General features: G+C 36.2%; 115 protein-coding genes, 1 tRNA gene and 1 pseudogene (1 of these 117 running past the window's edge). 50 read left to right on the forward strand and 67 right to left on the reverse strand.

Translation table 11 applies throughout. The features are described 5' to 3' along the window. Positions 1-78: 78 nt before the first annotated feature. Both FBT53_RS11090 and FBT53_RS11095 read left to right on the forward strand, forming a co-directional pair. On the forward strand, positions 79-1,839 hold the full coding sequence (locus tag FBT53_RS11090) for a DUF11 domain-containing protein (RefSeq protein ID WP_240729820.1): 1,761 nt from the start codon (positions 79-81) through the stop codon (positions 1,837-1,839). Positions 1,840-1,981: 142 nt separating this feature from the next. Further along, the gene (locus FBT53_RS11095) at positions 1,982-2,749 is read left to right on the forward strand and encodes a M48 family metallopeptidase (protein WP_205729043.1); all 768 of its coding nucleotides are present in this window, start codon (positions 1,982-1,984) and stop codon (positions 2,747-2,749) included. A 66-nt stretch (positions 2,750-2,815) separates the two neighbouring features. Here FBT53_RS11095 and FBT53_RS11100 read toward each other — a convergent pair whose 3' ends face one another. Continuing rightward, positions 2,816-3,244, reverse strand: a complete 429-nt coding sequence (locus FBT53_RS11100) for a DUF3995 domain-containing protein (RefSeq protein ID WP_136951259.1) — start codon at positions 3,242-3,244, stop codon at positions 2,816-2,818. Between the two features lie 224 nt (positions 3,245-3,468). Here FBT53_RS11100 and FBT53_RS11105 point away from each other — a divergent pair, with 224 nt between their 5' ends. From FBT53_RS11105 to uvrB, 3 genes are all read left to right on the forward strand, one after another. Further along, positions 3,469-4,365 (forward strand): ABC transporter ATP-binding protein, encoded by an 897-nt coding sequence (locus tag FBT53_RS11105; protein WP_136951260.1) that lies wholly within the window; start codon positions 3,469-3,471, stop codon positions 4,363-4,365. A gap of 2 nt (positions 4,366-4,367) precedes the next feature. Then, on the forward strand, positions 4,368-5,201 hold the full coding sequence (locus tag FBT53_RS11110) for an ABC transporter permease (protein ID WP_136951261.1): 834 nt from the start codon (positions 4,368-4,370) through the stop codon (positions 5,199-5,201). Positions 5,202-5,267: 66 nt separating this feature from the next. After that, positions 5,268-7,256, forward strand: coding sequence for an excinuclease ABC subunit UvrB (uvrB, locus tag FBT53_RS11115; RefSeq protein ID WP_136951262.1), 1,989 nt, complete (start codon positions 5,268-5,270; stop codon positions 7,254-7,256). Between the two features lie 95 nt (positions 7,257-7,351). Here uvrB and FBT53_RS11120 read toward each other — a convergent pair whose 3' ends face one another. The 5 genes from FBT53_RS11120 to FBT53_RS11140 all read right to left on the reverse strand — a co-directional run bounded on the left by FBT53_RS11120 (position 7,352) and on the right by FBT53_RS11140 (position 11,086). Next, positions 7,352-7,777 carry an Hsp20/alpha crystallin family protein gene (locus FBT53_RS11120; RefSeq protein WP_136951263.1) on the reverse strand — a complete coding sequence of 142 codons (426 nt, stop codon included), beginning with the start codon at positions 7,775-7,777 and terminating at the stop codon, positions 7,352-7,354. A gap of 116 nt (positions 7,778-7,893) precedes the next feature. Further along, positions 7,894-8,295, reverse strand: a complete 402-nt coding sequence (locus tag FBT53_RS11125; protein WP_136951264.1) for a TerB family tellurite resistance protein — start codon at positions 8,293-8,295, stop codon at positions 7,894-7,896. 107 nt (positions 8,296-8,402) lie between these two features. After that, entirely contained in the window at positions 8,403-8,732 is a 330-nt protein-coding gene (locus FBT53_RS11130; protein ID WP_136951265.1) for a hypothetical protein, read from the reverse strand. 409 nt (positions 8,733-9,141) lie between these two features. Further along, a complete protein-coding gene (gene sucC / locus FBT53_RS11135) occupies positions 9,142-10,335 on the reverse strand; it encodes an ADP-forming succinate--CoA ligase subunit beta (RefSeq protein ID WP_136951266.1) in 1,194 nt (397 codons plus the stop codon). A gap of 109 nt (positions 10,336-10,444) precedes the next feature. Then, on the reverse strand, positions 10,445-11,086 hold the full coding sequence (locus FBT53_RS11140) for an LON peptidase substrate-binding domain-containing protein (RefSeq protein ID WP_136951267.1): 642 nt from the start codon (positions 11,084-11,086) through the stop codon (positions 10,445-10,447). A 149-nt stretch (positions 11,087-11,235) separates the two neighbouring features. Between FBT53_RS11140 and lysA the strand changes: the two genes are divergently transcribed. Both lysA and FBT53_RS11150 read left to right on the forward strand, forming a co-directional pair. Next, a complete protein-coding gene (gene lysA, locus FBT53_RS11145; protein ID WP_136951268.1) occupies positions 11,236-12,477 on the forward strand; it encodes a diaminopimelate decarboxylase in 1,242 nt (413 codons plus the stop codon). A gap of 60 nt (positions 12,478-12,537) precedes the next feature. After that, positions 12,538-13,047 (forward strand): DUF255 domain-containing protein, encoded by a 510-nt coding sequence (locus FBT53_RS11150; RefSeq protein WP_136951269.1) that lies wholly within the window; start codon positions 12,538-12,540, stop codon positions 13,045-13,047. A gap of 63 nt (positions 13,048-13,110) precedes the next feature. On the opposite strand, the gene guaB is transcribed toward FBT53_RS11150, so the two are convergent. Next, complete coding sequence (gene guaB / locus FBT53_RS11155; RefSeq protein ID WP_136951270.1) at positions 13,111-14,583, reverse strand: IMP dehydrogenase; 1,473 nt, start codon at positions 14,581-14,583, stop codon at positions 13,111-13,113. 144 nt (positions 14,584-14,727) lie between these two features. On the opposite strand from guaB, the gene FBT53_RS11160 reads away from it, so the two are divergent. Beyond that, complete coding sequence (locus FBT53_RS11160; RefSeq protein ID WP_136951271.1) at positions 14,728-15,078, forward strand: DUF6686 family protein; 351 nt, start codon at positions 14,728-14,730, stop codon at positions 15,076-15,078. Positions 15,079-15,237: 159 nt separating this feature from the next. Further along, positions 15,238-15,483 carry a hypothetical protein gene (locus FBT53_RS11165; RefSeq protein ID WP_136951272.1) on the forward strand — a complete coding sequence of 82 codons (246 nt, stop codon included), beginning with the start codon at positions 15,238-15,240 and terminating at the stop codon, positions 15,481-15,483. A 34-nt stretch (positions 15,484-15,517) separates the two neighbouring features. Here the strand turns inward: FBT53_RS11165 and FBT53_RS11170 are convergent, their stop codons facing one another. The 7 genes from FBT53_RS11170 to FBT53_RS11200 form a co-directional block, all read right to left on the reverse strand. Continuing rightward, positions 15,518-15,961 (reverse strand): heme-binding domain-containing protein, encoded by a 444-nt coding sequence (locus FBT53_RS11170; RefSeq protein WP_136951273.1) that lies wholly within the window; start codon positions 15,959-15,961, stop codon positions 15,518-15,520. Between the two features lie 11 nt (positions 15,962-15,972). Then, positions 15,973-18,444, reverse strand: coding sequence for a TonB-dependent receptor domain-containing protein (locus FBT53_RS11175; protein WP_136951274.1), 2,472 nt, complete (start codon positions 18,442-18,444; stop codon positions 15,973-15,975). Then, a complete protein-coding gene (locus FBT53_RS11180; protein WP_136951275.1) occupies positions 18,425-19,789 on the reverse strand; it encodes an HTTM domain-containing protein in 1,365 nt (454 codons plus the stop codon). The genes FBT53_RS11175 and FBT53_RS11180 overlap by 20 nt, the downstream gene beginning before the upstream one ends. Continuing rightward, the gene (locus tag FBT53_RS11185) at positions 19,790-20,926 is read right to left on the reverse strand and encodes an imelysin family protein (RefSeq protein ID WP_136951276.1); all 1,137 of its coding nucleotides are present in this window, start codon (positions 20,924-20,926) and stop codon (positions 19,790-19,792) included. Between the two features lie 107 nt (positions 20,927-21,033). Then, on the reverse strand, positions 21,034-22,257 hold the full coding sequence (locus FBT53_RS11190; RefSeq protein WP_136951277.1) for a DUF4856 domain-containing protein: 1,224 nt from the start codon (positions 22,255-22,257) through the stop codon (positions 21,034-21,036). Positions 22,258-22,368: 111 nt separating this feature from the next. Next, positions 22,369-23,238, reverse strand: coding sequence for a hydroxymethylglutaryl-CoA lyase (locus FBT53_RS11195; protein ID WP_136951278.1), 870 nt, complete (start codon positions 23,236-23,238; stop codon positions 22,369-22,371). 16 nt (positions 23,239-23,254) lie between these two features. Continuing rightward, entirely contained in the window at positions 23,255-23,881 is a 627-nt protein-coding gene (locus FBT53_RS11200) for a LysE family translocator (protein ID WP_136951279.1), read from the reverse strand. Positions 23,882-23,950: 69 nt separating this feature from the next. Here FBT53_RS11200 and FBT53_RS11205 point away from each other — a divergent pair, with 69 nt between their 5' ends. Continuing rightward, positions 23,951-24,343, forward strand: coding sequence for a Dabb family protein (locus FBT53_RS11205; RefSeq protein WP_136951280.1), 393 nt, complete (start codon positions 23,951-23,953; stop codon positions 24,341-24,343). Here FBT53_RS11205 and FBT53_RS11210 read toward each other — a convergent pair. Both FBT53_RS11210 and FBT53_RS11215 read right to left on the reverse strand, forming a co-directional pair. Further along, the gene (locus FBT53_RS11210; protein WP_136951281.1) at positions 24,340-25,380 is read right to left on the reverse strand and encodes a quinone-dependent dihydroorotate dehydrogenase; all 1,041 of its coding nucleotides are present in this window, start codon (positions 25,378-25,380) and stop codon (positions 24,340-24,342) included. The genes FBT53_RS11205 and FBT53_RS11210 overlap by 4 nt on opposite strands. A gap of 44 nt (positions 25,381-25,424) precedes the next feature. Then, positions 25,425-25,880 carry a hypothetical protein gene (locus FBT53_RS11215; protein WP_136951282.1) on the reverse strand — a complete coding sequence of 152 codons (456 nt, stop codon included), beginning with the start codon at positions 25,878-25,880 and terminating at the stop codon, positions 25,425-25,427. Positions 25,881-25,939: 59 nt separating this feature from the next. Between FBT53_RS11215 and pepT the strand changes: the two genes are divergently transcribed. Then, positions 25,940-27,187, forward strand: coding sequence for a peptidase T (gene pepT / locus FBT53_RS11220; RefSeq protein ID WP_136951283.1), 1,248 nt, complete (start codon positions 25,940-25,942; stop codon positions 27,185-27,187). After that, positions 27,174-27,770: a YdeI family protein gene (locus FBT53_RS11225; RefSeq protein WP_136951284.1), complete on the forward strand. Its 597-nt coding sequence runs from the start codon at positions 27,174-27,176 to the stop codon at positions 27,768-27,770. Before pepT ends, FBT53_RS11225 begins: the two co-directional genes overlap by 14 nt. Before the next feature lie 43 nt (positions 27,771-27,813). On the opposite strand, the gene yajC is transcribed toward FBT53_RS11225, so the two are convergent. From yajC to nusB, 3 genes are read right to left on the reverse strand one after another with little or no spacing between them, the layout of a single operon-like run. Continuing rightward, positions 27,814-28,107 (reverse strand): preprotein translocase subunit YajC, encoded by a 294-nt coding sequence (yajC, locus tag FBT53_RS11230; RefSeq protein WP_136951285.1) that lies wholly within the window; start codon positions 28,105-28,107, stop codon positions 27,814-27,816. Between the two features lie 10 nt (positions 28,108-28,117). Beyond that, a complete protein-coding gene (locus FBT53_RS11235; RefSeq protein ID WP_136951286.1) occupies positions 28,118-28,603 on the reverse strand; it encodes a DUF1573 domain-containing protein in 486 nt (161 codons plus the stop codon). Between the two features lie 41 nt (positions 28,604-28,644). Next, the gene (gene nusB, locus FBT53_RS11240; RefSeq protein WP_136951287.1) at positions 28,645-29,592 is read right to left on the reverse strand and encodes a transcription antitermination factor NusB; all 948 of its coding nucleotides are present in this window, start codon (positions 29,590-29,592) and stop codon (positions 28,645-28,647) included. A 170-nt stretch (positions 29,593-29,762) separates the two neighbouring features. Here nusB and FBT53_RS11245 point away from each other — a divergent pair, with 170 nt between their 5' ends. From FBT53_RS11245 to FBT53_RS11255, 3 genes are all read left to right on the forward strand, one after another. Then, complete coding sequence (locus FBT53_RS11245; protein WP_136951288.1) at positions 29,763-31,511, forward strand: ABC transporter ATP-binding protein; 1,749 nt, start codon at positions 29,763-29,765, stop codon at positions 31,509-31,511. A gap of 78 nt (positions 31,512-31,589) precedes the next feature. Continuing rightward, positions 31,590-31,955, forward strand: a complete 366-nt coding sequence (locus FBT53_RS11250; RefSeq protein ID WP_136951289.1) for a PUR family DNA/RNA-binding protein — start codon at positions 31,590-31,592, stop codon at positions 31,953-31,955. 85 nt (positions 31,956-32,040) lie between these two features. Further along, complete coding sequence (locus tag FBT53_RS11255; RefSeq protein WP_136951290.1) at positions 32,041-34,566, forward strand: M14 family metallopeptidase; 2,526 nt, start codon at positions 32,041-32,043, stop codon at positions 34,564-34,566. Positions 34,567-34,619: 53 nt separating this feature from the next. On the opposite strand, the gene FBT53_RS11260 is transcribed toward FBT53_RS11255, so the two are convergent. Both FBT53_RS11260 and FBT53_RS11265 read right to left on the reverse strand, forming a co-directional pair. Next, positions 34,620-35,672, reverse strand: coding sequence for a 1-acyl-sn-glycerol-3-phosphate acyltransferase (locus FBT53_RS11260; protein ID WP_136951291.1), 1,053 nt, complete (start codon positions 35,670-35,672; stop codon positions 34,620-34,622). Continuing rightward, positions 35,672-36,589 (reverse strand): bile acid:sodium symporter family protein, encoded by a 918-nt coding sequence (locus FBT53_RS11265; RefSeq protein ID WP_136951292.1) that lies wholly within the window; start codon positions 36,587-36,589, stop codon positions 35,672-35,674. Before FBT53_RS11265 ends, FBT53_RS11260 begins: the two co-directional genes overlap by 1 nt. A 117-nt stretch (positions 36,590-36,706) precedes the next feature. On the opposite strand from FBT53_RS11265, the gene FBT53_RS11270 reads away from it, so the two are divergent. Continuing rightward, positions 36,707-37,261: a thioredoxin family protein gene (locus FBT53_RS11270; protein WP_136951293.1), complete on the forward strand. Its 555-nt coding sequence runs from the start codon at positions 36,707-36,709 to the stop codon at positions 37,259-37,261. On the opposite strand, the gene FBT53_RS11275 is transcribed toward FBT53_RS11270, so the two are convergent. Then, complete coding sequence (locus FBT53_RS11275) at positions 37,262-37,831, reverse strand: YfiT family bacillithiol transferase (RefSeq protein WP_240729821.1); 570 nt, start codon at positions 37,829-37,831, stop codon at positions 37,262-37,264. A gap of 69 nt (positions 37,832-37,900) precedes the next feature. On the opposite strand from FBT53_RS11275, the gene FBT53_RS11280 reads away from it, so the two are divergent. Next, positions 37,901-38,551, forward strand: coding sequence for a peroxiredoxin (locus FBT53_RS11280; protein ID WP_136951294.1), 651 nt, complete (start codon positions 37,901-37,903; stop codon positions 38,549-38,551). A gap of 471 nt (positions 38,552-39,022) precedes the next feature. Here the strand turns inward: FBT53_RS11280 and FBT53_RS11285 are convergent, their stop codons facing one another. From FBT53_RS11285 to FBT53_RS11295, 3 genes are read right to left on the reverse strand one after another with little or no spacing between them, the layout of a single operon-like run. Further along, positions 39,023-39,955, reverse strand: a complete 933-nt coding sequence (locus FBT53_RS11285) for a peptidylprolyl isomerase (protein WP_136951295.1) — start codon at positions 39,953-39,955, stop codon at positions 39,023-39,025. A gap of 59 nt (positions 39,956-40,014) precedes the next feature. Next, on the reverse strand, positions 40,015-41,418 hold the full coding sequence (locus FBT53_RS11290) for a M20/M25/M40 family metallo-hydrolase (RefSeq protein ID WP_136951296.1): 1,404 nt from the start codon (positions 41,416-41,418) through the stop codon (positions 40,015-40,017). Continuing rightward, entirely contained in the window at positions 41,418-42,299 is an 882-nt protein-coding gene (locus FBT53_RS11295; RefSeq protein ID WP_136951297.1) for a PPK2 family polyphosphate kinase, read from the reverse strand. Before FBT53_RS11295 ends, FBT53_RS11290 begins: the two co-directional genes overlap by 1 nt. A gap of 157 nt (positions 42,300-42,456) precedes the next feature. Between FBT53_RS11295 and FBT53_RS11300 the strand changes: the two genes are divergently transcribed. Next, a complete protein-coding gene (locus FBT53_RS11300; protein WP_136951298.1) occupies positions 42,457-43,185 on the forward strand; it encodes a hypothetical protein in 729 nt (242 codons plus the stop codon). On the opposite strand, the gene FBT53_RS11305 is transcribed toward FBT53_RS11300, so the two are convergent. From FBT53_RS11305 to FBT53_RS11350, 10 genes are all read right to left on the reverse strand, one after another. Further along, positions 43,186-44,349, reverse strand: a complete 1,164-nt coding sequence (locus FBT53_RS11305) for a sigma-54 dependent transcriptional regulator (protein ID WP_136951299.1) — start codon at positions 44,347-44,349, stop codon at positions 43,186-43,188. A gap of 10 nt (positions 44,350-44,359) precedes the next feature. Beyond that, entirely contained in the window at positions 44,360-45,244 is an 885-nt protein-coding gene (locus FBT53_RS11310) for a DUF6268 family outer membrane beta-barrel protein (protein ID WP_136951300.1), read from the reverse strand. Positions 45,245-45,249: 5 nt separating this feature from the next. Beyond that, on the reverse strand, positions 45,250-46,155 hold the full coding sequence (locus FBT53_RS11315) for a mechanosensitive ion channel family protein (protein ID WP_136951301.1): 906 nt from the start codon (positions 46,153-46,155) through the stop codon (positions 45,250-45,252). A 1-nt stretch (position 46,156) separates the two neighbouring features. After that, complete coding sequence (locus FBT53_RS11320; RefSeq protein WP_136951302.1) at positions 46,157-47,503, reverse strand: ABC transporter permease; 1,347 nt, start codon at positions 47,501-47,503, stop codon at positions 46,157-46,159. Beyond that, a complete protein-coding gene (locus FBT53_RS11325; protein ID WP_136951303.1) occupies positions 47,496-48,431 on the reverse strand; it encodes an ABC transporter ATP-binding protein in 936 nt (311 codons plus the stop codon). The genes FBT53_RS11320 and FBT53_RS11325 overlap by 8 nt, the downstream gene beginning before the upstream one ends. Before the next feature lie 204 nt (positions 48,432-48,635). Continuing rightward, the gene (dnaJ, locus tag FBT53_RS11330) at positions 48,636-49,751 is read right to left on the reverse strand and encodes a molecular chaperone DnaJ (RefSeq protein ID WP_136951304.1); all 1,116 of its coding nucleotides are present in this window, start codon (positions 49,749-49,751) and stop codon (positions 48,636-48,638) included. A gap of 9 nt (positions 49,752-49,760) precedes the next feature. Then, on the reverse strand, positions 49,761-50,336 hold the full coding sequence (locus FBT53_RS11335) for a nucleotide exchange factor GrpE (RefSeq protein WP_136951305.1): 576 nt from the start codon (positions 50,334-50,336) through the stop codon (positions 49,761-49,763). A gap of 130 nt (positions 50,337-50,466) precedes the next feature. Next, positions 50,467-51,426 carry a TIGR01777 family oxidoreductase gene (locus FBT53_RS11340; RefSeq protein WP_136951306.1) on the reverse strand — a complete coding sequence of 320 codons (960 nt, stop codon included), beginning with the start codon at positions 51,424-51,426 and terminating at the stop codon, positions 50,467-50,469. Positions 51,427-51,549: 123 nt separating this feature from the next. Continuing rightward, positions 51,550-52,221, reverse strand: a complete 672-nt coding sequence (gene mnmD / locus FBT53_RS11345; protein ID WP_136951307.1) for a tRNA (5-methylaminomethyl-2-thiouridine)(34)-methyltransferase MnmD — start codon at positions 52,219-52,221, stop codon at positions 51,550-51,552. A gap of 2 nt (positions 52,222-52,223) precedes the next feature. Beyond that, positions 52,224-52,697 carry a DUF4920 domain-containing protein gene (locus FBT53_RS11350; protein WP_136951308.1) on the reverse strand — a complete coding sequence of 158 codons (474 nt, stop codon included), beginning with the start codon at positions 52,695-52,697 and terminating at the stop codon, positions 52,224-52,226. A 116-nt stretch (positions 52,698-52,813) separates the two neighbouring features. Between FBT53_RS11350 and FBT53_RS11355 the strand changes: the two genes are divergently transcribed. Continuing rightward, entirely contained in the window at positions 52,814-53,872 is a 1,059-nt protein-coding gene (locus FBT53_RS11355; RefSeq protein WP_136951373.1) for a branched-chain amino acid aminotransferase, read from the forward strand. 28 nt (positions 53,873-53,900) lie between these two features. On the opposite strand, the gene FBT53_RS11360 is transcribed toward FBT53_RS11355, so the two are convergent. Next, complete coding sequence (locus tag FBT53_RS11360) at positions 53,901-54,287, reverse strand: nucleoside triphosphate pyrophosphohydrolase family protein (RefSeq protein WP_136951309.1); 387 nt, start codon at positions 54,285-54,287, stop codon at positions 53,901-53,903. A gap of 340 nt (positions 54,288-54,627) precedes the next feature. On the opposite strand from FBT53_RS11360, the gene FBT53_RS11370 reads away from it, so the two are divergent. The 5 genes from FBT53_RS11370 (at position 54,628) to FBT53_RS11390 (ending at position 58,255) form a co-directional block, all read left to right on the forward strand. Beyond that, positions 54,628-54,807 (forward strand): hypothetical protein, encoded by a 180-nt coding sequence (locus FBT53_RS11370; RefSeq protein ID WP_136951311.1) that lies wholly within the window; start codon positions 54,628-54,630, stop codon positions 54,805-54,807. Between the two features lie 19 nt (positions 54,808-54,826). Continuing rightward, positions 54,827-55,198 (forward strand): fluoride efflux transporter CrcB, encoded by a 372-nt coding sequence (gene crcB / locus FBT53_RS11375; RefSeq protein ID WP_136951312.1) that lies wholly within the window; start codon positions 54,827-54,829, stop codon positions 55,196-55,198. 274 nt (positions 55,199-55,472) lie between these two features. Next, the gene (locus FBT53_RS11380; RefSeq protein WP_136951313.1) at positions 55,473-55,811 is read left to right on the forward strand and encodes a P-II family nitrogen regulator; all 339 of its coding nucleotides are present in this window, start codon (positions 55,473-55,475) and stop codon (positions 55,809-55,811) included. Between the two features lie 29 nt (positions 55,812-55,840). Continuing rightward, complete coding sequence (locus tag FBT53_RS11385; protein ID WP_136951314.1) at positions 55,841-57,121, forward strand: ammonium transporter; 1,281 nt, start codon at positions 55,841-55,843, stop codon at positions 57,119-57,121. Positions 57,122-57,241: 120 nt separating this feature from the next. Beyond that, positions 57,242-58,255, forward strand: a complete 1,014-nt coding sequence (locus FBT53_RS11390) for an outer membrane beta-barrel protein (RefSeq protein WP_136951315.1) — start codon at positions 57,242-57,244, stop codon at positions 58,253-58,255. An 80-nt stretch (positions 58,256-58,335) separates the two neighbouring features. Here FBT53_RS11390 and FBT53_RS11395 read toward each other — a convergent pair whose 3' ends face one another. From FBT53_RS11395 to FBT53_RS11405, 3 genes are read right to left on the reverse strand one after another with little or no spacing between them, the layout of a single operon-like run. Then, positions 58,336-58,980 carry a DUF1684 domain-containing protein gene (locus FBT53_RS11395; protein WP_136951316.1) on the reverse strand — a complete coding sequence of 215 codons (645 nt, stop codon included), beginning with the start codon at positions 58,978-58,980 and terminating at the stop codon, positions 58,336-58,338. Between the two features lie 60 nt (positions 58,981-59,040). Continuing rightward, entirely contained in the window at positions 59,041-60,444 is a 1,404-nt protein-coding gene (locus FBT53_RS11400) for a hypothetical protein (RefSeq protein WP_136951317.1), read from the reverse strand. A gap of 42 nt (positions 60,445-60,486) precedes the next feature. Next, positions 60,487-60,939 carry an Lrp/AsnC family transcriptional regulator gene (locus FBT53_RS11405; protein ID WP_136951318.1) on the reverse strand — a complete coding sequence of 151 codons (453 nt, stop codon included), beginning with the start codon at positions 60,937-60,939 and terminating at the stop codon, positions 60,487-60,489. 119 nt (positions 60,940-61,058) lie between these two features. On the opposite strand from FBT53_RS11405, the gene FBT53_RS11410 reads away from it, so the two are divergent. Next, entirely contained in the window at positions 61,059-61,463 is a 405-nt protein-coding gene (locus tag FBT53_RS11410; protein WP_136951319.1) for a hypothetical protein, read from the forward strand. 79 nt (positions 61,464-61,542) lie between these two features. Here the strand turns inward: FBT53_RS11410 and FBT53_RS11415 are convergent, their stop codons facing one another. After that, on the reverse strand, positions 61,543-64,992 hold the full coding sequence (locus tag FBT53_RS11415; RefSeq protein WP_136951320.1) for a methylmalonyl-CoA mutase family protein: 3,450 nt from the start codon (positions 64,990-64,992) through the stop codon (positions 61,543-61,545). A 138-nt stretch (positions 64,993-65,130) separates the two neighbouring features. Between FBT53_RS11415 and purU the strand changes: the two genes are divergently transcribed. Then, positions 65,131-65,979: a formyltetrahydrofolate deformylase gene (purU, locus tag FBT53_RS11420; RefSeq protein ID WP_136951321.1), complete on the forward strand. Its 849-nt coding sequence runs from the start codon at positions 65,131-65,133 to the stop codon at positions 65,977-65,979. 209 nt (positions 65,980-66,188) lie between these two features. Here the strand turns inward: purU and FBT53_RS11425 are convergent, their stop codons facing one another. Further along, complete coding sequence (locus FBT53_RS11425; RefSeq protein WP_136951322.1) at positions 66,189-66,998, reverse strand: alpha/beta fold hydrolase; 810 nt, start codon at positions 66,996-66,998, stop codon at positions 66,189-66,191. A gap of 187 nt (positions 66,999-67,185) precedes the next feature. On the opposite strand from FBT53_RS11425, the gene FBT53_RS11430 reads away from it, so the two are divergent. The 5 genes from FBT53_RS11430 (at position 67,186) to FBT53_RS11450 (ending at position 74,656) form a co-directional block, all read left to right on the forward strand. Then, positions 67,186-68,430: an AraC family transcriptional regulator gene (locus tag FBT53_RS11430; protein ID WP_136951323.1), complete on the forward strand. Its 1,245-nt coding sequence runs from the start codon at positions 67,186-67,188 to the stop codon at positions 68,428-68,430. Between the two features lie 337 nt (positions 68,431-68,767). Beyond that, positions 68,768-71,956, forward strand: a complete 3,189-nt coding sequence (locus FBT53_RS11435) for a SusC/RagA family TonB-linked outer membrane protein (protein WP_136951324.1) — start codon at positions 68,768-68,770, stop codon at positions 71,954-71,956. A 12-nt stretch (positions 71,957-71,968) separates the two neighbouring features. Beyond that, on the forward strand, positions 71,969-73,399 hold the full coding sequence (locus FBT53_RS11440; protein WP_080319569.1) for a SusD/RagB family nutrient-binding outer membrane lipoprotein: 1,431 nt from the start codon (positions 71,969-71,971) through the stop codon (positions 73,397-73,399). Positions 73,400-73,423: 24 nt separating this feature from the next. Next, positions 73,424-74,272: a hypothetical protein gene (locus tag FBT53_RS11445; RefSeq protein ID WP_136951325.1), complete on the forward strand. Its 849-nt coding sequence runs from the start codon at positions 73,424-73,426 to the stop codon at positions 74,270-74,272. A gap of 195 nt (positions 74,273-74,467) precedes the next feature. Beyond that, positions 74,468-74,656 (forward strand): hypothetical protein, encoded by a 189-nt coding sequence (locus FBT53_RS11450; RefSeq protein WP_136951326.1) that lies wholly within the window; start codon positions 74,468-74,470, stop codon positions 74,654-74,656. Here the strand turns inward: FBT53_RS11450 and pyrF are convergent. From pyrF to FBT53_RS11500, 10 genes are all read right to left on the reverse strand, one after another. Beyond that, a complete protein-coding gene (gene pyrF, locus FBT53_RS11455) occupies positions 74,651-75,472 on the reverse strand; it encodes an orotidine-5'-phosphate decarboxylase (protein ID WP_136951327.1) in 822 nt (273 codons plus the stop codon). The two genes, FBT53_RS11450 and pyrF, sit on opposite strands and share 6 nt — an antisense overlap. Before the next feature lie 4 nt (positions 75,473-75,476). After that, positions 75,477-76,553, reverse strand: coding sequence for a peptide chain release factor 1 (gene prfA, locus FBT53_RS11460; protein ID WP_136951328.1), 1,077 nt, complete (start codon positions 76,551-76,553; stop codon positions 75,477-75,479). 60 nt (positions 76,554-76,613) lie between these two features. Further along, entirely contained in the window at positions 76,614-77,894 is a 1,281-nt protein-coding gene (locus tag FBT53_RS11465) for a DUF3570 domain-containing protein (protein ID WP_240729822.1), read from the reverse strand. A gap of 208 nt (positions 77,895-78,102) precedes the next feature. Continuing rightward, positions 78,103-78,312 (reverse strand): DUF4266 domain-containing protein, encoded by a 210-nt coding sequence (locus FBT53_RS11470; protein ID WP_136951329.1) that lies wholly within the window; start codon positions 78,310-78,312, stop codon positions 78,103-78,105. After that, positions 78,309-79,307, reverse strand: coding sequence for an FAD:protein FMN transferase (locus FBT53_RS11475; RefSeq protein WP_240729823.1), 999 nt, complete (start codon positions 79,305-79,307; stop codon positions 78,309-78,311). The genes FBT53_RS11470 and FBT53_RS11475 overlap by 4 nt, the downstream gene beginning before the upstream one ends. Beyond that, positions 79,304-79,741 carry a thioredoxin family protein gene (locus FBT53_RS11480; protein WP_136951330.1) on the reverse strand — a complete coding sequence of 146 codons (438 nt, stop codon included), beginning with the start codon at positions 79,739-79,741 and terminating at the stop codon, positions 79,304-79,306. Before FBT53_RS11480 ends, FBT53_RS11475 begins: the two co-directional genes overlap by 4 nt. Positions 79,742-79,748: 7 nt before the next feature. Continuing rightward, complete coding sequence (locus FBT53_RS11485; RefSeq protein WP_136951331.1) at positions 79,749-80,207, reverse strand: Rieske 2Fe-2S domain-containing protein; 459 nt, start codon at positions 80,205-80,207, stop codon at positions 79,749-79,751. Between the two features lie 51 nt (positions 80,208-80,258). After that, positions 80,259-81,440, reverse strand: coding sequence for an AIR synthase related protein (locus FBT53_RS11490; protein WP_136951332.1), 1,182 nt, complete (start codon positions 81,438-81,440; stop codon positions 80,259-80,261). Between the two features lie 34 nt (positions 81,441-81,474). Further along, positions 81,475-82,461 (reverse strand): serine/threonine dehydratase, encoded by a 987-nt coding sequence (locus FBT53_RS11495; RefSeq protein ID WP_136951333.1) that lies wholly within the window; start codon positions 82,459-82,461, stop codon positions 81,475-81,477. A gap of 44 nt (positions 82,462-82,505) precedes the next feature. After that, the gene (locus tag FBT53_RS11500; protein ID WP_136951334.1) at positions 82,506-84,683 is read right to left on the reverse strand and encodes a glutamine synthetase III; all 2,178 of its coding nucleotides are present in this window, start codon (positions 84,681-84,683) and stop codon (positions 82,506-82,508) included. A gap of 216 nt (positions 84,684-84,899) precedes the next feature. On the opposite strand from FBT53_RS11500, the gene FBT53_RS11505 reads away from it, so the two are divergent. Further along, positions 84,900-85,910 carry a glutamine synthetase beta-grasp domain-containing protein gene (locus FBT53_RS11505; protein ID WP_136951335.1) on the forward strand — a complete coding sequence of 337 codons (1,011 nt, stop codon included), beginning with the start codon at positions 84,900-84,902 and terminating at the stop codon, positions 85,908-85,910. A 77-nt stretch (positions 85,911-85,987) separates the two neighbouring features. Here FBT53_RS11505 and FBT53_RS11510 read toward each other — a convergent pair whose 3' ends face one another. Beyond that, positions 85,988-87,130: a glycerophosphodiester phosphodiesterase gene (locus FBT53_RS11510; RefSeq protein WP_136951336.1), complete on the reverse strand. Its 1,143-nt coding sequence runs from the start codon at positions 87,128-87,130 to the stop codon at positions 85,988-85,990. Positions 87,131-87,243: 113 nt separating this feature from the next. Then, entirely contained in the window at positions 87,244-88,182 is a 939-nt protein-coding gene (locus FBT53_RS11515; protein WP_136951337.1) for a calcium/sodium antiporter, read from the reverse strand. A 143-nt stretch (positions 88,183-88,325) separates the two neighbouring features. Here FBT53_RS11515 and FBT53_RS11520 point away from each other — a divergent pair, with 143 nt between their 5' ends. The 5 genes from FBT53_RS11520 to FBT53_RS16305 all read left to right on the forward strand — a co-directional run bounded on the left by FBT53_RS11520 (position 88,326) and on the right by FBT53_RS16305 (position 93,256). After that, the gene (locus FBT53_RS11520; RefSeq protein WP_136951338.1) at positions 88,326-88,685 is read left to right on the forward strand and encodes a BlaI/MecI/CopY family transcriptional regulator; all 360 of its coding nucleotides are present in this window, start codon (positions 88,326-88,328) and stop codon (positions 88,683-88,685) included. Further along, positions 88,685-90,553 carry a M56 family metallopeptidase gene (locus tag FBT53_RS11525; protein ID WP_136951339.1) on the forward strand — a complete coding sequence of 623 codons (1,869 nt, stop codon included), beginning with the start codon at positions 88,685-88,687 and terminating at the stop codon, positions 90,551-90,553. Before FBT53_RS11520 ends, FBT53_RS11525 begins: the two co-directional genes overlap by 1 nt. A gap of 507 nt (positions 90,554-91,060) precedes the next feature. Then, positions 91,061-92,392, forward strand: a complete 1,332-nt coding sequence (locus FBT53_RS11530) for an SPFH domain-containing protein (protein ID WP_136951340.1) — start codon at positions 91,061-91,063, stop codon at positions 92,390-92,392. Between the two features lie 69 nt (positions 92,393-92,461). Then, positions 92,462-92,938 (forward strand): hypothetical protein, encoded by a 477-nt coding sequence (locus tag FBT53_RS11535; RefSeq protein ID WP_136951341.1) that lies wholly within the window; start codon positions 92,462-92,464, stop codon positions 92,936-92,938. 177 nt (positions 92,939-93,115) lie between these two features. Next, positions 93,116-93,256 (forward strand): SsrA-binding protein, encoded by a 141-nt coding sequence (locus tag FBT53_RS16305; protein WP_136951342.1) that lies wholly within the window; start codon positions 93,116-93,118, stop codon positions 93,254-93,256. Here FBT53_RS16305 and FBT53_RS11545 read toward each other — a convergent pair. Next, a complete protein-coding gene (locus FBT53_RS11545; protein ID WP_136951343.1) occupies positions 93,253-93,765 on the reverse strand; it encodes an adenine phosphoribosyltransferase in 513 nt (170 codons plus the stop codon). The genes FBT53_RS16305 and FBT53_RS11545 overlap by 4 nt on opposite strands. 62 nt (positions 93,766-93,827) lie before the next feature. Here FBT53_RS11545 and FBT53_RS11550 point away from each other — a divergent pair. After that, positions 93,828-93,901, forward strand: a tRNA-Arg gene (locus FBT53_RS11550). Between the two features lie 126 nt (positions 93,902-94,027). Here the strand turns inward: FBT53_RS11550 and FBT53_RS11555 are convergent. Together FBT53_RS11555 and FBT53_RS11560 are read right to left on the reverse strand one after the other, a co-directional pair. After that, a complete protein-coding gene (locus tag FBT53_RS11555; protein WP_136951344.1) occupies positions 94,028-94,498 on the reverse strand; it encodes a DUF4199 domain-containing protein in 471 nt (156 codons plus the stop codon). Positions 94,499-94,506: 8 nt separating this feature from the next. Further along, positions 94,507-94,872 carry a DoxX family protein gene (locus FBT53_RS11560; RefSeq protein ID WP_136951345.1) on the reverse strand — a complete coding sequence of 122 codons (366 nt, stop codon included), beginning with the start codon at positions 94,870-94,872 and terminating at the stop codon, positions 94,507-94,509. Between the two features lie 598 nt (positions 94,873-95,470). Here FBT53_RS11560 and FBT53_RS11570 point away from each other — a divergent pair. From FBT53_RS11570 to FBT53_RS11580, 3 genes are all read left to right on the forward strand, one after another. After that, a complete protein-coding gene (locus tag FBT53_RS11570) occupies positions 95,471-95,692 on the forward strand; it encodes a hypothetical protein (protein ID WP_136951347.1) in 222 nt (73 codons plus the stop codon). A gap of 10 nt (positions 95,693-95,702) precedes the next feature. After that, positions 95,703-95,867, forward strand: a complete 165-nt coding sequence (locus FBT53_RS11575) for a Lacal_2735 family protein (RefSeq protein ID WP_136951348.1) — start codon at positions 95,703-95,705, stop codon at positions 95,865-95,867. 134 nt (positions 95,868-96,001) lie between these two features. Beyond that, positions 96,002-97,063, forward strand: coding sequence for a succinylglutamate desuccinylase/aspartoacylase family protein (locus FBT53_RS11580; RefSeq protein WP_136951349.1), 1,062 nt, complete (start codon positions 96,002-96,004; stop codon positions 97,061-97,063). Here FBT53_RS11580 and FBT53_RS11585 read toward each other — a convergent pair. Beyond that, the gene (locus FBT53_RS11585; protein WP_136951350.1) at positions 97,060-97,440 is read right to left on the reverse strand and encodes a Fur family transcriptional regulator; all 381 of its coding nucleotides are present in this window, start codon (positions 97,438-97,440) and stop codon (positions 97,060-97,062) included. The two genes, FBT53_RS11580 and FBT53_RS11585, sit on opposite strands and share 4 nt — an antisense overlap. A 76-nt stretch (positions 97,441-97,516) precedes the next feature. Between FBT53_RS11585 and FBT53_RS11590 the strand changes: the two genes are divergently transcribed. From FBT53_RS11590 to FBT53_RS11630, 9 genes are all read left to right on the forward strand, one after another. Continuing rightward, entirely contained in the window at positions 97,517-97,915 is a 399-nt protein-coding gene (locus tag FBT53_RS11590) for a MerC domain-containing protein (protein WP_136951351.1), read from the forward strand. 139 nt (positions 97,916-98,054) lie between these two features. Further along, the gene (locus FBT53_RS11595; RefSeq protein WP_136951352.1) at positions 98,055-98,684 is read left to right on the forward strand and encodes an ABC transporter ATP-binding protein; all 630 of its coding nucleotides are present in this window, start codon (positions 98,055-98,057) and stop codon (positions 98,682-98,684) included. Continuing rightward, positions 98,681-99,889: an ABC transporter permease gene (locus FBT53_RS11600; protein WP_136951353.1), complete on the forward strand. Its 1,209-nt coding sequence runs from the start codon at positions 98,681-98,683 to the stop codon at positions 99,887-99,889. The genes FBT53_RS11595 and FBT53_RS11600 overlap by 4 nt, the downstream gene beginning before the upstream one ends. Beyond that, positions 99,879-100,316, forward strand: coding sequence for a hypothetical protein (locus tag FBT53_RS11605; protein ID WP_136951354.1), 438 nt, complete (start codon positions 99,879-99,881; stop codon positions 100,314-100,316). Before FBT53_RS11600 ends, FBT53_RS11605 begins: the two co-directional genes overlap by 11 nt. 33 nt (positions 100,317-100,349) lie before the next feature. Beyond that, positions 100,350-101,762, forward strand: coding sequence for an alkaline phosphatase (locus FBT53_RS11610; RefSeq protein WP_136951355.1), 1,413 nt, complete (start codon positions 100,350-100,352; stop codon positions 101,760-101,762). Between the two features lie 49 nt (positions 101,763-101,811). Next, complete coding sequence (locus FBT53_RS11615) at positions 101,812-102,120, forward strand: hypothetical protein (RefSeq protein WP_136951356.1); 309 nt, start codon at positions 101,812-101,814, stop codon at positions 102,118-102,120. 125 nt (positions 102,121-102,245) lie between these two features. Next, positions 102,246-104,603, forward strand: coding sequence for a TonB-dependent receptor domain-containing protein (locus tag FBT53_RS11620; protein ID WP_136951357.1), 2,358 nt, complete (start codon positions 102,246-102,248; stop codon positions 104,601-104,603). A 36-nt stretch (positions 104,604-104,639) separates the two neighbouring features. After that, complete coding sequence (locus FBT53_RS11625; RefSeq protein WP_136951358.1) at positions 104,640-105,416, forward strand: DUF4625 domain-containing protein; 777 nt, start codon at positions 104,640-104,642, stop codon at positions 105,414-105,416. 53 nt (positions 105,417-105,469) lie between these two features. Further along, complete coding sequence (locus FBT53_RS11630; protein ID WP_136951359.1) at positions 105,470-105,946, forward strand: DUF4625 domain-containing protein; 477 nt, start codon at positions 105,470-105,472, stop codon at positions 105,944-105,946. 66 nt (positions 105,947-106,012) lie between these two features. Here the strand turns inward: FBT53_RS11630 and FBT53_RS11635 are convergent, their stop codons facing one another. The 10 genes and pseudogenes from FBT53_RS11635 to FBT53_RS11675 all read right to left on the reverse strand — a co-directional run. Beyond that, positions 106,013-107,344, reverse strand: coding sequence for an alkaline phosphatase (locus FBT53_RS11635; protein WP_136951360.1), 1,332 nt, complete (start codon positions 107,342-107,344; stop codon positions 106,013-106,015). A 200-nt stretch (positions 107,345-107,544) separates the two neighbouring features. Next, positions 107,545-108,168: pseudogene (locus FBT53_RS16310) on the reverse strand (FMN-dependent NADH-azoreductase). A gap of 64 nt (positions 108,169-108,232) precedes the next feature. After that, positions 108,233-108,814 (reverse strand): Crp/Fnr family transcriptional regulator, encoded by a 582-nt coding sequence (locus FBT53_RS11645; protein WP_136951361.1) that lies wholly within the window; start codon positions 108,812-108,814, stop codon positions 108,233-108,235. A gap of 328 nt (positions 108,815-109,142) precedes the next feature. After that, positions 109,143-109,331: a hypothetical protein gene (locus FBT53_RS11650; protein ID WP_136951362.1), complete on the reverse strand. Its 189-nt coding sequence runs from the start codon at positions 109,329-109,331 to the stop codon at positions 109,143-109,145. Positions 109,332-109,433: 102 nt separating this feature from the next. Continuing rightward, positions 109,434-109,556: a hypothetical protein gene (locus FBT53_RS16370; RefSeq protein ID WP_255578275.1), complete on the reverse strand. Its 123-nt coding sequence runs from the start codon at positions 109,554-109,556 to the stop codon at positions 109,434-109,436. A 99-nt stretch (positions 109,557-109,655) separates the two neighbouring features. Continuing rightward, entirely contained in the window at positions 109,656-110,702 is a 1,047-nt protein-coding gene (locus FBT53_RS11655; RefSeq protein ID WP_136951363.1) for a hypothetical protein, read from the reverse strand. A gap of 144 nt (positions 110,703-110,846) precedes the next feature. After that, on the reverse strand, positions 110,847-111,494 hold the full coding sequence (locus FBT53_RS11660) for a hypothetical protein (protein WP_136951364.1): 648 nt from the start codon (positions 111,492-111,494) through the stop codon (positions 110,847-110,849). Between the two features lie 219 nt (positions 111,495-111,713). After that, positions 111,714-112,277: a hypothetical protein gene (locus FBT53_RS11665; RefSeq protein ID WP_136951365.1), complete on the reverse strand. Its 564-nt coding sequence runs from the start codon at positions 112,275-112,277 to the stop codon at positions 111,714-111,716. A gap of 580 nt (positions 112,278-112,857) precedes the next feature. Next, complete coding sequence (locus FBT53_RS11670) at positions 112,858-113,730, reverse strand: family 16 glycosylhydrolase (RefSeq protein WP_136951366.1); 873 nt, start codon at positions 113,728-113,730, stop codon at positions 112,858-112,860. A 96-nt stretch (positions 113,731-113,826) separates the two neighbouring features. Beyond that, positions 113,827-115,343: the 3' portion of a sulfatase-like hydrolase/transferase gene (locus FBT53_RS11675; protein WP_240729824.1), read on the reverse strand. 376 nt of this gene lie beyond the right edge of the window; 1,517 of the gene's 1,893 nt are visible here — the last part of the coding sequence; the start codon falls outside the window, past its right edge; the stop codon is at positions 113,827-113,829.

Here is a 115,343-nt window from a genome sequence, read left to right on the forward strand (position 1 = left end):
CCTTGTTGATATTCCATACATTAAGTTACGAAATATCACCAAGGTGACAAAGTAAATTGAGGTGATAAAAAGTGGGTTTTGAGACAGTCTGCCGGCTTACGATATGTGGCTCCCAACGGAGAACGATTTTATGTTAATTATAGAGGAAGGTCTGGTTCTCAAGGAGCCTCTTTAACCTCTAAGGGTAGAGCTGCCATGGGTACCCAATTTAAATGGGGTGGTGTCCCTAATTTAGGAACCCACGTATCCAAATCTAATACGGTAGGTATTATGGCTACAGAAGATAATACTACTGTAGATGTTTTTGGGTATGACCCTAACTGTGTTTTTAGACAAGGAGGTAATGCATCTGCGATTACAGCAGATACGTACCAAATAACACTTAATGCCAACGAATCTTTTGTTTTTGAAGCCTATATGGGAAATACATTTTCTGATGCGCAAAGCCAAGGATGGATAGGTACTAGTATTGTTTCTGATAAGGACATTGTAATTAGCAATGGGTCTTTGAACTACGGTAGACAAGCCAACAACACTAACAGAGATGCCGGTATTGATCAACCCGTACCAGAAAATAGAATTGGTAAAGAATATGTGTTCATTAGAGGTAATGGTAATACCAATGGATGGACAGAGTTTCCCTTAATTATTGCTACCCAAAACAATACTGAAATTTACGTTAACGGTAACACTACCCCTATTGCTACTATAAATAATGGAGAATATTTTGAAATCCCTTCCAGTAATTATTCTTCTAACGCTGTAGGTGCCAATATGTATGTTACTACTAATAAAGATGCATATGCCTACCAGTGTATGGGTGGTTCTACTGCGGCTTACACTCAAGGATTAAACTTTGTAGCACCCGTAAATTGTTTGCTACCAGATACCATGGATAATATTCCTGACATAAGAAATGTTGCAGGTATTACCGTTACTGGTGGTGTAACTATAGTCGCGTCTAGCTCCACTCCTGATAGTAATATTACGGTTACCGATGGCAATGGTACAGTTGCACTACCGGCTGCAACCCCTGTAACAGGTTCCACCTTATGGAAAACATTCTATGTACCTAATTTAAATGGTAATGTAACAGTAAATTCATCCGGACCTATTGCTGTTGGTTTTATTGGTTTTAATGGGGCTCGTGGGGTAGCCGGTTATTTTTCTGGTTTTGATACGGTCCCTGAGGTAGATTTGCAAGTTTCTGGTGGTGGTTGTTTACCATCTGCCACAGTAGAAGTTGTAGACCCCAATTTTGATAGTTACCAGTGGTTTGAAAATGGTTCTTTAATTGCAGGCGCCAACGGCCCTACTTATACGCCTACGGCTGCTGGAGATTATTTTGTAAGAGTAATAAAAGGAGGTTGCCAATATGATAGCCAACCTTTAACCGCTTATTATTGTGACCCAGATGTAGTCATAAAAAAAGTAGCAGACCAGAATACAGTAAGGCATGGTGATACTGTAACCTTTAGTATTACCGTAGAAAGTTTAGGATTAGACCCTGTAACTAATGTTGTAATTACTGATATTTTGCCAGACGGTATTTCTTTAGTCAATGCGTCTGTAACCAAAGGAAGCTTTACTTATCCCAATTGGAATGTGGGTACTATGACAAGTGGCGATTTAGAAACTTTAACCCTAGTTACACAAGTGAATTTACCAGATGTAAATACCCAAACCGCTACATATACTAATACAATAAGTAATTCCCAAGACCAAACGGATGGCAATATTACCGTAGATGACCCATCAGAAACTGTGACGGTAAACTTCCAAACACCAACGACTGTAATTACAAACAGGCGTATTACTATAAGAGTAAACAGGAACTAACTTGTATAATTACCAACCATAAAATTAATTCTCTAATAATTTTTACTCTAAACCGTTAATTTTGTAATTTCACGGTAATTGGGATGCTAAACATTTAGGGCATACCATACTTTTGCAATCAAACAACTTAAAACACTACATTATGAAGCAAATTTTGCTTGTATTCAGCCTTTTTATTATGGCGATGAACACCCAAGCCCAACTTGGTAAATTGGGTAAAAAGGGAAACATTAACGCCGGTAAAAAATTGGTGAAAGCTGCCACATTATCTGATGAAGATATGACCAAATTATCTTTAGAAGCTGTGCAATGGATGGATGAAAATAATCCCGTTGCGGAACCAGGTGACCCTTATTACGAAAGATTGAATAAACTTGTTGCTGGCCTTGATAATGCAGATGGGTTAGACTTAAATTTTAAAGTCTATCTGGTAGTAGATATCAATGCTTTTGCTACACCAGATGGTAGTATTCGTGTAATGGCTGGTCTTATGGATTTAATGACTGATGATGAAATTCTTGGAGTAATTGGTCATGAAATAGGCCATGTAAAACTAGGGCATTCTAAAAAAAGATACCAAACTGCCTACAGTGTTTCTGCCGCAAAAGACTTGGCCGAAGCTAATACTAGTGGTGGAAAAATTTTAGCTGATGATGAAATAGGTGGTTTCATGGAAAATGTGGCTAATGCTCAGTTTTCTCAGTCTCACGAGTCAGCATCAGACAGTTATGGATTTAAATTTTTAGTAGCTAATGGTCATGATTATCATGCTATGGCTTCTGCTTTTCAAAAATTAGCAGATTTAACAGATAACGGTGGTAAAGGGTCTTTAACCTCTTCTCACCCAGGGTCTGCCAAAAGAGCAGAAAGAGCAAAAAAATGGGCAGAAGAAGAAGACGCAAAAAACTAAGATACCATTCTTCATATAAATTTAATAAGTCGCACCACTAAGTGCGACTTTTTTTATATCCTTATATCATCCTAAAAAAATAATAGCAAACCCTGCTAATGCAATACCCAAGCATAATGGTGAAAACAGTTTAGAATCTGCTTTTGCAAAGGCTGTTGTTTTTACCCTCTTAAAAAAACCAACATAATTAAAGTCACCTATCGCCCTAATTAAAAATAGTATCGGTACAAACCAAAGGGCTACTATACCTAATGTTACGGGCAACAAGTGGTTTATAAAAGAGGTTTGTTCAAGGTATACAAAAGCCAAAAAAAGTAAACCTAGCGCAACAAGTAATGTAGCTAACGGCGGAATCTTTAAATTGCTCTTTTCTTCTTCTTTCGTAGGGATTACTTTGTTTAACGCCCATGTACCCCCAACTAACCAATACAAATGCAGCACTCCTAAAAACGCAAATAGAAGTGATAAGGATAGAGAAAGTAAGGACACCATCATACGTAATTTATATTATGGGATAGCCTTGTTAAACTAATTAAAAAAGCAAACAAAATTTACTATTTCAATTACTAAAATATTCTTTTTCAAAGGTTTAAATACTATATTTCCCTAACGCAAAAGTTACAGTTATACTGTAAACTCAATCAAGATAAAGAAGCTCGTTGTAACAAATTTCTGTAGTAGTCGTCAAACCCATACATCAATCTAAAAACCAACTTATTTTGAGTACAATTTTAACCGTAAAAAATTTAACAAAGAAATTTGGACCATTAACTGCTGTAAACGACCTTTCTTTTAGCATAGAAAAAGGTCATGTTTATGGTATACTAGGTCCAAACGGCAGTGGTAAATCTACCACGCTAGGCATTATACTTAATGTGGTCAACGCTACCGACGGAAGTTTTAGCTGGTTTAATGGGAGCACATCTACCCATGAAGCTTTGAAAAAAGTAGGAGCCATCATAGAACGCCCTAACTTTTATCCGTACATGACGGCCGTGAAAAACCTACGCCTAGTTTGTAAAATTAAAAACGTTCCAGAAAGCAAAATAGAAGAAAAACTAGAACTCGTGGGCTTATTGGAACGCAAGGACAGTAAGTTTAGAACTTTTTCTTTGGGTATGAAACAACGCTTAGCCATAGCTTCTGCCCTGTTAAACGACCCAGAAATTTTAATTTTAGATGAACCTACCAATGGATTGGACCCGGCTGGCATTCATCAAATTAGAGAAATAATTAAAAAAATTGCTGCACAAGGCACCACTATTTTATTGGCCTCTCATCTATTAGACGAAGTTGAAAAAGTATGTACTCACGTAGTCATTTTAAGAAAAGGGACCAAACTGTATGCAGGTCCGGTAGATAATATGTTGTCTAGTTTTGGCTTTTTTGAGTTAAAAGCAGACCGAATGCCTGCTTTACAAGCCTTTTTAGAGAAACATCCAAGTTTTGGCACAATTAGCATAAATGAGCATCTGCTGACTGCACATCTAAAGGAGGAATTAGATGCTGCAGCCCTTAACCAATTACTATTTAAAGAAGGTATTGTTTTATCTCAGCTTGTAAAAAGAAAAGAAAGTTTAGAAGAACAATTTCTTGCCCTAACCAAAAACAACTAAATATGCTACGTTTACTAGAAATAGAATTTATAAAGCTTTGGAATAACCGAGCCAGTAAAATATTAATCATTGCCTACTTTATACTATTAACCTCCATTGCATTAATTGCTGCAATTAAGTTTGATATTGGTCCTATAAAATTTCATTTGGCAGAACAAGGAATCTTTAATTTCCCTTACATCTGGCATTTGAACACCTTCATGACGGCTCTATTTAAGGTGTTTTTAGCTATTGTTATCGTTTCTATGATGGCAAATGAGTACAGTAACAAAACATTAAAACAAAACCTTATCGACGGTTTATCTAAAAAGGAATTTGTGTTATCTAAGTTTTTAACTGTACTTTCTTTTTCCGTTTTATCTACGGTATTTGTATTTGCAGTTTCCCTAATTTTAGGGCTTGTCTATTCTGATTATACAGAGTTATCCATCATTCTTTCTGATTTGGAATTTTTACTGGCATTCTTTGTTAAGCTTATGGGCTTTTTTGCTTTTTGCTTATTTGCTGGCGTATTGGTAAAACGTTCCGCTTTTGCCCTTGGTTTTCTATTTCTATGGCAAATTTTTGAACTCTTTGTAAGAGGCATGTTACGCTGGAAGGTTTTGAGCAAAGAAGGTACAGATATGGTTATGGGCTTTTTTCCTTTAGAATCATTTTTTAACTTAATAAAAGAGCCTTTTAGCCGCTTAAACGCAGTACAATCTTTTGCTAATCAAGTTGGGGAAACAGTAGTATTAGATTATCATGTACAGTGGTATGAGATTGTCATTGCACTAGCTTGGACTTTCATATTTATCTATATGAGCTTCGCCTTGTTAAAAAAGCGCGATTTGTAGGGTTTGCATCGCTGTTTGATGCTTTAGCGCTCACTCTGGTTGGCAATGCCTTCGTATCTTTGAGGTATGAAGTTTAAAGTAGTTTCTGAGTTCAAGCCCACAGGTGACCAACCTGGGGCTATAAAGCAGTTGGTAGAAGGTATACATACCGGTGAAGAACACCAAACCTTGCTCGGGGTCACAGGTTCTGGTAAAACTTTTACAGTGGCAAATGTGGTGGCAGAAGTTCAGCGCCCCACCCTTGTTTTAGCCCACAACAAAACCCTGGCAGCGCAATTGTATTCTGAGTTTAAACAGTTTTTTCCAGAGAATGCGGTAGAGTATTTTGTCTCGTATTACGACTATTACCAACCTGAAGCATATATACCCACCAGTGGTACCTATATAGAAAAAGATTTAAGCATTAACGAGGACATTGAAAAGTTACGATTAAGTGCTACTTCTTCCCTCCTATCTGGTCGTAGAGATGTGCTTGTAGTGGCTTCTGTTTCTTGTTTGTATGGTATTGGTAATCCCATAGAGTTTCAAAAAAATGTAATTACCATACAAAGAGACCAGGTAATTTCTAGAACTAAGTTTTTACAACAGCTGGTTCAAAGTTTGTATGCCAGAACTACTGCCGATTTTAGAAATGGAAATTTTAGAGTAAAGGGTGATGTTGTTGACGTGTTTCCAGGATATGCAGACCATGCGTTCAGAATCCATTTTTTTGGTGATGAAATTGAAGAGATTGAAGCTTTAGACCCACATAACAACAAGGTCATAGAAGTGTACAATACACTTAATATTTACCCAGCAAATATGTTTGTAACCTCACCAGATGTCTTACAAAATGCCATTAGGGAAATACAAGACGATTTGGTGAAACAAATAGACTATTTTAAAGAAATTGGAAGGCCCTTGGAAGCCAAGCGTTTGGAAGAACGTACCAATTTTGATTTAGAAATGATTCGGGAATTGGGCTATTGTTCTGGAATAGAAAATTATAGTAGGTATTTAGACGGTAGAAAACCTGGAACAAGACCTTTCTGTTTGTTAGACTATTTTCCAGAAGATTATTTAATGGTGATAGATGAAAGTCATGTAACCATACCCCAAGTCCATGCTATGTATGGAGGCGACCGCTCTAGAAAAGAAAATTTGGTGGAATACGGTTTCCGATTACCTGCAGCACTAGATAACAGACCTTTGAAGTTTGAAGAGTATGAGGCATTGCAAAATCAGGCAATATATGTGAGTGCCACACCAGCAGATTATGAGTTAGAAAAAAGTCAAGGTATTTATGTTGAGCAAATTATACGCCCTACCGGACTTTTAGACCCTATCATTGAAGTTCGCCCTAGTGAAAATCAGATAGATGATTTAATGGAAGAAATACAGGCTAGGGTTGAATTAGACGAGCGTACGTTGGTAACCACGTTAACCAAACGTATGGCAGAGGAACTCACTAAATATTTAACGCGTATTGATGTGCGCTGCCGTTACATTCATAGTGACGTGGATACTTTGGAGCGTGTAGAGATTATGCAAGATTTACGCAAGGGATTGTTTGATGTTTTGGTGGGTGTAAACTTACTACGAGAAGGGTTAGATTTACCAGAAGTTTCTCTTGTGGCCATATTGGATGCCGATAAAGAAGGTTTTTTAAGAAGTAATCGTTCATTAACGCAAACCGTAGGTAGAGCGGCTCGTAATTTAAATGGTAAGGCCATCATGTATGCGGATACAATTACGGATAGCATGCAAAAAACTATTGACGAAACCAATTACCGCAGGGAAAAACAAATGAGCTACAATAAGGAACACGGCATAACTCCCAAAGCTCTAAACAAAAGCTTAGATAATGTTCTAGCTAAAAATTCGGTTTCAACCTATCATTTTGAAAAAGAAGCGATGCGTGCTGCAGAACCAGATTTGGATTATTTAACTCCAGACCAAAAAGAGAAGCTCATAAGAGAAAAACGCAAAGCAATGGAAAAGGCTGCGAAAGAATTAAACTTTATGGAAGCAGCTAAATTAAGAGATGAAATTAAAATCTTACAAGAAAAAGAATAAAAGAAAACCCTGCCAAAAGCAGGGTTTTCCTAACTAACCAACTAAACAAACCAACCATCATGAAACACCTTTAGTTGGTGTTCTCAAACATATTTTTATCCTATTTGGATTAAGCGTTTTGGTTTTGGCAATGCTTCTTCTTTTTTAGGCAATGTCAACTTTAAAATTCCATTTTCATACGCCGCATTAATAGCATCAGAATTCACCGACTCTGGTAACGTAAAAGCGCGTTTAAAAGAGGAAATACTAAACTCCTTACGTGTATAATTATCTTCTGTTTGCTCATCTGCTTTCTTTACTTCAGAAGAAATTGTAAGAAGGTCTTTATCTACTTCTACGTTAAAATCTTCCTTGTTAAAGCCAGGAATAGAGAGTTCTAATTCAAACTCCTTTTCCGTTTCTTTAATGTTTACGGCAGGAACATTGTTTTTAAAGTTTTCCATACCTCCAAACCAATCTGGGGTAAAAAACTCATTCATCAAATTAGGCAGCAATACATTATTTCTTTTTACTAAACTCATGGTTTTCAATTTTTAAATATTAAATACACCATGAATAAGACAATGATTATACCATTACACAATCACTGCCTTTTTGACAGTTAATATAGTGTAATTCATGTCTTTTTGTCATTTTTTTAATTGTAATGTGCCCTAAATAAATCTATTAGGACCTTTGGTGGCACCATTTTATTTGGATAGTGATGCATAATCTCTAGCACCTGCCCAATTACTGAGGGAGGCAAGCCCATTTTTAAACCAATATTATAAAGTTTAGAAACTTCTTTAGAATGCTGCTCATCATCTATATTCATAAGTAACAACAGCCTATGAAATTGAATTATCCGGTCTGCCTGTCTTTTTGCCAAAATAACTTTGCGCTCTTTTTTAATTAAACTATCTAGGGTAGCTTTCTTAACCTCTAATAAATGCGCTACGGATAATAAAAAATCGTACTCCTCCACCTTAATTTCTTGGTCTACCTTGGCAAATGCAATAAGTTCACTTAAGATGCTTAATTTCTCCTCTTTACTCCTCATAATACAACAGCTCTATGGCTATAACGTAAAAAATTAGATTTTAGTCATAAAAAAAGCTCTGACCTTGTCAGAGCTTTTTGACTAATTCAATAATTTTTCCTTGGCTTTTAAGCTTCTATACGTACAGGTACAGTATAGTATCTACCTTCTACAACGTTTTGCACGTCTACTTTTTGGTAGTTTAATCTGCCTTTTACAAAGCTTTCTAAAGCAGCATCTGCAGTTTCTACAGATAATACTACAATTTCACCCTCCGCATTAATTGTAAATTTTACGTTTGCCGTTAAATCTTTTTCAATTTTAAAAGAATTGCCCTCTAACATGGAATGGATTTCTCCAGAAAGTTGTTTTGCAACCTTGGCAGGTTCTGTAGTGTTTGCACTTGCGGTTACAACAAATAAAAATGCTGCTGCTAAAAATAAACTAACTCTTTTCATGATACATTCGTTTTTATGTGATTGATAATTTGATGAATATGCTAAAAAGACGACCAAAAAATTAGATTGTTACAATGAAATTCAATTTTAACATAATTTTCTAATCAGCTCTATAGTGCATCAATTTCGAAGTCAAAATTAATAGCCATTCAGCCATCAGAAAAATGGAAAAGCGCTAATTAATACAACTTTAAATTTGGTAACAGTTTGCTAAAATTAGCGGAAGTTAATAACCAGAATATGTGATTTAGAAGGAAAAAATACAATTGGCAATATTTAACTAATTATTGATGCCTTGGATAAATAAACACTGCATAAAATGTAACAAAAAGTAAGAAAAGCCTTAAAAAACAAAAACGGGTAATGTTACCTAAACATTACCCGCTTTAACATATACTTTAGACATTAGTTACGCCAATACTTCTTTTACTTTATCTGCAGCTTCTTGGAACTGTACTGCAGAATGCACTGCTAAACCAGAATTATCTATAATTTCTTTTGCTAATTCTGCATTAGTCCCTTGTAAACGAACAATAATTGGTACTTGAATGCTGTCTCCCATGTTCTTGTACGCGTCTACCACACCCTGCGCTACACGGTCACAACGCACAATACCTCCGAAAATGTTAATCAGTATCGCTTTAACATTAGAATCCTTAAGGATGATTCTAAATGCCTCTTCTACTCTTTTAGCATCAGCAGTACCGCCAACATCTAAGAAGTTAGCTGGTTCACCACCCGCCATCTTAATTAAATCCATAGTAGCCATTGCCAAACCAGCACCATTAACCATACAGCCTACGTTACCATCTAAGTCTACGTAGTTAAGACCAACAGCTCTAGCCTCTACCTCTACGGGATTTTCTTCCCTAAGGTCTCTCATTTCTGCATACTGCTTTCTTCTGTATAATGCATTATCATCAATGGTAACCTTGGCATCTACCGCCATGATTTTATCGTCAGATGTTTTAAGTACAGGGTTAATCTCAAACATACTAGAATCACTTTCTACATATGCTTTATATAAGGCAGAAACAAATTTTACCATTTCTTTAAAAGCTGTACCAGACAAGCCTAAGTTAAAGGCAATCTTTCTAGCTTGGAAAGGTAAAAGACCTGTTGCAGGATTTATTTCTTCTGTAAAAATAAGGTGCGGTGTCTTTTCTGCTACCTCTTCAATATCCATACCACCTTCTGTAGAATACATAATCATGTTTCTACCAGTGCCTCTATTTAAAAGTACAGACATGTAAAACTCACTGGTTTCACTATCTCCAGGATAGTAAACATCTTCTGCTACCAAAACTTGGTGTACTTTTTTACCTTCTGCAGAGGTTTGCGGTGTCACCAAATTCATGCCGATGATGCTACCTGCCAACTCTTCTACCTCTTTAAGGTTTTTAGCCAACTTAACACCACCACCTTTACCACGACCACCAGCGTGGACCTGCGCTTTTATTACGTGCCAACCGGTTCCGGTCTCTTCTGTTAATTGTTTTGCGGCATCAACGGCTTCTTTTGCATTGTGTGCTACAATACCACGTTGTACCCTTACGCCAAAACTTGCTAATATCTCTTTGCCTTGATATTCATGAAGGTTCATAGGTGTATCCTGTTAAATTTTAGAAAACAAAAATAGGAAACCAAGACCTGAATTAATAATTAAATTGAAATAATTGACTTGCGTTTAGTACTAAATACCTTAGCACGGTCTATTTAAGTCCATAATCTTTAAAATCTAACGGGTCAAAATTTTTAAAATGCCCATTCATTTCTATCACCATTTTAGTATGGTCAATTTTTTTGAGCACTGCTATGGTGTCTTCCAAATGCGAATTTAGAAAACGTAATCTATCGGTTTCTCTATTCATTTTTAACAAACTAAACTCTTGCTCAAAAGACAAGCCCATTTTGTGAGCAAAAGCATAGCTATTAAATTTATCAAAAGGCACGGGCGGAAAAGCAACCTGCATTAATTTGTATAATAGTCTAATCTTATCGTATACTTTTTTTCTTTCTGCAGCAGTAGCATCATAAATAGTTTCTAAAAACTCTACCACACCCCCTGCATACAAACGGTCTTCCATATTTGGTTCAAAGCTTTTCACTTTAAATACTTGTCTAGCAACACAAAGCACATCCATTTCCCCTCCATCATAAGTGTTTACAACCTCAACTAATTGCACCTCTGTACCATAATGCATTTCTTTATTGTGATATACCGGAATCCCAAACGTAATCGCTTCTTTACGGCAATCTTTTATAAGTTGTTGGTAACGCTCCTCAAACACATGAATAGGCACAGTTTCACCTGGAAAGAAAATTGATTTTAAAGGAAAGAAAGGCAGTCTCATACAGCTTAAATATTATCAAAAATAATACGGAAAGCGTTCACCTCCAAAACAGCTTGTTGCATTTACAACAAATTGTGTTATTTATTTATTTTGCTTGTGATTTTTTGTCGTACAAAAGGTATTATTATAGCTTTGACTAAAATCGACAAATGAAAGCTACAGATTTACTAAACATTGCAAAGGAACACGGCGCTCCAGTGTACGTGTATGATGCGGAGAAAATTACTGCCCAATACAGTAGATTAACAAGTGCATTTAAGGCAGTTCCACAATTACGATTAAATTATGCTGTTAAGGCATTATCCAATATTTCCATTTTACGTCTAATGAATTCTCTTGGTAGCGGTTTAGATACCGTTTCTATTCAAGAGGTGAAATTAGGACTTTTGGCTGGTTTTAAACCGGAATCTATTATTTACACCCCCAATGGCGTTTCTTTAGAAGAAATAGAAGAGGCGGCAGCACTAGGGGTTCAAATAAATATTGACAACCTTTCTATTTTAGAACAGTTTGGCAGTAAGCATCCAGATATTCCTGTTTGTATCCGTATAAATCCACATGTTATGGCTGGTGGAAATTCTAATATTTCTGTTGGTCACATCGATTCTAAATTCGGAATAAGCATTCACCAAATACCGCATTTACTACGTATTGTAGAACTAACTCAAATGAATATCAACGGTATCCACATGCATACTGGTAGTGATATTTTAGATATTGATGTTTTCTTATACGCCTCTGAAATCTTATTTGACACCGCTAAAAACTTTAAAAATTTAGAATTTATAGATTTTGGTAGCGGCTTTAAAGTTCCTTACAAAAAGGGGGATATTGAGACTAATATTGAGGAATTAGGAAAAAAACTATCCAAACGATTCAATCAGTTTTGCAAAGAATATGGTCGCGATTTAACCTTGGCTTTTGAACCAGGCAAATTTTTAGTGAGCGAGGCGGGTTATTTTCTTGCTAAAGTAAATGTAGTAAAACAAACCACCTCTACCGTTTTTGCCAGCGTAGACTCAGGGTTTAATCACTTAATAAGACCGATGCTTTACGGTTCTAGCCACGAGATTGTAAACATAAGCAATCCTAAAGGCAAGGAACGCTACTACAGTGTAGTAGGTTACATTTGCGAGACGGATACTTTTGGCAGTAACCGCAGAATTAATGAAATATCTGAGGGTGATATTTTAGCTTTTAGAAACGCGGGGGCATACTGTTTTACCATGAGTAGTAATTACAACTCTAGATACCGCCCTGCTGAAGTGCTTTGGTACCAAGGAAAAGCGCAGCTTATACGTGAACGAGAAACTTTTGATGATATTTTGAGAAATCAAGTAGATGTTAAGGACTTGTTCATGGCAGCACCTGCAGCCGTAGACGCAAAATAATCTGGCATAATTTTCGTTAGTTTTGATATAGTCTGTAGACTACTTATCAAAATGATGGATATGAAAAATTGGATTTTTGCTATAACACTGCTTTTTACTTTTACAGTAAGTGCACAAGATATTGAATGGGTAAGTTGGGAAGAAGCAGTTGCATTAACCCAAAACAAAGGGAATACCAAAAAAGTTTTTGTAGATGTTTATACGGATTGGTGCGGCTGGTGCAAGAAAATGGACAAAGACACTTTTCAGAATCCAGAGGTGGCCGCTTACATGAAAGAAAACTTTATCATGGTTAAATTTGATGCCGAAGGAAAAGACCCAATTGAATACCAAGGAAGAACATTTAAATTTGTCCCCTCTGGAAGAAAAGGATACCATGAGCTAGCTGCTGCCTTATTACAAGGAAGATTAAGCTACCCAACCGTAGTATTTTTGGACCAAGAATTAAAGATGCTTTCTCCTGTTCCGGGTTACCAGAAAGTGGAACCGTTTATGCAAATAGCTAAATATTTTGGTGAAAACATCTACAAGGAAAAAGATTGGAAAACCTATGCCGGTGTCGGTAAATAAAATACCCAAACAAAAAAAGGCGACCAGTTGGTCGCCTTTTTTTGTTTTATTAAATAGTGAGTTCTATCTACTATAATTAGGACTCTCCTTGGTAATAGTAACATCATGCGGGTGACTCTCTGCAATACCGCTAAATGTAATTTTCACGAACTTACCAGAATCTTGTAGGGTTGCAATATCCTTTGCCCCACAATAGCCCATACCGGCTCTTAAGCCACCAATAAACTGATGCATACTTTCCATAAGCTCGCCTTTGTAAGGTACACGCCCCACAATACCTTCTGGAACTAGCTTTTTAATATCATCCTCCACATCTTGGAAATAGCGGTCTTTACTACCCTCTTTCATAGCTTCTACAGACCCCATTCCACGGTAGCTCTTAAATTTTCTACCTTCGTAAATAATAGTTTCTCCTGGAGATTCCTTGGTACCCGCCAATAATGAACCTAACATTACCGTGTCTGCACCAGCTGCAATTGCTTTAGGAATATCACCTGTATATCTAATTCCACCATCAGCAATAACCGGAACTCCACTGCCCTTAATAGCTGCTGCAACTTCTAACACTGCAGAAAACTGAGGAAAACCAACCCCAGCTACAACACGTGTAGTACAAATAGAACCTGGGCCAATTCCTACTTTAACTGCATCCGCACCTGCTTCTACCAAATAACGAGCTGCTTCTGCCGTGGCAATATTACCTACAACAACATCTATTTGTGGATAGGCTTTCTTTACCTCTTTTAATACATTTACCACACCTTTAGTATGCCCATGAGCCGTATCTATTATAATAGCATCTACACCAGCTTTTACTAAAGCACCTGCACGGTCTACAGCATCTGGTGTAACCCCTATGGCTGCCGCTACACGCAGCCTACCATATTGATCCTTATTAGCTATAGGTTTTTGGGTAAGTTTGGTAATGTCCCTGAAAGTAATAAGCCCTACCAGTTTATAGTTTTCGTCTACAACGGGTAGCTTTTCAATCTTATTTTCTTGCAAAATATCTTCAGCTTGGTCCAAGGTAGTACCAACACCTGCTGTTACCAAGTTTTCAGAAGTCATCACTTCAGAAATTGGTCTATTGTTATTTTTTTCAAAACGTAAATCTCTGTTGGTTACGATACCTATTAATTTACCTGCATCGTCTACTATAGGTATACCCCCTATACTATGTTCTTTCATAGCTGCTTTAGCGTCCTTAACCAAAGCATCTTGTGGTAAGGTTACCGGATCTAAAATCATTCCGCTTTCTGCTCTTTTAACCTTTCTTACCTTGAGTGCTTGCTGCTCAATAGTCATGTTCTTGTGTAGCACACCTATACCTCCTTCTCTGGCCATGGCAATTGCCATCTTAGACTCGGTAACCGTGTCCATAGCAGCAGATACCACTGGTACGTTGATAGCTATGTTACGAGAAAATTTAGAGGTGATGTCTACTTCTCTAGGAAGTACTTCTGAGAAGGCGGGTACTAAAAGTACATCATCATAGGTTAAACCTTCGCCAACTATTTTGTTTTGGTGAAATTCCATTGCAATTACGGATTAATTGCGTGCAAATATACCACAATAAATAGGACTACAATAATTTACATGACGTTAATCGATTTATTATTAATTTTATTTAGACTTATTATAAATAATAAATATATTTGAGGAGAATTAAATTGCATTAGTATGAAATGTCCTTCTTTACAAATACTTAATACAACAGCACACGGCAGATTTACGTATTGCCATAACAGCAAGCTTTTTCAATTTGTGTTTAATAATTTGTGTTTTGAATTGTATGAGTGGGAATTACGTACGTTTATTGAGTATTTATATGATATAGATGTATTGTATTGGGAACAACAGTTGCAAGCCTATCCACATGATAGAAAAATACCTATCTCTGTGGGTAAGAGTCATTTTATTATTTTAATGAAACGAACGGAAATCCTTGAACTCAAGGAACTTCTTTCTCCTGCTCCAAAACATCGTATACTTACATCTCAAGAAATAGATTATTCTTTAGAATACAACTAAACCTTTGTTCTCATTTATGGTTTGGCAGAAGGCGGCATTGGTATTTGGCCGCTTTCTTTTTTTAATCAATCTAAATATATATAACTGTTTTACAGCTATTTATATTGATTCCACTCTTTAATGCTAGTACCTTTAAGTGAAACTTAAAAAAGAAATGTTATGCCTATAAGATTAGCAAATAATTGCGTTAACTGTACCAATTACCAAAATGACCATACCTGTACACAACACCATACTAAAGTTACGGAAAGACACACGTGTGATAGTTTTAATATGCAACAAGCGCTAAAGATGAATATGACCTGCGGTACATGCTCAAGATTTAATACGCCATCCTGTGCACACCCTGCAAAAGCAGCTCCAGAGATGAGTTGCTCCAGTTGGGCACCACAAGCAATGGCTTAATACTAAAAAAGGGAGGTTTTACCTCCCTTTCTCTTTATTTTAATTTTGTTCTGGCTTCTTTAGCCCAACTTATTAAAGTTTCTACATCTGCCTCAGACATGCTACCATGCAACCATGTATAAGAACTTTCTGGCATATGCCCTTCTTCTACTTCTTCAATTAGCTCGTCCAGTTTGTGGTCCTTTTTCTTTACCTCCCATTGAGACCAATCAGATACGTTAAAATGCTCTTTGCCTTCTTCCACATGATTGGCAATCATGTAAGATATTGGTGCCACTTCTGCATACCAAGGGTAAATAGTATTATTGCTATGACAATCGTAACAGTTTTGTCTTAGAATGGTTTTTACTGCTGCATTCGGCATCGTTTCTGCCTCAAATGCTGCTACAACATCGCCTTCTGCTGTATTTTTATCTGGTCTGTAAAATTGCATCGCAATAAATACAATTAAAAGTGCTAGCGCTATTTTTCTAAACATGATTGGTTATTTTAAATTTTGATTTGCAAGGTAGTATAAAATGTTCTGGGTTCTGCTGGGATAATCCCTGGCCCTGGATAACCTGTTGCCCTACGGGTAAAATAAGTAGTATCTAAAACGTTGTTAATACCCGCTTCTATCTTATATCTTTTGTAGGTATAGGACAAAGAAAAATCTAATATATCGTATGCTGGAATAGCCCCTTCTATCCCTCTTTGATTATCTGTTCTATCTTGTTCCGCATTGGTGGCATCTGTAAACTGTTGCTCTAAATAGGTGTATTGCAAACTCCCTAATAAGTTGCCATAACCAAAGCTTAGCCCTGTTTTTAAATTCACATCTGGAATAAATTCTACTTCATTGCCCTCAACCCCTACTCTTTCGGAATTTGTATACTCCGAAGCTGTTAAAGCCATGTTGGCAAAATAGTTAAGCTTTATTTTATCCGATTTAAAATTAAGCAACGACTTTAAATTTACATCTGCAAAAGTCTCTAAACCATAGATAAAAGCAGTACCAATATTACCTCTTTTACGGACGATACGGCCTGTTGGCACTTCTTGGCCTTGTGAGTTGGTACGTGTCTCTTCTTCTAGTATTTCTCCTAACCGGTCATCATAATACAAGCCAAAAATACTAGCATCGTAAGATAAAACATCTGATATTCTACCACGTGCACCAAAATCTGCGGTAAAACCAGACTCATCACTTATGTTTGGGTCAATCTGAAAGCTTGGATTTACGACTCTAATATCACTAAAAGTGATAGACCTATAGTTCTCTGAAAAATTACCATAGAATTCTAAATTGCTAATGGGTTTATAGGAGAGTCCTAGTCCTAACAAGAAGAAATTACGTTCAAAATTTCTATCATCGGCAATTTCCTCATTTAGTATGGTATTGCCCGCTAAGTCTTTTACAATATTTTTATACGTTCCACTGCTTTTGGTATTAATATACTCCCACCTAAAACCAGGTGTAACAGAAAACTTGTCGTTTAGATTAAAAATATGTTCGCCAAAAACTGCAAAATTTAGATTAGGAAAGGTAAAACTTGATTGTCTTTCATAATCTGGAAAATCCGTTGTTGCAAAATTAAAATCAGCATTTGCCGCTGCAGAGCCAGGACCTTGTTGTTGCTCGTTGTAAGTTTGGTAATACTTAACGCCCAATAAGGCTATTGCATCTTTATCTTGTATTTTATATCTGTGTAACACCCGAGCCTCGGCGCCAATATTGCTAAAATCATCTACCAACAATTCTCTTGGTTCTTCTGGGTCATCTGGCTGGCTTACCCTATTCGTCCTAAAACCGAGTGCACTACGCGATGCCTGCAAACCTGTAAGACTTAGGCTAAAATCTGTTTGTACAGAAAAGCTATGTTCTAGTTTTAAGTTGTATAATTTCCAGTCAATATCAAACCAGTTTCTTTCTCTATTACTAAAAGTTGGATCTTCTATAAATTGTGCATCGGTAAGGCCGCCAGGTTGTTGGGCCAGATAATCCAATAGCGTAACCTCTCCACTTAACTTTGTTTTATCTGACAGTTGATATCCAATATGTGTATGAAAATTGCGACTACTAAAATCAGAATTGGGCCTAAAACTACTTCCCTGTTTGTAATTAAAAAAAGTATAATAACTTAACTCACCTGTAGTACCGGATAAACTATTGAAGCTGGTAAATAAATCATAAGAACCTACGGTTTGCCTAGAAATCAATTCTATTTTTTTTGTAGGATTCGGTTTCTTAAACACAAAATTTATAAGACCTCCAAACTGCGGACCATATTGCAAAGAAGCAGCACCACGTACCACTTGTATTTGCTCCAAAGCTTCCGCTGGTGGGCTGTAATAACTTTCTGGATAACCAAGGGCGTCCGCACTAATATCATACCCGTTTTGCCTCGTATTAAAATTAGCCGAACGGTTGGGGTCTAAACCTCTACCCCCAATATTTAATTGCAGACCTGCATCGCCATAATCAAAAATATTGAGCCCAACCACTTGGTTGTAAATTTGCCGCGGATTATTGGCTGCTAAATTGCCTACCAAGTTATCCATCAATACCACTTCACTCTTTTTACCCGCATAGATAGCGGTACCTTCTACGGTTTTTAGTTTTTGTAAGGCGAAAACTTTTTCCCGTTGTCGGGATAACACCACTTCTGACAATTGTTGTGCCTGTAATGGTCTTAAAGTAATGTCTACCGAAAAAGGCTGGTCAAAGGTTAGTTCCTTCTCATACACCTCGTATTCCAAAGAAAACACCAGAATGGTATATTTACCTACAGGTATATCTGTAAAAACAAATGTGCCTTTGTCATCTGTTGTCTGCAATTCTTGTAACTCTTTTAAATACACCTCTGCATCTGCAATAGTTGCCCCTTCTTGGTTTTTTACGGTACCTGTTATAGTCAACTGTGCCCAAGTAGTAGTAGCGATAAAAAGTGCAAATAGTGTATTAAATACCTGTAATCTCATCTTTAAAAGGTAATATCCAGTTTTTAGGTTTGAATGATTCTTTTTCTTGGGTCAAGTCGACTTTTGGATTGATGTAAGGTTGACTTAACCTACCATTTAGCGCCACATAACTTTCTACATAAATGGCGATGTTTTTATGTCCTTGGGCCGTAAAATGTTGCTTTAAGTAATGTGCATATTCTAGAATGAAGTCCGGTTGAAAACTCATCTGTTTTTCTTGAAATGTGGTCAAAAAGTCCGAATTATCCACATAAAATTGTTTGCCGGTTTTGGTATCTACCACCTTAAACTGCGCGTAACCCGATTTTTCCATCAGCATTACCCGCCATGAAAAACGATACCCTTCTTCTGTCCAAAACAATTCGCCCGGATACAAAAGGTAACGCCATGGGAATATCAATTGAAATGCCATAAAAATAACCAATACTCCAGTTGCTAATTTTGCCTTTATTCCTTTAGGTTGATATACCCTTTTATTTTGAAAAAGGGCTATGGAAACCTTAAGTTGTTTCGCAATCCATTCTATTATTTTCTGGTGAAAGCTAGCATCGAAAAATACCAAGGCAGAAACTATCATTATGTACGGAAACATACCAATAGGAAATAATACTCGAGTTAACACATGAAAAATGACTACCATTATAAATGCGAATTTGCGCGTTGGCTTGTAAAACAGTAGAAAAGGAATAGCCAAATCATACAAAGCGCCGGTATAACTAAATACATAATGGACCCATTCTAAGCCCATAAAGTCACCGATAAGCGGCACATCAAACTTAGAAGGCAACCAAATTTTAAGGGGTATCGCTTTAACCAACCAATCTGAATTTAGCTTTGCCAAACCCGCATAGAAATAAACAATACTCAGTAATAGTTTTAAGACTAAAATGCACCACGCTGGAATAAATTTCGCTCTCATTTTTTCACTTTTATAAGCATCCCATGAAAAATAGCGTTCCGCTGGCAAAAAGAGCATTACAAAAGCTAATACTGAAATAAAATAATAGTGGTTAAGGTAAGTAGTTTTATCCATCAGCTCTATATAAGTGAAGCTGAGAAAGAATAGCATTATTGCTAAACGGTATTTAACTCCTAAAGCAACCATTAAGGCCGTGATGGCACAAACAATGAATAACAGGTACGTAAAATTCCCCAAAGGTTTTACCCATTCAAAACCATAGTAAGTAAAATGGAAATTAGGTTCTAAATAGAGTTTTTCTATCCAGCCGTTGGCCCAAAACCTTAGAATACTTAAAAACATCATTACACCAAAAAAAATACGAAAGACCGCCAAAGGGGCGGCCTCTACAGGTTGTATTAATTTTTTTTGGAGTTGAGCAATCATCTAATCCCCGTCTGCATCTACAAAATCTACTGCAATACTCATGGCAGAAACCATATCTACCTTTAACATGGGCACAACCAATTGCAATTGGTCATACGCATCTGCAATACTTGCAGTATTGCTTTCTATCTCTTCTTTAAAAATACCTAAACTGTCAAAGGAATCTCTAGCGTTATCTAACTGCGTGTTAATCAAGTTTTCTAATTCCTCCCCATTTTTAACGCTATTCAAAGCCACCAAATAACTTGCCAAGCTTTCTCCCTTAGCCGAGCTTTGAAAATGATTACCATTAAAAAAATCTTGAAAAGCATCTAAACTTGCCAATAATAAAACTTTACTGTTTTCTGGACTATAAAAAGCCTCTAACGTATTAGGAGCTGCAGTACCCGTGAATTTACCAATAGGGATACCTACTTTACCTGCCCGCAAGAATTTTTCGTAATAAAAAATAACATCGTTTACCAAGCGGTCTGTGCTAGCAGTAGCAGAAGCACCGTCATTAGTAACAAAAGTATCTCTGTATCCGCTGGTCCATTCTGTTGCCACGGTAGAAACCCTTGATTGAATATCTAACACAACAGCTTCTAAAAAATCTAAATGAGCTTGACCGGCAGTTGCATCTTGATAAACTGCAACAATTTCTGCATCTGTAGCTGCTAAACCGTTTAACAAGTAATCCATAGCAGGAAATCCTTTGGTATCACGGCTAGAAGGTAAATCGAAACCATATGTACCACTAGAAATAGCATCCTTAATGGCGGGTACATCTGTTGGGTAGATATTAATGTTTAAGCGTAGGTCATTATCCTCTGCAGGACCAATCTCGAACATAGAAATGGTTTGCCAATCTTGATAAGATGTCAACCAAGCGTTACGCAGAATCGTTAAATTTTCTATTGAAACATCTGCTTTAAAAGCGGCATTCGCAGCCACGACGGCATCAAAATTGGTATTAAAATTCGCGTAAGCAGGAATGATAATATTATCCGCCCAATTGCTCAGCATGGCACCGCGGTCAAAACTAACATTCACTGGACCATCATCTTCTTGGCTACCATCATCTGTTGCATCAGAACTACAGGCCCAAACTAAGAACGAAGTAAGCACTACTCCTAAAATCCAAATCTTCCCTTTCATTTCCTAATTTTTATTTATTCTAATTAAGCGAGGGCAAATATAAAAAAGGGGAGTTGAAATATTAACATATTTACTCCCCTTTTTTTAATATTAACGCTTTTGTTCAATTAATTAGCAGCCTCCTCTAAGGTAAAACTGAAGGCATTTGCAATAGTTTCTGACAAGGCATCCAAAGTTTCTGGAGTAACATCCCATAAACCGTTAGTACCATCGCCTAAAAGTTGCGCTAACATTTCATCTACCTGCTCTTTATTAAAGTAAGGCGATTGCTTGCTAGTATCTCTAGTAAATTGCAAACTGTAAACAAAACCATAGCCTTCTGACAAATCATGAAATACGGTTCCGTAAGCAGGAGAATCCTTTTCCAATTCTAATTTTGCCTGTTGTAGATAATAAACCGCTCTTACACCTATGATAGTAGATATTTTATCTTGAATAAGTTCTGCTTGTTGATCCCGTACGGTATATTGCTTGGCAACAATGGCAGCTCTACCCAATTTAAAAGCTTGAAAAATATCATCTGCAATACCGGCAAAATCTTCATCACCCTCTACTCTACCCAAGTATTTATTTAAAAAATTATCTGCTCCTAAATCTGCGTTAGGATTAGCCGCGTCTGCATTTTGGCCAAATACATAACCGTAAGCCTCATCCCATTTGTGCTCCATAGTGGTATAGTTTTTACCATCTTCAGTAATGCCTGCACCGTTATTATCTGGGTTATCACCAGCATCCAACACAGCCGTACTTAAATAATTATTAATGGCTTGGTCTACCATTAAAGCCCCAATTAAAGATTTGTTGAACAGTTGATTCATCTCTAAGCCTTGGGCATTTACATATCTGGTAGAAGAACCATCTGCTAGTTGCCCCGCTACGCCAGCAGTAGCAACTGAATTCCAATTAGGAAACACCTCTTCTACCTGTACCTGTAACCAAGAGTTAAAGTCTGCTCTAATTTCATTTTGTTCAGCGGTATTAGCAGCGAAATAATCTACAGATGCTGCAGTTTTAGTTATTAAGTTCTTATCCGATGCATTTAAATCTGCATCAGTAAAATCTGCTGCACCTTCTTCGTGCGCATACATAGCCTGTAATGCGTCTAAGGTAGATGTTGGGTCCATCATCTTAGCCAAAAGCTCATCTCCCATATCTAATCTTGTGGTTTGGCCAGAAAAAGAAACCGTGGACTCACCATCTCTTTTAAAAGTATAGGAGGCTGGATTTTCAATTTGTATTTCATCAATTATAACATCATCACCATCGTCGTCTAAAGAACAGGATGTAAAAGCTGATAATCCTACAACTACTGGAAGAATCTTTCTAATCATAACTTTTATTTAGATTTGATTTAAATAAATTTAACGACTGCAAAAATACTCCTCCGTAGGAATTACACAAATTTTATTTAGACTTATTGTAAATAATAATCAAATTATATTTTAATGATATGCAGAAAACAGCTCGGTTGCTTTATTATAGGCGGCTTCAAACACCATCCAATTCACCCCTGTATTCACTTTTTGTGCAGTAAAATAAGAAAGGACTTTTTCTGTAGGCATGTTACCTGTTAAATCGTCCTTTGCCATGGGGCAACCACCAAAACCTTGAATTGCACCATCAAAGCGCACGCAACCCGCTTCATGTGCTGCCTTAACTTTCTCATGCCATTGCTGGGGGGTAGTATGTAAATGTGCCCCAAATTCAATTTCTGGATATTTAGGAATAAGATTAGAAAATAAATAGGTAATATCTGCTGCAGTAGAACTCCCGACGGTATCTGAAAGTGATAAGATTTTACTCCCCATACCTGCTAGTTTTTCTGTCCATTCACCCACAATATCTACATTCCACGGGTCGCCATACGGATTACCGAAACCCATAGAAATATACGTTACCACCTCTTTATTACTTTTATCCGCCAATTCTAGGATTTCGCTTAAAATTTCTACAGATTGGGCAATAGTTTTATGGGTATTCCGCATTTGGAAGTTTTCTGATATTGAAAAAGGATACCCCAAATACTGAATTTCTGAATGTATACAGGCGTCTTCTGCTCCACGCACATTAGCCACTATAGACAATAACTTGGTTTGGGTTTTAGACAAATCTAACATACCCAAAACTTCTGCTGTATCTTGCATTTGCGGTATAGCTTTTGGCGAAACAAAACTTCCAAAGTCTAAAGTATCAAAACCGCAACCTAACAAAGCTTGCAAATACCTCACCTTCTCCTTAGTAGGTATAAATGGCTTTATGCCTTGCATGGCATCTCTAGGACACTCTATAATCTTTACTTGCGGTTTAGTCATACTTCCAAAATTACTACTATTTGCCAGAAAGCAACAAAAAAACGGCAAGACCTAAAAAGACTACTATTTGCAACCATTTAAAAAAATGAGGCGCTAAACGCCATCGTTTTAATTTATCAGAAATACTACCTGCAAGAACAGCAATAGCACCAAAAATTGTAAATGAAACCCCAATAAAAATAAATCCTAAAATGTAAAACTGCCATATATAGCTTAGTTCTTCACTAAATAAAAAGCCAGGAAAAAAAGCCAGAAAAAAAATGGTCACTTTTGGGTTTAAGACATTCATCCAAAAACCTTTTTTAAAAAGTTGCATGTTGGACTTTTGAGCTTCTGGGTTCGCCTTCAAATCAAGGACAGCCTTACTTTTAAACACTTTAAAGGCTAAATACAAGAGGTAGATTGCCCCAAAAACTTTAATGCTCCAATAAATGGTTTCATTACTCTTAATTAAGCTAGATACACCAAATGCCAATAGACTGGTATGGATTAAACACCCCATCATTAACCCAACTACTACAGCCAAGCCTTGTGTTCTACCATACACCATACTCTGTACTAATACAAAAATATTATCTGGCCCTGGAGCAATGGCTAAAGTTGCCGTAGCTATACAGAATGCTAAAAGAATCTCGTAACTCAATTGCGTGCAATTAAAAGGCTAAATTTACAAAGACATTTAAGAGAATTCCTTACCATAAAAAATGAACTAATGAAAAATTACATACTAATACTATTGTTTTTAACCCTAGCATTACCCATTAAAGCACAATATACGCGCATGGAAAAGTCTAATGACAGTTTACTAAGACATATGGTTTTGTTTTCCTTTAAAAAAGAAACCAGTCCAAATAAAATTTCTGAAATAAGCAATGCCTTTAAAGCGCTACCACAAAAAATACACGTTATTAAAGATTTTGAATGGGGTTTAAATAATAGTCCGGAAGGGCTAAATAAAGGTTTTACGCATTGTTTTTTTGTCACCTTTGAAAGTGAAAAGGACCGTGAAATATATTTACCACACCCAGCGCATCAAGATTTTGTAAAACTTTTAGATAACCAGCTAGAAGATGTTTTAGTGGTAGATTATTGGACTAAAAACTAAAATTCCCTTGCAGCTAATGCCTTATTTATTTTATTAAGCAAGGCTGGACCTTCATAAATAAAACCAGTGTATAATTGTACTAAAGAAGCTCCTGCTTTTAATTTAGCCAAAGCATCTTCTGCAGAAAAGATACCGCCAACCGCAATTATAGGAAAGCTTCCATTACTATGGTAATGTAAGAATTCAATAACCTCTGTACTTCTGTTGGCAAGTGGCTTACCACTTAAGCCTCCTTTTTCTTCTACTAAGGTTAAGTGAGATTTTAGTCCCTTTCTAGAAATGGTAGTATTAGTTGCTATTACACCATCTATAGCACTTTCTTTTACAATATCTATAATATCAAACAATTGCGCATTGGTAAGGTCTGGCGCTATTTTTAAAAGTATCGGCTTTTCCTTTAGCTTCGCCTGTTTGGCTAGCTTAGCATTTTGCCTTTTTAACTTATTTAATATTTCCAATAAAGGCTTTTTATCTTGTAATTCTCGCAACCCTGGAGTATTAGGAGAACTTACATTTACTACAAAATAATCTACATGGCTAAAAAGAGCATCAAAACAAATAAGATAATCTTTTACAGCTTCTTCATTAGGAGTTACTTTGTTTTTACCAATATTGCCACCAACCAAGACTCTATGTTTCTTTTTTAAGCGTTCTACCGCATCATAAACCCCTTTGTTGTTAAAGCCCATGCGGTTGATTATAGCCTTATCCTCTACCAACCTAAACAATCTTTTTTTAGGATTACCTGCCTGGGGTTTCGGGGTCAATGTTCCTATTTCTACAAAGCCAAACCCAAAATCTGCAAACTCATTGTACAATTTAGCATCCTTATCAAAACCTGCTGCTAATCCAATAGGATTTTTAAATTTGAGACCAAAAACTTCACGTTCTAACCGCTTATCCTCAAAAACGAATATTTTTTTGTACAATCCAGTAAGTCCTAACCTGGAAAATAGCCTAATAAAAAAGAAAGAAATATGGTGTGCTGTTTCTGCATCAAACAGGAATAAAACAGGACGGAGGATAATTTTGTACATTAGGTCTAATTTCTTGCAAAAATAGGGGTTCTATTCCCTTATTTTCAAGGGCGCTGCTTTTTTTCGTTAAAAGACTTATCCACATAAATAGGTATACGTTGCACACCATTACATAATAGCACATAGGCATTGTACTGTTCAACGGTAAAAATCCCCAACAAACGCTTATCTACAAGCCTCATATTCGCTTCCATACTATCTAATAAGGATTTTTGCTTGTATGCCATGGTCCGCAAGTCTTCCAAAGTTTCTTTAGGATGATTTCGCAACAAGGATTTCAATTTATTCTGGTGTACTTCATTCCTATAATTCATTTCTGCGCCCCAATTTCTAAGTTTCGCTTGTTGCGTATCTGTTAACTTAAAAAAGTCGATAATTGCTTCATCGTCCTTACCCCCTATACCCAATAAACAAGTTTCTTGAGCACTTATATTGATGGTGAAAATGCCATTTAAAATTGCTGAAAAGAATATGATTTTATGATTGTAAGATAATTTCATTTTGAGTTAAAAAAAGATAGAAGCAGGAATATACCTTATTTTTGATAAAATGCATTTTTATGGAACATTTATTAGACCGATTTCTTTCTTATGTAAAAATTGATACACAGAGTAATCCCGAATCTCAAAATACGCCAAGTACAGATAAACAATGGGATTTGGCCAAGAAGCTCGTATTAGAATTACAACAAATTGGACTAGAAGAGGTTTCTATAGATGATAATGCCTACATCATGGCAACCTTGCCGAGCAACACTACCAAAGAGGTACCTACCATTGGTTTTATTTCTCATTTTGATACGAGTCCAGATTTTAGCGGTACCAATGTACATCCTAAAGTAATAGAAAATTACGACGGTGAAGATATCGTATTGAATAGCGCAAAGAATATAGTGCTTTCTCCTTCTTATTTTGAGGATTTACTACAATATAAAGGGCAAACTTTAATTACTACAGATGGAACCACCCTTCTGGGAGCAGATGATAAAGCAGGAATTGCAGAAATAATTACGGCTATGGAGTATTTAATTCATCATCCGGAAATTAAACACGGTAAAATTAGGATTGCCTTTACCCCAGACGAAGAAATTGGGCGCGGTGCTCACAAATTTGATGTTGAAAAATTTGGGGCCGAATGGGCATATACCATGGATGGTAGCCAAGTGGGTGAATTAGAATATGAAAATTTTAATGCGGCAGGAGTAAAAGTTACGTTTAGTGGCAAAAGTGTACATCCTGGCTATGCTAAGAATAAAATGGTTAATGCCATACAGTTAGCTAATGAATTTATAAGTCTATTACCAAAACATGAAACGCCAGAAAACACTGCTGGTAGAGAAGGTTTTTTTCATGTATACCATACTGAAGGAAGCATTGAAAACGCTAGTATAGCACTTATAATCCGCGACCACGACTCCGAACATTTTGAGGCTAGAAAAGAGCTATTATCTGCTATTGCAGAAAAAATCAATTTGAGATTTAAGGAACCTATGGTACACGTAAGCATTACTGATCAATACCGCAATATGCGAGAAAAAGTGGAACCTGTTTTCCATATTGTAGAGATTGCTAAGGAAGCTATGGAATCTTTAGGAATTACCCCAATAATAAAACCCATCAGAGGAGGTACGGATGGTAGTCAACTCAGTTTTATGGGGCTACCATGTCCTAATATTTTTGCTGGGGGACATAATTTTCATGGAAAATACGAGTATGTTCCTTTAGAAAGTATGCAGAAAGCTACAGAAGTTATTATTAGAATCTGTGAACTTACTTGCACGCAAATAGAAAAGGATGGAAAAAAGTAAAACGGCAGAAACCTATTACAATACTCCGCATCAATATCAAAAAGCATTATTAATATTACGGAAGTTAGCATTGCAAACTGAGGCTATTGAAACCTGTAAATGGGGTATGCCAGTATACACTTATGCTAAAAAAAATGTTTTTGGTATTTGTCGCTTTAAATCTCATTTCGGAATTTGGTTTTATAACGGCGTATTTATGGACGACCCGCTCAACATTTTGGAAAATGCCCAAGAAGGTAAAACCAAGGCCATGAGACATTGGAAATTTACTAGAGAAGACCAATTGAACTCTAAACAAATACTTCTTTACCTAAATAATGCTATTGCCAAACAAAAAGAAGGTAAGGTACACTTAGCCAGTAAAGAAAGTACAAAACCACACCAACTACCAACCGTATTAGTGGCATGTTTAGAAAGAAATAATTTAACTTCAAAATTCAATGCCTTTTCACCTTATAAGCAAAATGAATTTATAGTATATATTACCAGCGCCAAACAAGAAAAAACTAAAACTACTAGACTTGCCAAAATAATACCATTGATTGCTGCAGGTATTGGCTTAAATGATAAGTATAGAAAATAAAAAAGCACCCTAAGGGTGCTTTTTTAATCCATTAAAGTTTGGACTATTTTTTAGCAACAGCGCTAGGATTTAATTTTTTACTCGCCTCCATAGAAATAGCGGCTCTATCAAACTTTAATCTCCCTGCCATGGTTTCAATAATGCAAGAGTTATCATTGTCATTCAAATCAACAATTTTGCCGTATAGGCCACTCTTGGTCATAATTTTATCACCCTTTTTTAATTCTGCTGCAAATTTCTTCTCATCTTTCTGACGCTTCATTTGGGGTCTTATCATAAAAAAATAAGCGACCACAAAAATCAATAAAAGGGGAAGAAACTGTTGTACTGCTTCCATCTATAAATATTTATCCTTTTTTCATTGGAACTGAAATAGCAGCTCCATCTTTTGGCGTTACAAATGCCTTAATTCTTAACAACTCAGACCCTTTTGCGGTATTTGCTGTTACTGTAATTGTTTTGGTTACTTGGTTTTGCCCACTACCGTTAAATTTCACTAATAACTCTCCAGAATCCCCTGGTGCAATTGGCGTGTTCTTAGGATACTCTGGTACTGTACATCCACAGCTACTTTTCGCATCTGTAATAATTAACGGACCATCACCAGCATTAGTGAATTTAAAAATAGTTTGCTGCGGAGTACCGTTTTCTATCGTACCAAAATCGTGCTCTGTTTTGTCAAACTGCATCACAGGTACTTTCTTAGCCCCTTCATCCCTAACAGAAGCGGTTTCTACGTTCTCCCCAACAATCTTTGCGCTTGCTTTATCTTTACAAGCAACCGTACCTATTAACAAGGCACCCATAGCAACTACGTAAATTACTTTTTTCATGATTCGGTGTATTTTTATCTTCAAAAATAATCAATTCCTAATTAAAGTAAACCCCTGCCAATTTTCTGCATCTTGCCATTGGCCTTGTATTCCTTAACTACTTTATCTAAAATTCCGTTAATAAAGATGCTACTTTTAGGTGTGGAGTATTCTTTAGCAATTTCTAAATACTCATTAATGGTCACCTTTTCTGGAATAGAAGCAAAATGCACAAACTCACATATAGCCATTTTAAGTAAGATGTGGTCTATCTCTGCAATCCTATCTTTATCCCAATTTGGAGTTTTGGCAGAAATCTCTTTCTCCCACTCTGCATTATTCAACAAGGTTTTAGACAACAAGTTTTTTGCATAGACCATATCTTGTTCGTCTTTTAGCAACTTGGGCAAAAAGAAACTAAAAGTACTGTCTTCCTTTGCCTTTTTAAGACGCTTTACTATAAAGGTGTTTACAATAGGGATATCGTCTACCCAAGTAAGTTTATCGTCCTCAAAATACTCGTAAATTTTGTCGTTGGGCGCTACCACTTCTTTAAACAGCGCAATAACAATTTCTTTATCCTCTTCGTAACTATTTTCGGTAGATTGCATGTATTTCTGGTACAATTTACTCTCTACCATATCTTTATAAATAATCTTAATATATTCTTCATTAAGATACCAATTGTTCAGTTTTCTAGAATCTAAAGCCTCTTTTAAAGCCGTATTTTCTGCCAACTGTACCAATAATTTGTTATGGATAAATTTTTCTTTATTGGGAAAGTTATCCTGTTCATCTGCCAGATATTTTTTGGATGATGCGGATACATGTTTTTGAGCAAGTTGGTGCAATTCTAACAACAAACTCAACATTAACAAATACAAACTATAAACATTAGCGATACTCACGTTTAAAAATTTCTGCTGTTTTTCCAATGAGTCGTCTTCTGACTGGATTAACGCATAAATACACTGCATCACCTTAACTCTGATATGCCTTCTTGTTAGCATTTAAAAGAACTTTTCTTTGATTAGTATTTGATTAACGCCGCAAAAGTAGTACTATATTTCTTCCCCACCTATGACCTTATGTTATCTTATCAGTTTTATAACATTTGTTTTGCTGTTGATACGCTATCTTTGACCTTTTGTGATTATGAAATAATGGACCTGCCCGCTAGATGAAAGAGCTAAAGCACCTAAATAAATACTTTAAAAAATATTGGTTTAAATTACTCCTTGGCATTTTGATAACCATTATTGCTCGGGTTTTTTCCCTAGTTATGCCTTCTTACGTAAGCAAATCTATTAATGTAGTTAACCAACTTACAACAGATGCCATAGATAAGGCCACGGCTAAAGAATTACTCTTACAATACATTTTGGTAATAATAGGTACTGCCCTCTTATCGGCTTTATTTACCTTTTTAATGCGCCAAACCATCATTAATGTTTCTAGGTATATTGAGTACGATTTAAAGAATGAAGTATTTGACCACTATCAAATCTTAAATCTAAATTTTTACAAACGGAACAGAATTGGTGATTTAATGAATAGGATAAGTGAAGATGTTACACAGGTACGTATGTACGGAGGACCTGCCATAATGTACGGCATACAAACATTGACTCTGTTTGTTTGTTTAGTTCCACTAATGTTTATCAAGGCTCCAACTATTGCGTTTTACACTTTAATCCCATTACCTATACTATCCGTTTTAATTTATCAAATAAGTAAAATTATACACCAACGCAGTACTAAAGTGCAGGAGTACCTCTCTACCCTATCCACTTTTGCTCAGGAATCATTTTCTGGTGTTGCGGTAATTAAAGCGTATGGTTTAGAACCACAAATTAACGAGGATGTAGTTGGTTTAGCTACAGAAGGCAAGAATACCAGCATGGACTTAGCTAAGGTAAATGCTTGGTTTTTTCCATTAATGATTTTGTTAATTGGTATTAGTAATATTTTTGTTATTTACATTGGAGGTAAACAATACATTGTTGGTGAAATTAGCCTTGGTGTTATAGCTGAATTTATTTTATATGTAAATATGCTTACCTGGCCAGTAGCTGTCGTAGGATGGCTAACCTCCATAGTACAACGTGCAGAAGCGTCTCAAAAAAGAATCAATGAGTTTCTAAAGGTTACTCCAGAAATAAGCAACACGAGCGCTGCTAGAAGTACTATAAGTGGCAAGATAGAATTTAAAGCAGTTTCTTTTACCTATCCAGACACAGGTATTTTAGCCTTAGATAAGGTCTCTTTTACTATAAACCCTGGCGAAACCGTAGCCATTTTAGGAAAAACCGGCTCTGGTAAATCCACCATTCTAGACTTGGTAGCCCGCCTTTATGATGCTACGGAAGGTGAAATACGCATAGACAACATACCTATACAAGAGGTTAACTTGGACGATTTAAGGAACAATATTGGTGCGGTACCGCAAGATGCCTTTTTATTTTCTGACACCATTGCCAACAACATCCGGTTTGGCAAAGAAGATGCCACCCAAGCAGAAATAGAAAAAGTAGCTAAAGCAGCAGTGGTTCATAAAAATATTAAGGGTTTTACCAACCAATATAATACTATATTAGGGGAACGTGGTATAACCTTAAGTGGCGGGCAAAAACAACGTGTATCTATAGCAAGGGCCCTTATAAAAGACCCCAAAATCTTTTTGTTTGATGATTGCTTATCTGCAGTCGATACAGAAACGGAAGAAAAAATATTGTATAATCTTAAATCTGCTTCCGAAAACAAAACAACCTTAATCGTTAGCCATAGAATATCTTCTGCAAAAAGTGCTGACAAAATTTTAATTTTAGAAGACGGAAAAATCATTCAGGCGGGCAGCCATCAAGAATTGAACAACTTAGAAGGTTATTACAAGCAATTATATCTTGATCAATTAACAGAGAAAGATTAACATAAAAGTTGCTATATTATGATTTTTTTTACATTTTTGACAGAATATTGCACCTATTGAAATTAGACACTACACCAAATGAGCGAAAAAGGATTAATGGAACAGGAAGAAATTTATTCAAAAGTTTTACGGGCGGGGAGACGGACGTATTTCTTCGATGTTAGAAGTACCAAAGCTGGAGATTACTACTTAACAGTTACAGAAAGTAAAAAATTTACCAACGAAGACGGTTCTTTTCATTACAAAAAACACAAGATATACCTTTATAAAGAGGATTTCGATTCTTTTAGGGATATCATGTCAGAAATGATGGATTACATCATTGAACACAAAGGACAAGAAGTTATTTCAGAAAGACATCAAAAAGATTTTAAAAAAGAAGATTTTACTCTGGAGAACAACACAGCAGATAGTTTTACAGACGTAAACTTCGAAGACATTTAATATTGTCTTAAATATTTAACAAAACGACCTACCAAAATAGGTCGTTTTGTTATTTTTAAGGATGACTAATTCAAAACCATCCTTAATGAAAATCAGACTTTTTTACATCCTAGTCTTGCTTGGCTTTGGGCTATACGCACAACAACCAACGCTAGACTATTACTTACCAAAAAATATTACCTACAACCCAGCAATACCTACCCCAAAAGAGGTTATAGGTCACGAAGTAGGAGAATGGCATGTAACACATGATAAACTTTTGTTTTATATGCAAGCATTAGCAAAAGCAAGTAACCGTATTACCCTTGAAAATCGCGGAACCACTTTTGAAGGCAGACCTCTAGTTCTTTTAACAGTTACGGCACCAGATAACCATGCTAAGTTAGAAGAAATAAGAACTAACCATCTACAACTTACACAAAGCAATGGTAATACCCTTAATACAGCAGAAATGCCGGCTGTAGTTTACCAAGGATTTTCCATTCATGGAAATGAAGCTTCTGGATCCAATGCTGCTCTGGCATATGCTTATTATTTGGCAGCGGCTCAAGGCTCAGAAATAGAAGAAAAATTAGATAATTTGGTAATTCTATTAGACCCGAGCTTCAATCCAGATGGGCTGCAACGTTTTGCGTATTGGGCTAACATACATAAAAGTCAAAATTTGAACCCTGACCCCAATGAGCGAGAATACCATGAGGTGTGGCCAGGTGGCAGAACAAATCATTATTGGTTTGATATGAACCGTGATTGGTTACCTGTTCAATTACCAGAGAGTAGAGCTAGGATAGCTACATTCCATAAATGGATGCCTAATATTTTAACGGACCATCATGAAATGGGCACCAATTCTACCTTTTTCTTTCAACCTGGAGAACCTACAAGAGTACACCCATTAACTCCTAAAATAAATCAAGAACTCACCAAAGAAATTGGCACATACCATGTTAAAGCTCTAGATAAGATTGGCTCATTATATTATTCAGAAGAAAATTATGATGACTATTACTACGGCAAAGGTTCTACGTTCCCAGATGTAAATGGCAGTATTGGAATTTTATTTGAACAGGGTAGTTCTAGAGGTCATATTCAAGAGAGTGAGAACGGAATTTTAACTTTTCCTTTCACGGTTAGAAATCAGTTTACTACTGCCTTATCTACTATAGAAGCTGCCAATAGCATGCGCAGTAAGTTATTAGATTACCAACGTACTTTTTATAAGGACATGGCCACTAGCGCTAGTAAAGATAAAGTTAAAGGGTACATTTTTGGGGACGAGAAAGACCCTGCCAAGGCTTGGCACTTAGCAGAAATTTTAGAGCGCCAACAAATTAGGTTTCATGAACTGAAGAACGACACTAAGGTTGGAGGTAAAAACTATAAAAAAGGAAGCGCATACATCGTTCCAACAAATCAAAGAAATCCAAGGTTAATTAAGGCGATGTTTGAAAAGCGTACCACGTTTACAGACAGTTTATTTTATGATATTTCTGCTTGGACCTTTCCTCTCGCTTTTAATTTGGATTACCAAGAATTAAGCAGTATTACTACGGCAGGTAGCCCTATAGAAAAATTAGAACCTATTACAGGTAAAATAACAGGCTCCAGTAATTACGCTTATCTTATGCCTTGGAATCCGTATTACGCTCCAAAAGCTCTTAATACCATCTCGCAAGCAGGCTTAAGAGCTAAAGTTGCTAAATCTCCTTTTACTTTGGAAGGTAACCGCTACGATTATGGTACTATTATGATTCCCGTACAAAATCAAAAGTTAGAGAAAGATGAACTCTACACCTTTTTAAAAGAAGTAGCAGAAGATAATAGCTTAATCATTACTGCGGTAGGCACAGGGTCTACCCTAGGGATAGATTTAGGTAGTAACGAATTTGACCCGGTAAAAAAACAAAGCGTAGCTATGTTGGTTGGCAATGGTATTAGCCCCTATGATGCGGGAGAAATATGGCATTTGTTTGATACCCGTTATGATATGCACATCACTAAAATAGATACTGACTATCTAAACCGTGTAGATTTGAGCAAATACACGGATTTAATTATTCCAAGTGGTTGGGGCAGCAATATGCTAGACCAACAAGCGGCGACAAAAATTAAAGAATGGGTAAAAGATGGTGGCACCGTTATTGGTTTTAGAAATGTAGCCAGTTGGTTTAAGAATAATGATTTTCTTAATCTAACTATGTTAAAAGATACCACTTTAAAAGCAACGAACATCCCGTTTGATAAACGAAGAGATTTTAGAGGAGCACAAGTAACAGGTGGCGCTATTTTTGAAGCAAAGTTAGATTTGAGCCATCCCATTGCATATGGTTACAAGAACGATAAGATAAGTATGTTTAGAAATACTAACATTTATCTTAAAGCCGAAGAGAACAGCTATGAAAACCCTATTCAATACACCAGTAACCCATTGCAAAGTGGTTATATCTCTGAAGAAAATGAAGCTTTAATAAAGAACAGTGTACCTTTTAAAGCAAAACGTTTAGGGAGTGGTAAGGTTATCTTATTTACGGATAACACCAACTTTAGAGCTTTTTGGTACGGCACCAATAAATTAATGATGAATGCTATCTTTTTTGGCGATAGCATGTAAATAAGTAGAAATAAATATTTTATAAAACCCACCTAAATTGTTAGGTGGGTTTATTATTTCTTTTCTATGCACCCAGACTTAACCAGGAATAGGTTTAATCCAAAGTGCGTCAAAATAAAAATTAAAGCCGTTAAACCATCCCAAATCACTGTAAAAAGACTAAACATTAAGAGGTATAGCAAAGTGCTAAACAGTAAGGCATACATAAATCTAAAAGTATCAACAAACTCTGGCTCGGGAATCTTGGGTACTATAAATTTCCTCCAAGTAAGTAGTAACGGAAAATTAAACAACCACAATAAAAGTCTTCCCATACCAAAACCTGACTTTGCTGCTTCAATATTAAGACCATTTAAATCATCTACCCCAATATCTGCCACCATCTTATTTACTTCAGAAGGATTTAAAAAGTCGACTTTTCTCTTTCTTAAATAATCCAGAACAACACTATACTTATTTTCATCAGCTATATGTGTTGTCAAAGTCTTTAAGGCTGTACTTACTTTTTCTTTTAAGTCTGTAATACCATTCTCAGTAAAAAAACTGTGATGAGTAACGTTGATAGGAGCTCCATATTCAATAGCACAAGAATCTACAAAGTACGTTGGCATAACATAGTTTTGACCTACTGGAACAATATATAATGGCTTAACTAAATGATTGTGCAAAGCCTCGTCTACAATTCTGGTAAAACCTTTACTTAGTGGCCGTACTCTTTTTTTAAGATTATGATTTGCCTCTGGAAAAAGAAGAATAGATTGGTCTTGTTTAAGTAATTCTCCACAAAATGCAAACACCGCCTTGTTCTTTGCCAATTGAGACTTACCGTCTCTAATTCTATAGACCGGCATCATTTGTAAATACGTAAAAAACTTTTTTAAGTGCTTATTTTTAAAGACATCAGCACGTGTTAAATACCAAGGTTTTCTAGTGTTATGCGTTGCAATTAATAAAATATCCAATAACGCATTCTGGTGATTAGATAAAAATAAAACTGGGGCATCCGTAGGTATATTTTCTACCCCTTTTACTCTAATTCTTCTGTAATAACAGTGTAAACCAATTTTTATCCAATAAAATAATAGCTGATAGCCTAGTTGCTTCATTATACCAATGCTTCATTTTTGTTGGAGTATCTTCCCCAAATTCCTCCTATCAATAATCCAGATACAAGATGCCATATTCCCCAGAAAGCTGTGAGTAGTGCCATACCACCTAAACCATCAAAAAAAGTAAAAATCAACAGCAATCCTAACCCACTATTTTGTATGCCTGTTTCTATAGTAATGCTTTTAACATCAGCACTGTTTAGTCCCATTAATTTAGCTACAGAAAAGCCTGTAGATAATGCTACTGCATTGTGTAGTAAGACTAGCCAAAACACATAACTCACGTAGTCTAAAAATATAGCTTTGTTCTTGTATAAAGCCATAAAAATAAGAACTACAAAAAATAATAACGAAGCCCTCTTAAACCATTTTGCTATTTTTTTTGTTTGTTTTGGCAACTTATAGTTCAACCACATCCCTAAAGCAAGAGGAACAACCAACAAAACCAATCCTAATAATACCATATCTATATAATTAATAGATATACTTGTAAGTAATATAGCTGTAGGTTTATAATTACCTGCCCAGAAACTTAGATTTAAAGGAGTCATGAATACTGCCGCAAGCGTGGAAATTGCCGTCATGGTAATAGATAGCGCGGTGTTACCTTTTGCTAATTGCGTAATAAAATTAGAGACATTACCGCCAGGACAAGCGGCCACCATAAACATACCTAAAGCTACAGAAGGTAAAGGTGTTATGATATTAATCAAAATAAACGTAGCAAACGGCAATAGCACAAACTGACTAATAGCACCCGTTAGAATTACTTTTGGTTGACGGTAAATTTGCTTAAAATCTGAGAATTTTAATTCTAAAGCCACGCCAAACATGATAAAGGCTAAAATTACATTTAGCGTCCACAAAGAGCTTTTATCAAAATTGATGTGAACTTGGTCCAATATATTTTCCAAGTAGGGAACGATTTAATTAGTTTCACAAGATACTTTTTTCTTATTAAAATTAGATTTCATCAATACTCCTTGTTTTAGTGTTGCCATTTATTTGGGTAGTTTTGTAAAAAAAGAGAAATGGCACGTACTCCCAGCAATATGTTACCTCTTGGCACTAAAGCACCTGATTTTTCACTTTTAGACACTCTAAGTGGTTCTGTTTTAGAGCTTGACCAACTTAAAGGCGAAAAAGGCACTGTAGTTCTTTTTATTTGCAATCATTGTCCTTTTGTAATCCACGTAAATCCAATGTTAGTAACACTTGCTAACATTTACCAAGAAAAGGGAATCAATTTTATTGCCATATCTAGCAATGATGTAGAAAACTATCCACAAGATGCCCCAGAGCTGATGACCAAAGTGGCTAAAAAAGAAAACTATCCTTTTCCATATTTGTATGATGAAACCCAAGAAGTAGCCAAGGCTTACGATGCTGCCTGTACACCAGACCTATATTTATTTGATCAGGACTTGGCGCTAGTATATAGAGGTCAATTAGATGATTCTAGACCGCAAAATGGTATACCACTAACCGGCCAAGACCTTAAAGCAGCCATGGATGCATTATTGAGTGGAGTAGCTATTACAACAGTACAAAAGCCTAGTTTGGGCTGCAACATCAAATGGAAATGATTACCAGCCCTCTCTTTCTACCAAGTTTTTAATATGTGCGTAGTGATGATTTCCATGATGCGCGTACTTTCCTAAATTTTCCTTTAAGCTTACTACCACATTCCCTTCTGGATGGAGATAAGTTTTCTCAAAATCTTGTGTGGAAAATCCCTTTAACATGTAGACCAACTTTGCATGTACCGCCTTTAAATGCGCTAAGGATAATTCTATTGGAGCATCGTTCGCATCTTTTAGTTTGGACCATTCTTTTTCTTCATATGCTTTTATTAAAGGAGTGTTTTCTGTTAACGCCCATTTAAAACGTACATAGCTGTGATGATGACTATCAGAAATATGATGAATCAATTGCCTTACTGTCCATCCTTCTGGTCTGTATGGAGTTTCTAATTGAGCATTAGTTAATGAAGCAACTAAAGCCTCTAACTTAGTAGGGAGTGCCTCTAGCTCGGCTATCCATTGCGTAATCTCTTTATCTGTAATCGTGGCTGGTGGCTCAAATTTACCTATCGGAAATCTAAGCGATTCTAAAGTAGGAGTTTGCATGCCTAAAGATAAAATTTTAATAGACATTTAACCCCTATAAAACCCAGCTTACTACTTTAATCTAGTATTTTTATAGAGTAAATTAAATTTAAAACGATGGCAACACTTAGACTGGGTGATAAAGCACCCGATTTTACTGTAGATACAACGCAAGGGAGTTTAAACTTTTATGACTATTTAGGCGATAGTTGGGGAATTTTATTTTCACACCCTTCTGATTTTACACCTGTTTGCACTACGGAATTAGGAACCGCTGCCAAATTTAAGGATGAGTTTGATAAGCGTAACGTTAAGATGATGGCATTGAGCGTAGATGGGGTAGAATCTCACCACGAATGGATAAAAGATATTAATGAAACGCAGAACACAACAATTAACTATCCTATTATTGCAGATGAAGATAGAAAGGTGGCAGATTTATATGATATGATTCACCCAAACGAAGACAGTACATTAACCGTACGTTCTGTGTTTATTGTAGCTCCAGATAAAAGTATTAAGTTGATTCTGACTTATCCTGCCTCTACTGGTCGTAATTTTTACGAATTATTACGTGTTATTGATTCCCTACAACTTACCGCTTACCACAAGGTTGCTACTCCTGCAAACTGGAAAAATGGTGAAAAAGTAGTAGTGAGCCCAGCAATACCTACAGAAGAAGCTAAACAATTATTTGAAAAAGGGGTAGAAGAAGTAAAGCCTTACCTACGTTTTACTCCCGACCCTTTAGCGCCAACACAGGTATAAGGCTAAAACACATTATATTTTACAACTTAAACCCTCGCTAAACGAGGGTTTTCTTATGCGCATCAGTTAAAACTGAGTTTACATAATATTTTTTTTGATTTTTAGACGCAACCATCTGCCAATTCTATATCTAAGGGATGAACACCTAACAAAATAAACAACAAAACACCGTGACCACTTTCTTAACAATTTTATTCACTTTATTGGTAATTAATGTTGTGATGTTACTAGTAAGTGTAAATAGAACTAAAGACAGAAAAAGTCTATAGATTTAACAATTAAAGGGTAGGGTTTTACGTTGGTTATTTGTTACTAAAACAAAACACTTGACCATGAACACTTTCTTTAGCGTACTCATTGTATTGTTAGTAATTAACATTTGCCTTTTGTTTATTAGTGTAAACAGAGCAAAATAAAAAACCTCGCAGATTACTGCGAGGTTTTTTTTATCTAAAAGCAGAAAGCTACTTTTTATTTTACATCCATTAATTCTACATCAAAAATTAATGTAGCATCTGGTGGAATAACACCACCTGCGCCTCTACTACCATAGCCCAAATGAGAAGGTATAACAAATCTTGCTTTGTCACCTACTTTTAATAGAGCAATACCTTCATCCCATCCAGAAATTACTTGTCCAACTCCTAATTGAAAATCTATAGGTTGATTTCTTTTAAACGAAGAGTCAAAAACCTGTCCGTTAGGTAGACTTCCTTCATAATGTACAGATACAGTCTTACCTTTTTCTGCCTTAGTTCCATCTCCTTTCTGAATCATTTTATACCTAAGTCCAGATTCTGTTTTGTCAAAACCTGCTGCAAGTTTTTCCAATTCTGCTTCTGCTTTTTCCTTTTGCTCTGCTATTCTTTTTTCACGTGCACCTTCAAAAGTTCTAAAAGCTTCAATAGCATTCCATTTTTCAGCGGCATCACCCACTCTTACAATCTCTAAAGACTCAATTTTATCACCTTGTGCTATAGCATCTACAGTTTCTTGACCAGCTTCTACAAAACCAAAAACAGTATGTTTACCATCTAACCAAGGAGTTGGTACGTGGGTAATAAAAAACTGACTACCGTTAGTACCTGGACCTGCATTGGCCATAGATAGTACACCAGGGGCATCATGTTTTAGTTCTTCCCGTATCTCATCATCAAACTGGTATCCAGGACTACCTGTGCCAGTACCCTGTGGACAACCTCCTTGAATCATAAAATCTGGAATAACCCTATGAAAGCTAAGACCATCATAATAAGGTTTTCCTTGTGGCTTAGCACTATTCTCCATATTTCCTTCTGCTAAAGCCACGAAGTTCCCAACTGTACCTGGGGTTTTGTCGTGTGTAAGTTTTACTAGAATTTCTCCTTTGCTCGTATTGAACTTTGCGTAGATTCCGTCTTGCATTGTTACTTTTTATATTTAAAAGTGCAAAGGTAGTTGATTTTAAGGGTTTAACTTACTAACTAGCCCTTAATTTTAGCAGGTTTTACGGTGCCATAAGTATCAAAAAGATAGACTAAACTGGCCATGGTTGCTGCTCCCAATTCTAGCTCTCTTTTGTTCACATGCTCAAAAGTATCATTCTCTGCATGATGATGATCAAAATAACGCTGGCTATCTGGTCTTAAACCCGCTAAAACAATATTTTCGTCTTTCAATGGCCCTACATCTGCACCACTACCACCTCTAACAAACATGTGTATTAAATAAGGTTCAAAGAGTGATTCCCAACTCTTAACTTGATTAAAATTGGCATCAGAACAATCAAAAGAAAAGCCTCTTGGGGTAAAACCACCAGCATCACTCTCCAAAGCAAAAACATGATTTTCCTTTTTAGACTTTGCTACTTCTGCATATTTATTACCACCGCGCAAACCGTTTTCTTCGTTCATAAATAAAACCACTCTAATTGTACGTTTTGGCTTGTATCCGTTGGCTTTTATTAGGCGTAATACCTCCATGCTTTGTACGACACCCGCACCATCGTCATGGGAGCCATCACCCAAATCCCAAGAATCTAAATGTCCGCCAACTATCATTATTTCGTCAGGAAATTCACTTCCTTTAATCTCTCCAATTACATTATAACTCTCTGTGTCTGGAAAAACTTTACAGGTTTGGTGAAAATAAAATTTAATTGACGGATTAAGTTTTAAAGTGGCACTTAGCAACTCAGCCCCCTTTGTACTAATGGCCGCTGCGGGGATTCTATTTTCTGCGGGTGTATCTCCGTAGCTCATACTACCGGTATGTGGATAGTCATCTAAACGCAAGTTCATGGAACGCACCAAAACACCTACTGCGCCATACTTAGCGGCTTCCATAGCTCCTGCATACCGCTGGTCTACACAACCAGAATACGCTGTGAACGTACTAATCTGTGTAGGATCCATAGGACGATTGTAAAAAACGATTTTTCCTTCAATTTTTTCTTTTCCTAATTTTTCTAAATCCTCTATCCCTTGCACTTCTACCAGAGCTGCTTTTAGACCACCGTCTGGAGTAGCCACAGAGCCACCTAGAGCACAAATTGGCACATTGGTAGTTAATCCTGGTTGGGTCTCAAAATAAGCAAACTCCGCTGTACCCCTAACCCATTTAGGCACCATTACTGGTTGTAACCAAACTCTGTCTAGACCCAAAGAATCTAGTTGTTTTTTAGTGTATTCTACGGCATGCTGCGCCTGTACAGAACCAGATAGCCTACCTCCTATTTGGTTGGATAAATAATTAAGCCAATCATAAGCTTTACCATTGGTCAATGCTTGGTCATATATTGCTCTCAGCTGTTCTTGGTCCTTATTAATTTGAGCAGACAATAATCCAATAACACCAAGGAATAGTAGTAGTATCGCCTTTTTTTTCATTACGCTTCTTTTTCTAATTGTTGCTTGTAGGTTTCCAAGTTAGCTTTTATTTCAGCGTCCAATTCTGGTTCCTTAACATCTTTATACTTTTTTAACGTTTCTAATAAAATAGTAGCCACTATAAGTCGTGCTGCTTTTTTATTATCTGCTGGTACAATATACCAAGGCGCGTGGGGCTTAGAGGTTTTGTTGAGTGCTGTTTGGTAACATTCTTGGTAAGAATCCCATAGTTGGCGTTCTGCTATGTCTGCTGGAGAGAATTTCCAATTTTTTTCTTGTAAATGTAATCTACGCAATAGCCTTTGGCGCTGTTCTTCTTTAGATAGATGTAAAAAGAATTTAAAAATGAGCGTTCCATTTTCAGAAATATGCCGTTCAAAATCATTTATTTGCCTGTAACGCTTTTCCCAAAATGCATCGTTAACATCTTCTACAGTAGTAACATCTGGAAGGTTTTCTCCTAATATATACTCTGGATGTACCTTGGTCACCAATACATTCTCATAATGTGTTCTATTAAACACAGAAAATTTCCCCCGTTCCGGTAAAGCTATATAATGTCGCCACAAGTAGTCGTGTCTCTTCTCTAACTTAGTTGGGACTTTAAAACTGTGGACTACAACTCCCCTAGCGTTAAGTTCTTTAAAGACTTCGCGAATTAAACTATCCTTGCCTGCCGTATCCATACCCTGCAAACAAATTAGCACCCCGTATTTACCATGTGCATACAAGGTATTTTGAAAATCTGACAATTCTTGACTAACTGTTTTCAATTTTTTACGCAGCAATTTACCGTCTGCGTTAAAGTCGTCAATAGTGGGTATTTGATCTAGCTGTATATGACCGTCTACTTTATAGTCTGTAATATCAATGTCTTTCATAACCTGAAATATACATAATTTAAAGCTTAATACGAGTTCTATACAGCTAACATACGGCGAGTAATTTTCCCGTTTAAAGAATATAAAAGCGGTATACCGATGATATTTTTAAGCAATTGACTTTACGATTAACTTTAGCAGTCCAAATCTTTAAATAATGAAATCCTACAAGTGGCTATTTACCCCAATAGCTGGTCTTACAGGTGCATTGGGTCTTTTGCTCATGGTTTCTTTTACCAAGCTAAACCCGTGCGAATTTGCCTATAAGAATACCGGCTTTATCAAGGACCAAACACAATTGGCTCTTAATGCCCCTTCTTTGGATTTAGCAAAATACCATGCCTACAAAGCCTTAAAAGGTACTTACAACAGCCAACCTAATTTTGTAGAATGTGGTTGCTCCCCAGCAGAATCTACTTTTAAGCAAACCAAGGACAATTTGCGCCAAGCAACAAAAAGTGTTGTTTTAGAAGATGCTAAATTGTTTTTGGAATTGGCATTAAAAAACACCGAATTAACTTTAAACAACCTCAACAATTTTGAAATAGAACAATTTAGCACGTATGGTAATGAAGTATTGGTGATGAACACCACAGAGACCAATGAACCCGCTTTATTATTTTTGGATAACAAATCTAAAGTTGATCCGTATCAACAAATGGATAAAGTACTAGAGAAAACCTTAGCTAAATTTGAAAAATCTTTAAAAGAAGTAACAGAAGTAGTTAGCTGTACGGAGGCCAAGAACTTTATTAACGGCACCTTAGAACGAACTAAAAAAGAAATGGCAAATCCCAATTTAACAGAAGCAAAACGCTTTTATCATCAACAGGTAATACGTATTGCAACGAATACCCTTACAGAAATGGGAAATTGCCAAGACTAATTATTTACTTGCAAAAAGTTTTACATCTTCCTCACTCACCTCTTTACCACCAAGTATAATTAAACGTTCTACCACATTTCTTAATTCGCGTATATTACCAGTCCAATCATAACTTTGCAATAAGGCTACCGCTTTCTGAGAAAAGCTCTTAACCCCTGTACCTTGTTCAGAAGCAATCTTTTGAGAAAAATGAGAAATTAACAAGGGGATATCGTCTCTACGGTCATTTAGAGCAGGCACCTTTATTAAAATTACGGCCAATCTATGATACAAATCTTCACGAAAATTTCCTTCAGCGATTTCCTTTTTTAAATCCTTATTAGTTGCCGCCAACACCCTAACATCTACTTTTATATCCTTATCACTACCCACTCTAGAAATTTTATTTTCTTGTAAGGCTCGTAACACTTTTGCCTGCGCGGACATGCTCATGTCTCCTATTTCATCTAAAAAAATAGTGCCTTTGTTTGCTGCCTCAAACTTACCAGCCCTATCCTTTACAGCAGAGGTAAATGCTCCTTTAACATGACCAAAAAGTTCGCTCTCAATTAATTCTGAAGGAATTGCAGCACAATTAACCTCAATAAAAGGGGCAGAGGAACGTGGGCTTTTCTGGTGTAACCAATGTGCTACAAGTTCTTTACCTGTACCATTAGAACCTGTAATTAGTACTCTGGCATCTGTAGGTGCTACCTTTTCTATCATACCTTTGATAGTTTCAATAGCTTCACTATTACCTACCATTTCATAATTTTTACTGACCTTCTTTTTAAGAATTTTATTCTCAACCACCAATTCTTTACGGTCTAAAGCATTACGGACGGTAGTTAATAATCTATTTAAATCTGGTGGTTTAGAAATGTAATCAAATGCGCCTAGCCGCATAGTATTTACAGCGGTATCTAAATCTCCATGACCAGATATCATTATAAAAGGAATTTCTGGCTTTAATTTTTTAGCCGCTTCTAACACCTCTACCCCATCCATTTTAGGCATTTTAATATCGCACAGCACCAAATCAAAATCTTCCTTTTTTAGTACTTCTATGCCTTTTGCCCCATCTTCTGCTTCTGATAGCTGATAGGCTTCACTCTCTTCTGACAATATTTTAACCAAAACCCTTCTGATAGCGGCTTCGTCTTCTATGACCAATATTTTTGACATTTATTTCGGTTTAAAAGATTCCTATTTTGAATCCTCCCCTAAGGAAAAGATTTTGTTTACTATTCAATAAAAATACATCATTACGGCTGTTATCTCTTAAAATACTTTCTTGATATACAGAATGCCCAACATAGGCATAGAATGCCATATTTTTATTTAATTTATATTGATACCCTAAGGTTGCAATAGCTGCGGATAAAGAAATTTTAGAACCCACTTGGCCGTTATCTAAGGCTATATCATTTTGAATATTTATAAAGTAACCATCCAATAACAATGCCATTTCCCATACATGGTTTTTATTAGAATGATATTTAAAATTAGTTTTAGGTATACCCAATGTGTAGGACCAATTGGGATGGTATCTTTTATAATAACTTACCAAGGGTAATGGTATGGGTAAACCCGTAGTACTGTTATAAGACAAACCCAAAACTATTCTATAGGGTTGATTTGCTTTATTATTTTCTTTCCAAAAAGCAACCGTAGCATTAAAAAAAAAGTCTTCTGTAGAGGTACCTTCCGTAAGGTTACTCGCTAATCTAGGCGTTGCAATACTTACTAAACGCCAATTATCATTCCATTTAGTAATGTACCCTAAATTTAAATCTGTTATGTATAACTTGCTTAAATCTGCCGTACTAAAGGGTAAAACTTTGTCAAAATTAATCCCAAATTGATTGTATTCTCCACCTACCACAAAGTAGCTATCATTATTCACTTTTAAAGGAATATTCACCCCTACTTTTAAGCGTTCTGTTACAATTCCAGATTCTAAATTTTTAGGGATGTTTAAATATTCTATTTTAAGTACATCTGTACTTTGAGCAATTAGCGGCAGGCTCAAAAAAATACATACAACACAGCAAATAACCGCAATAATCTTCTTCTGCATACAATTTATTTTCCGCTATCTATTGCATTATTATGTTGGTATATATGTATATCTCTTTGTGGAAACGGAATAGCAATATTATTGTGTCTAAACTTAGCATCAATATCATACCTGATAGCACTCTTAGTGCGTGGATCTGCAAAACTATCATTAGTAAAATAATTTACAGAAAACACCAATGCAGAGTCTCCAAAATCATCAAATGTTACAAATGGTTTAGGGGTTTTGCGTACTTGCTTTTGTTGCAAAGCAACTTCTTCTAGTAGTTTAGTAACCAAATTTACATCACTACCATAGGCCACCCCAACAGTGACCTTTTCTCTAGTAAGCTTGTGGTTTTGTGTGTAGTTATAGACAATATCACTTATAAATTTATGATTAGGTATGATGATAATTTTATCATCTCTGGTAATTGCCCTGGTGGTTCTCAATTTAATATCAAAAACCTTACCTACCTTTCCATCTATCTCTACAATATCCCCTACGTTGAGCGATTTATCTACGATGATAAAAACCCCACCGATAATATCTTGAAAAAGCTCTTGCAGTGCTAATCCAAGCCCAACGAACAAGGCTGCAGAAGCGGTTAATACAACCGTTACATTAACACCGGCTGCACTTAACGTAAGTAAAATTACAACCAGATAAATAACGTATTTAATAAACTTGAAAACGCTAACAAATTTTAGCGTGTCTTCGTCCGTCATTTTACGGGTAAATAATTGTCTTATAAGACGAAGAATATAACTAGTTAAGACAAAGGCGAGAATCAATACCAACAACAATCCAATGGTTAGGTGTATTGTACCTTCACCAGCTGGTATATGAAAGCCGAAGTTTAAGAACTCTTTAATGGATCCCCAAACATCTTCTTCTATAAGTTCTTTTATTTGCTCTGCCTCTTGTTGCACTTTAATTATATTTTAACCACGTAAACATTTCTTTGTAAGTTGGTTTTTTACCGTACATTAAAATACCAACACGGTAAATCTTAGCTGCCAACCACACAATAGCCAAAAAAGTTAAGACCAACAACACAATGCTTAACACAAACTGCCATATGGGTACCCCAGCTTCTCCTAATCCGCTTGGCAAACGCATCATCATCACGATTGGTGAGGTTAAAGGAAACAAAGAAAACCCTACGGCTATTGGGCCATGTGGATTGCTGAACACAGAAAAGAAACCTACATAAATTGCCAACATTAAAGGTAAAATAATAGGAAAGATAAATTGTTGTGTATCTGTCTCATTATCTACAGCAGCCCCTATTGCTGCATAAATAGAACTATATATAAGATAACCTAAAACAAAATAGATTAAAAAAGACACAACAATTAATACCCAAGGTATTTTTAAAAATTCTGCTGCATACAGTAAGAACTCACTGTTTTTATCAGAGCTTATTTCTGCCATGGCACCCATGCCGCCCATAGGGCTAACCGTAGCTCCATTATTCAGTGCTGCCAAATCTATGTCTAAAAAAACCATAGCCAGTGTTAATAAAATAGCGGCAGAAATCACCCAAATAGCAAACTGCGTTATACCTGCCAAGGATGTCCCTATAATTTTACCTAACATCAACTGAAATGGCTTTACTGAAGAAATGATAACTTCTATAATCCTTGATGTCTTCTCTTCTATAACACTGCGCATTACGAAACCACCGTAGATAATAATAAACATCATAATAAGATAGCCAAAGCCTCCACCAATTATCGCCTTAATTTCGTTTATTCCTTTTAAGTTTTGTTGACCATCAAAGGTGGCTGCTTTTATCTCAAAATTCTTATCAATTTTAGTATACTGTTCTTTAGTCATACCTAAATCTTGTAAACGGTATTGACGTAAGCGTTGCTGAAAAGTACGCTCTAAACGTTCTAAAACACTACTATTAGGGTTGTCTTTAGTGTATAAGAAAGAATTACCCGCAATCATTTCTCTATCTGTACCCGCTGGAATATGTAATAAACCATAGTAGCCCATTTGTTGGGTAGAGTCTTTTGCTTCTTCTAGTGAAAGCCCCTTAAAGGTTACAAATGAAATAGACTCAGAAGGTGTAAACAAATTCTCAAAATAACCACTTTCATTCTGTATTGCAACAACGCGTTTTTCACTATCATTAACCTTAGTTAAATATGCAATGAGCACCACCATACCAACCATTAATATGGGGCTTAAAAAGGTCATGATAACAAAAGATTTGTTCCTAACCTTTGCTAAATATTCTCTTTTAATAATCAGTCTTAGTTTACTCATGCCCTTTTGATTTAATTGCTTGAATAAAAATGTCATTTGCAGACGGAATTGTTTCTTCAAAATGATACAAATTACCAACACCATTTAAATTACGTAGTAATGTGGTAGTATCTGAATCTTCTAGCTTTACAGAAAAGGAAAGTTGTTGATCAGACGAATCATAGAAACTATCTGAAAGTCTGTAATCTACCTGTAATTTTTGTAAAACCTCTTGGGCATCTGCACTAATCTGCAAACCAATTTTATAAACATTATTTTTAAACTCCCGTTTTATATCTTTTAACTTGCCGTCAAGTATTTTTTCTGACTTATGAATCAAGGCGATATACTCGCACAACTCTTCTACAGATTCCATTCTGTGCGTAGAAAAAATGATGGATGTCCCCTGATTTGTAAGCTCTAGTATCTCATCTTTGATTTTATTTGCATTGATGGGGTCAAAACCGCTAAAAGGTTCATCAAAAATTAAGAGTTTTGGCTCATGTAGCACCGTGACAATAAACTGAATCTTTTGAGCCATTCCTTTAGAAAGTTCTTGAATCTTTTTATTCCACCAGTCGCCTATTTCTAACCGCTCAAACCAATAAAGAAGTCTTTTTTTTGCCTCCGCTTTGCTCAAACCTTTTAATTGCGCTAAGTACAAAGCCTGTTCACCTACTTTCATACTTTTATACAATCCACGCTCTTCTGGCAAATAACCTATAGTGGCAATGTGTTTTGGCGCTAGTGGCTCACCATCAAATAACACCTGACCTTGGTCTGGATACGTTATTTGATTAATAATACGTATTAAAGTGGTTTTACCTGCACCATTTGGCCCCAAAAGACCGTAAATACTATTCTTTGGAATATTTATGGAAACGTTGCTTAAAGCGGTATGTTCCCCAAATTTTTTGGAGATATTCTCAGCAACAAGAATTGAACTCATGTAAACAATTTTATCAAAGATAAACTAAAGCCGAATTTATCTTAAAAAGAGACAACAATAAATTACAAAACCCCTAAAAAACAAAACCCACCCTTAAACAAATAAGGATGGGAAAAAAATTGCTATGAAAAAGAAAATTAGATACCACCGTAGCGGTATCAATTTCAAATATACGTTTTTTACTTAAACAAAAGACAGTTTTGCCTAAGAGAACATATCTTTTACTTTCTCAAAGAAAGATTTATCAGATTTCTCTGGGCTTGGCTTAAAATTATCGTCTTCTTGCATACGCTCAAAAAACTCTCTTTGCTCCTTTGTTAGTTCCTTAGGAGTCCAAACATTTACATGCACTAACAGATCTCCACTACCGTAGCCATTTAAACTCTGTACGCCTTTACCTCTTAAACGTAAAATTTTACCAGATTGAATGCCAGGTTCTAATTTAATTCTAACCTTACCGCCAACAGTATCTATCTCTTTAGAACTACCTAATACAGCCTCAGAAAAACTGATATACAAGTCATAATGCAAATTATCACCCTCTCTTTTAAGTGTATCGTGCTCTTCTGTCTCTATGGCAACTAGTAAGTCTCCCGGAATACCATTATTACCAGGGGCTCCATTACCTTTACCAGATACTTTTAGCTGCATCCCCTCTTCTACACCAGCAGGAATTTTAATTGAAACGGTTTCTTCTACTGTTTTTAAACCCTGCGCATCTGTTCCACTAGGTCTATTATCTATAGTTTGGCCAGCCCCACCACAAGTATTGCAGGTAGTAGCGGTCTGCATTCTTCCTAAAATAGTATTGGTAACTCTAGTAACTTGCCCTGTACCGTTACAAGTAGAACACGTTTTATACGTAACTCCTTCTGCAGGCACCTTGCGTTTTACTTTTACTTTTTTCTCAACACCATTAGCTATCTCTTCTAACGTAAGTTTAACCCGGATTCTGAGATTGCTACCTTTAACACGTCTTTGCCCGCCACCAAAGCCGCCAAAGCCACCAAATCCGCCAAAGCCTCCGCCTCCAAAGATGTCTCCAAACTGGCTAAATATGTCATCCATATTCATACCACCGCCACCGAAACCACCACCATCAAATGCTGCATGGCCATATTGGTCGTACTTTGCACGTTTATCTGCGTCTCCTAAGATTTCATAAGCTTCGGCTGCCTTCTTAAACATTTCCTCTGCCTTTTCATCTCCTGGATTTTTATCTGGATGGTATTCTATGGCCTTTTTTCTATAGGCTTTCTTAATCTCTGACGCGGTAGCGCCTTTAGAAACGCCTAATATGTCATAGTAATCCTCTTTCATAATCTCTTTTTAGTTACCTACAACTACTTTTGGGTGGCGAATGATACGGTCTCCTAGTTTATAGCCTTTTTCAATTACATCTATAATCTTACCCTTCATGCTATCATCTGGTGCTGGTATTTGGGTTACCGCCTCGTGTAGCTCTGCATCAAAAGTTTCGCCGGCTTCTACAGCAACTTCTTCTAAACCTTTATTTTTTAGCGTCTCCCTGAATTTAGTACTAATGAGCTCTACCCCTTTTAATAGCTCTTTTTCTTCTGTTTTAGCAATCTCTTTAAGCGCACGGTCAAAATCGTCCATAACGGGCAACATAGAAGTCATAATCTCTTGCCCCGCAGTCTTAAACAGCTCCATACGCTCTTTAGATGTTCGCTTTTTAAAATTTTCAAACTCTGCAAACAGACGAAGAAACTTATCTTTTTCCTTGCCTAATTCTTCTTGCAATTGCTCTTCTTTAGACATTGTCTCTTCTTCCTCTACAGCATCTTCTTGTATATCGTTAGCTTGTTCCAGCTCAGTTGCGTCAACAGATTGCTTTGCATCTTGCACCTCATCCATTTCTTGAACCTTACTTTTCTTGCTCATATTGCTATTTATTTAATTCTGATTTTCAGGTGGCAAAAGTACTGCCATTTCGCAAATAAATGTCAAAATGTCATCGCAATAAAAAAAAATCCGCCAATTGGCGGATTTTCAATAGTCTTAGTGCTTCTTTTTAAGAGTAAGTCTCTTCGTACTTTTCTGTTAATTTAGGTTCTGGTTTTGGAGCATCGTAGATATTCCTTAACGCTGCACAAATGTTGGCATAGTTAAATAAAAAACCTTCTTCTTCTATCCTTCTACTACTTACACGCTGACTAGCAAAAAGAATGTAGCTCATTTCTCCCAAGACTACTCTCATTACCAATTTTGGTATGTTGGGCAGCCACAACGGTTTTTGCAATACATTCGCTAACTCCTTTGTCATTTTTGAGTTGGTAACTGGATTAGGCGCAACGCCATTGAATACACCTTTAAGTTGATGTTTTAAAATAAAAACGAAAAGTTCTGCTAAATCCTGAATATGTATCCAGCTTTGCCATTGCTCTCCAGAACCAAATGCAGCTCCAACATAGTTCTGAACTGGCTTTTCTATTTGCGGTAGTGCACCTCCATCTTTGGAAAGCACTAGCCCAATCCGAACCATGGATACATTAATGTCAAATTTTTGAAAAGTCTTAATCTCTTCTTCCCAAAGTTTTACAACTTCACCTAAAAAACTATCATCTACAGTAGTCTCATCAACATCGTAAAGATTAGTTAATGAATCTGTATAGATACCTATAGCAGAAGCGGAGACAAATCCAATTAAATTATCATCACCTACTAGCTCAATACCTTTTTTTAAGGTTTTTAAACTATTGATTCTACTATCTATAATTTCTTTTTTATAACTAGATTTCCACCTTTTAGAAATGGAAGCCCCTGCCAGATTTATAATATCTGTAACCCCGTCAAGTGCGGCCATATCCATTTCTAGGTTTGCTGGATTCCAATAAAATCCTTTATACCCGTTTTCTGTCTCTATTTTATTTTTACTAGTTGTGAGATAGTGTATTGGAACACTCTTTTTCTTAAGTTCTTTTACAATAGCCTGCCCCACCAATCCAGTAGCTCCCGTTATCAAAACTTTCATGCTATTTTTTTTACGAATTTACTGTTTAAATAGCCCCAAATTAGGAAGTTATATTCTATTTAACAGTGTTGTTCAACTTTTAACCAAATTTGGGAAAAACTAAAAACCAATTTTAACAATGGGTTAAGCTATTGCTATTTTTGTAGCTCTTAACATTTCTCTTTTACCTGGTGGGCCAGGCAAACGTTCTACCGTAAAACCTACCGCTTGCATTGCCCTACGAACACTTCCTTTTGCTGCATAAGTAACCAAAATACCACCAGTTTTAAGCGCAGTAAACATCTTTTTAAAAATTGCCTCTGTCCAAAGTTCTGGTTGTACTCTTGCTCCAAAAGCATCAAAATAAATGAGATGGTACTCTGCTACTGCTTCTATATCTTGAAATTTACGCTGTAGCTTATGCAATGAAAAATTTTCTGCAATAGTTACTGGCTGCCCCCATGCAGCATTATGCATTACTGTAAAGATTTTTTTATGATTTTGCGCCGCTAAAGCTTCAGCATAATTTAAATATTGTAACTCTTCTGTATTTACAGGATAAGCCTCTACGCCTACATACTGTATTGGTCTAGGATTGCTTAAATTTTCTAAATACGTAATAAAGGCATTAAGACCCGTACCAAAACCAATTTCTAGTATGGAAAGTGGAGCATTCTTTACATGTTCAAATCCATGTTTAATAAAAACGTGCTTAGCTTCTTGTATTGCACCGTGTTTGGAATGATACTGCTCATTCCACTCCTCTATTTGAATGGTAGTAGAACCATCCCCGGTTGTAATGATTTTACGCTTCACCTTTATTCTGCAATTAAGACCCCTGAAGCTTCAAAACGCAATGTTCTTTTTGGTTCCGTTATTTTAGACAATTCTTCTGGAGTTGCTCCTTTATCTTCTGCATAATGCTTTTGCTCATCCACTGGCATTTCTTCTACAAAAGCCAAACCATCTAAAAACACTTGTTTGCCTGCTACATCTTTAGGAACAAAAAAACCATAGTCCTTAAACTTTACAAAAACTTCTTGCCCATCTGTAAGAGCTACCTGCATCCAACACCCCTTTGCTTGGCATACTTCTTTTATGGTACCGGAAACCTGAGTAGCAACTGTATCTTTAACTTTTATAGCCGCATATGTAGTTGTAATTTCCTCACTTTGTTTTGATTCTGGCTCAAATTGAGCACCAAAATACTCACCCTCAGGTGATTTTTGCGCACAACTATTTAAAGTGAAAATCATTAAAAATACAGCAGCAAAGATGTTAAAAACCCTCATATTCTTTAAATTTTGAAATATACATCACACTAGAATCGTAAATCATAAGTGTAATGAGGTAAAACTAAGGATAAATACCTAATTTTAGCTTATTAAAGTTAACAGATATGGAGGTAATGGATAACAACATTGCAATAGAAAAATGCAAAACATCTAAGATTAACGATGTAGATTTTGACAACCTTTCCTTTGGAAGTGTTTACACAGACCATATGGTGGTCTGCGACTACAAAGACGGTAAATGGTTGGCTCCAAAAATTGTTCCATATGGTCCTATCTCGTTAAATCCTTCTGCAAAGATTTTTCATTATGGCCAATCTATATTTGAAGGAATGAAAGCCTACAAAGATGAGGATGGTAAAATCTGGCTGTTTAGACCTACAGATAACCATGCTCGTTTAAATAAGAGTGCGGAACGTATGGCAATACCAGAAATTCCGCAATCCTATTTTATGCAAGGTTTAGAAGCCTTATTAAAAGTAGATAGTGATTGGATACCGCAAAATCCTGGAAGCAGCTTGTACATTAGGCCTTTTATGTTTGCTTCTGGAGAAGGTTTCCACGCTTCTCCAGCAAATGAATACAAATTTATTATTGCTTGCGCTCCTTCTGGTTCTTATTTCTCTGGCAAGGTCAAGGTGTTAATAGAACAAACGTATTCTAGAGCTGCTAATGGCGGTGTAGGTTATGCTAAAGCTGGTGGCAATTACGCAGGACAGTTTTATCCAACTAAACTCGCCGCAGAAAAAGGATATCAGCAGATTATTTGGACGGATGATAACAATCATGAGTTTATAGAAGAGGCAGGAGCGATGAATATATTTATCCGCATTAACGACACTTTAATTACTGCTCCAACGAATGATAGAATCTTAGACGGTATTACCAGAAAGAGCATTCTTAAAATTGCTGAAGACGAAGGTATAACTACTGAGGTAAGAAAAGTGAGTGTTGCAGAAGTTGTTGCCGCTGCTAAAGACGGGAGTCTAAAAGAAATGTTTGGCGCAGGAACTGCAGCTGTAATCTCACCATTAGCAGGTTTTGGCTATGACGGCACCGATTACGATTTGCCCGAATTAGAACATCCGTTTGCGGCTCGTTTAAAAAAGCGAATTACCGATATACAATACAACCGTGCCGAAGACAAGTTTAATTGGCGATACGAAGTAAAATAAAAAAAAGGCACCAAATAGGTGCCTTTTTTTATCTCTTTAAAACTTCTTCCAAGTTAGGTTTAAAGTAATTTGGTCCCTTAAGCACTTTTCCATCCTCTCTATAAATAGGCTTTCCATCTACACCCAACTTACTCATATTACTACGTTGTATTTCATTAAACACTTCTTCTATTTTATACTGCATACCATGTTCCAGAATAGTGCCACATAAAATATAAAGCATATCCCCAAGCGCATCTGCCACCTCTACTACATCATTATTCATTGCAGCTTCTAAGTACTCTTTGTTTTCTTCATCCATTAAGTTAAATCGTAATAAATTTTTTGCTTCGCCTAAATTAGCTGTAGGCTCATGCTTTATACCTAAACCAAAAGATTCATGAAATAACTGAACAGCCTTTAATTTACTTTCCATACCTATCTATTTAGTGTAATTTTGTCAAAATATAATAAAACTATGTTCAGTTCTGGCCAGATTACTTTTGCTATTCTATTTATCATTGCATTTGTAAGCATCCTTATATATATGTATGCAAAAGATAAAAAGCTACACAAAAAAAATTATAAAGGCGTAAAATGGGTTCTAATTACCTTTATTGGTTTCATAATATTTTTATTTCTAGTTAAATATTTCCTCAAAAATTAACAAGAAATTTAGATACACCACAAAAATGAGGAAATACACAACATTATTAGGGATATAGTCGTTAAATATAGGAAAAGACGTACTTTTGTAATCGTAAACCCTACACCAAATGGTTACTTTTTTTAGCATTTTATTTGTACTCCTTGGCATTAATGCATTTCTTTTGATTTTTAGCGTTAACGGTGCTATGGACAACATCAAAAAACCTTTTCAGAAAATTAAGGACAGTACCGTACTTAAACTATCTACCAATGAATTTTCTGAAAACAAATACAAAAAGGCCGTATAGTTTCTATTACCTTTAGGGTATGAAACAGGTTCTTTTGGTATTTTTAGGAGGCGGCATCGGAAGCTCGCTCAGATATATAGTCTCCAAAAACCTTAATCCGCTTTTTCAAAATTTCTTTTTAGGCACATTTGCAGCCAATATTATTGGATGCTTATTAATTGGTCTACTTTTAGGCTTTGCTTCAAAAGGCAAATTACTATCAGAAAATCACACCTTATTATTAGCAACAGGGTTTTGTGGTGGTTTTACCACCTTTTCTACATTTGCATTTGAAAAGTATGGCCTCTTAAAAAGCGGCGAACTTCTTTATTTCACCTTATATCTAGCCATGAGTATTATTATTGGCATAGGGGCTGTTGCATTAGGACTGTACCTTAGCAGACAATTGTAATAGCCAAATATTACATTCTACACATCATTTTACTTACATTGTTACATTATTCTCAACATAATAAAGGACTTGTTATATTATTTTAGCTAATATCCACATAAAGGAGCACTCAATATTATCCTGATTTTAATAAAATGTTATCAATTTTAATAAACCCCTAAAATTTTAGGGGGTATAAATTATAATATGATAAAAATTACCAATAAGACCCATTTTAATTACCCGTTAGGTTTCCTTTAACATATATTTGACCCGTTAACTAACAAAATCAATTATGAAAAAAGTCGAGGCAATTATTCGAAAATCAAAATTTGATGAGGTGAAAAAAGCACTTCATGAAATTGAGGTAAACTTTTTCAGTTACTGGGACGTAACGGGAGTTGGTAATGAAAAACAAGGTCACGTATACCGCGGTATCACGTATAGTACTACGGATATCCAAAGAAGGTATTTAGTGATTGTGGTTTCTGATGATTTCTTAGAAAGAACCATTCAAACTTTAATCAAGACCGCCAGCACTGGTAACGTAGGTGATGGTAAAATCTTTGTTTCTGAGATATCCGAAGCTTATAGGATAAGAACAGGAGAAAGCGGTCACGCAGGAATCAACTAAACCAATACTAACTAACAAACAATTTAATTATGTCTCAATTAGAACAAGAAACACTAGACAAGGCAATAGAAGCCATTAATGGTGATATGGGCGCCTTGTGGATTACTATAGCGGCAATCTTGGTATTCTTTATGCAAGCTGGATTTACGCTAGTTGAAGTTGGTTTTACCAGAAGTAAAAACTCTGGTAACATCATTATGAAAAACCTAATGGACCTTGCAGTAGGCTCCATCATGTTCTGGGCTGTAGGTTATGGCATTATGTACGGCAGTGACACCGTTTTAGGTGGATTTTTCCGTACAAGCCCTTCTGATCAGGGTTACTTTTTCTTTAGCGCTGACGATTGGTACAACCTATTTTTCCAGACCGTTTTCTGTGCAACAGCTGCCACCATTGTATCTGGTGCCGTAGCCGGTAGAACAAAATTCTCTACCTACTTAATTTTATCTGCAGTATTAACTACAATCATCTACCCAATTTCTGGTAGCTGGTACTGGCCATTTGATGACGACGCTTGGTTAAATGTTGCTGGTTTTGTTGATTTTGCTGGTTCTTCTGTTGTACACGCCGTTGGTGGTGGTGCCGCATTAGTAGCTGCTATTATGGTAGGACCAAGAATTGGAAAATACGTAGATGGTAAACCACAAGTTATTCCAGGACATAATATGATGTTTGGAGCACTAGGTGTACTTATCCTATGGTTAGGATGGTTTGGATTTAACGGTGGTTCCCAATTAGCTTGGGGCGGTAGTGATACGGTTGCAGCTGGTAGTGTAATCATTAATACCAATATTGCAGCAGCAGCAGGTGCAATTGCAGCCTTATTTTTTACATGGATGCGTTACAAAAAAGCAGACCTTTCCATGACCTTAAATGGTGCATTAGCAGGCTTAGTAGGTATCACTGCTGGTTGTGGCGCTGTTAACGCTTTTGGCTCATTAATTATAGGTTTAATTTGTGGCGTAGTAGTAGTTCTTTCAATAGAAACTTTAGATAAGAAATTTAAGATTGATGACCCTGTAGGTGCTATATCCGTACACGGTGTTTGTGGTTTCTTAGGTACTGTTTTAGTAGGTGTTTTTGCCTTAGATGGTGGATTAATCTACGACGGAGGATTTAAATTACTTTGGGTACAAACCTACGGCTCCCTTGCTTACATTTTATGGGCAGCATTAACCACATTTATTTTACTTATTATCCTTAAAAAGACCATAGGATTAAGAGTTTCTGAAAAAGAAGAAATTGAAGGTCTAGACATCCATGAGCACGGAATGGAGTCTTACCCAGAACATATTTCCAACCAAGACTAATACCAAAGAGAAACGGAGCGTTTGGCAGAACGCTCCGTTGATTAAACCAATTTTCAAAAGTAACATTCGATTAAAAACTTAAAAATGACTCAAAAAGAGTCACACAAAAACATCACATTTATGAAAACGATTATTTCTACAAAATACATAAAAAATACAGTATTAGCAGCTGCTGCTTTATTTGCAGTTAGTGCAACAGCACAGGAAGAAGAAGAATCTAGCCCATTAAGCCTAAGCGGTAGTGTAGATACTTATTATAGAACTGCACTTACTACTTCTGATGCAGACGGAACTGTTGACCCTGGCACATCTTTTGCCAACGAAACTGGTTTTGCTTTGGGTATGGCAAACCTAATTGCTTCTTATGAAAAAGGTAGCGTTGGTGCAGTTGCAGATGTAGTATTTGGTCCTAGAGGCGATGATGCTACAGGAGGTTACAACCTAAACCAATTATATGCCTATTGGAATGTAAGTGAAGGAACAACTTTGACCATGGGTAGATTCAATACCTTTTTGGGTTATGAAGTAATTGCTCCTGCAGCTAACTTTAACTACAGTACATCTTACCTATTCTCTAATGGACCTTTTTCTCACGTAGGTTTAAAGGCGGATTTTGGATTATCTGATGATATGAGCTTAATGCTTGCTGTAATGAATGTAACCGATGTAAACAACAACCTTACTGGAGCATACTCTTTAGGAGCGCAATTAGGTTTCTATGACCAATTCATCAACTTATATTATGATGGCGGTGAAGCATTAGGTTTTGAGATTGATTATACTGGTGGTTTTGATTTATCTGATGATTTCTTCTTAGGAATCAATGCTGCGTTAGCAACAAATGATGGTTCTGGTTTCTACGGTGCTGCATTGTATCCACAATACTCTACTTCTGAAAACTTTGCATTAGGTTTAAGAGGAGAATACTTTGCATTTACTCAAGACGAGGGTGACGATGCTCCTGTATTAGCTTTAACTTTAACTGGAAGCTACAGTGTTGATAATTTAATCATTAAGCCAGAAATTAGATTGGACAGCTGGGGTAACGACATTGAGCCTTACACAGACAACGACTTAGCTGCCACAAATAGCTTAGCTACATTTGCTATTGCCGCAATCTACTCTTTTGATTAATGATTAGTTGTGTTTAGTTAACTAACCAACTCACAATAACGTTCAGTGAAATGATGCTAAAAGTCCGGTTAACCGGGCTTTTAGTGTTTTATAAAATCTTTTACTCCTGCCAGAACCTTGGTTTTCATATAATTTTGCCTTGGCACCAAGGGGCAGGAGTATTTTTTATTGTAAACACAATAGGGGTTGTACGCTCTGTTAAAATCAATTACAATAGAATCCCCTTCTGGCTCTTTTAAATCTATATAACGACCGCCAGCATACGTTTCTTCTCCATTGGTATTATCTAAAAAAGGTAAAAACAAATAATCCTCATACCCTTCTTCATCTAACAATTCTAAACTCTGGTATATCTCTAACTGATGCTCAATACCATTTAAAACAAAATGTGCAATAGCATATAACTTTTCATGAGATTTACGACTAGTTGTAGTTGGCAATAAGAAAGGTTCTGCATCTGGAGTGCGTTGTAATTTAGCAGTCACGATGTAATTGGTATCTGGCATAAAAAAATCTAAACCCTCAAAATCTTTTCTAAACCTATCCGGCAAAGGAGAACTTTCTGGGTCTTTAAACTCAGAATTGAGTTTATTTTGAAAATATAGAATTTTTCTAACAGCATCACTATTAATTGAAGCTTGCTCCTCATCAGTTTGTTTGTGATATTTTTTTTGTTGCCCACAAGCTATAATAAAGAAAAGAGTGGATAGTAAAACGTACTTCATTACACAAAAATACAATCTATAGCTTTGCCATCTAAAACCTTAACTTTTAAAGGCACAGAATTAATACCTACTTTCTCCCAGGTATTTTTCTAGTAAGGCATTAAATTCTGGCATAATTTTTAACAGTGCAGTATGTTCCACATTATAAATTGCTTGTTTGTCTTTGTACCCTATTTTCAACAATTCTTCTAAATAATAAATAGCGGTACCATAATCTTCGTTCTTAGCGCTTATAGATACTACATTTAGATAATTTTGTGCATTCTCCGGCTCAATAATCGTTTTAATCATATAGGTAATGACCAAGGCTTCTTCATCAGGAGAATCAGATAATGTTAGCACATCTATTTGGTAATCTGCCAAAGCATTTACATACCCTTTTAATCTTAGCGCCATTTGCCGCTCTAATTTATCTTGCCCTTGTATTTGCTTATCTAACTCGTTCATTTTAAACAACCACCACCCTAGATTATTATAATTATAAGTTAGAACGTCTTCTTCTAAATAGTAAGCAAAATCCTCTCTTTTTAAATTCTCATTAAAACGTAATGATTCAAATTGACGTTTTTGAGACCTGTAGGTACTTATCTTTCTTAAATCGCGTTGCAAACGTTTTAGCGAATCTACATTCATAAAAGGTCTATATAGCGACTGCATTTCTTGTAGAATCCTATCTGCCATTAAATAATTCTGTTGAGACATTTCTGACCTAAAAGCCATCTCATCTTTTTTGTAATAAGCAATAGCCTTTGCGGTATCTCTTGCTTTATAACCTTTAGCCATAGCCAACAACTCAAAATAAGATAGCGCACGTGCTACATCATCCATTTTTAATTCGCCATCTGCTCCATCGTAAAAAATAAAATTATTCGGTATTCTGTAGCCATTTAGTAATTTTTCCTCCTCTACTATAGTTGCATAATTATAATTCTCTCTAGAAGTAAGCCCAACGTAATGATAATTATTCTTACTACTTAATACTTCTACATTTGCCAATGATGTGTGTATCCCTAAAACTCCTTTAAAATCTTTAATCAAAACTGGCACTAGAGATGCAAAACGACCACCCTCTCCAAAACCAGCAACATATATGGCAGAACGATTAATAGGTAAAGTATTAACAACAGTCTCTAAGGCATTTTTAACCTCTAAAATATTATCCGCAATAGCCGCTTTTGAACTTAAGCTATTGGGCGCAACCAAAATATAACCTTTACTTTCTGCTATTGGAGCCAGTTGCCTTAACTGCTGACTTGCATTCTTTTTTAAATCGGTCACCATTAACAAAGGCCATGTAGTTTTTGCCTCAAAATCGTTAGGCAGATATAAGGAAAAATCTTCTGCAATAGAATCATTTACCACAATGGAATCCATCACTTTACCTTTAACAAGTTTTATGTCTTGAGCCATTATCATCTGTGAGATGACAACTGCAATAACCAAAGCCGCGTATTTTTTCACCATATTTTTACAACCACAAAAACCTAGCCAGAACATAGACTTAGTTTATTTTTTTATTCTTGTTAGTAATTGATTGGATACTACATTAGACAACACAATGTGCGTACGCGCCTCCCCGTACACAATTAACTTATCTATAAAAGTTTCTAAATGTTTTTGGTCCCGTATTACTACTTCCATAATAATATTTTCGTTCCCTGTTATGCGATAACAATTACGCACCTCTTCAAAACTTTTGACATGTTCTAAAAAGGGTTTTAGCTTACCCACAAAGGCTCTTAAGGTTACCATTGCTGTAAGTTGATATCCTAACTGACTGTAAGAGATATTAACGTTATAACCTTCTATGATACCAAGGTCTTCCATTTTCTTTATCCGCTCTGCCACGGCTGGTGACGTTAAGCCTACTTTACGACCGATATCTGCATAACTTGCCCGTGCATTTTCTTGTAAACAAAGCAAGATTTCAACACTTAGCTTATCTAATTTATTTTTCAAACCTAATTCTGCTTAATAAGTTATTTTCTAAAGCCTTTTTAAATAATTGCTTTAAAAACTAAAGATAATCATTTTAAAAATGGAATTATCTTTAGACTACCAATTTAGTAGGGTAATTAATGGAACAGAATAGTTACAATTCTTTAGCTGTATATAAAAAATCGATTGCATTGCGTGATTTGAGTAGTGCAATTGCACTATACTTTTCTAAAGATAATGATGCCTTTACCCTAACTAAAACTGCCGGTCTAAGACATGTTATTGCGAATAGTTTGGTTACAGATGCATCATTAATTTCTACCTCCATACAGAAAGCTTACGAAACTAGTTGCTTCACTTCTAGAATCAATACTATGAAACACATCAGTATTATGACTAGAAATATTTTATCTTATTGTAACGGTTTAGAACAAGACGGAATTAAAGAAAAAGAATATATATATCTTTTGAGAAGAGAAATTAAATTATTTAGACGTACTTTTAAGCAATGGAGAAAATCTTTAGTAAATAGTAAAAATGACTAACCTAGGTGTTTATTAAATACTAAAAAGGCTTCAAAAAATTTTGAAGCCTTTTTTATTTTTGAAGCTCAATACTTAAACTTTACATGTTTCTACGATACTGCCCTCCTACTTGAAACAACGCTTTAGTAATTTGACCTAAAGAACAATATTTAGTCACTTCCATAAGCGCCTCAAAGGTATTGTTATTATCTATAGCTGTTTGCTGTAATTGCTGCAGCAAAGCTTCCGCCTTTTCTTCGTAAGCAATATGCAAATTATTCAGGGTGGATATTTGAGCTTCTTTTTCATCCTTTGTAGCTCTAATTACTTCTTGTGGCAATACTGTTGGACTACCCTTAGAACTTAAGAATGTATTCACACCAATAATAGGATACTTGCCAGAGTGTTTCAGGTTCTCATAATGCAAGCTTTCTTCTTGTATTTTAGAACGTTGATACATGGTTTCCATAGCACCTAAAACACCGCCTCTCTCTGTAATTCTATCAAACTCTAACAACACAGCTTCTTCTACTAAATCTGTTAGCTCTTCTATAATAAAAGAGCCTTGTAACGGGTTCTCGTTCTTAGCTAAACCTAATTCTTTATTTATGATAAGCTGTATGGCCATAGCTCTGCGTACAGATTCTTCTGTTGGTGTAGTAATAGCTTCATCATAAGCATTGGTGTGCAGCGAGTTACAATTATCATAAATAGCATATAAGGCCTGTAACGTGGTGCGGATATCGTTAAAGTCTATTTCTTGAGCATGTAAACTCCTACCAGAGGTTTGTATGTGGTACTTTAACATTTGTGCTCGTGGACCAGCCCCGTACTTTTCCTTCATGGCTTTTGCCCAAATACGCCTGGCAACCCTACCAATAACAGCATACTCTGGGTCTATTCCGTTAGAGAAGAAAAAAGATAAATTAGGACCAAATTTATCTATATCCATCCCTCTGCTTAGGTAATATTCTACATAAGTGAATCCATTAGACAAGGTAAAGGCCAATTGTGAAATTGGGTTTGCACCTGCCTCCGCAATATGATACCCAGAAATAGAAACCGAATAGAAATTACGAACTCCATTTTCTATAAAATACTCTTGCACATCCCCCATTAAACGAATTGCAAATTCAGTAGAAAAAATACACGTGTTTTGTGCTTGGTCTTCTTTTAAAATATCTGCCTGAACGGTTCCCCTAACCTGTTTTAATGTTGATGCTTTTATTGTATTATAAACGTCTGCTGGCAACACTTGATTCCCCGTAACCCCAAGTAACATTAGTCCTAAACCATTGTTCCCTTTTGGTAAATCGCCATTATAAGTTGGCACAGCCATACCCTTTTCCTTATAGATGGCAGCGATTTTTGACTTTACTTCTTCTTCCAAGCCCTGCTCCTTAATATATTTCTCACAATTTTGGTCTATAGCAGCATTTAGAAAATACCCTAACAACATAGGCGCAGGCCCATTAATCGTCATACTCACAGAAGTCATGGGGTCACTTAAATCAAACCCAGAATATAATTTCTTAGCATCATCTAAGCAACAGATAGAAACCCCTGCATTACCAATTTTACCATAAATATCTGGCCTGTAATCTGGGTCATTTCCATAAAGCGTTACCGAATCAAATGCCGTAGACAAACGTTTAGCCGGCATATCTAGACTAACGTAATGAAACCTTCTATTGGTGCGCTCTGGACCACCTTCCCCTGCAAACATACGGGTTGGATCTTCTCCTTGTCTTTTAAAAGGATATATACCAGCTGTGTACGGAAACTCTCCAGGAACATTCTCTTTATACATCCATAAAAGAATATCTCCCCAAGCTTTATACTTTGGCAAGGCAACTTTTGGAATTTGGTTATGAGATAATGAGGTAGTGTGTGTTTCTATTTTAATTTCCTTGTCTCTAACTTTAAAACTAAAAATTGGGTCTTTATAACGTTTCAACTGGTTTCCCCACTGCATTAAACGTTCCCAATTTCTTGGCAGCAAATCCATCTTTACGCGATCAAACTCAGCCAGTAAAAGTTGTAAAAGCTCTTTATTTTCTTCTTGAACTATAGCCGAAAGTTTATTTACAGCCAATCCGTTAGGTTCTAGAAATTCTGTCTCTTCCAACTCTTTTTGCCCTCCTACAACAGAAAGTAGCGTCTTGTAAATACCGTATAGTTTTTGAGCTATATGTGCTTGCTTTTCAGCTTCTGTTTCGTAGCCCCTATTGCTTTCTGCAATTTCTGATAAGTACCTACTACGAGCTGGCGGAATAATAAATTTCTTTTCGCTTAAACCCACTTCCAACTTAGTTTTAGAAATTAAACCAGCTTTTGCCTTTGAGTTCAAAACCTCCATGATAGAAGTATACAAACGGTTCATTCCTGGGTCGTTAAATTGAGAAGCGATTGTTCCATAAACTGGTAAATCTTTTTGGTCTATATCCCAAAGATTGTGATTACGCATGTACTGCTTACGAACATCTCTCAATGCATCTTGAGCACCCCGTTTATCAAACTTATTTATTGCCACTAAATCTGCAAAATCTAGCATATCTATTTTCTCCAGTTGTGTAGCCGCACCAAATTCTGGGGTCATTACATATAAAGCGACATCACTATACTCTAAGATTTCGGTATCAGACTGGCCAATACCAGAGGTTTCTAAAATAATTAAATCATACGCCGCAGCTTTGAGCACCTGTATTGCCTCTTCTACATGTTTAGACAGTGCCAAGTTTGATTGTCTAGTTGCCAAAGAACGCATGTATACACGCTCATTATTTATGGCATTCATTCGAATTCTATCTCCCAAAAGCGCACCACCTGTTTTCTTTTTAGATGGGTCTACAGAAATTACTGCAATTTGTTTGTCTTCAAAATCAGTCAAAAACCTCCGTATCAATTCGTCTACTAAGCTAGATTTACCCGCACCTCCTGTTCCCGTTATTCCAAGAACAGGAATAGCTCTATTAGGTTTAACCGTAAACAACGATTTAAATTCATCATATCTATTTTCTGCGATTGACACAAGACGTGCTATAGTATTGACATCTTTTTTAATTAAGGCATCCCCTAATGAATTTCCTTGTGGCAATTTTAAAGCAGGTGTAGCAAAATCACTTTTTTGCACCAAATCATTAATCATACCTTGCAATCCCATTTCTCTACCATCATCTGGAGAATAAATACGCGTAATGCCATAATCCATCAGCTCCTTAATTTCTTCTGGCAAAATCACTCCACCGCCACCACCAAAAATTTTGATATGCCCAGCCCCTTTTTCCTGCAGCAAATCAAACATATATTTAAAGTATTCATTGTGACCACCTTGATAAGAAGTCATAGCAATTGCGTTGGCATCTTCTTGTATGGCACAATTAACCACTTCTTCCACGCTCCTATCATGCCCTAAATGAATAACCTCTACCCCAGTAGCTTGGATAATTCTACGCATAATATTAATGGCCGCATCATGACCATCAAATAACGATGCTGCTGTAACAATTCTAATTTTATTGTTGGGAGTATATGCCTTAACTTGTTCCATGTTAAAAAGATGAATTAAATCGTATGCAATTTAAGATAAATGCAACAATTATTTAATATTAATTATAATTTAATAATTAAGCATGCAAATTGAAGGGTTAAATTCTCAATTATATAATTTTAATCGATTTAGCATTACATGAATCTAACCGTTTTAATACATTGTCCTGACCAAAAAGGCATCATCAGTACTGTTACCAATTTTTTACATCAAAAAGGTGGTAACGTAGTGTATCTAGATCAACACGTAGACAAACCTGCGGGTGTATTTTTTATGCGATTAGAAGCTGATTTTGAAAATGGATACACCAAAGCACTTTTTAAGCAAGAATTTGAAAGTCAAATAGCGGCAAATTACCAAATGAAGTGGCAAGCTTTTTTACGAAAAGAAAAACCACGTATGGCCATATTTGTTTCTAAATACAATCATTGCCTGTACGATTTATTAAGTAGATATCATTCTGGTGAGTTGGAAGCTGATATACCTTTTATATTAAGTAACCATACCGACTTAAAATATATTGCAGACCAATTTAGCATTCCTTTTTATCATGTACCAATATCTAAAGCTAATAGAAAAGACGCAGAGCAAGAGCATTTAAGATTACTGGAAGAATATAAGGTTGACTTTGTAGTTCTAGCTAGATATATGCAGATAGTGAGTTCTACGGTAATAGATGTATACCCCAATAAAATAATTAACATACATCATTCTTTTTTACCTGCATTTGCCGGAGCAAAACCTTACCATGCAGCTTTTGAACGTGGCGTAAAAATTATTGGAGCAACAAGCCATTATGTTACAGAAGAATTAGATGCAGGCCCAATCATTGAACAGGATGTCGCTCCAGTAAGCCACACCCATTCCATAAAAGATTTTATAGCTAAGGGAAGAGATTTAGAAAAAATAGTTTTATCTAGAGCCGTTAAACTACATGTGCAGCACAAAACTGTAGTGTACAATAATAAGACTGTAATATTTACTTAAAAGGATGCTAACAATCTAAGTATCAGAGCTTCAATTTAACCTTAATTTAATATAACAATGAATACTAAAGGTTTTTTTATTGCGTTAAATTTATACTAGAGGCAAAGCAACAATAACCTATTGCTAAAGTTTAGATAACCTAAACCTAGTTAAGAAAATTGAATTTTGCCTCGAGTTATTTGAGTTAGCATTTTTTTGAGTTAGTTAGTCTAAAACCGGTGTATTGCGCCGGTTTTTTTATTGTCTAATCTTAAGTATGCAATTACTTTTTCATTAAACAGATGCGGTTGTTCCACATTAACTACATGACCACAATGTGGAACTACGTATAATTGACTAAAAGTATGCTGTTCTGCCACTTTTTCTATGGTAGGTAAGAACAGGTAGTCCTCACTCCCCATTACATACAATGTTGGTATTTTTAAATCTACCATTCTAAAAAGTTTTAAAAGTGGATTTATTTCTGAGGTAAGTTTAAACCATCTTATAAACTCTTTCTGATATAATTTTTTAGCTTCTCTAACAAATAAGGACCTAGATTCCTTGTGATTTTTGTTGGGCATAATCACAAATGCAAAAAACTTATATAACCATATGTAAGGCACAACAGATTTAAGAATAACCCCTAAACGCATGAGCACTCTGCTTCTAAAATTCATTTTCATTATAGCCCCACCCATAACCATACTTTTTACTAAGGTCGGGTGTTTTTCGGCTAAATTTCTTATCAATATGGTTCCGAGAGAAATACCTACAAAATGCGATTTCTTAATTTCTAAGTAATCAACAACCTCTTTAATATCCTGGGTTATAGCATCAAAAGTGTATTTGGATTTCAAGGCTTCTTTTAAGTGAAATTTAGATTTTCCATGACCTCTTAAATCCAAAAGCAGAATGTTGAAATGCTCTTTAAAAGCTTTAACCTGTTTATACCAAATAGTAGAACTACCTCCTGCGCCATGAACAAAAGTTACCCATTCTTTACTTGTGGCATGCTCAATGATAGAATAATGAAGCAATATTTTTTGTTTTAAAGATAATCAACTCTATGCTTATTAAACCAAAATTCTTTTAAAGCAAGTAAATTTAGATAAACATTTACAAGCTACTAAGTTGATAATCTGATGATTTAAGTCAAATTATGTTGCATTTTTAACAAAAATATAAGAGCGTAGCTTATACACTTAATTTTCCTAAAATATACATTTGTCTTTAGACAATCTTGACCAATACATGATTTTACCTTATACAATTAAAGCGCCTATGGCGCTAATTCGTTGTTTTTTCCGTGTTTTACATTTTCCGTTATCGGCTACAAACCCATTAGCACCTCCTACTCAGGAAATAAATGATTTAGCCATTAACGTGCTTACTATATTTTTTATCGTTTGTAGCCTAGGCGGTTTGGCAACAGCAGCCTGGATACTTGCTAAAACTAATGGTTTTAAAAGAAAAATAGCGTTGTACTTAGGCTTATTACTACTCTCTACATCCACCATTTTACTAGAACTCAACTTTATATCTTTTTCAAAGATAGCTTACGTACCAAAAATTCCTTTTTTTAGGGTCAATATTTTTCTTTTTATCCCCTTTTTCTTTTTGTATCTGCATACCAGATTTTTTAAGATTGATAGGGAAAAAGGGAAAAAACCTCTAATCCATTTAATACCATTTGCCATTGCATTAATGAGTTATATGTCTATTCAGTTTTTTGAACCACCATACGCAGCTGTGCAAAAAAATGCTCTTAGCTTAATGAATAATATATGGATAAGATGTTTTTATGTTGGCTTTTACCTTGTTTGGATTCTTTATGACTTTGTAAAACTCCGAATGACTATCATTAGAAAAGATATAAAGTTATTGCTCGCGTTAATTACGAGCTTATTTATCATTTGGCTTTTTATTAGTGTAAAGGCAGAAGTGAATCAGAATCTTACACATGCCATAATGGTTAATCTTTTGGCGTCACTTTTCTTCTGCTGTTTTATTTTACTATTAGCTGGGCAACTATTTATTAATAGCCCATTAGCCATACAAGCTACACAAACACCCGTTAAAAAAGATAAGTACAAGAATTCTGCACTTACTCCAGATATGTCTAATATTCTCAAGGAGCAATTATTGGCAAAAATGGAATCCGAGCAGCCTTTTTTAGATTCGGCCATAAGCCTAACCAATTTAGCTAAAACTCTTAATACAGACCGATATAGCCTATCACAAGTAATCAATGAAAACTTTTCCAAGAACTTTTACGAATTTATCAACGATTATCGTATTGCATTTGCCCAAAATATTTTAGAAAAGGAAAAAGACAAGGAGATTGTTGTAAGTGATTTAATTTTCCAAGTTGGATTTAACAATAAAGTATCCTTTTACAAGGCATTTAAAAAGCGAACTGGCAAAACACCACTAGAATATCATAAGCAATTAAAACACAAAACGAAGTAAATTAACATTTAAGCAAATTTTACCTTAATTTTTTATTAATTCCTTAATTACTTACACTACCAACTGTACTACAACACTTTACAGAAAGGTGTAAACGTTAACTTACATCGGAAACCATTTACTTAGGTCGGAAAAAACCATATTCTAACAGCAACTCATTTCTTTTGCTGCAACAGACATTCAGAAATACTTAAAAGGACTGTGCCTATCAAAAAACATTATTGGTTTTGATTTTCATTTTTTTTGAATTAGCTATCACAATTAAATGAAAGGCAGGTCCTTTTTTCTTTCCAAGATGTCCAAGAATTATTTCTAACTCAAACTCAAATTGATCTAGATGAGAACAAAATTGAAATTTATTTTGACGCTCCTCACGGCGTTTACTGTGCATCTATCTTTTGCACAGCAAGCAATTTCAGGTACAGTGACGGACCAAGACGGCCTTCCATTACCTGGAGTAAACATTATGGTTAAGGGTACCACCAACGGAACCCAAACCGATTTTGATGGTAATTACACCATTACTGCTAGCTCAGGCGATGTATTGGTTTATACCTATATAGGTATGACAGATGCTACAAGAACTGTTGGTGCTAACACCACAATTAATTTGGCCATGCAAGAAGATGCACAAGCGTTAGATGAAGTTGTGGTAACAGCTTTGGGTATTTCTAGGGAAGAAAAGTCTTTAGGATATTCTTCCCAACAACTGGAAAGCGAAAGTATTGCAGATGTACCTACTACCAACGTTGTAAACGCACTTTCTGGTAAAATTGCAGGTGTAAACATTACGCAATCCTCGGGAGATATAGGTTCTTCTTCAAGAATTACCGTTAGAGGTGTCTCTACTATTTTTGGTAACTCACAGCCTTTAATTGTTGTAGATGGTGCCGTTGTAGACAATAACACTTACAATGGTGGAAACGCTGGAACAGATGTTCCAAACGGTCTGGCAGATATTAATCCACAAGACATTGAAAGTATAAACGTTCTTAAAGGTGGTGAAGCTACTGCACTTTATGGGATGCGTGGTACAAACGGTGTACTAGTTATTACCACAAAAACTGGAAAAAAAGGTAAAGCTTTAGGCATAAGTATCAATAGCACAGTTTCTTTCTCTAACCCTTACATATTCCCAGATTACCAAAATGAATACGGTCAAGGACACAGTCCAGATTTATTTCATTTTATAGATGGTTTTGGTTATGATGAAGGTTTAGCAGGTGGTGATGGTGGTACTGACGAAAGCTGGGGACCTAGATTAGATGCAGGTTTAGAATTTGTACAATTTGGGTCTTACATTCAAAACCCAGATAACCCACAACCACTACCATGGGTATCTTACCCAAATAGCGTTGTAGACAATTTTTACCAAACCGGTTTATCTACGGATAACACTGTTGCGCTTTCTGGTGGTACAGAATCTACTTCTTATCGCTTATCCCTTGGTTTAACAGATGCTACTGGTATTGTTTACAATACAGATTTAAAAAAATATAACATTGCAGGTAATGTTTCTTTCGATTTAAATGAAAAATGGAGCGCTGGTTTTAGTGCTCGTTACACCAAAAGTACATCTGACCAAAGAAATGGTGTTGGATACGGTGAGGTATCTAATCAGGTAGGACAGCTAGTATGGTCTGCAAGACAAGTAGATTGGTCTCTTTTAAAAGATTGGAGAAATTTACCTCTAATCAATACTGTAGATGACGGTAGAGAGAGGTTAACTCCACTTAACTGGAACTTGAGGTATAACAACAACCCTTTCTGGGCATTGGACAACAACTTAAATCCTTGGGAGCGTAACCGTTTTATCGCTACAGCCAATATTGGTCACCAATTCAATGATAAATTCAGGTTTGATGTAAATACTGCCATCGATTATTTTGATGATACTAGAGAAAAACAATTTAAATATGGTACTGTAGATTTTAGAAACGGATACTATCAATTAGAAGAAAGAAATAGATATGAGGTGAACTCACAAGCTATGTTTTCTTATAATGATAGATATGGAGCTAACGACCAATGGAAGTTAAATATGCTAGTGGGTGGCCAGATTATGGTTAACAAATACTCCTATTTTGGAGGTATTGCCCAAAACCTTGTTATAGATAATTTATTTAATCTAGCAAACTCAGACGGTGCTCCTGTTTTATCAGATGATAGTAGTGAACAAAGAATTAATAGCTTGTATGGGACAGGTTCTTTAAGCTATAATGACAACATTTATCTTAACTTCTCTGGTAGAAACGACTGGGCTAGTGTATTGCCAATACAGAATAATAGCGTTTTTTATCCTGCCGTTTCAACTAGTGCATTGGTGCATGATATCCTTAATATAGAATCTCAACAATTAAATTTCTTAAAATTAAGAGCTTCTTGGGCGCAAACAGGTAGTGCAGGACCTTTAAGTGCATACAGTGTTAATCCAGTGTACGAATTATCTGGAAACCCACTGAACGGTAGCACACCTACGGCATTTGTTCCTAATACAGCTTGGAATAGTGATATTAAAGCACAAACAGAAACAGCAATCGAAGCAGGTATCGAAACTAGATTGTTCCAAAATAGAATCAATCTTAATTTAACCTATTACAACAAGAAAAACGAAGATGTAATTATGCCATTAGATGTTTCTTCTTCATCTGGATTTACCAGCACTTGGAAAAATGCAGCTACCATTACTAACGAAGGTGTTGAGGCATTTTTAGGCATAGACGTTTTAAGAAGCGCTAAAGACAATGGTTTAAATTTAGGTTTAGACATCAACTTTGCTAAAAACGTAAATGAGGTTTCAGACATTGAAGGCTCTGGTGTTATTAACCTTTCTGCCGGTGGTTTATGGAACGTAAATACACAAGCTAGAAACGGAGAGTCTATTGGAGCTATTTTTGGTCCGGCATTTGCTCGTGACGAGGCGTCTGGTAAAATTATATATGAAAATGGTCTTCCTGTTATTGGAGACAATAAAATTTTAGGAAACTCTCAACCAGACTGGGTAGGAGGTGTTGGCATAAACGCCTCTTTTAAAGGTTTTAGGTTCCGTACGTTATTTGATGCTAAAATTGGTGGGGAAGTTTACTCTCAAACCAATACTTGGGGTATGCTATCTGGCATCTTAGAAGAAACGGTAATTGGTAGAGAATCTGGTATTATTGGAGACGGTGTTATGTCTGATGGTGCGGGTGGTTTTGTACCTAACAACGTAGTTGTACCTGCAATAGACTACTATTCTTCTGCATTTAACCAAAACATAGCAGAATCTTCAGTTTACGATGCAACATTTGTAAAGTGGAGAGAGCTTTCTTTAAGCTATGATATTCCAAGACAGTTTTTCGAAAACATAGGCGTTCAGTCTGTTAATCTTGGGGTTAACATTCGTAACCTAGCCGTGTTATACAGAAAAGCACCACACATTGATCCAGAAACAGCTTTTGGTACTCAAATTGGTCAGCAGGGATTAGAATATGCTCAAACTCCTGCAACAAGAACAATTGGTGTAAGCTTAAATGTTAACTTCTAAACATTACATTAAATGAAAAATATATATAAAACTTTATCCATCTGTTTGCCTTTGGGCCTAACTATGTTAATAACAGGATGTGATAGTAATTTTGAAGAAATAAACACAGACCCAGATAAGCCAACAGAAATTTCTGCAGACTTACAATTGGGATTTATTGAGCGTTCTCTTGTAAACGAAGTGTATGATTACTTTGTTTCTGGTGAATGTGCGGCAACATGGCCACAGCATATTTCTAAACCTATTTATAACGATGCAGATCGTTATTATCCAAGACTTGGAGCAATTAATACGTTTTGGAACACCATGTATGTAAACGTTATTGCTGAGGCTGATGAAATGTATAAGTTAGGTGGAGAAGCAGAAAACCCTGCTATACAAGGAGCAGCGCTTACCTTAAAGGCAATGGCTTTACAATATTTGACAGATTCTTTTGGAGACATTCCAATGTCTGAAGCCAATGCAGGTTTGAGCGATGGTAATTTTACACCTGCTTATGATAGCCAAGAAGCAGTTTATCAGGGAATATTCTCCATGTTAGACGAAGCTATTGCAAAGTTTGCCACTGGTGAGGGTGCGTTAAGTAGCTCTCAAGATTTAATGTACGGTGGTGACCTTGATAAATGGTTAAAATTTGCCACATCGGTTAAGTTTAGAGCTTTGATGAGAATTTCTGACACTTCTCTATTTAATTCTTCTGAGGTACAATCTTTAATTAGCTCTGGCAATCTAATCACATCAAATGATGACAACGCTTTTATTGCTTTTGAAACAGAAAACGCTCCTAATGCCAATCCTTATTATGGTATAGTACAAAACGGCCGTCAGGCAGAGTGGTGTATGGGAGAAGCTTTGGTTGAATTTATGAAAGGCCAAAGCGACCCAAGATTAGCAGTGTATGCCAAAGAAAACGCAAATGGTGAGTACGTTGGTAAACCTGCAGGATATATTAACCCAGGTATATCTGGATTTGGTGCCGGTGTTGTATCAGAAATTGGAGACGCCTATATGGCTGCAGATGCTCCGTTATTTTTAATGACGGCAGCCCAAGTTAATTTATTAATTGCAGAAGCCATAGAAAGATTTGGAGCTAGCGGAGATGCCGCAACATACTTTCAAGCAGGTATAGATGCTTCCTTAGAGCAGAATGGTTTGGATGCAGGTTCTTTTACTCCTTCGTATAACGGATACCAATCCATTGCTGAGCAATTATGGGCTAGTACCTTTTTACAAGGTTATGAAACTTGGTCTGAGTGGAGAAGATCGGATATTCCTGCAAATTTATCTTTAGCTATAGACCCACAACCAGGGGTTAACAGCATCCCTACACGTTATGGCTATACTAATGATGAAAAATCATTAAATGCAGACAATGTAGCAGGTGCCGTGGCTAACCAAGGTGAAGATGCACTAACAACAAAGCTTTGGTGGGACGTTAAGTAATTGATAAAAACTAATTATTCTATAATGAAAAAATTTAATTTATATTCCCTATTCATTTTCTGTGTAGCGTTAGTCTTCACAGGTTGCGATGGCGAGGAAGAGTCAGAGGTGTTACAGAACCGTAAAATTGCCGGTGTAGCAATAAACGTTAGTGGTTTTGGTAAAGTTCAGGGAGAACCTGAGGATTATGACAACATAGATGAAAGTACCGTAAGCATTCTGGCTAATGAATTGAGTATGGAGGTTTCAGAAGGTTCTGTAGAGGATGCCTCTTTAATTTCTAATTTTGAAGTTGTAAAAACTTTTAATGGTGGAGACGAAGTTCTTGTGGATACTTTCGAAGCCCTTCCATTCACGGTGAACCTATCCGATATTAGTGAATTTGTATCTGGATTAACGGTTACAGAAAACGATTTGAAAATTGGTGATCAGTTTAAATTTACCGTAAAGGTTAACCAAACCAATGGAGAGTCTTACTATTTTCAAGGCCAATCTTTTAATTTAACCGTAAACTGTTTTGCAGATTTAAACGGAACTTACACCGTTACCAATTCAGTTTGTGGCTCTGGTTCTAGTGGTACCATACCTCCTATCCAGATTACAGAAACTCCAGATGGTGCTTGGGAATTGCAAACTGCAGATGGTGGTTTGTTGCAATATTGCACCTCTAATACGGGATTGGTAAACGGCGGTAAAATTTCTGTAGTATGTGGCGTAGTACAACCTTCTTCTGATGTAGATTATTGCGGAGATTACGGTATTGGTTGTATCCAAGGCGGTACCTGGAATCAAGAAACTGGTGTTCTAGAGCTTATTTTGAACGATGATTTCTTTGACAACGGCGAATACACAGCCACCTATATTAAACAGTAAAAAATCCTTTAAATTAGTAACAAAAACGCCCTCAAATAACGAGGGCGTTTTTTTATGTATATCTACCAAATCCTCAATGTAAAGAGCATCCATCGTTAATTTTTAGATAAATAACCTTAAAATTAGGTGAATACAGCATTTTGAAAACATCCAATACTATGCATGCATCGTATATTTGCTATAAAATTACACGTTATGAAAAGTCAATATTGTAAAGTGGGTGCTGTGACACCCATTAACAACGACCCAACTACTCTAGATGCCTTACAATTAAGGTATCAATTATTCTTAGAAAAAGCGAATTTAAAAGACATAGATGCTAGACTCGCTGAGTTTTTTATGTCTAAGGCAGAAAGCTTTAAAAAGATAATAGAATCGTTATAAATACATTTTGAGCTGTGCTTCCATAGCCTGCTGCAACGCCTTGGCTTTAGCACCAGCTGCGCTTGCAAAATCCGTGCTATCAGAAGCATAGATTATACCTCTAGAAGAGTTAACCAAAAGACCTATCTCTTGGGTCATCCCATATTGGCATACTTCTTCCAAACTTCCACCTTGTGCTCCTACTCCTGGTACAAGCAGAAAACTATTGGGCACAATTGCTCTAATTTCTTTTAAGTAGCTCGCTTTAGTGGCCCCGACAACATACATTAAACGGTCTGCATTAGTATATGTGGTCGTTGTACGCAATACTGTTTTGTATAATTCTGTTCCCTCTACGATTTTTGTTTGAAAATCATACGCTCCTTCGTTAGAGGTTAAAGCTAAAACTATGGTATGCTTATTCTCAAAAGCAGTAAAAGGCTCTACTGAATCTCTACCCATATATGGTGCAACTGTGATAGCGTCAAAATTCAACGTTTCAAAAAAAGCCTTTGCGTACCGGGTAGAAGTATTCCCAATATCTCCTCTTTTAGCATCTGCGATGGTAAACTGTTCTGGATATTTATCGTTTAAATACGCCATAGTTTTCTCTAAGGACTTCCACCCTTCTAAACCATAGGCTTCATAAAACGCGATATTGGGTTTATAGGCTACACAAAATTCATGTGTGGCATCTATAATCGCCTTATTAAAACTAAAAATTGGGTCTTCTTCTTGTAATAAGTGCGGAGGAATCTTTTCTAAATCCGTATCTAGGCCAACACATAAAAAAGACTTTTTACGCTTAATTTGCGCTACTAGTTTTTGAATCTCCATGAGTCTAGAAAATCTCTGATGCTTCTTTTAGTTTCTCGGTATTATTTACCAACATCAACTCATCTATAATCTTTTGTATATCGCCATTTATGATGTTCTGTAAATCGTACAACGTAAGACCAATTCTATGATCGGTAACCCTACCTTGCGGATAATTATACGTTCTAATCTTTGCAGAACGGTCTCCACTACTTACCTGAGAGTTACGTTTAGCCGCATCTTCTGCTTGTTTTTTAGCCAATTCTAAATCGTACAGACGCGCTCTAAGTACCTTAAAGGCCTTGTCTTTGTTTTTGTGTTGTGATTTTTCATCTTGACACTGTGCTACTAAACCGGTTGGTAAATGAGTTAAACGTACAGCCGAATACGTGGTGTTTACAGACTGCCCTCCAGGACCAGAAGAACAGAAATAATCTATCCTAACGTCTTTTGGGTCTATTTGTACATCAAACTCCTCTGCTTCTGGTATCACCATGACCGTTGCTGCACTGGTATGCACTCTACCCTGTGTTTCGGTTTGTGGAACACGTTGTACACGGTGTACTCCAGCTTCAAATTTTAACGTACCATATACATCTGCACCGCTAACTTCAAAATGGATTTCTTTATAGCCACCAGCTGTACCCTCATTTAAATCTATGATGTTAGTACGCCAACCTTTACTTTCACAGTATTTAGCATACATTCGGTACAAGTCTCCTGCAAAAATACTAGCTTCATCCCCTCCTGTTCCGGCTCGGATTTCCATCACCACATCTTTTTCGTCTTCTGGGTCTTTTGGTATTAGCAAGAATTTTATTTCTTCTTCTAACTTCGGCATAGCAGATTTGGCCTCTTCTAACTGCATTTTGGCCATTTCTACCATCTCCGCATCACTACCATCTGCTAATATTTCTTCTGCTTCACTTATATTATTGGTAAGCTCAATATAGGTTTCCCTCCTATCTACCAGCTCTTTAAGGTCTTTATATTCCTTATTTAGCTTTACATAGCGCTTTTGATCCGCTATAACATCGGGCTGTATAATTAGGTCAGCAATCTCATCAAAGCGTTGCTTTACTATGTTCAATTTGTCAAGCATGTTCAATCTTCCTTAGGGCTACGAATTTACAACAAATTCTATCTATTCCTAGTGCTAACCTTAATTTGAATCTACTACAAAAGAAGCTCCTAGCGTAACAATTGTTGCGTTTAATCCGTTACTCCTTTGGTAGTAAGCAAGGCGTAAATTCAATGCTTTTAAGCCAAATAACAAAAATCTAGATTTAGTAAAAATGTCTTTATACTGCACTCCAAAACCGTATTGATGCGCCGTATACGTGGACAAATCATAATCTGAGGTGTAATATTGATATGTAGATAGGGCTACATCTTTGGCATAAAAATAATCTGCAGCTGATTGTTGGTAATAACGGTAATTTGGATATAGCGTAAATTGTTCTCCAAGTTTCACAGGCGCTTCTAATTGAAAAGTATTAGAGCGTATACCCCAATCGTCATAATAAAAGCGATAAAAAGACCGTAGTACCACATAATCATTCCAATAGTAATTTAGCCGAGCAGAAACCGGAATTTTTATACGAGAATTTGGTAATTGTTCCACATTATCCGCTAGTTGAAATTCTTCTTGAAAAAAATCCGCTCTGTCTGCAAAGTATACCCGTTGAAAAGGCGTACTCAGTAATCCGTCTTGATAGATTATCTCTGTACCTAATCTTAATTGTAACTTGGATGATACTATTTGGGAAAATCCCAATCCCAAACTGTATGAATTCCGATAATTGTTTTGGAAAGCGTTAAACATTGGATCATAACCTATAATTCCATTGCTATAACCTGGCCGTAACTCCACTGGGTATTGTGGATTCCATTTATCTAAATACACTTGACCATTAAAGGAGAATTCCGTGTTTTTTTCATTAAACAAATAAGTGTATTCCCCTCCAAAACCAAAAGAAAAATAATCATATTCGTTAGAGACGTAAGCGTTGGCAGACCATATCTTATTTCTGTCTTTAGAACTGTGGACATAAGCTGGATTAAAATACGCCAGAACGTCTCTTCTAGAAGCACCAGAGGAAGCTTGGAAGGCATTACCGGCAGACCTAGAGTCAAATGGATCTACATTACTAGAAGACGCAGAAGTATAGGCAGATATGCCAGCATCTAAGGTGAGTATATCATCTTCATTAAGTGGCATTCTTAAAACAATGGTACTCGTAGCGTCTGTTAATTCTTCTGTACCTTCACCACCCGTAACCGCAGCATTGGAGCCATCTTGTGCGTAATAACTAAAAAGCGTTTCTAACTCCGCTTGCTCTAAAACTCTTTTTTGATATGCAGTATTTGATTGTTGACTTAAAGTGGACAACGAACACAAGAATAACACTAAGCTTAGTTCGTAAATGTATCTAGGTCTCAAAAGGTCTATTTTACTGGAAAGATACGGCAATAATTTCAACCTTAGTTTTATTTAAATTTCTATCAACAGGCATCACCCAAGCTCATGAGACTATTAAAAATCTTCCAAAGAAATTCTAAAAAAATTTAAAGCAAACCCCTTCCGGAGGTTATGGATAAATTTCACCAAAATGAATTATTGTATTGTATGCCTAGATACTGATAATCCTTTAATTACAGCCGCATCCTCCGCCTGTTTTACCTCCGTTTGCACCAGCAGCTCCTTCTCTATACACCTGAAAGGTAGTTTCAAATCGTTCAGTGCTTTTTAAGCCCAGTTGCATCTCATCATCATTAAGATACACTTTTTCGTACTCTTTAACCACCACACAGGAGTTAAGCAAAACTAATAGTAATACTAAAGGTGTTATTCTTTTCATGGTATTTGCTTTACGTCCATCAAGATTCCAGAGCTCTTATGAACCCTATTGGCAGCATCTACAACTACAACCTCAACACCGTCAATTTGATTAATTAGATGCATTCCACTGTCCTTACCCATTATAAAAACCGCTGTAGCTAATGCATCACAAAGTTCTGCTTTTTTCGCAAATACGCTTACGCTATTTATCCCTTTAGCCGGATACCCGGTCCTTGGGTCTATAATATGTGAGTATTTTTCATTATTGATACTTACGAATTTCTCATAATTACCAGATGTAGCAACCGAAGATTCCACTATTGGTATCCATGAAAAGACTTTCTCTGTATTTAATGGATTAGTGATACCTACCACCCAACTGTCTCCAGAGGCTTGTGCTCCCCATGTGGTTAAATCTCCCGCAGCATTAATAATACCCCCAACGACCCCCTTACTCACCATTAATTCTTTCACCTTATCTGCTGCAAATCCTTTACCCACAGCTCCAAACCCAATACGCATGCCTTTTTTGGTCAAGAATACGGTTTGTTTTTCTTTATTAAGATGAATATTTTGATATCCTATCTTAGCTATGGAGGTTTTAATTTGCTGTTCTGTAGGTTTGTAATCCATACTACCGTCAAACTTCCATACCTCATCAAGAGATGCATAAGAAATGTCAAACGCTCCAGAGGTAATTTCTGAAAGTTTAATACTACGCTCAATTAATTGAAATAATTCAGGACTTACCGCAACCGGCTTAATTCCAGCGTATTTGTTTATTTTGGAGGTCTCTGAATCTGGATTCCAAGAAGAAATAAGTTGTTCTAAACGTTGTATTTCTGCAATCGCTTCATTAATGTAAATATCACCTATATCTTGGTCCTCCGCAACAACCGTAATCTCAAAACGGGTTCCCATCAATTTGACCACCTTTCTTACAGTAATAGTTTGCTCTTGGGCAAAAAGAGCACTTACTAACATAAAACATACTATGGACAAATATTGCTTCACTTATTTAATAATGTTTTTAAATGCGATATATAAACCTTTGCTTTTTCTTGTCGGTAGCCAGTTTCTGCCAAAACCGTGCCATTTGCATTTAACAACACCACTAGCGGAAAGTATCCTTTTACATTATACTGTGCAGCGAGCGTCTTATTAGTACTTAAAATTTGCTCAGGTAACTTATTTTTTTTCTTTCTTGGAAAGTCTGCTTTGTACAGCACAAAGTGCTTTTCTGCAAATCGCTGAAATTCTTTGGTTTTCCAAACATTTCGGTCTAATTTAATACACGGTGCACACCAATCAGAACCAGAAAAAACTAGCAGAATAGTTTTGTCTTGATTTTTAGCAAGTGTCTTAGCTTCTTCAAAATTAGTTACCCAATTCTGAGCAGAAACCATGAAGGACATGAAAAGTAAAGAGGGAACTAAAAAGAACTTCATACGCAGCTTATTCAAAAACACGCAGTATGCTGCCTTGTAATTCAGTATTAAAAATCTTGAGTGGATTACTAGTCGTATTTAAATTTAATGAAGTACCGTCCTGAGCAAATTTAGAATTGTGTGTACTACAAATAAAAACACCATCATCAGTGTCAGAAAAATAAATACCCTCCGTTTGTTGGTGACTACAAATTTTACTAGCTGCAATGAGTTGCCCCTCTAAATTACGTGCTACAACTATATCTAGATATTTAAGTTCTGGGCTGGATTTTATAGAAATATAGCCGCCATTTTCTGCCAAAGGCGCCGCTTGCTCACTATTTAAATCTAAGGTAAAGTCCACGCCGTCTGTTACCTCAAAGGTTTCCAAGTCTTCTGCATCACTAGAACAACCATTTACACAAGGAAATAGTAAGGCAAATGCCGCTCCTGCTCCAATACTTTTTAAAAATTGTTTTCTTTCCATAGCGTTGAGTTGTAAGGTTAATTTGCTAACGTTTAAAAAGAAAAATTCGTATTAGTTATACGTGAAGTTTCCATATTCACTTTGTATTGTCAATTTTTTGGTTTCTGCAGCTTCTACCCTACCTATGATTTGCGCATCCACATGAAACGATTTAGAAATTGCGATGATATCTTCTGCTACTGCTTCATCAACATACAATTCTAAGCGGTGACCACAATTAAACACTTGGTACATCTCTTTCCAATCTGTACCCGATTGCTCCTGTATCAATTTAAATAATGGTGGAACTGGGAAAAGATTGTCTTTTATAACATGTACCTCTTCTACAAAGTGTAGAATTTTTGTCTGTGCACCTCCACTGCAATGCACCATTCCATTAATCTGTTCAGCATTGTACTTTTCTAAAATTGCCTTTACTATGGGCGCATAAGTACGGGTTGGGGACAATACTAATTTACCAGCATCTAGCGGAGCATCCTCCACAACGTCCGTTAATTTTTTGTTTCCAGAATACACTAATTCTGCCGGCACAGCAGCGTCAAAACTCTCTGGATATTTGGTTGCTAAATAGTTAGCAAATACATCGTGGCGTGCAGAAGTTAATCCATTACTACCCATTCCGCCGTTGTATTCTTTTTCATAACTGGCTTTTCCAAAAGAAGCTAAACCAACGATTACATTCCCTGGTTTAATATTGGCGTTATCTATCACTTTTTTACGGGCAACACGGGCAGTCACTGTAGAATCCACTATTATAGTACGTACTAAATCGCCCACATCTGCAGTTTCACCACCTGTGGAATGGATGGTTATACCGTGCGTTTTTAAGTCCGCTATCAATTCTTCTGTCCCATTGATGATGGCAGCAATAACCTCTCCAGGAATTAAATTCTTATTACGCCCTATGGTAGAAGACAACATAATATTATCTGTAGCTCCAACACAAATTAAATCGTCCACATTCATAATCAGCGCGTCTTGCGCAATCCCCTTCCATACACTTACGTCTCCAGTCTCTTTCCAATACATATATGCTAAAGAAGATTTGGTACCAGCACCATCTGCATGCATCACCAAACAATGGTCCTCACTACCCGTTAAGTAATCTGGCACTATTTTACAGAAAGCCTTAGGAAAAAGACCTTTATCTATATTCTTGATAGCGTTGTGCACATCTTCTTTAGCGGCAGAAACGCCTCTTTGCGCATATCTTTTACTGTTCTCTGAGGACATAAAAATGGAATTTTGGCAAAAATACAGATTCCCTTTAGAGTTTAGGCACCTCTGTTAAATAATCCTTAGCCCATATTTTAGCACTGGTCTTCTGGTCCATGTTACCACCTGTGATAACAACCATTACTTTTTGAGGTTTTTTTTGTGTTCTTAACCACTGTAAAACTGCCTCCATAGGCATTGCACATGTTGGCTCTAGCCTAATTTTTAATAAATGAGTTAACCATTGAGTCCAGTAAACTATAGATTCCTCTGCTATTTCATAAAAAGCATCTAGTTGCTTTAAATACTCAAAGGTGATGTCTCCTACAGAAAGGGTCATAGCACCATCTGCTAAGGTATTGGGTACTCCTTGTAGTTTTTGTATACTATTTTTACGTAACGATTCTGCCGCATCATTGGCGTTTAAAGGCTCTACACCTATTGCTTTAATTGTTTCTTTGAATCCTTTAGCAGCAATTAAACTGCCTGAAGCTAAGCCACCGCCACCACAAGGTGTAAAAACTGCTGTAATGCCTTCTATTTCTTCTAACCCTTCTAAAACTGCAGTACCTTGACCACAAATAACTTGCTCGTGATTAAATGGTGGAATCCAGTAAGTTCCCTCTTCTTTAGAGGCCTCTTTAACTAAACTATCCGTGACATTACGGTCTTTACTCAAAACTACCTCTGCACCGTAGGATTTTGTCGCTTTAATTTTTACATCACTGGAATATTCTGGCATATAAATAGTTACCGGTATCCCAAATTGTTTGCCTGCAAAAGCCACAGCTTGTGCATGATTTCCAGAACTATTAGCGATAATTTTTTTAGGCTTTATCCCATTTTCTATTAGCCAACCAACCGTGTTTACACCACCACGAGCTTTAAATGCGCCTACTTTTTGAAAATTTTCGCATTTAAAATAAACCTCATGCCCTAACCAAGTATTCAACAGGGTAGAGGTCAAAACCGGGGTCTTAACAATGTAGGGAGAAATACGCTTTTGTGCTGCGCGAATATCTGAAAGAGAAAGGGCCATTCCTTAGTGTTTGTACAAAAGTAAGAATAGCCCTTTTAAATTTGTTATTTGATAAAAAGGAGTTCTCGATATTTGGTCAAAGGCCAATACTCATCCGATACTATTTTTTCTAAAGCATCTAAATGTGAACGTACCTCTTTAAAATAAGGAACAATAGTATCACAATAAGCCTTTGCTTTTTTGGCTACGGTTGCCATATTATCTGCACGTTCCATAGCTTCTGTCATATTATCTACCAACTTTTTGGCTTGCACCATGTGCTCTCCCATTTGCTCCACTATGTTTAGTTGGGGCTCCGTAATAGTTTTATGAGCTGCACCATACACCTCTTTTAAACCTGCAACATTTTGTAAAAGCAGATTTTGATATTTAACCGCGGCTGGGAAGATGTAGGTATACACCAATTCTTTAAATATTCTACCTTCTATTTGTATGTGGTGCACATAATTACCCAGCTCAACTTCTTGGTGTGCTTTTAATTCTGTAGCGCTCATTACTTGTGTGTTGGCAAATAATTCTTCGCTTTCTTTTGAAGTTAAAATCTGTAAAGCTTCTGGGGTATTCTTGTTGTTGCTTAATTTACGTAAACGGGCTTCTTCTTGCCAGTTAAAGCTGTAACCATCACCATCAAAGCGAATACGCTTAGAGGTCTTAATGTATTCTCTTAACACATTAAAAACCGCCTCGTCTTTTTTAAGTTTTTTCTTATCTATTAAAGTATCTACCTCTTTTTTAAACTCCTTAAGCTGCTGCGCCATAATGGTGTTTAAAATAGTCATAGGTTTGCCGCAGTTCATTTTGGCTCCTACCCCACGCATTTCAAACTTATTTCCTGTAAATGCAAATGGCGATGTTCTATTCCTATCCGTATTATCTAACAAAATTTCTGGAATTTTGCCTACCACGTTAAGCTTTAACTCGGTTTTCTCTTGAGGCGATAGTTTTCCTTTAGAAACACCTTCTAGTTCATCCAACACATCTGCCAATTGTTGGCCTATAAAAATAGAAATTATAGCTGGCGGCGCTTCATTAGAACCCAATCTATGGTCATTACTTGCAGAAGCAATGGAAGAGCGCAATAACTCTTCATAATTATCTACTGCCTTAATTGTATTTACAAAAAAGGTGAGGAATTGTAGATTTTTCATTGGGGTAGTCCCCGGACTCAACAAATTTACGCCCGTATCTGTACTAAGAGACCAGTTGTTGTGCTTACCAGAACCATTAATCCCTGCAAAAGGCTTTTCATGGAACAGAACTTTAAAATTATGCTTGTCTGCAATCTCATCCATAATATCCATTAGCAATAAGTTATGGTCTACAGAAAGATTCGCTTCTTCAAAAACAGGAGCAACTTCAAACTGGTTAGGTGCAACTTCATTATGTCTTGTTTTAACTGGAATACCTAAAAGCATGCTCTCCTTTTCTAGCTCGCTCATAAAAGCTAACACCCTACTTGGTATCACTCCAAAATAATGGTCATCTAGTTGCTGCCCCTTAGCTGCAGAACTCCCAACAAGCGTTCTACCCGTCATTAGAATGTCTGGTCTTGATTGTGCCAAAGCCTTGTCTACCAAAAAGTATTCTTGCTCCCAACCTAGCGTAGCATAAACCTTCTTTACATTTTTATCAAAATATTGCGCTACGGAGGTAGCAGCCTCATCCACCGCATGCAATGCTCTTAATAACGGCGCTTTATTATCTAAAGCCTCTCCCGTGTAAGCCACAAAAATAGTGGGAATACATAGCGTAGTTTTATAAATAAAAGCAGGAGATGTAGGGTCCCATGCCGTATATCCACGAGCTTCGAACGTGTTGCGAATTCCGCCGCTAGGAAAACTACTAGCATCTGGTTCTTGCTGTACTAGTTGGCTACCACCAAATTTTTCCATGGCCTTACCATCACTTCTTAAATCAAAAAAAGCGTCATGTTTTTCTGCTGTTGCCCCAGTTAAGGGTTGAAACCAGTGTGTATAATGTGTTGCGCCCATACTTAGCGCCCAAGCTTTCATCCCCTCAGCAACTTGGTCTGCCACCTTTCTATCAATCTTACTACCAGAAAAAATAGCTGCTTGTACTTTTTGGTACGCATCCTCTGTTAAGAATTGCAACATCTTTTCATCATTAAAAACATGCTTCGCAAAAAGGGCCGAACGCTTATCTGTTTCAGATATAACAAATGGCTTCCGTTTGTTGCTTTCTGTTATCGCCTCAAATCTCATTCGTAACTAGAATTTTATAATTATATATCCCAAAATTTACATTTTCTTTAAAATGATGGGTGTTTTTTTAAGATTACATAACAAACCCCCTTGTGCAAGGGGGTGCTTCATAATTTTAACAAAGATACACCCTTTTTACCCTTTAAAATTACCCAAGGTTCATTTTAAATTATAAATTTGTGTACTTGAATTTATAAAGTTATAACGACCAAAATTATGAGCAAGGCAAAGTTAGAGTACCTTTGGTTAGACGGTTATGAACCAACCGCTAACATTAGAAGTAAAACTAGAATTGAAGAAGACTTTAGTGGCAAACTAGAAGATTGCCCAACATGGTCTTTTGACGGTTCTTCTACCAAACAAGCAGAAGGTGGTTCTTCTGACTGTTTATTAAAACCAGTTGCTATTTACCCTGATCCAGCAAGAAGAAACGGATACTTAGTAATGACAGAAGTATTAAATCCTGACGGAACACCACACGAATCTAATTCTAGAGCAACTATTGATGATGCTGATGACGATTTCTGGTTCGGTTTTGAGCAAGAATACTTTATCATGGATACTGCTACACAGTTACCATTAGGTTTCCCAGTTGGTGGTTACCCTGGACCACAAGGTCTTTACTACTGCTCTGTTGGTGGTAGAAACACTTGGGGTAGAGAATTAGTAGAAGAGCATGCTGACTTATGTTTGGATGCTGGTTTACAATTTGAAGGTATTAACCAAGAGGTAGCTGCTGGTCAATGGGAGTTCCAATTATTCGCTAAAGGCGCTAAAAAAGCAGGTGATGAAATTTGGGTAGCTCGTTATTTACTACAAAGACTTACAGAAAGTTACGGATATTACATTGAGTACCACCCTAAACCTATAAAAGGTGACTGGAATGGTTCTGGTATGCACGCTAACTTCTCTAACACCACTTTAAGAACTTGTGGTTCTAAAGAAACATACGAAAAAATTTGTGAAGCATTTAGACCTGTAACCAAAGAACATATTGAGGTTTATGGTGAATTTAACGACCAGCGTTTAACTGGTAAGCACGAAACTGCTTCTATTAAAGATTTTAGCTACGGAGTATCTGACCGTGGTGCTTCTATCCGTATTCCAATTATGACCGTAGAAAAAGGTTGGAAAGGCTGGTTAGAAGACAGAAGACCTGCTTCTAATGCTGACCCATATAAGGTTGCTGCAAGAATCGTTAAGACTGTAAAGTCTGCAGACGTATAAAAATTAGTTGTTGATTATTTATTAAAAATGCCCTTACATTACTGTAAGGGCGTTTTTTTATGCACTCTGTTTAAGAATTACTTTTTCCAGCTTTCTAATGCCCTAACAGCATCGTCTGTATAATCCGTAAAAACGCCGTCTACGCCAGCATCAAAAAATAAATGATATTCCGCTTCTGGATTGCCACCACTCCACTTTTCGTCCTCATTTCTAAACGTATATGGATGTACCTTTAACCCATATTTGTGTGCCAAGTCTATAAAATCTGACGGTGGCAATACTTTATCCACATTACCATTAGCATCTTTGGTAAAAGAAATGATGAATGGCTTCCATGGCCCTATGCCATCTGCATAGCTAGCCGTAAATAACATCCCTTCTTCTGTAGAAAAATACTCATAAGTACGGCTATCCCCATCTACATAAAAATCATAAGGAGCAGCATAGCTAATAAAGTCGCCCGCAGGCACATCAAATACTAAAGAACCGTCTGCATTAACATCATAGGTAGAAATTAATTGTACTAGTTTTACGGTAGATTTGGTATTGATGTATTGTAAAGGAGCTACCTCAAAACACTGTACAAACACAGGTGCATCATAATGATTCCACCCCGCCTTATCCAACTCTTGTAACAGAGCATCTTCCATAGCAAAGCCCAATTGATTGTGAAAATAAGGATGCTTAATCTCAGGATAAATTCCTACTTTATTTCCACTCGCTGTTGTTTTAGATTTTGCTAGCGCGATGATTTCTGAAAAGGTTGGTATTTGAAATTTACCGTCATAATCGTGCGGTCTGTTTGGCCAAACTTGCACTGCTCTTAGTTGCTTTATTTCTTCTAAAGTAAAATCCGAAGCAAACCAATCTGTAACTTCTTTACCGTCTACGTTCTTAGTGGTTTTTCTATCAGCAAATTCTGGCAATTCTGCAACATTAGTAGTACCAGAAAGCATAGGTTCATGGCGTGCTACTAAAACCCCATCTTTAGTTAAAACCAAATCTGGTTCAATATAATCTGCTCCTAGCTCCACACCTTTGGCGTAAGCCTCTAAGGTATGTTCTGGAAATACTGATTGTGCGCCACGGTGCGCAATAACTAAGGGTTGTTCTGCCTTTGGCTCCTCTGCTGGACCACCAGTAAAATCATCTACGTAGTCACAAGAAGCTAAAGATAAAAGGGACATCACCATTAGCGATGCAAAAACATTGGTTTTCATAAAGTGTTGATTTAAGTGTTTTAAAAGTCCCTAAACAAATCAACACATATAAACTTAACACTATCTCTATTTAAACAAAAGAAAAGCTCAAGATTAAGAACGTTAAGTCTATTTTAGGTTACCGTGGTGTACACAAAGAAAATATACAACCCTAGTAGTACTATTCCATCTCGCCAACCTAAACGCAATCCTTTTGGAATAAATACCAATGGCAATACCATAAAAGAGATGCCGAGCATCCAAAATATATCACTAGAAAGTAATCCTTGATCCATTACCCTAATAGGCGTAATGATGCTAGTAATCCCTAACACAGCCAACAAATTAAATATGTTAGAGCCTATAAGGTTACCTAAAGAAATAGCTTTTTCTTTCTTAATTACTGCTATAATAGAAGCTGCCAATTCTGGAATACTAGTCCCTACAGAAACTACCGTTATACCAATTACACGATCACTAACCCCAAAAGCGGACGCCATACCCACTGCTCCATTAATTAATAATTCTGACCCACCCCAAAGCGCAACACCTCCTAAGCCTAGAAACAACACTATTTTATACAAGGGTAGTAACTCATCATCCTCTGGCATTTCATCTTCCACTGCAGGTTTCTGAAAACGCAATAAATACACCAAAAACACAAATAAAAAGGCTACCATCAAAACACCCTCATACTGCTCCAGTACTCCATCAAAATAAATAAATACAAAGAATAATATACTTGCCAACATCATCACTGGCCAATCTGTTGTATAAAAACTCTTCTTTACATCTATGCTACCCAACAAAACCGTTACCCCAAGCACCAAGCCCAAATTAGCAATGTTAGACCCTACAACATTACCTAAGGCCAAATCTGGAAAACCGTCTAAAGCTGCCTTAATACTTACAATTAATTCTGGTGCAGAAGTTGCAAAAGAAACCACAGTCATCCCAACAACAATTTTAGGTATGGCTAATCTTAAAGAAAGGGCTACTGCTGCTTTTAATAACCAATTACCACCTACAATTAGCAATACTAATCCTAGGATTATAAATAAAAGGTCTGTCATAGTTAATGGTTTTAGGCAGTAAAGATAACCCAAGAATTAAAAATCCTTAGCTATGCAATAGACTATATTTTTAGTTAAATAACTATAATTATAGTTGATTAACTATTTTTTTAGTTTATATTCGTGTTAACGTAAACAGGCTTATGGAAAAATTAACCAACAAAGAAGAAGAAATAATGATGGTACTATGGAAGCTAAAAAAGGCTTTTGTAAAAGAAGTTCTTGAAGCCATACCAGCACCTAAACCTCATTATAATACACTTTCTACCATCATCAGAAATTTACAAGACAAAGGATATGTTTCTTATGAGGCTTTTGGAAACACGCACCGTTATTTTCCTAAAATAGAAAAAGAAGTATACCGTAAACAGTATGTAAACAATGCGCTACTTTCTTATTTTGATAATTCTTACACAGGTTTGGTCTCGCATTTTGCTAAGGAAAAAAAGATTTCCGTAGCCGAATTAAAAGAAATTATCGCTCTAATTGAACAAAAAAAATAATGGAACACCACTTACCAATTTATCTTTTAAAAATGAGTGGTATTCTAGGAATATTACTTTTAAGCTACGTACTGTTTTTACGAAAAGAAACATTTTTCCAGACGAACAGATTGTATTTATTAATTGGTTTAGCTTTAGCTCTAGTACTCCCAATACTTAATTACACTAAGATTATCACGGTAATTGTACCTTACACAGAAAGTGTTAATTACAAACAAATTAATACGGGAGATTCTCAAAATACAGCACTCCTAGATTTGTCTTTATTGCTCAGATTAATTTACCTGATTGGCGTACTCTTTTTTACCGGTCGTTTACTGTTACAATTATTACGAATAAAACAATTAAAACAGCAATGCCAATTAATTACCGAAGCGCACTACAACTTATACGAGAGCAAAGAAATTATAGCTCCCTTTTCTTTTTTCTACAATATATTTTACACTCCTAAAACTTACACTCCAGAGGAGCTACAAAGCATATTAATGCACGAAAAAGCGCACGCTAAACAATTGCATACTTGGGATTTACTCGTCATACAACTTTGCTGTACACTTTTTTGGTTCAATCCTCTTATTTGGTTATATCAGCACGTAATTCGGCAAAATTTAGAATTTGCAGCAGACGCCTATGCCGTTGCTAAAATCCATAACCCAAAAGACTATCAATATTTAATGCTAAGGGAATCTTTAGGATACAGCCCTACTGCAATAACACATCAATTTTTTAATTCATTAATCAAAAACAGAATACACATGTTACAACAAAAATCATCCAAGAAAAAGCACCAATTAAAAGTTTTATTTCTTTTACCCGCCTTGGCACTATTCTTACTAGCTTTCAATGTAGAAACCAAAACAATTTATACCTACAAAAACACACCACAAAATGTAGTTAATGACACCATTGACCACGTAAAAATTGACAATATCACCATCACTATTGATAAAAATAGTACGGATGAAGTTTTAGAGAGTGATGCTAATTTTTTAGTAGAACAAGGTGTAATTTTAGAATACAAACAACTTAAGCGAAATTCAAACGGAGAAATTACCTCGTTAAAAATAGCTTATGATAACAACAACGGAAGCAAAGGCGTATATCAACAAACAAAAAACGAAAGCACTATTGCTCCCTTTAAAATTTCTATATCATTTGAAAATAATGAAACCGCATATATTGAAATCCTACAGGAAGATAGCAACTCTATACCAGAAGCTGGTCAACACAGAAATACAACCCCAATACTTAAAGATAAAAATTCTAAACTTATAGAACTCATAAATACTAACGGTGTAGAAAAAATAGTGTTAGATGGTGAAGAGATTTCTAGAGATTCGCTCAGCAAAATCGGCAAGCTAGAAGAGCAATTTATCAAAACCCTGCATATTACCGAATCCATTGACCAAGATACAGAAATAAACGAGGTCAAAGTAGAAGAAACCAATGGTGATTATAAAAAAATTACTTATTTAAAACAACACTCAACCCCCAACAACAAACGTTTTCTAGTTACCGAATCTAATTTATCCCAAAAAGAAAAAACTGCTTTAGACGGTCTAGAAGAGATTGGTAAACACAAGGACATCACCATTCACAAAAAAGAAATTACCAAAGAAAATGGCAAGTCCATTTCCACTACAATAAATGAGATTACCTCTGTTTCAGAGAAAGAAAGCACTCTACAAGATCAAGAAGAACCATTGTATTACATAGATGGTAAAGTAGCAACCAAAAAACAAATAGATAAACTTTCTCCAGATTTAATTAAAAGTGTAAATGTATTAAAAGGCGAAAAAGCAGTTGAAAAATATGGCGAAAAAGCTCAACACGGTGTTATAGAAATAACCACTAAAAAGAAAAATTAGTCACATTCATCAATTAAAAAACTATCTTTTTTAGCCGACCTTTTCAGGGTCGGTTTTTTTATGCGGTTAAATGAAATACCTCATTTTGCCTCATTTTACAATGAAATTGCCCTTGCATTTCTAAAAAAACAGCTAAAAACCCCTACAAAACCTATTATTCAATAGTGAATACCCTCATTTTTATTACAAAACATAAGGACATCTAAGGAGGTCACATAAATATTGAAACATATTTTGTTTTTTATCTTTCAATTATGCAGTCAATTTCACTATTTAACTTCAATTTGTTTGCAACTATGACAAAACTCATTTTATATTGAAAACTCAATCAACAAAACAGGAGTTTATAACCATCAAAAAACAATCAACATGATAACCATTGTAAAATTAATTGTAACAGTAGTACTTACCATTTTCGGAGGACTCATTTAAAAGCTGCTTACAAAACCAACCGATTTCCTAACCAGAAATCAAAAAAACTTTTATCAACCTTAAAATTATGAACCTATGCTAACATTCTTAGGAATACTCGTTATTGTCTTTGGTTTAGGAACCTTATTAGCCAAAGCACTATTTAAAAACGTTGCTGCTCTGAATTGGTTTACCATCAAAAGAAGTCTGCAAATAGTTTTAATTGGTTTAATATTAAGCATTGTAACTGGTGCTTTTTTCTACGCAGAACCTGGCACAGCTTACGCCGTGCAATACCCTTGGGGTGGCCAGAAAGCTGTGTTTAGACAGGGCATAAACAGCAAAATGTGGGGTAGATTAATACCCATACAGTTTGAGCTACCTATTAAATACGTAATCCCCAATGGAGAAGGAGATTTGGGAGAGCAAAGTGAATATGCCAATGTGGACAAAGCTAAGTACTGGGCGTTTAGTGATGCCGTAAAAGCACGTATTGCAACTTCTGTTGTTATTAGTATAAACACAGAGGATGAAAAGCAATTCTTATCCGTAGCCGATAGAAATAAAACGGAGCGCAATTTAATACGTTCTAGAATTATCCCTAACATTGACCAGAGTATTAAAAATACCTGTAAGTTAATGGATGCACAAGACTATATTTCTGGACAAGCGTCAGATTTTGACCGCTATTTTAAAGATCAATTGGAAAACGGAATGTATGTTTTAGAAGAGTATGTTACCAATCAGAACAAAGAAATTATAGGAGATTCGTCTACCGTACGTACGGTAGTAAATAAAGAGAGTAAACAAAAGCGCTTTAGAATTAAATTTAAAGACGGAGCTCCTGTAAGAGAAAAAGGCAATTCTTTAAAGGCTTACGGCTTAACCGTAGTACAAGCCGTAGTAACAGAGATAGATTGGGAAGCTACTTTTGACAAACGCTTACAGCTACAAAAAGAAGAGGTAGCCCAGACACAATTAGAAAAGCAGCAGGCAGAGCGCGAGTTTTACCGTGCGCAGAAAGAAAAAGCACGTGGTGAAGCAGAAAAAGCAGCGGAGCGCGCACGTTTAGAAAAAGAACAAATACAAAAAACTATAGCTGCAGAAACTGAAGCTAAGGTGGCCGAATTCAATCTTATAAAGGAGAAAAAACAATTTGAGGTGGAGAAATTTAAAGCACAAAGCAAAAAGGTTGCTGCAGATGCAGAATCGTATCAAAACGCAAAACTTGTTAGTGCAGGTTTAACACCACAAGAAAGGGCAGAATGGGAATACAAAACAGCTGTTGGCGTTGCTGGGCAATTAAAAAGCTTAAACCTACCCGAGATTTATATTGAAGGTAGTCAAGCCAAAAGCAACAACGGCAATTTACTAGAGTCACTTATTGGAGCAGACTTGGCCAAAACCATGATGCAAAAAAAGGACTAAACACCATCCATACTATATTTAGAAAGCCCGGTATTTCCGGGCTTTTATTTACCTTAAAACTTTAAAATTATGAGGGTTTTACAAATAACACATAGCAATCTAAAACATACACTTACGCTAAATAAAAAAGAAATAGGCGTTTTAGCATTTAAAAGTTCTTTTTCTATGGGCGCTACTATAACTTGGGAGAATAACGTGCTTAACATGGAACGTAAAAGTATTTTTAGTAGCACTACATGGATAAGAAGAAACCATGACATGGTAGGCAGCTTAAAATCTAGCTGGAACAGCATTAAACTAAACCTTAAAGATATTGGTCATTACACATTAAAATCTAAGGGCTTTTTTGCACTAACGTACATACTGTACAACTCAAATAATCAAATTATACTTACCATTAAACCAACTTATTCTTGGAAACAGTGGAAATATACGTACAAAATAGAACTAGGAAATACCTTAGAAGACAGTCATATTTCCTTTGTGAGTTTGGTAGGTCTCTATGCTACTATTTTAAATATAAGAGCATCTCAAAGCACTTTTTAGCTTCATTAGTTATTAAAATATTTTAGAGTAAATAGTTGCATAGATTAGTAGGCAGCTATTCCCAAGTTATAGTTACATTTTTGAAAATAGCTTCTAAATCATCCTTTTTTGTAACCTGTAAAAGAATGTATTCCTAAATAAGATTTTATCTTGCAACCTAACCAACTAAATAACCTGATGTACAAATTTTTAGCCAAGCTCAATAAAGTGTTGCTCCCCTCCTATTCTAAAAAAAGACTAGATTTAACTAAGGCTAGCAAATTACAATTAGCCATTATAGGGTATCGCTATTTTATAACTACACGTGCGTTAGACTAATAGGTCATCAGCGCTCTAACTGGCACATCACCTAATTTATCTTCGCCATTTAAGAATGCCAAATGAATTAAAAAGTTGCACTGAATAATTTCTCCTCCAAGGCTTTGCACCAATTCACACACCGCTGCCGCTGTGCCTCCGGTAGCTAATACATCGTCATGGATTAACACTTTTTCTCCCTTTTTAATAGCATCTACATGTATTTCTAAAGTATCGGTACCGTATTCCAAATCGTAACTAGCTGATTTGGTATGATACGGTAGCTTTCCTTTTTTACGCACAGGAACAAAACCTGCTCCTAGTTTAGAAGCCAACATCGGCGCAAAAATAAATCCGCGACTGTCTACTCCTATCACTTTATCCACTTGCTCACCTTCTAAAAAAGAAGATAATGTATCAGCTGCTTTATTTAGTACGCTAGGGTCTTTTAATAATGGAGTAATATCCTTAAAGACGATTCCCTCCTTAGGGAAATCTGCCACATCACGAATAAATGATTTAAAATCCATTTTTTTTGCGCTCTATTTTTGCAGTAAAGGTAAAAAGAAATATATTTGCACCCCTTAAATAAGGCCGCGTGGCGCAACTGAATAGCGCATCTGATTACGGCTCAGAAGGTTGCAGGTTTGAATCCTGCCGCGGTCACAAAAAAAAGCAAGCTACAAAATGGAGCTTGCTTTTTTTATTCTACTAATTTAGATTTAGGTACTGAAGACAGTCAAAGTTCTTATTATACTGCAACACCTTACCAATATCCAATAAGAGTCTTTCTTAGGATTCCGTAACCACCTTTAATATGCTCTTCTTGCTACTATTTGGCACTTTAAACAATTGCATAAAAGCTAAAGTCAGAACCAACGTAGTTGCGAAACCCATGATAGCTACTGTGAAGGATACAATACCCTTAAAATTTAAATTTCTGAACCACTCCTTAGATAGTGCCGCTAAAAAATCTGGATTGATTTCTGTAGCATAAACCGTAAAAAATAACGTAAAAATAAGAGTCGCCATAAAACCAGTAATTACCCCAGTTTCAAAACCTTTTCGGTAATTAAAGGCCTTACCTTCTTCTAATTTTCTGTACTTAATTGCTTCATAAATTGCAAAACCTGTAATTACACCGTTAAATAGGCTGTAAAATACATTGGTATGCAGGTCAAATAATGCTAATACTAAAAAGTATGCAATTAAAGAACCACTCGTGGCTAACCCAAATCTTATGGGCAAAGTAAAATTTTTCATAGTATTCTTTATTTTAAGATTAGTAATAAAATAGATAGGATTAAAAAGATAAAAGCAGGTAATGATTTTTTAATCGGATCGTTCACTTTTATATGCATAATTATAGCGCCAATCATTAATACAGCTAAAGGCGGTGCTCCGTAAAAAATTAAGGATGGCACCCAAATAGAAGCCAGCAGTAACACGGCCGAAAGTAATTTTAAACCGCCTACCAAATACATCATGGGTTTACCAAGTCCATAAGCTTCAAATTCTTCTTCCATTGATTTTGCCGCACCACCACGCCACGGCGTGGATTTATGAAAACGAATCACCCAAACATTAAAAATGCTGAGAAAAATAAATATCTTAATGGCAATGGTTACGTATTCCATGTCTTAATTTTATAGGTTGATAATTTGTTATTCATGTTGATTACTTTAAAATTTATTGTTCTTTTTAGTGCATTTAGCTTTTTACTTTTTGGTCTTTCTTGCCTGTTTTCCCCGCTGATGACACTAGAGTTTAAACGGTATGAACTACATAGCTATCAAAAGATTACAGGTATTCTGCAAATATTAGGAGCAATCTCTTTGGCTGTAGGCTTGTATTTTACCCCTCTTCTTTTACTAGGTAGCTACGGCCTTTCTTTACTCATGTTTTCCGGATTTCTGGTGCGTATTAGCCTAAAAGATTCTATCTGGAAAACACTTCCTTCCTTCTGTTTTGCTCTTCTAAACCTTTACGCTTTTATTCTTAGTATTTTTTGTTTAAATAATTCAATATAAACTTAAACAATATTATATGTATTTTTGTTAACTTATTTCTAAAAAAAATAGATATAGACAATTTATAATAAATACAAAGTATATTATTTATTTCCTTTGAAATTGAAAAAGCATCAATTTTGTTAATTAAATCCTAATGCAAAAAGAAGACAAGTACAATTATATTTTTGTTTATTATTTTTAAAAAAACATTAAACGTTATAATATGGACTTACTTTTGAAAGCAGAAGAGTTTGAAAAAAGGCCGATGAGTCACATGTCAACGAGTGACCGTGTAAAAGCCTCAAGAGAAGCAAAAGAATTAGTTTTAGGTATTAATGAAATTTACAAAAAGACTAAAGACAGCAAACTTATGGAGGTAATGAAACGTATTACAACAAAAAAACGAAAGATTGAAAAACGTTTAAAGGGTACTCCTTTAGTATAATCTCTCTGGCATGTTTGGATTATTTAAAAAGAAAACAGAAAAAGAAAGGCTACAAGACCAGTATGCCAAATTAATGAAAGAAGCGCATACCTTGTCTACGACTAATAGAAAATTAAGTGATGAAAAGGTATACGAAGCTGAACAAGTTTTAAAACAAATGGAAAAATTGCCATAAATGTTCTACGTTTATGGCTTTTTTAAGAGTCACTTACCTTACACCCCCCCTAGTTACGTTACATTTAATCTTTTATTAAGATAGGAAAGCTTTGATTCCCATTAGCTTTGTTTTTCCACAGCTTATACAATCCCATGGACAAATTTATTCTACGCTTTCTTTTACTTTTTTTTATCATAGGATTTAGCTCCCAAGCAAGAGCGCAAAATAGTATAACCAATTTCTTTGTAAAAAGTAAAAATGGAATTAGGAAAAATGTGGTGATAGAATTTTCTGATGATCAAGGCAATACTACACACCTACCCATTGTACTTATTAAAGGAATAGAAAAAGGTAAAACTCTAACCGTTTTGGCAGGAGTACATGGCTATGAATATCCCCCAATAATGGCCGTGCAACAACTCATTAAAGAGGTTGAAGCATACAACCTGAAAGGCAACTTAATTATAATCCCTATTAGCAGCTCCTCTGCATTTTATGGTAGGTCTATTTTTAAGAATCCAGACGATGGTGTAAACCTCAACAATGCTTTTCCTGGCAAAGAACAAGGTACCGTTACAGAACAGATTGCTTATTATATAACCAAAAATATCATTCCACAAAGTGATGTCTTTTTAGATATCCATGGTGGTGACGCTAGCGAAGATTTAATGCCTTTTGTATGCTATTATCGCCATGAAGACCAACCCGTAGCCACTGCACTAGCTAAAGAGTTATCAGAAACTAGTGGTTTTACCAATGTAGTTTCTTATCCCTACACGATTAAAGACACGGAACCTGCCAAATATGCCTTTAAACAAGCTGTACAAGACGGTAAAGTAGGCTTGAGCTTTGAAGCTGGTAAATTGGGTAATGTGCAGGAAGACGCAGTAGCTTTAAATAAGAATGGAATATATCATTTACTAGCCCAATTAGGGATGTATAACACAAACCTACCATTGCCTAAAAGCTTAAATCAATATGTAAATCCTGTTTATATAAAATCACCGGCTAAAGGTATTTTTTACGCCAATGTTAAAGCCGGAGACACCGTGTATAAAGGGCAAGAAATTGGTAAAATAACCAACGAATTTGGGGAAATTTTAGCAACCGTACAAGCCTCTGAAAATGGTACTATACTTTATATGGTAGGAACACCGCCGGTAACAAAAAAGGATACACTATTTTGTATTGCTTTACCCAAGGATACAGATTAATGCCTACAATTATCACATACTCCGGTCAGTAGTAACTGTGCATGTTCTACTTTTTTGTTGGGTAAAATCGGAATTTTTATTTCGTAAGCAACACATTCAACCTTGCCACAACTGGTACATTGAAAATGTGGATGTACATCTACATGCTCTTTATGGTTACAATCTTTGCATTTGGCATAGTGTTTTAAACCATTGGTACCCAAAAATGAATGGACTTTACCTTCATCTTCGAGACGGTCTAAAATTCTATAAATGGTAGAACGGTTCATTTCTTCCTTAAACTTCTCTACCAAATCCAACACCCCAATTGCATGCTCATAGGTATCAAAAAATTGCGTTACCAACCGTACTGTTTTTGTGGTTCTTACTACTCCCATACCACAAATTTAATGCAAAACAGTTGCAATTACAATCGCTTTAATTACTTTTGCAATTCAATTGCAATAACAAAAGATGAATATCACTTTAAAAAAACCAGATGCATTAGGTGCATTAGCCAGCGGATTATGTTTGGTCCACTGTATAGCGACGCCATTTTTGTTTTTACTGCCCATTGGATTTGAGTCCGATGTTGTCCCTAACTGGTGGAAGCAGCTAGATGTTTTCTTTTTAATTATCTCTTTTCTGGCAGTTTTACAGGCAACTAAAACAACCGCTGCACCATGGATAAAACCCGCCTTATGGCTGAGTTGGTCTGCTTTAACTTTTTTATTATTGAATGAAAAGTTTGAGGGTTTTCCACTACCCGAAATAGCAACCTATGCTGTAGCTATAAGCCTGGTATTCCTGCATCTATACAATAGAAAATACTGCCAATGTAAAACCGATACATGCTGTGCAAAAAATGGATAAAGAAAAGATAGCAGTTTTTTAGATAGCATATAATATTCCCTAGGTTGTTACCAGCCGTAACACCATAAAATTAAGCCAAAAACCATTTAACAGCTATCTTGTTAGCACTATCTTTAAGCTTCTTTTTCAGCAGAGTTATATGATACAGTCTAGTAGCCTAACATATCAATATCCTAGCAGTTCTTCCGTTTTGGCTTTTCCTAATCTACATTTAGATGAGGCAGAAAGTCTTCTTATTTTGGGGAAATCTGGGGTAGGCAAAACAACCCTATTACATCTTTTGGCAGGTTTGATACGACCGGCTACGGGTAACGTTACCATAAACCACACCGATATCACTACCCTATCCGCCAAAGCGCTAGATGCGTTCAGAGGTAAGCAAATAGGTATGGTTTTTCAGAACAATCATGCGTTACGGTCATTAACCGTATTAGAAAATCTAAAAGCACGCTTGTACTTTACAAAAAAAACAAGTAATAAAAATGCGCTTGTAGAATTACTGAACGTATTAGGGATTGCAGATTGCCAGAACAAAAAAACAAACGAATTAAGTATTGGTCAATTACAACGCTTGGGTATCGCGCTGGCAGTGGTACATCAACCTAAATTAATATTAGCGGACGAACCCACCTCTAGCTTAGACGATACCAATTGTACTAAAGTAATGCAGTTATTACAAGAACAAGCAACTGCAAATAAGGCGAACCTCATCGTGATTACACACGACCAGCGTATTAAGGCGAACTTTAAAAATGTACTTACGCTATGAATACCTGGAAAATAGTGCTTAGTAACCTAAATAATAAACCGCTTTACACATTTCTTAGCGTTTTTTCGCTCTCTATAAGCATTGCATTACTCTTAGGTGTTCTACAATTGGATGCCTCGGTACAAAATCAGTTTAAAAATAGCTTAGGTGATGTGGATTTGGTGGTCGGCGCTAAAGGCAGTCCGCTACAATTGGTGCTGTCTTCTGTTTTACATGTAGACAATCCCACCGGTAACATTTCATATCCCGAGGCTATAAAACTAACGCGCAATCCATTAATTAAAAACGCTGCTCCTATTTCTTATGGCGATAACTATAAAGGCTACCGTATTGTAGGGACCACCCCAGCCTTTGATTCCTTTTACGCTGCTGAAATAGCAACTGGTACTAGCCCTAAAACTTCTATGGAAGCTGTAATTGGCAGTGAGGTGGCACAAAAACTGGGATTGCAACTGGGTGACACCTTTAAAAGTGCGCATGGGCTTACAGATGAAGCTATAGAAGCACATGATGCAGAATTTAAAGTGGTTGGTATTTATAAGAAAAGTTATAAAGTTTTAGACCGATTAATCATCACTACCCTAGAAAGTATTTGGGATGTGCATGACCATGAAGAACATGAAGATCATGAGCATGAAGAAGCACACCAACAAGAAGCTAAAGAGGTTACTTCCCTGTTGCTTTCTTTCCGAAGTCCGGTAGGCTTGCTTACCACACCTAGAATGATTAATGAACAAACAAACATGCAGGCGGCATTACCTAAGTTTGAGTTGGACCGACTGTTTAAATTTACAGGAATTGGTGTACAAGCCATTTCTTGGATCGCTTACATTATTTTAATCATTTCTTGTATTACCATCTTTATTAGCTTGTATAAAATGGTGAAAGAGCGCGCGTTTGACCTTGCTTTAATGCGCACCTACGGTGCTAGTAATCTTAAAATAAGTACCATTATTGCTTTGGAGGGTATATGCATCGTGGTATTATCCCTATTAATTGGCTTTGCTTTGAGTCAACTTGGTCTACATTTCGTCTTTACTATCTTAAAATCTAGCTTACAGCAAGACATTATGCCCAACTTACCGCTGCAATCTTTTTTATACACCGTAATACTAATATTGGCTGTAATTTTGATAGGTATTACAATGGCAATAGTGCCACTGTTTAAAATGAATATATCTAAAATTTTAAGTGATGAAAAATAAATTGATGTCCCTGCTTTTACTGTTGGCCTCTACATACACTTTTGCACAGGTAGAACTAACGTGGAAAGACTTAGCGGATATTACCTATACCGAAAAATATTACCCCGATTATGGTTCTAATTTTTTATACCCAGACTTTAGTAAAAGTATAGAAGAACTACAGGGCAAAGAAGTATCCATTGTGGGTTACTTTTTAGATATAGACCCTAGCGGAAACTTGTTTATCTTATCTAAAAATCCAATGGCGTCTTGCTTTTTCTGTGGTGCCAGCGGACCAGAAACTGCCATGGAAATTCAGTTTAAATCCAAACCCAACTTCAAAACCGACGATGTTGTGGTTATTACAGGTAAACTAAAGTTAAATAAAGACGATGTAGAACATTTTAACTACATCCTAACAGAAAGTACTGGACTAAAAATGAAATAAATAGCACGTTTAAAAAAGCATCAATCACCAAAAATGAACAGAAGAAAGTTTTTCCGCAACACCTCTTTAGGAGCATTAGGAACATCGTTATTAGCGTCATTCAACTCATTAGAAGCCGCAGAAACCGCCGCTAGCTTTAAAAATAAAAAAGCTAAGAATATTATTCTGCTGGTTAGCGATGGTATGAGTACGGGCACCTTAAATATGGCCGATTTACACCTTACTAGAAAAACCGGTATAGGCAGCCATTGGATGAATCTTTATCGAGAAAACAAAGTAACCCGGGCTTTAATGGATACGGCTTCTGCCAGTTCCATAGTAACAGATTCCGCAGCCGCTAGTTCTGCTTGGGGTGGTGGTGTGCGTGTACCTAACGGTAGAATCAATATTGATGCTAATGGCGAAGCCAATCTGCCTATTTGGCAAAAGTTTAAATCTGCAGGTAAAAAAGCGGGCTGTGTAACCACGGTACCTATTACGCATGCTACACCAGCTGGTTTTTGTATTAACATTAAGTCTAGAAATGACCAAGACACCATTGCAGAAAAATATCTAGAACAAAATTTTGATGTACTTATGGGTGCGGGTAACGAACACTTTGCCGCAGACAAGCGCAAAGATGGCAAAAACCTATACCATGCATTTGCTACCAAAGGATATAGCGTTGTTAAAGACAAAAAGGCAATGCAAAACGCTAGTCGCCAAAAACCCTTACTAGGCGTTTTTTATGACAGTGGATTACCCTACGCCAAGGACCAAGAAAACACCAAAGAATTAGCCAACAGTGTACCCACCCTGGCAGAAATGACCAAAAAAGCAATTGACAATTTAAAGGATGCTGAAAACGGGTTTGTATTACAAGTTGAGGCTGGCAAAGTAGATTGGGCGGCACATGCCAATGACATTACCGGACTATTGTATGATCAATTAGCATTTGATGAAGCTATAAATGCAGCTATGGAATTTGCAGAAAAAGATGGTGAAACACTAGTGATTATAACTACAGACCACGGCAATGCCAATCCAGGGGTAATATATGGTAGCAACGCCAACACCAATTTTGATTCTATTCAGCATTACAAATTCACCAATTCTTGGATATTAAACGGACTTGGTAAAGAATCTTCTATAAACACGGTAAAGGAACGTATAGCTTATGCCAATGGCATCGCTATTAATGATGATGCGGCAAAACTACTGCTATCCTACTACAATAATTTAAATACTGATGCGGGCTGGTATAACCCTAAAAAATTACCCTTTAAACCTTTGGCCGAATTGCAAAAGGAGTACAATTCCGTGGGATGGATAAGCATGCAACATTCTGCAGACTATGTAGAGTTAGCCATGTATGGACCAGGTAGTGAACTACTTACACCGTTTATTAAAAATACCGATGTACACTACCTGATGCTTAATGCAACAGAAGTGCAAAATAACTTTTAATAAAAGCAAACAAAATCCTAAATTCGCAAATCAGTCGCATTAAGCAAATATGACCAAAGAAATCAAACATAAACTTTCTTATGTATTTCTAGCCCTTTTCCTTACGGTGAAAATGGCAGGTCTACACGTTTTTACCCATACGGATGAGGCAGACGCTGCAGATGATTGTGCCATTTGCGAGGTGGTATTCTTAGACACCCACACTCCTGTACTACCAGAAAATGGTACTGACTGGCAATTAGATGTTCAAATCATAGGTTATCCCCAATTAAAAGTAACCACTGCACCCCAAAGTGTAAGCAACACCTTATTTTCTTACTTTCAATTTTCTAGGCCACCACCACACCTCTTGGCCTAACCCTTTTTTAAGCTAACATTTTTGGTGTCCCTTTTTAGCGTAAACACCCTGTGTTTTTGTTGGCATCCAAAACCCTATTTATTTCCTAGCCCCCTAGGAAAACCAAACTTTTATTTTAGAATAACATGTCTATTAGACAGCTCATATTTGGGCTGGGTATCGCAATTACCTCTATACTCAGTGCTCAAAACAAGCCTTCCATACAAGGTACGGTTATAGATGCCCATACTTTAGAGCCTTTATTTGGTGTAAACCTTATTGCCAAAGATGGTTTTGCTACCACAGACCAAAATGGAACCTTTTTACTAAAAACTAAGTATGACTCCTTTGTTGCTAGCCATATTGGTTATGCAGAAAAGGAATACACTATCACATCTGATACCAAAACGCCCATCATTCTAAAGTTAAAATCCATTAACACCGAATTAGATGGTGTTACTTTAAAAGGTAAATCCCAACAGCGGCTTGCTCAAGAATCGTCTACGGTAAGCATAGCAGTAGATGAAGAATATTTGCATGCCAATCGGGAAAATAGCTTAATGCAAACCCTAAAAAAAATTCCAGGAGTTAGTAGCATGACCATTGGTTCCGCGCAATCTAAACCTACCATAAGAGGACTCGGTTTTAACCGTGTTAGTGTGGTACAAAATGGCATAAAGCACGAGGCACAGCAATGGGGCAGCAATCATGGTTTAGAGATTGACCAGTATGGTATTGATGAAATCCGAATAATTAAAGGACCAGCCTCTTTGTTATTTGGCTCAGACGCTATTGCTGGTGTGGTAGATATACAACCCGCTAAACTACCCATGCCCAATTCCTTTTCTGGGGAAGTAACTATCCTGGGGGAAACCAATAATGACCTACTAGCTTTTTCTACAGGTATCCAAGGCAGAAAGAACCAGTGGTACTATCGTGGTCGCATAACCTACAGGGATTATGCGGATTTTAAGGTGCCTACAGAGCAGATTAATTACGAGAATTACATTTTTAAACTGCAAGACAATAACCTAAGGAATACTGCAGGCGAAGAGGCTAACGGCAGCCTTAGCTTTGGCTATGTAAGTGATAAGTTTAGGACAGAAACGTTTATCAGCAATGTTAACGCCAAAAACGGATTCTTTGCTAACGCTCATGGATTAGAAGTACGCAATTCTTCTATTGATTATGATGCCTCTAACAGAGATGTAGACCTCCCTTTTCATAAAGTAAATCACATCAAAATTACCAACAACACTACCCTTCAACTTAATAACCACACCTTAAAAATAGATTTTGGTTACCAAAATAATCAAAGAGAAGAACAGTCAGAGCCTGTACCCCACGGTTTTATGCCCACGCCACCCGATAGTAAGGAGCGTATTTTCACCAAAAACACCTACACCCTAAATGCTAAAGATGTTATAGCAATTAATAGCAAACACACATTTTCTACAGGGTTAAATACAGAGTTACAGAACAATAATATTGGCGGATGGGGATTTTTGATTCCCGCTTATGACCGCTATAGTATTGGCGGTTACTTATTTGACCATTTTGAAGCAACACCCAATCTATATTTGCAAGCAGGTATCCGGTATGACTATGGATTAATTACAACCAAAACACATACAGATTGGTTCCAAACACCACGGCAAAATGCAGACGGTTCTACCTCTACTATCTTTTTACAGCGCGCTACCAATTCTAGTTTAAATTTTAGCAGTTTTAGTGGCGGTATTGGCGCTAGTTACTTAAAAGAGCATACTACTTACAAATTAAATATTGGTAAGAGTTTTAGAATGCCTTTAGCCCACGAACTTTCTTCTGACGGAGTTAATTACCACATGTACCGTTATGAACGGGGCAACCTTAGTTTGGACCCAGAATCATCGTACCAAATAGATGCAGAAGTGAGTTATGCAAAACATAAATTAAGCTTTGGCGTAAGCCCTTTTGTAAACTATTTTGATAATTACATCTATCTAAACCCTACGCCAGAGTATTATGAAACTTTACAAATTTACGAGTATACACAAGCAGAAGTTTTTAGGATAGGAGGCGAAGCTAGCATAGGCTATCAGTGGTTTAAAAATTTTAATGTTTCCGCCTCTGCAGAATATGTTTACGCAGAGCAGACCAGTGGTCCCAAAGAAGGATTTACCATCCCTTTTTCACCTCCGCTAATTGGTATGTTCAGCTTTACCTACGGCAAAGAACAACTAGGAATTTTTACAGGTATCAATTTCACTACAGATGTACGCATCGCGGCAGCGCAAAAAGAAATTGTACCACCAGAAGAAATCACAGACGGCTACCAAGTTATTCATATGTCTTTAACGGGGAAAGCACCGCTCTTTAGCAAAAGTAAACCCATACAAATACGCCTAAAACTTAATAATCTTTTTAATACAGAATACTATGACCATACCAGTTTTTACAGACTTATAGACGTGCCAGAAGCAGGCCGAAATATTGCTATTTCACTAACACAACAATTTTAAACTTTAATCAATTAATAACTACTTAAATACTTTTTTATGAAACTTAATTTTAAACACCTAGCCTTTTTATTTGTAGCTATACTTACCCTACATTCTTGTAGTGAAGATGATGATGACAACGTAAACGAAGCGGCTCCTGTAATTGCCAATTTTGAATTTGGAGAAGGAAGCACCCATAGTGCCGAACCAGTGGCTTACAAAGGTTCTGATATTCATTTAGAAGCAGAAATTACCGCAGAAGCTACTGTAGCTAGCATTACCCTAGACATTCACGGACACGATTTAGAATTGAAAGAAGGGGAAGTAGAATGGGATTTTGAGCAAGTTTTTGACGGTGCAGAATACATGGCCAAAAATCCAGAATTCCATGAGCACGTAGATATTCCTATGACGGCACCTGCTGGGGAATACCATATTTCTCTTACAGTAACAGATGCCAACGGAAACAGTACCGAAATTGAAGGCCATATAGATATTATGGAGCCAATTATCACTTCGGAAATGTCTATTGATGAAACAGTAGCCCGTGGCAGCGATTTTCATGTAGAATTTATGATAGATGCGGTTAATGGTATCCATAATGTAACCGTAGATATACATGCTCACGGTTTAGAAGTTGCAGAAGGTGAACAAGAGTGGGATTTTGAACAGGAATATGAGGAAGGTTTGCATGGCGAAACTTCTGCTGAATTCCACAAACACATAGATGTACCTGCTACGGCACCAGCTGGGGAATACCACATGATGATTACCATAGAAGACGAAAACGGTAATACTTCTGTAATTGACACCCACATTGATGTAACTGTATAAATGCAAATAAGCCCAGCATCTGGTTTGGTGTTGGGTTTTTAATATAATTTGAAATGAAAAAAATACTATCTATACTAGGTACGCTAGCCTTGTTAGCTACCACGGCGTGTTCATCAGATGACAGCACAACAATAGATGAAGAGAAACCAACCATAAGTGTAAATTTTACTGGTGGTTTTCCACAAGCCTGCGAATCATTAAAACGAGGAGAAACCTATACGTTTAGCGCTAAGGTTACTGATAATGATGCACTTGCTGCCTACAGCATAAACTTACATCATAATTTTGACCACCATACCCATGACGACCAAGGGGCAACCTGCGATTTATCGCCGATTAAAAGTCCTGTTAATCCAATGCTCATTGTAGAAAATTACACCATTGAAGAAGGTCCAAAAGAATTTACGTTTAGTATTGAAGTAACCATCCCGGAAGATATAGATGTAGGGGATTACCATTGTGGCTATTCCGTAACTGACCAAACGGGCTGGCAAAGCAGAACTTCTATAGACCTCAAGATTGTTGAATAATCGATTTTCTGTTCTATAAAAAAGGCTGGTTATACCAGCCTTTTTTTGTTTTTGTAATTACAAAAACTAATACTTTAATTCACTAGCGGCAATTTCCTTTGTCCAAAGTTTTTTACCATCCTTATCATTTATAGTTATGGTAAGTACCCTGTCTTTCCAAGGGCCAGACACTTTTAACATTCCAAAGTTATGTTGCCCTACTAAAGTTTCTGTAAGCTTATATGCATTGGTTGCTTCATCACTTGGGGCTGCACCTGCGGTTAAAGAAGAACAAGTCAAATCGTACAACGGATAAACATATTTGCTTTCCTTCATTTTACTTAGCCCCGTATGGTGTCTGTCTCCATCCAAAAATATAACACCTTCTACTCTAGACTCTCTAATTTTTCTTAACAAATATTGTTGCTCTACTGGGAAGGTAGCATAATTCTCATGCATGGCCTCTGTACTCACCACTTGGTTGCCTATAACAATAAACTTAAATGTGGCATGGCTCGCTGTTAAGGCATTTATAAGCCAATCTATTTGTTCTTTGCCTAAAATTTGACGCTCTGTAGTAAAATTTCGATTTGCTGTTCTGTAGTATCTATTGTCTAATAAAAAGAACTGAATATCACCCCACTCAAACGAACCTGTAATACCTCCAGAATCTAAAACGTCATAATTGGGGTTACCCCAAAATAATTTAAAAATCTCTGCAGATGTACGTTTTAGCCAGAAGCTACTATCAGAGTCATTTGGTCCAAAATCATGATCGTCCCAAATAGCATAATTGTGTGTAGATGCTAATAAAGGCTGCATTTCTTTTAGCGAACGTGTGTGGGTATAGCGGTGCATAATACCTGTTTTAGAGTTCCAGTCCGGTTCTCTTAAATACATATTATCGCCTAACCATACCATAAAATCAGGTTGTTTTTTATGGATGGCATCAAAAATCTCGTATTCACTACCATAACCTTTTCCGGGCCTATCCATTTCTGGCTCATTAACATAAGTACAACTCCCTATAGCAAACTCAATCTCTGGTGGGTCCTTACGCCATTTCCAGAGTTCTTGCGTTTTAAATTCCATAGCGTAATCCCTTTTTACCTTACTGCCATTAACAAAAACCTCATAGGTATACGTCTTACTAGGCAACACTTGGTCTGCTATAGCTTTGGCAACAAAACCTTGGTCTTTTATTGTTGTAATGGTATCTGTAGAAAATCTGGGTTGTGAGGTTCCTTTTTCTACATACTCAAAATGCACCTTTGCAGTTTCTGTAGTTTGTAGCCAGAGTAAAACCTCTTTCATTGTAGAATAGCCCACCATGGGTCCAGATTGCACTTTGTCTTGTGCCGAAACAGGCCCTAAAAAGCAAAAAAACAGCACTACTGCTGCCTTAAAAATAGTTTTCATTTGTAGTCTTATTTGGTCAAAAATTAAACTTTAAAAATATTAAAAATACCAGCTTTGTCTATTAAGTAGATGTAAAGAATCTAATAGCCTAGCGTTACCTGCAATTCAAAAAAACTAGAAATTTGGCCAAGAATAATAGGCCACAAACCTATTGCGGAAATTTGTTGGTTTTTACCTCTGTTCGTTGTTGGCAACAGTTTTTAAATCTGTTCAATCCTTTGGTATATTATCTTTTTAGAGTTCTCAAATATTTCTCCTCCAAACTCTTCATTATCCAATGAAATTATAGAAATGTCTTTTATCCCCATAATTCCGAAAACGAATTTTAAGTAGGTTGTTTGGAAATTCATATGCTCATTTTTTTCATTTTCTTCATATCCTGTGTCTCCTCGACTCGAAAGAATGAACATTTTTTTATTCTTAAGTAAACCAACATAATCTCCATCGGGTTGTCCGGAGCGAAATTTTCAAGTTTCATTTATACGCATCAGTTGGTCAATGTAAGATTTTAGCCCACTTGGAATTGACCAATTATACATTGGTGTTCCAAGGATATAAATATCATGCTCTTTAAATTCTTTTATCAACTTATCACTTAATTCAACTCCTGATTGGTTTTCTTCCGTTCTATTTTCCGGTTTCACAAACGCACTCGCTATCCATTTTTCATTGATTGCAGGAATTTGCTTCAATCCAACTTCTCGATAAGTAAAAATATCGCTCGGATTTTTTGCTTTCCAGTTTTCCTCAAAGAGTTGTGTTAGTTTTCTGCTGTGTGATTTTTCATTTCTCACACTAGAATTGATAATTAGTACTTTGTTCATTTTGTATTTTTTTTGAATGATGAGCAAAGTTCTGAATTGAAAATATCATAAAAATTGATGTAGTTTAAGATGCTTCTATTTTTTTACGGATTCTACTCAAAAATTCTGGAGTAATTCCCAAATAAGAAGCAATTAAATAATTAGGAACCTTGTTGCAGATTTCTGGGTAATTTTCGATAAAATCCAAATAACGCTGTTCAGCATCAAGCACATTGTTGGTTATTATTCTTTTTTGAAGGCTTCCCAAATAATTTTCAAGAATGATTCTGAAAAATCGTTCAAGTTTTGGGATTTTTCTTAGCATTTCCTGAAAAGAATCGTAACGAATTTGTAATAATTCTGTTTTTTCGATTGCCTGAATGTTATAAATTGAAGTCTTTTGTTTTTGAAAACTTTCAATGTCGGTTGCCCACCAATTATCTATTGCAAAATATAGGATTTCTTCTTTTCCTGTTTTGGCATTTATATAAAAAGCCTTTAATGCTCCGTTAATCACAAAGTTGTCCGTTCGGCAAACTTCTCCATTTCTTAAGAGAAATTCTCCTTTTTCAAGTGCTTTTTCTGTCCAAAATGATTCGATTAAGGTTTGTTCGCCGGAATCTAATTGAATATGTTTTGTAATGGAATGGATTAGTTGTTCTTTCATTCAAATTCTTGCAAGCGGTCTCGTATAACCTTCAGTTACGGAAAAGTTAGCAAATTATTTCGGATTTAGCACTGGCTGTAGCAATTCCGAGTGGATTCGGACGTAGTCGAATCCGCCGTAATTGTGGTTAAACATTCTTGGGAACAGTTACTATACGTAAATGATAAGATTCTAGTTTCCGTTTAATTCTTCAAATTCAAATTCGGAAATAGTTCTTTAAATTATTTTTGTGCTGATATTTAATTGAGTTCGATTGATTTTGGATAGTAAAATTTTAAAAAAGAGTTTTTCTTTACGCCTATTATTTTCAATTCCGCTTTTTTAGCTTTTAATTACGAACAGTTTTGAAATTTCCGAAAATTAAAGAAGTAAGTAAAAGTCCGATTCCAATACCGATAAAAGAACCCTTTACAAAATCCGGTAATTCAAAAGAGTGAGATAAAATTTGTGAAGTTGCAATTACAAGTAACCCAATTGATAATAAAATTAATGCTCTTCTTTTCTTTATTTTTTTCATTTGATTATAGATTTTTAATAATTAGTATCTCAAATAAAGTATTTGTTACATTAAGTTTTTAGTTTCGGACGGTTTGGCTGAATTGTTGGCAATTAGCTTTGCTTATTTATTTGTAAATGCTTTCATCATTTCTTTTGGTGATATGTGGGGTCTTCCAGTAACCTTTTCAAAATCTGAATTCACTTTTGGTAAAAAATTTAGCCAACGGTAAATGTATGATTTCATTGCGAGTTTAAGCCCTATAGTTAGCAAATAAATCACGGATTGAAAGTCCGCGAGGACTTTCGTAAGTAGACAATTACTAGCAAGGAATTTTATACGGTGTTAGCCACTGTTTTTCTTATGTCTTCCTAACATTGTTTCCCACATTCCTAAACTTTCCAATATTAGTTTTCGAGCTAAACATTGGACATTAAAAACATCATACGGACTAATAAATTCAGTTAATTCTTTGAATTTATGAGAAGCAATAAAATTTCTCAAATAACTAGCATTATGAATTGCTTCTGGAAAAGTTAGTGTTTTATCCCTAACACTTTCGCCATATTTTGTCCATTGAGAATCATATCCAAAATAAGGTTTGAAATCTTTTTCGACTTCTGTTTTATCTCCTCTAAAAATCCAATCAAAAGTTGAGGATTTGTCTATTCCGATATTATTTAATCGTTTTTCTATGTTATCTAAAACTTTTGGATTCCATTCACCTTTTTCTGAGTTTAAGAACCTAGGATTTTTAGCACTTGACCGAATTTCAAGTCCTAATTCCTCAATTACAGAAAAGGCAGATATAATCGCAAAAGCCGAACGTGTATGTGTTTGTTTTTTATAATCATAATGGTCAAATACTTGGCCATACATTGGATCAGCTGAATGTGGACTAAATGAGTGCAATTCCAAGCTTACCTTGTATTTTTCTAGAGCATAACAGCATTCTCTGTTGTCTATGATTTTTTCTAATACTTGACACCCAAATCCTATATTTTCTATTTTTCGAAAGTAATTTGTATGATTTTTATAAAAATCTGAATCTGTTTCTTTGAATTCAGAGACATATAAATCAATTAGAGTAGTACTTGGGGTTGGAAAAGCTAAAAGAATACCTCCTTTTAAAAGTGATAGTGCGTTTTCAGCAATATCTTCATTTTCGGCAGTAATTATTAATTCATTTTGCTGATATTCAATTCTATCTGAAGAATCTTCAAAAAGATTTTTGCCTCCAGTATAATGGATTTCTCCTTTTTCAATTTCATAATAACAATTAGTTGGTTCAGGACGATATTCTAACGTAAAATTGGTTTCAGAAAAGTCTAGTGTGTCGACTAATTTCGAATCTTTTAAATTGATGATTAAATATGTTCGAAAGCTTGTCATACATTGTGGCTAACGCGTTAGCTATGATTAGTTGCGGACTTTTCCAACGGAAAATGTCCGCCTGTACCGAAGATAGTTAATTGTAAGGATTTCCATTTGGGAAATCCACCCGCAATTAATTATACACCGTATTGTAGAGCGTTTTTATAATTTTTCAAAGTCCACAAATTTGGACTTAAAATAAATTTTCATGTCCATTCTTGTTTTCTTCCTTTCACCATGCTCCTCATTATCCACTAGCATTGCCCCAGAATAATAATCTTTGCTTTTAAATTCGACAATTCCGTAAATTACGTCATTCATATTTGGTTCTGGAAATTTTGAAAGTGTGAGGGTGCTTTCGGTACATTGTACTTCAATTCTAAATTTTAGTTGTCCATCTGCAGACTCAGAATATTCGGGAAAATCGTCCCCAGCCAGCATGTGATAAACCATTGGTTTGTTTCCCACAAACTTTATTGAAAATCCAAAACCACCAAAAAGTCCATATGCGCCATCTATTGAAATAGTGTCGTTTTTAACGTAATAAAATGATTTAAAGGGCATCTTCCGCTCCTTTCCAATAGTAGAGACAATCAAAGAGTCATTTTCATAAAAATTAGCCAAAAGGACATTGTCATACACTAAGAAAAGTTCATTGAAAGATTCGCCAAATTCCGACTCAGACAGTTTAAAATCCACCTCTTTTTTTATGTTTTCGTCAATTTTAAAGTCTGACTTTCCGTTATTCTCTTTTTGTCCACAAGAAGAGATTGAAATTAGGATGGAAAATAATATTACTGTTTTTTTCAATTTTTGCTTTTAAATGCTCTACAACGGTTTAGCTATGAACAGTACGGGGGCAAACCGGCGTTTGCTTTCCGCCGTGCACATAGCGAAATCTTTTTGTTTTGATTTATTTTTCCTGTCCAAAGCAAAATCCAAAAGATTTTGCGGACTTCATAAAAATACGCAAACCATTCGTTTAAGCCCTAAGCCCGTATTGTTTATAGGTTTTGTTGTAACACGTTTTTATTCCAGAAACTCTAAATCCAGATACATGTTTCGGTTGTTCAAAGGGTCAATGTATAAGGTAGTTTCTTTTTGAATTGCGAAATGTATTTTTAGGTTATCCGTGTCCATTTGGACATTCGCTTTGTATCTAATAATTTTTCCTTTATATGGAATGTTTATTGTTACTTGATTTAAATTTTTTACAACGGTTTTCATATTTCTGTCAGCTCGTCCAACTAATTCATTTAAACCAGCATATTGTGTATTGTCCGTGATAACAGTCTCGTTCCATTTATTGGATTTTATTTTTACATTATCCAATTCTACTTTAACTTTTTCCCCCCTTAATTTTAGGTCGGCAAGTGCTTTTTCATACTTTTTATCAAGTCTCTTTAGTTTTAGATGGTCATTTAGGTACCATATTGCGAATGGTAGCAGCATGGCTAGTCCGATAAGAATAAAATATAAATTCCAGTCTCGGTTTCGACCTGGTAGTCCTGCGAAAATTATGACGAATCCAAAAAAGAATGTTCCTATAAATAAATAGGATTTAATATTCTCGAAAATATCTTTAAAGTTCAATTTTTAAATGTGTTACAACAATTGAATATCCGTCATATGACAGATATATAATTTTTAGGCTAAAGATAAAAAATATCCTTACGCATAACAGTGAATCAGCACCAATTAACAGGAACCAGAAGTGTATAGACTGTATGACACTTAAGACCTCCCCATCACTGCTTATGAATTGAATTAAAAGATGCTTTAAAAAGATAATATTAACTAAAGACGTACTACTGGTCTACGCGTTTATGGTTAATAATAAACAAACAAAAGTGTATCAAAGCCGTTTTTCCGCTTCCAAACAGAAATACCACTATGCTTATGACCGTAAATAGGCTCTAAAAAGAGAATTGATATTAAATGCCTCTAAAAAAAAATTGGCGATGCTGAAGTCTATTCTCTTTTACAGACGGTAAATCTAAACTTTGGTCAAATTATATTGGAACATTGTAAGCCCAATGAATTGTAAAAGATAAAAACAATAAACTATTGGCAGAGCAACGTTTACAACTATGGGGAAATAAGGTGGTTACTTTTGGGTAATTGCATACACAAAAGTAATCACCTTAGTCTTTTTTTTTGAAGTCATTAAACACTACTCCTTCAACTCCCAAGTACGTACCCAATCATAATAGGTGGTTCTATCTTTTGCAGTGCCCGTCATGCCACCATCGGCTGGTACCGGATTCCAATCGTATGTTTCTACCACCATACGCAAATGCATAGGTATATTAAAGTCGGCTGCTGGTTTTACTTTAGCGTGAAATTTACCATCTAAGAAATACAACACCTCGTCTTTACTTTTCCACCAAACACCATAAACATGGTAGTCTTCTGTTGCTTTCTCTTGCAAAGGTTGCTTTGCCCCAATTGTGCCAGATGCAATATCACAACCCTCTGGTATGTCTCTACTGTGCGTATTAGAATTCATGTTATTTAGCATCAATTGCGCCCATTCTTGGTCTGTGGTAACCTCTCCCACACATTCCTGAATATCCAATTCTGTTGTGCGTTTTTCACAACCATCTGCCTCTCTCCTATCATTTATTAACCAAAAAGTAGAAGACATAAAGGTTTTATTTGCCTTCATACGGCATTCGTAATAGCCATAAGTCTTTCCTTGATAAGAACCTACATAACCCCCACCATGGGTATACGTTTTTCCCTGCTTTACTACTGGTTTATCTAGGGTGTTGGTAATAATTTCCAAATTACCATCCGCTACGGTTATGTTGTCTGCTACAAACAGCCCTGGTGCTCTACCAATCCAACCTTGTCCAGAAATTTGCCATTTCTTCTCGTCTACTTTTTTGCCATTGAACTCGTCTGACATACCCTTGACTAGTTTCCATTTGGCTCCACTCGGTTTTGGGTCTTCCCCTGCAGTAAAAAATGGTCCTTTTTGCCCATAAGCAACTATGCCTAGCATTAGAAATGCTATCGTTATTCCGTTTTTGTAGTGTATCATTTTTTGGTCTGTTTTTATGCTGACTTAAAACTATCTAATCCACACAAAAACTATTAGCACATATAGGTTTGATACAAGAACAAATGGATAAATAAATTAATTAGCATCTCCCATCAAAAATTGTATTCTACCGTTAATCCAATATTCGCCATTTTTATCCCCCTCTGCAGATGACAATAGCAATTCTTTATTTAGTTTAAAGGTTAACTGATTATCTAGAGTTTTAAATAAACTTGCGGTGTTTAAAATCATTAAATTGTCTAACAGGCCGTGCTTTTCCCTTAGTAATTTTTCAAGGGCTGTCACTGGATTTTCTTGCGCCGTAAGTCCTAAATATTCAATAGCTCTTAAACGCACTAGCACTTCATCGTCGTTTTCTTTTAAATTGCGAATAATTGGTGTAAACGCTATTGCTTCTTCTTCAAAAGCGCTACAAACTATAAGTGCCCAATACCTTTTCCATGGATTATCTGATTTCAACGCTTTTGCTATTTCTGCTTTTGCTTCTGTAAAAGGTAACAGTTCTAAATTGGCGATTGCAATGAGTTCCCCTATTTCTTTCTTATGCTTTTGACCAAAATCAACTGGATTATTGATAGCATGCTGCCGCAAATAGGACTCTGGATAAAAGCTCAAATCTGGCCATGCTTTTACCTTATCGTTTAAGGCTTTTCTCAGTTCTTGTAGTTTTTCCGCAAATTGAGGACTATTAGCCAAATTTTTAATTTCATGGGGGTCTGTAGAAACATTGAACAACTGCTCTACTGGTCTTGCCTTAAAAAATGCTGCTTGCGTTGCTGTTAGCGCTCCTTTTCTGTACAAGGCTAACCATTCTTGATATGCTTTTTGTTTATACCGGTACGCATTATAGAGCGCATCTACATTGAACGGTTGGTAGTTTCTTATATACTTGTAATTTCCTATTCGGATGCTCCGCACCAAATCGTACTTTTCATCAAAACGGTCTGCATGCCCAATGGTTAGTTGTTGTCTATTTAGTTCTTGCAAACTAACATCTTTACCCATAAAGGCTTTACCGTCCATTTGCTTAGGTATGGCTACGCCAGCAAGATTCAATAGTGTAGGCGCAAAATCTACAAAACTTACAAAACCATCTACCCTACTCCCCGCTTTAGCAGGAAAAAGATGCTGCCATTTTTCTGGTATATAAACCACTAAGGGAACCTGCAAACCACTCTCATAAATATATCCTTTAGAACGCGGTAATACCCCACCATGGTCTCCATAATAAAAGATGATGGTATTATCTAAAACTTGATCCTCTTTTAGCTGAGCTACAAGCTCACCTATACGCGTATCATCATGTCTGTGCTTCTCATAATAATAGGCATAGCTTTTTCTAAAAGTTGGTGTGTTTGGGTGGTATGGAAACACGGTTATCTCTTTTGGGTTACGATGCAAATCTGTGATAGCATAATCATCCAATCGTTTATGCATACTACCTTCATGGGTATCGTGCAAACTCCAGACCTGCATAAAAGGCTGCCCCTCTTTTCTATTTCTGTAAGATGCCTGTTTGGAGCTATCATCCCAAATACCATCTAATTCAAAATTATAATCTTCCTTAGCGCAATTGGCCATGTAATACCCTG

The sequence above is a fragment of the Flavobacterium sp. ASW18X genome (genome assembly GCF_005144745.1).
GTDB lineage: Bacteria > Bacteroidota > Bacteroidia > Flavobacteriales > Flavobacteriaceae > Croceivirga.

Coding starts and splice junctions, on each gene's coding strand:
- FBT53_RS11095 (WP_205729043.1), top strand. CDS start 1,982: ATGAAGCAAATTTTGCTTGTATTCAGCCTTTTTATTATGGCGATGAAC.
- FBT53_RS11100 (WP_136951259.1), bottom strand. CDS start 3,244: ATGATGGTGTCCTTACTTTCTCTATCCTTATCACTTCTATTTGCGTTT.
- FBT53_RS11110 (WP_136951261.1), top strand. CDS start 4,368: ATGCTACGTTTACTAGAAATAGAATTTATAAAGCTTTGGAATAACCGA.
- uvrB (WP_136951262.1), top strand. CDS start 5,268: ATGAAGTTTAAAGTAGTTTCTGAGTTCAAGCCCACAGGTGACCAACCT.
- FBT53_RS11120 (WP_136951263.1), bottom strand. CDS start 7,777: ATGAGTTTAGTAAAAAGAAATAATGTATTGCTGCCTAATTTGATGAAT.
- FBT53_RS11125 (WP_136951264.1), bottom strand. CDS start 8,295: ATGAGGAGTAAAGAGGAGAAATTAAGCATCTTAAGTGAACTTATTGCA.
- FBT53_RS11130 (WP_136951265.1), bottom strand. CDS start 8,732: ATGAAAAGAGTTAGTTTATTTTTAGCAGCAGCATTTTTATTTGTTGTA.
- sucC (WP_136951266.1), bottom strand. CDS start 10,335: ATGAACCTTCATGAATATCAAGGCAAAGAGATATTAGCAAGTTTTGGC.
- FBT53_RS11140 (WP_136951267.1), bottom strand. CDS start 11,086: ATGAGACTGCCTTTCTTTCCTTTAAAATCAATTTTCTTTCCAGGTGAA.
- lysA (WP_136951268.1), top strand. CDS start 11,236: ATGAAAGCTACAGATTTACTAAACATTGCAAAGGAACACGGCGCTCCA.
- FBT53_RS11150 (WP_136951269.1), top strand. CDS start 12,538: ATGAAAAATTGGATTTTTGCTATAACACTGCTTTTTACTTTTACAGTA.
- guaB (WP_136951270.1), bottom strand. CDS start 14,583: ATGGAATTTCACCAAAACAAAATAGTTGGCGAAGGTTTAACCTATGAT.
- FBT53_RS11160 (WP_136951271.1), top strand. CDS start 14,728: ATGAAATGTCCTTCTTTACAAATACTTAATACAACAGCACACGGCAGA.
- FBT53_RS11165 (WP_136951272.1), top strand. CDS start 15,238: ATGCCTATAAGATTAGCAAATAATTGCGTTAACTGTACCAATTACCAA.
- FBT53_RS11170 (WP_136951273.1), bottom strand. CDS start 15,961: ATGTTTAGAAAAATAGCGCTAGCACTTTTAATTGTATTTATTGCGATG.
- FBT53_RS11175 (WP_136951274.1), bottom strand. CDS start 18,444: ATGAGATTACAGGTATTTAATACACTATTTGCACTTTTTATCGCTACT.
- FBT53_RS11180 (WP_136951275.1), bottom strand. CDS start 19,789: ATGATTGCTCAACTCCAAAAAAAATTAATACAACCTGTAGAGGCCGCC.
- FBT53_RS11185 (WP_136951276.1), bottom strand. CDS start 20,926: ATGAAAGGGAAGATTTGGATTTTAGGAGTAGTGCTTACTTCGTTCTTA.
- FBT53_RS11190 (WP_136951277.1), bottom strand. CDS start 22,257: ATGATTAGAAAGATTCTTCCAGTAGTTGTAGGATTATCAGCTTTTACA.
- FBT53_RS11195 (WP_136951278.1), bottom strand. CDS start 23,238: ATGACTAAACCGCAAGTAAAGATTATAGAGTGTCCTAGAGATGCCATG.
- FBT53_RS11205 (WP_136951280.1), top strand. CDS start 23,951: ATGAAAAATTACATACTAATACTATTGTTTTTAACCCTAGCATTACCC.
- FBT53_RS11210 (WP_136951281.1), bottom strand. CDS start 25,380: ATGTACAAAATTATCCTCCGTCCTGTTTTATTCCTGTTTGATGCAGAA.
- FBT53_RS11215 (WP_136951282.1), bottom strand. CDS start 25,880: ATGAAATTATCTTACAATCATAAAATCATATTCTTTTCAGCAATTTTA.
- pepT (WP_136951283.1), top strand. CDS start 25,940: ATGGAACATTTATTAGACCGATTTCTTTCTTATGTAAAAATTGATACA.
- FBT53_RS11225 (WP_136951284.1), top strand. CDS start 27,174: ATGGAAAAAAGTAAAACGGCAGAAACCTATTACAATACTCCGCATCAA.
- yajC (WP_136951285.1), bottom strand. CDS start 28,107: ATGGAAGCAGTACAACAGTTTCTTCCCCTTTTATTGATTTTTGTGGTC.
- FBT53_RS11235 (WP_136951286.1), bottom strand. CDS start 28,603: ATGAAAAAAGTAATTTACGTAGTTGCTATGGGTGCCTTGTTAATAGGT.
- nusB (WP_136951287.1), bottom strand. CDS start 29,592: ATGCTAACAAGAAGGCATATCAGAGTTAAGGTGATGCAGTGTATTTAT.
- FBT53_RS11245 (WP_136951288.1), top strand. CDS start 29,763: ATGAAAGAGCTAAAGCACCTAAATAAATACTTTAAAAAATATTGGTTT.
- FBT53_RS11250 (WP_136951289.1), top strand. CDS start 31,590: ATGAGCGAAAAAGGATTAATGGAACAGGAAGAAATTTATTCAAAAGTT.
- FBT53_RS11255 (WP_136951290.1), top strand. CDS start 32,041: ATGAAAATCAGACTTTTTTACATCCTAGTCTTGCTTGGCTTTGGGCTA.
- FBT53_RS11260 (WP_136951291.1), bottom strand. CDS start 35,672: ATGAAGCAACTAGGCTATCAGCTATTATTTTATTGGATAAAAATTGGT.
- FBT53_RS11270 (WP_136951293.1), top strand. CDS start 36,707: ATGGCACGTACTCCCAGCAATATGTTACCTCTTGGCACTAAAGCACCT.
- FBT53_RS11275 (WP_240729821.1), bottom strand. CDS start 37,831: ATGTCTATTAAAATTTTATCTTTAGGCATGCAAACTCCTACTTTAGAA.
- FBT53_RS11280 (WP_136951294.1), top strand. CDS start 37,901: ATGGCAACACTTAGACTGGGTGATAAAGCACCCGATTTTACTGTAGAT.
- FBT53_RS11285 (WP_136951295.1), bottom strand. CDS start 39,955: ATGCAAGACGGAATCTACGCAAAGTTCAATACGAGCAAAGGAGAAATT.
- FBT53_RS11290 (WP_136951296.1), bottom strand. CDS start 41,418: ATGAAAAAAAAGGCGATACTACTACTATTCCTTGGTGTTATTGGATTA.
- FBT53_RS11295 (WP_136951297.1), bottom strand. CDS start 42,299: ATGAAAGACATTGATATTACAGACTATAAAGTAGACGGTCATATACAG.
- FBT53_RS11300 (WP_136951298.1), top strand. CDS start 42,457: ATGAAATCCTACAAGTGGCTATTTACCCCAATAGCTGGTCTTACAGGT.
- FBT53_RS11305 (WP_136951299.1), bottom strand. CDS start 44,349: ATGTCAAAAATATTGGTCATAGAAGACGAAGCCGCTATCAGAAGGGTT.
- FBT53_RS11310 (WP_136951300.1), bottom strand. CDS start 45,244: ATGCAGAAGAAGATTATTGCGGTTATTTGCTGTGTTGTATGTATTTTT.
- FBT53_RS11320 (WP_136951302.1), bottom strand. CDS start 47,503: ATGAGTAAACTAAGACTGATTATTAAAAGAGAATATTTAGCAAAGGTT.
- FBT53_RS11325 (WP_136951303.1), bottom strand. CDS start 48,431: ATGAGTTCAATTCTTGTTGCTGAGAATATCTCCAAAAAATTTGGGGAA.
- dnaJ (WP_136951304.1), bottom strand. CDS start 49,751: ATGAAAGAGGATTACTATGACATATTAGGCGTTTCTAAAGGCGCTACC.
- FBT53_RS11335 (WP_136951305.1), bottom strand. CDS start 50,336: ATGAGCAAGAAAAGTAAGGTTCAAGAAATGGATGAGGTGCAAGATGCA.
- FBT53_RS11340 (WP_136951306.1), bottom strand. CDS start 51,426: ATGAAAGTTTTGATAACGGGAGCTACTGGATTGGTGGGGCAGGCTATT.
- FBT53_RS11350 (WP_136951308.1), bottom strand. CDS start 52,697: ATGAGGGTTTTTAACATCTTTGCTGCTGTATTTTTAATGATTTTCACT.
- FBT53_RS11355 (WP_136951373.1), top strand. CDS start 52,814: ATGGATAACAACATTGCAATAGAAAAATGCAAAACATCTAAGATTAAC.
- FBT53_RS11360 (WP_136951309.1), bottom strand. CDS start 54,287: ATGGAAAGTAAATTAAAGGCTGTTCAGTTATTTCATGAATCTTTTGGT.
- FBT53_RS11370 (WP_136951311.1), top strand. CDS start 54,628: ATGGTTACTTTTTTTAGCATTTTATTTGTACTCCTTGGCATTAATGCA.
- crcB (WP_136951312.1), top strand. CDS start 54,827: ATGAAACAGGTTCTTTTGGTATTTTTAGGAGGCGGCATCGGAAGCTCG.
- FBT53_RS11380 (WP_136951313.1), top strand. CDS start 55,473: ATGAAAAAAGTCGAGGCAATTATTCGAAAATCAAAATTTGATGAGGTG.
- FBT53_RS11385 (WP_136951314.1), top strand. CDS start 55,841: ATGTCTCAATTAGAACAAGAAACACTAGACAAGGCAATAGAAGCCATT.
- FBT53_RS11390 (WP_136951315.1), top strand. CDS start 57,242: ATGAAAACGATTATTTCTACAAAATACATAAAAAATACAGTATTAGCA.
- FBT53_RS11395 (WP_136951316.1), bottom strand. CDS start 58,980: ATGAAGTACGTTTTACTATCCACTCTTTTCTTTATTATAGCTTGTGGG.
- FBT53_RS11400 (WP_136951317.1), bottom strand. CDS start 60,444: ATGGTGAAAAAATACGCGGCTTTGGTTATTGCAGTTGTCATCTCACAG.
- FBT53_RS11410 (WP_136951319.1), top strand. CDS start 61,059: ATGGAACAGAATAGTTACAATTCTTTAGCTGTATATAAAAAATCGATT.
- FBT53_RS11415 (WP_136951320.1), bottom strand. CDS start 64,992: ATGGAACAAGTTAAGGCATATACTCCCAACAATAAAATTAGAATTGTT.
- purU (WP_136951321.1), top strand. CDS start 65,131: ATGAATCTAACCGTTTTAATACATTGTCCTGACCAAAAAGGCATCATC.
- FBT53_RS11435 (WP_136951324.1), top strand. CDS start 68,768: ATGAGAACAAAATTGAAATTTATTTTGACGCTCCTCACGGCGTTTACT.
- FBT53_RS11440 (WP_080319569.1), top strand. CDS start 71,969: ATGAAAAATATATATAAAACTTTATCCATCTGTTTGCCTTTGGGCCTA.
- FBT53_RS11445 (WP_136951325.1), top strand. CDS start 73,424: ATGAAAAAATTTAATTTATATTCCCTATTCATTTTCTGTGTAGCGTTA.
- FBT53_RS11450 (WP_136951326.1), top strand. CDS start 74,468: ATGAAAAGTCAATATTGTAAAGTGGGTGCTGTGACACCCATTAACAAC.
- pyrF (WP_136951327.1), bottom strand. CDS start 75,472: ATGGAGATTCAAAAACTAGTAGCGCAAATTAAGCGTAAAAAGTCTTTT.
- prfA (WP_136951328.1), bottom strand. CDS start 76,553: ATGCTTGACAAATTGAACATAGTAAAGCAACGCTTTGATGAGATTGCT.
- FBT53_RS11470 (WP_136951329.1), bottom strand. CDS start 78,312: ATGAAAAGAATAACACCTTTAGTATTACTATTAGTTTTGCTTAACTCC.
- FBT53_RS11480 (WP_136951330.1), bottom strand. CDS start 79,741: ATGAAGTTCTTTTTAGTTCCCTCTTTACTTTTCATGTCCTTCATGGTT.
- FBT53_RS11485 (WP_136951331.1), bottom strand. CDS start 80,207: ATGGAAAGAAAACAATTTTTAAAAAGTATTGGAGCAGGAGCGGCATTT.
- FBT53_RS11490 (WP_136951332.1), bottom strand. CDS start 81,440: ATGTCCTCAGAGAACAGTAAAAGATATGCGCAAAGAGGCGTTTCTGCC.
- FBT53_RS11495 (WP_136951333.1), bottom strand. CDS start 82,461: ATGGCCCTTTCTCTTTCAGATATTCGCGCAGCACAAAAGCGTATTTCT.
- FBT53_RS11500 (WP_136951334.1), bottom strand. CDS start 84,683: ATGAGATTTGAGGCGATAACAGAAAGCAACAAACGGAAGCCATTTGTT.
- FBT53_RS11505 (WP_136951335.1), top strand. CDS start 84,900: ATGAGCAAGGCAAAGTTAGAGTACCTTTGGTTAGACGGTTATGAACCA.
- FBT53_RS11510 (WP_136951336.1), bottom strand. CDS start 87,130: ATGAAAACCAATGTTTTTGCATCGCTAATGGTGATGTCCCTTTTATCT.
- FBT53_RS11515 (WP_136951337.1), bottom strand. CDS start 88,182: ATGACAGACCTTTTATTTATAATCCTAGGATTAGTATTGCTAATTGTA.
- FBT53_RS11520 (WP_136951338.1), top strand. CDS start 88,326: ATGGAAAAATTAACCAACAAAGAAGAAGAAATAATGATGGTACTATGG.
- FBT53_RS11525 (WP_136951339.1), top strand. CDS start 88,685: ATGGAACACCACTTACCAATTTATCTTTTAAAAATGAGTGGTATTCTA.
- FBT53_RS11530 (WP_136951340.1), top strand. CDS start 91,061: ATGCTAACATTCTTAGGAATACTCGTTATTGTCTTTGGTTTAGGAACC.
- FBT53_RS11535 (WP_136951341.1), top strand. CDS start 92,462: ATGAGGGTTTTACAAATAACACATAGCAATCTAAAACATACACTTACG.
- FBT53_RS16305 (WP_136951342.1), top strand. CDS start 93,116: ATGTACAAATTTTTAGCCAAGCTCAATAAAGTGTTGCTCCCCTCCTAT.
- FBT53_RS11545 (WP_136951343.1), bottom strand. CDS start 93,765: ATGGATTTTAAATCATTTATTCGTGATGTGGCAGATTTCCCTAAGGAG.
- FBT53_RS11555 (WP_136951344.1), bottom strand. CDS start 94,498: ATGAAAAATTTTACTTTGCCCATAAGATTTGGGTTAGCCACGAGTGGT.
- FBT53_RS11560 (WP_136951345.1), bottom strand. CDS start 94,872: ATGGAATACGTAACCATTGCCATTAAGATATTTATTTTTCTCAGCATT.
- FBT53_RS11570 (WP_136951347.1), top strand. CDS start 95,471: ATGGACTTACTTTTGAAAGCAGAAGAGTTTGAAAAAAGGCCGATGAGT.
- FBT53_RS11575 (WP_136951348.1), top strand. CDS start 95,703: ATGTTTGGATTATTTAAAAAGAAAACAGAAAAAGAAAGGCTACAAGAC.
- FBT53_RS11580 (WP_136951349.1), top strand. CDS start 96,002: ATGGACAAATTTATTCTACGCTTTCTTTTACTTTTTTTTATCATAGGA.
- FBT53_RS11585 (WP_136951350.1), bottom strand. CDS start 97,440: ATGGGAGTAGTAAGAACCACAAAAACAGTACGGTTGGTAACGCAATTT.
- FBT53_RS11590 (WP_136951351.1), top strand. CDS start 97,517: ATGAATATCACTTTAAAAAAACCAGATGCATTAGGTGCATTAGCCAGC.
- FBT53_RS11595 (WP_136951352.1), top strand. CDS start 98,055: ATGATACAGTCTAGTAGCCTAACATATCAATATCCTAGCAGTTCTTCC.
- FBT53_RS11600 (WP_136951353.1), top strand. CDS start 98,681: ATGAATACCTGGAAAATAGTGCTTAGTAACCTAAATAATAAACCGCTT.
- FBT53_RS11605 (WP_136951354.1), top strand. CDS start 99,879: ATGAAAAATAAATTGATGTCCCTGCTTTTACTGTTGGCCTCTACATAC.
- FBT53_RS11610 (WP_136951355.1), top strand. CDS start 100,350: ATGAACAGAAGAAAGTTTTTCCGCAACACCTCTTTAGGAGCATTAGGA.
- FBT53_RS11615 (WP_136951356.1), top strand. CDS start 101,812: ATGACCAAAGAAATCAAACATAAACTTTCTTATGTATTTCTAGCCCTT.
- FBT53_RS11620 (WP_136951357.1), top strand. CDS start 102,246: ATGTCTATTAGACAGCTCATATTTGGGCTGGGTATCGCAATTACCTCT.
- FBT53_RS11625 (WP_136951358.1), top strand. CDS start 104,640: ATGAAACTTAATTTTAAACACCTAGCCTTTTTATTTGTAGCTATACTT.
- FBT53_RS11630 (WP_136951359.1), top strand. CDS start 105,470: ATGAAAAAAATACTATCTATACTAGGTACGCTAGCCTTGTTAGCTACC.
- FBT53_RS11635 (WP_136951360.1), bottom strand. CDS start 107,344: ATGAAAACTATTTTTAAGGCAGCAGTAGTGCTGTTTTTTTGCTTTTTA.
- FBT53_RS11645 (WP_136951361.1), bottom strand. CDS start 108,814: ATGAAAGAACAACTAATCCATTCCATTACAAAACATATTCAATTAGAT.
- FBT53_RS11650 (WP_136951362.1), bottom strand. CDS start 109,331: ATGAAAAAAATAAAGAAAAGAAGAGCATTAATTTTATTATCAATTGGG.
- FBT53_RS16370 (WP_255578275.1), bottom strand. CDS start 109,556: ATGAAATCATACATTTACCGTTGGCTAAATTTTTTACCAAAAGTGAAT.
- FBT53_RS11655 (WP_136951363.1), bottom strand. CDS start 110,702: ATGACAAGCTTTCGAACATATTTAATCATCAATTTAAAAGATTCGAAA.
- FBT53_RS11670 (WP_136951366.1), bottom strand. CDS start 113,730: ATGATACACTACAAAAACGGAATAACGATAGCATTTCTAATGCTAGGC.